Annotated in this window: 91 protein-coding genes (2 of these 91 running past the window's edge); 34 read left to right on the plus strand and 57 right to left on the minus strand. The window is 66.0% G+C overall.

The genetic code is table 11. From position 1 onward, the window contains the following. The 5 genes from GGR03_RS16875 to GGR03_RS16895 form a co-directional block, all read right to left on the minus strand. Positions 1-640 carry the 5' portion of an ABC transporter ATP-binding protein gene (locus tag GGR03_RS16875; protein ID WP_183209908.1) on the minus strand. The gene continues 434 nt to the left of window position 1, outside the view, so only the first 640 of its 1074 coding nucleotides appear in the window; it begins with the start codon at positions 638-640; the stop codon falls past the left edge of the window. A 9-nt stretch (positions 641-649) separates the two neighbouring features. After that, positions 650-1726 (minus strand): ABC transporter ATP-binding protein, encoded by a 1077-nt coding sequence (locus tag GGR03_RS16880; protein ID WP_183209909.1) that lies wholly within the window; start codon positions 1724-1726, stop codon positions 650-652. A 29-nt stretch (positions 1727-1755) separates the two neighbouring features. Beyond that, entirely contained in the window at positions 1756-3255 is a 1500-nt protein-coding gene (gene glpD, locus GGR03_RS16885) for a glycerol-3-phosphate dehydrogenase (RefSeq protein WP_183210086.1), read from the minus strand. A gap of 94 nt (positions 3256-3349) precedes the next feature. Beyond that, a complete protein-coding gene (locus GGR03_RS16890) occupies positions 3350-4150 on the minus strand; it encodes a DeoR/GlpR family DNA-binding transcription regulator (RefSeq protein ID WP_183209910.1) in 801 nt (266 codons plus the stop codon). An 87-nt stretch (positions 4151-4237) separates the two neighbouring features. Continuing rightward, positions 4238-5095 (minus strand): D-amino-acid transaminase, encoded by an 858-nt coding sequence (locus GGR03_RS16895; RefSeq protein ID WP_183209911.1) that lies wholly within the window; start codon positions 5093-5095, stop codon positions 4238-4240. Positions 5096-5261: 166 nt separating this feature from the next. Here GGR03_RS16895 and GGR03_RS16900 point away from each other — a divergent pair, with 166 nt between their 5' ends. Together GGR03_RS16900 and GGR03_RS16905 are read left to right on the plus strand one after the other, a co-directional pair. Continuing rightward, positions 5262-6029: an SDR family NAD(P)-dependent oxidoreductase gene (locus tag GGR03_RS16900; RefSeq protein WP_183209912.1), complete on the plus strand. Its 768-nt coding sequence runs from the start codon at positions 5262-5264 to the stop codon at positions 6027-6029. Positions 6030-6088: 59 nt separating this feature from the next. Then, the gene (locus GGR03_RS16905; protein ID WP_183209913.1) at positions 6089-6871 is read left to right on the plus strand and encodes an enoyl-CoA hydratase; all 783 of its coding nucleotides are present in this window, start codon (positions 6089-6091) and stop codon (positions 6869-6871) included. A gap of 134 nt (positions 6872-7005) precedes the next feature. Here the strand turns inward: GGR03_RS16905 and GGR03_RS16910 are convergent, their stop codons facing one another. The 14 genes from GGR03_RS16910 to GGR03_RS16975 all read right to left on the minus strand — a co-directional run bounded on the left by GGR03_RS16910 (position 7006) and on the right by GGR03_RS16975 (position 20782). Further along, complete coding sequence (locus GGR03_RS16910; RefSeq protein ID WP_183209914.1) at positions 7006-8112, minus strand: branched-chain amino acid ABC transporter substrate-binding protein; 1107 nt, start codon at positions 8110-8112, stop codon at positions 7006-7008. Between the two features lie 154 nt (positions 8113-8266). Continuing rightward, positions 8267-8617, minus strand: a complete 351-nt coding sequence (locus GGR03_RS16915) for a DUF6867 family protein (protein ID WP_183209915.1) — start codon at positions 8615-8617, stop codon at positions 8267-8269. Further along, the gene (locus GGR03_RS16920) at positions 8617-9369 is read right to left on the minus strand and encodes an ABC transporter ATP-binding protein (RefSeq protein ID WP_183209916.1); all 753 of its coding nucleotides are present in this window, start codon (positions 9367-9369) and stop codon (positions 8617-8619) included. The genes GGR03_RS16915 and GGR03_RS16920 overlap by 1 nt, the downstream gene beginning before the upstream one ends. After that, positions 9366-10340 (minus strand): ABC transporter ATP-binding protein, encoded by a 975-nt coding sequence (locus tag GGR03_RS16925; RefSeq protein ID WP_183209917.1) that lies wholly within the window; start codon positions 10338-10340, stop codon positions 9366-9368. The genes GGR03_RS16920 and GGR03_RS16925 overlap by 4 nt, the downstream gene beginning before the upstream one ends. After that, positions 10340-11800, minus strand: coding sequence for a high-affinity branched-chain amino acid ABC transporter permease LivM (livM, locus tag GGR03_RS16930; RefSeq protein ID WP_183209918.1), 1461 nt, complete (start codon positions 11798-11800; stop codon positions 10340-10342). The genes GGR03_RS16925 and livM overlap by 1 nt, the downstream gene beginning before the upstream one ends. 4 nt (positions 11801-11804) lie before the next feature. After that, entirely contained in the window at positions 11805-12722 is a 918-nt protein-coding gene (locus GGR03_RS16935) for an ABC transporter permease subunit (RefSeq protein WP_183209919.1), read from the minus strand. 255 nt (positions 12723-12977) lie between these two features. Then, positions 12978-13808, minus strand: a complete 831-nt coding sequence (locus tag GGR03_RS16940; protein ID WP_183209920.1) for a phosphatase PAP2 family protein — start codon at positions 13806-13808, stop codon at positions 12978-12980. Positions 13809-13867: 59 nt separating this feature from the next. Next, positions 13868-14659: a nitrilase-related carbon-nitrogen hydrolase gene (locus tag GGR03_RS16945; protein ID WP_183209921.1), complete on the minus strand. Its 792-nt coding sequence runs from the start codon at positions 14657-14659 to the stop codon at positions 13868-13870. Then, positions 14656-15459 (minus strand): ABC transporter permease, encoded by an 804-nt coding sequence (locus GGR03_RS16950; RefSeq protein WP_183209922.1) that lies wholly within the window; start codon positions 15457-15459, stop codon positions 14656-14658. The genes GGR03_RS16945 and GGR03_RS16950 overlap by 4 nt, the downstream gene beginning before the upstream one ends. Beyond that, positions 15456-16250 carry an ABC transporter permease gene (locus GGR03_RS16955; RefSeq protein WP_183210087.1) on the minus strand — a complete coding sequence of 265 codons (795 nt, stop codon included), beginning with the start codon at positions 16248-16250 and terminating at the stop codon, positions 15456-15458. Before GGR03_RS16955 ends, GGR03_RS16950 begins: the two co-directional genes overlap by 4 nt. Before the next feature lie 50 nt (positions 16251-16300). Further along, entirely contained in the window at positions 16301-17344 is a 1044-nt protein-coding gene (locus GGR03_RS16960; protein ID WP_183209923.1) for an ABC transporter ATP-binding protein, read from the minus strand. 71 nt (positions 17345-17415) lie between these two features. Next, complete coding sequence (locus GGR03_RS16965; protein WP_183209924.1) at positions 17416-18504, minus strand: ABC transporter substrate-binding protein; 1089 nt, start codon at positions 18502-18504, stop codon at positions 17416-17418. Between the two features lie 39 nt (positions 18505-18543). Continuing rightward, a complete protein-coding gene (speB, locus tag GGR03_RS16970; RefSeq protein ID WP_183209925.1) occupies positions 18544-19587 on the minus strand; it encodes an agmatinase in 1044 nt (347 codons plus the stop codon). Continuing rightward, positions 19580-20782, minus strand: a complete 1203-nt coding sequence (locus GGR03_RS16975) for an aminotransferase (RefSeq protein ID WP_183209926.1) — start codon at positions 20780-20782, stop codon at positions 19580-19582. The genes speB and GGR03_RS16975 overlap by 8 nt, the downstream gene beginning before the upstream one ends. Positions 20783-20926: 144 nt before the next feature. Here GGR03_RS16975 and GGR03_RS16980 point away from each other — a divergent pair, with 144 nt between their 5' ends. Beyond that, positions 20927-21844: a LysR family transcriptional regulator gene (locus GGR03_RS16980; protein WP_183209927.1), complete on the plus strand. Its 918-nt coding sequence runs from the start codon at positions 20927-20929 to the stop codon at positions 21842-21844. Positions 21845-21856: 12 nt separating this feature from the next. Here GGR03_RS16980 and hemN read toward each other — a convergent pair whose 3' ends face one another. The 6 genes from hemN to GGR03_RS17005 all read right to left on the minus strand — a co-directional run bounded on the left by hemN (position 21857) and on the right by GGR03_RS17005 (position 26974). Next, complete coding sequence (hemN, locus tag GGR03_RS16985; RefSeq protein ID WP_183209928.1) at positions 21857-23191, minus strand: oxygen-independent coproporphyrinogen III oxidase; 1335 nt, start codon at positions 23189-23191, stop codon at positions 21857-21859. A gap of 3 nt (positions 23192-23194) precedes the next feature. Further along, a complete protein-coding gene (locus tag GGR03_RS24650) occupies positions 23195-23329 on the minus strand; it encodes a hypothetical protein (RefSeq protein WP_281379042.1) in 135 nt (44 codons plus the stop codon). 127 nt (positions 23330-23456) lie between these two features. Further along, positions 23457-24038, minus strand: coding sequence for a class I SAM-dependent DNA methyltransferase (locus tag GGR03_RS16990; protein WP_183209929.1), 582 nt, complete (start codon positions 24036-24038; stop codon positions 23457-23459). Continuing rightward, positions 24026-24739, minus strand: coding sequence for a PIG-L deacetylase family protein (locus GGR03_RS16995; RefSeq protein WP_183209930.1), 714 nt, complete (start codon positions 24737-24739; stop codon positions 24026-24028). Before GGR03_RS16995 ends, GGR03_RS16990 begins: the two co-directional genes overlap by 13 nt. Then, positions 24736-25824 (minus strand): acyl-CoA dehydrogenase family protein, encoded by a 1089-nt coding sequence (locus GGR03_RS17000; protein WP_183209931.1) that lies wholly within the window; start codon positions 25822-25824, stop codon positions 24736-24738. Before GGR03_RS17000 ends, GGR03_RS16995 begins: the two co-directional genes overlap by 4 nt. Before the next feature lie 7 nt (positions 25825-25831). Further along, complete coding sequence (locus tag GGR03_RS17005; protein WP_183209932.1) at positions 25832-26974, minus strand: glycosyltransferase family 2 protein; 1143 nt, start codon at positions 26972-26974, stop codon at positions 25832-25834. Between the two features lie 263 nt (positions 26975-27237). Here GGR03_RS17005 and GGR03_RS17010 point away from each other — a divergent pair, with 263 nt between their 5' ends. From GGR03_RS17010 to GGR03_RS17030, 5 genes are all read left to right on the plus strand, one after another. After that, complete coding sequence (locus GGR03_RS17010) at positions 27238-29616, plus strand: phosphoketolase family protein (protein WP_183209933.1); 2379 nt, start codon at positions 27238-27240, stop codon at positions 29614-29616. Positions 29617-29646: 30 nt separating this feature from the next. Further along, positions 29647-30843, plus strand: coding sequence for an acetate/propionate family kinase (locus GGR03_RS17015; RefSeq protein WP_183209934.1), 1197 nt, complete (start codon positions 29647-29649; stop codon positions 30841-30843). Positions 30844-30960: 117 nt separating this feature from the next. Further along, a complete protein-coding gene (locus GGR03_RS17020) occupies positions 30961-31314 on the plus strand; it encodes a hypothetical protein (RefSeq protein WP_183209935.1) in 354 nt (117 codons plus the stop codon). 96 nt (positions 31315-31410) lie between these two features. Further along, on the plus strand, positions 31411-32100 hold the full coding sequence (locus GGR03_RS17025) for a D-lyxose/D-mannose family sugar isomerase (RefSeq protein WP_183209936.1): 690 nt from the start codon (positions 31411-31413) through the stop codon (positions 32098-32100). Between the two features lie 186 nt (positions 32101-32286). After that, the gene (locus GGR03_RS17030; protein WP_183209937.1) at positions 32287-33534 is read left to right on the plus strand and encodes an HPP family protein; all 1248 of its coding nucleotides are present in this window, start codon (positions 32287-32289) and stop codon (positions 33532-33534) included. Between the two features lie 11 nt (positions 33535-33545). On the opposite strand, the gene GGR03_RS17035 is transcribed toward GGR03_RS17030, so the two are convergent. The 6 genes from GGR03_RS17035 to GGR03_RS17060 form a co-directional block, all read right to left on the minus strand. After that, positions 33546-34736, minus strand: coding sequence for a Gfo/Idh/MocA family protein (locus tag GGR03_RS17035; protein WP_183209938.1), 1191 nt, complete (start codon positions 34734-34736; stop codon positions 33546-33548). Positions 34737-34751: 15 nt separating this feature from the next. After that, on the minus strand, positions 34752-35516 hold the full coding sequence (locus GGR03_RS17040) for a sugar phosphate isomerase/epimerase family protein (RefSeq protein WP_183209939.1): 765 nt from the start codon (positions 35514-35516) through the stop codon (positions 34752-34754). Between the two features lie 24 nt (positions 35517-35540). Continuing rightward, positions 35541-36659, minus strand: a complete 1119-nt coding sequence (locus tag GGR03_RS17045) for an ABC transporter ATP-binding protein (protein WP_183209940.1) — start codon at positions 36657-36659, stop codon at positions 35541-35543. A gap of 5 nt (positions 36660-36664) precedes the next feature. Beyond that, positions 36665-37609, minus strand: a complete 945-nt coding sequence (locus tag GGR03_RS17050; protein WP_183209941.1) for a carbohydrate ABC transporter permease — start codon at positions 37607-37609, stop codon at positions 36665-36667. After that, a complete protein-coding gene (locus GGR03_RS17055; protein WP_183209942.1) occupies positions 37606-38496 on the minus strand; it encodes a carbohydrate ABC transporter permease in 891 nt (296 codons plus the stop codon). Before GGR03_RS17055 ends, GGR03_RS17050 begins: the two co-directional genes overlap by 4 nt. Before the next feature lie 82 nt (positions 38497-38578). Next, positions 38579-39823, minus strand: coding sequence for an ABC transporter substrate-binding protein (locus GGR03_RS17060; protein WP_183209943.1), 1245 nt, complete (start codon positions 39821-39823; stop codon positions 38579-38581). A gap of 108 nt (positions 39824-39931) precedes the next feature. Here GGR03_RS17060 and GGR03_RS17065 point away from each other — a divergent pair, with 108 nt between their 5' ends. Continuing rightward, entirely contained in the window at positions 39932-41005 is a 1074-nt protein-coding gene (locus GGR03_RS17065) for a substrate-binding domain-containing protein (protein WP_183209944.1), read from the plus strand. 265 nt (positions 41006-41270) lie between these two features. Here the strand turns inward: GGR03_RS17065 and GGR03_RS17070 are convergent, their stop codons facing one another. The 4 genes from GGR03_RS17070 to GGR03_RS17085 form a co-directional block, all read right to left on the minus strand. Continuing rightward, positions 41271-41531: a hypothetical protein gene (locus tag GGR03_RS17070; protein WP_183209945.1), complete on the minus strand. Its 261-nt coding sequence runs from the start codon at positions 41529-41531 to the stop codon at positions 41271-41273. 58 nt (positions 41532-41589) lie between these two features. Beyond that, positions 41590-42378, minus strand: coding sequence for an SDR family oxidoreductase (locus GGR03_RS17075; RefSeq protein WP_183209946.1), 789 nt, complete (start codon positions 42376-42378; stop codon positions 41590-41592). A gap of 199 nt (positions 42379-42577) precedes the next feature. Next, complete coding sequence (fdhF, locus tag GGR03_RS17080) at positions 42578-45367, minus strand: formate dehydrogenase subunit alpha (protein ID WP_183209947.1); 2790 nt, start codon at positions 45365-45367, stop codon at positions 42578-42580. Beyond that, on the minus strand, positions 45364-47043 hold the full coding sequence (locus GGR03_RS17085; protein ID WP_183209948.1) for an NADH-ubiquinone oxidoreductase-F iron-sulfur binding region domain-containing protein: 1680 nt from the start codon (positions 47041-47043) through the stop codon (positions 45364-45366). The genes fdhF and GGR03_RS17085 overlap by 4 nt, the downstream gene beginning before the upstream one ends. Before the next feature lie 333 nt (positions 47044-47376). On the opposite strand from GGR03_RS17085, the gene GGR03_RS17090 reads away from it, so the two are divergent. The 5 genes from GGR03_RS17090 (at position 47377) to GGR03_RS17110 (ending at position 53959) form a co-directional block, all read left to right on the plus strand. Beyond that, entirely contained in the window at positions 47377-47565 is a 189-nt protein-coding gene (locus tag GGR03_RS17090) for a hypothetical protein (protein WP_183209949.1), read from the plus strand. Positions 47566-47769: 204 nt separating this feature from the next. Beyond that, the gene (locus GGR03_RS17095; RefSeq protein ID WP_183209950.1) at positions 47770-49539 is read left to right on the plus strand and encodes a chloride channel protein; all 1770 of its coding nucleotides are present in this window, start codon (positions 47770-47772) and stop codon (positions 49537-49539) included. A gap of 182 nt (positions 49540-49721) precedes the next feature. Further along, positions 49722-51188 carry a phospholipase D-like domain-containing protein gene (locus GGR03_RS17100; protein WP_183209951.1) on the plus strand — a complete coding sequence of 489 codons (1467 nt, stop codon included), beginning with the start codon at positions 49722-49724 and terminating at the stop codon, positions 51186-51188. Positions 51189-51637: 449 nt separating this feature from the next. Then, a complete protein-coding gene (locus GGR03_RS17105) occupies positions 51638-52855 on the plus strand; it encodes a PRC-barrel domain-containing protein (RefSeq protein ID WP_183209952.1) in 1218 nt (405 codons plus the stop codon). A 117-nt stretch (positions 52856-52972) separates the two neighbouring features. Further along, positions 52973-53959 carry a L,D-transpeptidase family protein gene (locus GGR03_RS17110; protein WP_246368107.1) on the plus strand — a complete coding sequence of 329 codons (987 nt, stop codon included), beginning with the start codon at positions 52973-52975 and terminating at the stop codon, positions 53957-53959. A gap of 83 nt (positions 53960-54042) precedes the next feature. Here the strand turns inward: GGR03_RS17110 and GGR03_RS17115 are convergent, their stop codons facing one another. The 9 genes from GGR03_RS17115 to GGR03_RS17155 form a co-directional block, all read right to left on the minus strand. Continuing rightward, complete coding sequence (locus GGR03_RS17115) at positions 54043-54813, minus strand: amino acid ABC transporter ATP-binding protein (RefSeq protein WP_183209953.1); 771 nt, start codon at positions 54811-54813, stop codon at positions 54043-54045. A gap of 27 nt (positions 54814-54840) precedes the next feature. Next, entirely contained in the window at positions 54841-55644 is an 804-nt protein-coding gene (locus GGR03_RS17120; protein WP_183209954.1) for a transporter substrate-binding domain-containing protein, read from the minus strand. Between the two features lie 54 nt (positions 55645-55698). Then, a complete protein-coding gene (locus tag GGR03_RS17125) occupies positions 55699-56355 on the minus strand; it encodes an amino acid ABC transporter permease (RefSeq protein WP_183209955.1) in 657 nt (218 codons plus the stop codon). 11 nt (positions 56356-56366) lie between these two features. Further along, positions 56367-57035, minus strand: a complete 669-nt coding sequence (locus GGR03_RS17130; RefSeq protein WP_183209956.1) for an amino acid ABC transporter permease — start codon at positions 57033-57035, stop codon at positions 56367-56369. 171 nt (positions 57036-57206) lie between these two features. Continuing rightward, the gene (locus tag GGR03_RS17135) at positions 57207-58373 is read right to left on the minus strand and encodes a PLP-dependent cysteine synthase family protein (RefSeq protein ID WP_246368109.1); all 1167 of its coding nucleotides are present in this window, start codon (positions 58371-58373) and stop codon (positions 57207-57209) included. 173 nt (positions 58374-58546) lie between these two features. After that, on the minus strand, positions 58547-59587 hold the full coding sequence (proX, locus tag GGR03_RS17140; RefSeq protein ID WP_183209957.1) for a glycine betaine/L-proline ABC transporter substrate-binding protein ProX: 1041 nt from the start codon (positions 59585-59587) through the stop codon (positions 58547-58549). Positions 59588-59687: 100 nt separating this feature from the next. Beyond that, positions 59688-60620, minus strand: a complete 933-nt coding sequence (locus GGR03_RS17145) for an ABC transporter permease (RefSeq protein ID WP_183209958.1) — start codon at positions 60618-60620, stop codon at positions 59688-59690. Then, positions 60621-61901, minus strand: a complete 1281-nt coding sequence (locus GGR03_RS17150; protein ID WP_246368110.1) for a quaternary amine ABC transporter ATP-binding protein — start codon at positions 61899-61901, stop codon at positions 60621-60623. Between the two features lie 36 nt (positions 61902-61937). Beyond that, entirely contained in the window at positions 61938-62564 is a 627-nt protein-coding gene (locus tag GGR03_RS17155; protein WP_183209959.1) for a TetR/AcrR family transcriptional regulator, read from the minus strand. A gap of 144 nt (positions 62565-62708) precedes the next feature. On the opposite strand from GGR03_RS17155, the gene GGR03_RS17160 reads away from it, so the two are divergent. Then, entirely contained in the window at positions 62709-64745 is a 2037-nt protein-coding gene (locus GGR03_RS17160) for an NADH:flavin oxidoreductase (protein WP_183209960.1), read from the plus strand. Between the two features lie 61 nt (positions 64746-64806). On the opposite strand, the gene GGR03_RS17165 is transcribed toward GGR03_RS17160, so the two are convergent. Together GGR03_RS17165 and GGR03_RS17170 are read right to left on the minus strand one after the other, a co-directional pair. Further along, a complete protein-coding gene (locus GGR03_RS17165) occupies positions 64807-65895 on the minus strand; it encodes an FAD-binding oxidoreductase (RefSeq protein WP_183209961.1) in 1089 nt (362 codons plus the stop codon). Then, complete coding sequence (locus GGR03_RS17170; RefSeq protein WP_183209962.1) at positions 65885-67138, minus strand: aromatic ring-hydroxylating oxygenase subunit alpha; 1254 nt, start codon at positions 67136-67138, stop codon at positions 65885-65887. The genes GGR03_RS17165 and GGR03_RS17170 overlap by 11 nt, the downstream gene beginning before the upstream one ends. 124 nt (positions 67139-67262) lie before the next feature. Between GGR03_RS17170 and GGR03_RS17175 the strand changes: the two genes are divergently transcribed. Then, positions 67263-68207, plus strand: coding sequence for a LysR substrate-binding domain-containing protein (locus GGR03_RS17175; RefSeq protein ID WP_183209963.1), 945 nt, complete (start codon positions 67263-67265; stop codon positions 68205-68207). A 138-nt stretch (positions 68208-68345) separates the two neighbouring features. Beyond that, positions 68346-68537: a hypothetical protein gene (locus GGR03_RS17180; RefSeq protein WP_183209964.1), complete on the plus strand. Its 192-nt coding sequence runs from the start codon at positions 68346-68348 to the stop codon at positions 68535-68537. 55 nt (positions 68538-68592) lie between these two features. Here GGR03_RS17180 and GGR03_RS17185 read toward each other — a convergent pair whose 3' ends face one another. The 9 genes from GGR03_RS17185 to GGR03_RS17225 all read right to left on the minus strand — a co-directional run bounded on the left by GGR03_RS17185 (position 68593) and on the right by GGR03_RS17225 (position 79957). Continuing rightward, positions 68593-70104 (minus strand): tripartite tricarboxylate transporter permease, encoded by a 1512-nt coding sequence (locus GGR03_RS17185; RefSeq protein ID WP_183209965.1) that lies wholly within the window; start codon positions 70102-70104, stop codon positions 68593-68595. Between the two features lie 5 nt (positions 70105-70109). After that, complete coding sequence (locus GGR03_RS17190; protein WP_183209966.1) at positions 70110-70583, minus strand: tripartite tricarboxylate transporter TctB family protein; 474 nt, start codon at positions 70581-70583, stop codon at positions 70110-70112. Positions 70584-70704: 121 nt separating this feature from the next. Next, complete coding sequence (locus GGR03_RS17195; RefSeq protein ID WP_183209967.1) at positions 70705-71685, minus strand: tripartite tricarboxylate transporter substrate binding protein; 981 nt, start codon at positions 71683-71685, stop codon at positions 70705-70707. A gap of 462 nt (positions 71686-72147) precedes the next feature. Beyond that, positions 72148-72555, minus strand: a complete 408-nt coding sequence (locus GGR03_RS17200) for a hypothetical protein (RefSeq protein WP_183209968.1) — start codon at positions 72553-72555, stop codon at positions 72148-72150. Between the two features lie 620 nt (positions 72556-73175). Beyond that, entirely contained in the window at positions 73176-74126 is a 951-nt protein-coding gene (locus GGR03_RS24350; RefSeq protein WP_183209969.1) for a response regulator transcription factor, read from the minus strand. A gap of 779 nt (positions 74127-74905) precedes the next feature. Further along, positions 74906-76642 carry a polysaccharide biosynthesis/export family protein gene (locus GGR03_RS17210; RefSeq protein WP_183209970.1) on the minus strand — a complete coding sequence of 579 codons (1737 nt, stop codon included), beginning with the start codon at positions 76640-76642 and terminating at the stop codon, positions 74906-74908. A gap of 96 nt (positions 76643-76738) precedes the next feature. Beyond that, the gene (gene galE, locus GGR03_RS17215; RefSeq protein WP_183209971.1) at positions 76739-77770 is read right to left on the minus strand and encodes a UDP-glucose 4-epimerase GalE; all 1032 of its coding nucleotides are present in this window, start codon (positions 77768-77770) and stop codon (positions 76739-76741) included. A 52-nt stretch (positions 77771-77822) separates the two neighbouring features. Next, the gene (locus tag GGR03_RS17220) at positions 77823-78806 is read right to left on the minus strand and encodes a glycosyltransferase family 2 protein (RefSeq protein WP_183209972.1); all 984 of its coding nucleotides are present in this window, start codon (positions 78804-78806) and stop codon (positions 77823-77825) included. Between the two features lie 47 nt (positions 78807-78853). After that, positions 78854-79957 (minus strand): glycoside hydrolase 5 family protein, encoded by a 1104-nt coding sequence (locus GGR03_RS17225; RefSeq protein ID WP_246368111.1) that lies wholly within the window; start codon positions 79955-79957, stop codon positions 78854-78856. Positions 79958-80367: 410 nt separating this feature from the next. Between GGR03_RS17225 and GGR03_RS17230 the strand changes: the two genes are divergently transcribed. The 11 genes from GGR03_RS17230 to GGR03_RS17280 all read left to right on the plus strand — a co-directional run bounded on the left by GGR03_RS17230 (position 80368) and on the right by GGR03_RS17280 (position 94577). Then, positions 80368-81870, plus strand: coding sequence for a glucosamine inositolphosphorylceramide transferase family protein (locus GGR03_RS17230; protein WP_183209974.1), 1503 nt, complete (start codon positions 80368-80370; stop codon positions 81868-81870). Between the two features lie 609 nt (positions 81871-82479). Further along, positions 82480-83769, plus strand: coding sequence for an FAD-dependent oxidoreductase (locus tag GGR03_RS17235; protein WP_183209975.1), 1290 nt, complete (start codon positions 82480-82482; stop codon positions 83767-83769). Positions 83770-83819: 50 nt separating this feature from the next. Further along, complete coding sequence (locus GGR03_RS17240) at positions 83820-84548, plus strand: glycosyltransferase (RefSeq protein WP_183210091.1); 729 nt, start codon at positions 83820-83822, stop codon at positions 84546-84548. Positions 84549-84604: 56 nt separating this feature from the next. Next, on the plus strand, positions 84605-85744 hold the full coding sequence (locus GGR03_RS17245; RefSeq protein ID WP_183209976.1) for a glycosyltransferase family 4 protein: 1140 nt from the start codon (positions 84605-84607) through the stop codon (positions 85742-85744). Beyond that, positions 85744-87717: a hypothetical protein gene (locus GGR03_RS17250; RefSeq protein WP_183209977.1), complete on the plus strand. Its 1974-nt coding sequence runs from the start codon at positions 85744-85746 to the stop codon at positions 87715-87717. The genes GGR03_RS17245 and GGR03_RS17250 overlap by 1 nt, the downstream gene beginning before the upstream one ends. Then, the gene (locus GGR03_RS17255; protein ID WP_183209978.1) at positions 87704-88453 is read left to right on the plus strand and encodes a hypothetical protein; all 750 of its coding nucleotides are present in this window, start codon (positions 87704-87706) and stop codon (positions 88451-88453) included. The genes GGR03_RS17250 and GGR03_RS17255 overlap by 14 nt, the downstream gene beginning before the upstream one ends. Positions 88454-88506: 53 nt before the next feature. Next, complete coding sequence (locus GGR03_RS17260) at positions 88507-89748, plus strand: glycosyltransferase (protein WP_183209979.1); 1242 nt, start codon at positions 88507-88509, stop codon at positions 89746-89748. Further along, a complete protein-coding gene (locus tag GGR03_RS17265) occupies positions 89739-91073 on the plus strand; it encodes an oligosaccharide flippase family protein (protein ID WP_183209980.1) in 1335 nt (444 codons plus the stop codon). The genes GGR03_RS17260 and GGR03_RS17265 overlap by 10 nt, the downstream gene beginning before the upstream one ends. Before the next feature lie 11 nt (positions 91074-91084). After that, positions 91085-92224 carry an acyltransferase family protein gene (locus GGR03_RS17270; protein ID WP_183209981.1) on the plus strand — a complete coding sequence of 380 codons (1140 nt, stop codon included), beginning with the start codon at positions 91085-91087 and terminating at the stop codon, positions 92222-92224. An 86-nt stretch (positions 92225-92310) separates the two neighbouring features. After that, positions 92311-93039 (plus strand): class I SAM-dependent methyltransferase, encoded by a 729-nt coding sequence (locus GGR03_RS17275; RefSeq protein ID WP_246368115.1) that lies wholly within the window; start codon positions 92311-92313, stop codon positions 93037-93039. An 863-nt stretch (positions 93040-93902) separates the two neighbouring features. Continuing rightward, complete coding sequence (locus GGR03_RS17280; RefSeq protein ID WP_183209983.1) at positions 93903-94577, plus strand: response regulator; 675 nt, start codon at positions 93903-93905, stop codon at positions 94575-94577. A gap of 38 nt (positions 94578-94615) precedes the next feature. Here GGR03_RS17280 and GGR03_RS17285 read toward each other — a convergent pair whose 3' ends face one another. Then, a complete protein-coding gene (locus GGR03_RS17285; RefSeq protein ID WP_183209984.1) occupies positions 94616-95884 on the minus strand; it encodes a sensor histidine kinase in 1269 nt (422 codons plus the stop codon). Positions 95885-96227: 343 nt separating this feature from the next. Here GGR03_RS17285 and GGR03_RS17290 point away from each other — a divergent pair, with 343 nt between their 5' ends. From GGR03_RS17290 to GGR03_RS17305, 4 genes are all read left to right on the plus strand, one after another. Further along, positions 96228-105617, plus strand: a complete 9390-nt coding sequence (locus GGR03_RS17290) for a peroxidase family protein (RefSeq protein WP_183209985.1) — start codon at positions 96228-96230, stop codon at positions 105615-105617. Positions 105618-105695: 78 nt separating this feature from the next. Next, entirely contained in the window at positions 105696-107468 is a 1773-nt protein-coding gene (locus tag GGR03_RS17295) for a type I secretion system permease/ATPase (protein WP_183209986.1), read from the plus strand. Positions 107469-107477: 9 nt separating this feature from the next. Next, positions 107478-110219, plus strand: coding sequence for a calcium-binding protein (locus GGR03_RS24655; protein ID WP_183209987.1), 2742 nt, complete (start codon positions 107478-107480; stop codon positions 110217-110219). 50 nt (positions 110220-110269) lie between these two features. Continuing rightward, on the plus strand, positions 110270-111598 hold the full coding sequence (locus GGR03_RS17305) for an HlyD family type I secretion periplasmic adaptor subunit (protein ID WP_183209988.1): 1329 nt from the start codon (positions 110270-110272) through the stop codon (positions 111596-111598). A 311-nt stretch (positions 111599-111909) separates the two neighbouring features. Here GGR03_RS17305 and GGR03_RS17310 read toward each other — a convergent pair whose 3' ends face one another. Beyond that, the gene (locus tag GGR03_RS17310) at positions 111910-112815 is read right to left on the minus strand and encodes a LysR family transcriptional regulator (RefSeq protein WP_183209989.1); all 906 of its coding nucleotides are present in this window, start codon (positions 112813-112815) and stop codon (positions 111910-111912) included. A 102-nt stretch (positions 112816-112917) separates the two neighbouring features. On the opposite strand from GGR03_RS17310, the gene GGR03_RS17315 reads away from it, so the two are divergent. Together GGR03_RS17315 and GGR03_RS17320 are read left to right on the plus strand one after the other, a co-directional pair. Further along, the gene (locus GGR03_RS17315) at positions 112918-114753 is read left to right on the plus strand and encodes a CocE/NonD family hydrolase (RefSeq protein WP_183209990.1); all 1836 of its coding nucleotides are present in this window, start codon (positions 112918-112920) and stop codon (positions 114751-114753) included. Positions 114754-114785: 32 nt separating this feature from the next. Continuing rightward, a protein-coding gene (locus tag GGR03_RS17320) for an ABC transporter substrate-binding protein (protein ID WP_183209991.1) crosses the window boundary here: on the plus strand, positions 114786-115343 show its 5' portion. It continues 984 nt past the right edge of the window; the window shows 558 of its 1542 coding nt (coding positions 1-558); it begins with the start codon at positions 114786-114788; its stop codon lies off the right edge, out of view.

A 115343-nucleotide genomic window follows, 5' to 3' on the forward strand; every position in this document is an offset into this window, starting at 1 on the left:
TCACCACCACCTTGTCGGCGAAGGTCAGCGCCTCGGTCTGGTCGTGCGTGACGTAGATCATCGTCATTGCGAATTCGTGGTGCAGCTGCTTCAGCTCCGAGCGCAGCTGCCATTTCATGTGCGGGTCGATGACCGTCAACGGCTCGTCGAACAGGATGGCGTTGACGTCGGAGCGCACCAGGCCGCGGCCGAGCGATATCTTCTGCTTCTCGTCGGCGGTCAGGCCGCGCGCCTTGCGGTCCGCCTTCGCCTCCAGCCCGATGCGGCGGATCATGTCGCTAACGCGCGTCTGGATCTCGGCCTTGGGAAGCTTGCGGTTCTTCAGCGGGAAGGCGAGGTTCTCGCGCACCGTCATCGTGTCGTAGATCACCGGGAACTGGAAGACCTGGGCGATGTTGCGGGCTTCCGGAGTCAGCATCGTCACGTCGCGGTCGTCGAAGCGGACCTTGCCTTCCGACGGCGTCAGGAGGCCCGAGATGATGTTGAGCAGCGTGGTCTTGCCGCAGCCGGAGGGTCCGAGCAGCGCATAGGCGCCGCCGTCCTCGAAGGCGTGGTCGACCTCGCGCAGTGCGTAGGTGCCGGCCTTGGCCAGCGCCGGCGAGTAGGCGTGGCGGATATGGTCGAGGCGGATACGGGCCATCGTCTCTCCTCAGGCGGCCAGCCGCGCCGGCGCGGCGACGGCGGCGCCGTCCGGGGCGAACAGCAGGACGCGCGACGGGTCGAATGACAGCCGCACAAGCTCGCCGGCATCGAGGCGGCGCACCCCATGCACCAGTGCGATGATCCGTTCGCCGCCGAGATCGGCATGGATGAAGGTCTGCGAACCGGTGACCTCGGTCAGCACCACCGTGGCATCGAAGCCGGTGCCGTCGGTGCCGTCGAGCGTCAGCCGGTGCGGGCGGATGCCAGCGCTGTAGGCCCCGTCTGGAAGCCCGGCATGGACGGGCGCTGCCGGGAAGGCGACGCCGCCTTGCGAGGTGAAGCGGCCGGCCGCTTTGGTCAGCTGGACGACGTTAAGCGGCGGATCGGAGAAGGTGCGGGCGGTCAGGAGGTCGTGCGGCCGGTGATACACCTCGGCCGTCTCGCCGAACTGGGTGATGCGCCCCTTCGACATCGTCGCGGTGCGGCCGCCGAGCAGCAGCGCCTCGTGCGGCTCGGTGGTCGCATAGACGAACACCGCGCCGGTCTCGGCGAAGAGCCGCGGCAGTTCCTCGCGCAGTTCCTCGCGCAGCTTGTAGTCGAGATTGGCGAGCGGCTCGTCGAGCAGCACCAGCTCGGCATTCTTCACCAGTGCGCGCGCCAGCGCCGTGCGCTGCTGCTGGCCGCCGGAAAGGTTGAGCGGCGTGCGGTCGAGGAACGGGCCGAGCTTCATCAGGTCTGCGGCCTTGCGCACCGCCGCGTCAATCTCGGGCGCAGGGCGGCGCTGGATGCGCAGCGGCGAGGCGATGTTCTCGTAGACCGTCAGCGACGGGTAGTTGATGAACTGCTGGTAGACCATGGCGACGTTGCGCTTGCGCACCGGCACGCCGGTGACATCATTGCCGTCCATGAGGACGCGCCCGCTGGTCGGCGTGTCGAGCCCGGCCATCAGCCGCATCAGGCTGGTCTTGCCGGCGAGAGTCGGCCCGAGCAGGACGTTCAGCGATCCGCGCTCGAGCTTGAGCGATATATCGATGATGTGTTTGTCGCCGCCAACGGTGCGGCTGACGTTCTGCAATTCGAGCAAACTGTCCTCCCAGACGGCTCCCACGCGGCTCAGGCGGCCGCGATCCTCCGTTGTGCCTCTAATGCGTCCATGTGCGCGGCAAGGCGCCGTGTCTCGCCAGCGTCGAAGCGCAGGCCGAGCTTGGTCCGACGCCACAGTATATCCTCGGCCGTGCGCGCCCACTCGTGGCGGGTGAGCCAGTCTATCTCGGATTCGAACAGCCCGTGGCCGAGATCGCGGCCCGGCGCACCATGACCGGCCGCCGCCAGCGCATCGGTGCCGTAGGAGCGCGCCATCCGCCGCACGGTTCGCTCGTCGAAGGCCGGTACCGCCTGGCGCAGCCGATCCTCCAGCGCGGCCAGGCCATCGACCGCGAAATCACCGCCGGGCAGGGGCTTGGTGCCGGTCCAGCGCTTGCCGCGGGTGCCGAGCGCGTCCTCGATCTTCGCCAGTACTTCCTCCGAGAGGACGCGGTACGTGGTGATCTTGCCGCCGAAGCAGTTGAGGACCTTCGCTTCGTCCCGCCCGCCCTCGACCTTCAGCACGTAGTCGCGCGTGGCTTCCTGCGCCTTGGATGCGCCGTCGTCATAGAGCGGACGCACCCCGGAATAGGTCCAGACGATGTCGTCCGCAGTCACCGGCTGCTTGAAATACTCGCTGGCGGCGCCGAGGAGGTAGCTGGTCTCCTCGTCCGAGATCGCCACCCTCGCCGGATCGCCTTCGTAGTCGCGGTCGGTCGTGCCGACGAGGGTGAAGTCTTCCTCGTAGGGGATCGCGAAGATGATCCGGCCGTCCTCGTTCTGGAAGATATAGGCGCGGTCATGCTCGTAGAGCTTGCGGGTGACGATATGCGAGCCCTGCACGAGGCGGACGTGGCGCGCCTCGTTGCGCCCCATGGCGCCGCGGATGATCTCGTCCACCCAGGGACCGCCGACATTGACGAGGAAGCGTGCCGAGACGGTTCGGGTGAGCCCGGTTGCGGTGTCGCGCAGCGTGATCTGCCAGGCGCCGTCCTGGCGCCGCGCCTCCACCACCTTGGTGCGGACCATGATCGCCGCGCCGCGGTCGGCCGCGTCGCGGGCGTTGAGGACGACCAGCCGTGCATCGTCGACGCGGGCGTCGGAATATTCGAACCCCCGGTGATACTCATCCTTGAGCGGCGCGCCGAGCGGACCGTCGAGATCCACCGTGGTGGTCGCGCGCAGCGTCTTGCGGCCGCCGATATGGTCGTAGAGGAACAAGCCGGTCCGCAGCAGCCAGGCCGGGCGCAGGCCCGCGTGATGCGGCAGCACGAAGCGCAGCGGCCGGATGATGTGCGGGGCGATCGACCAGAGCACCTCGCGCTCCATCAGCGCATGGCGCACGAGGGAGAACTCGTAGTGCTCGAGATAGCGCAGGCCGCCATGCACCAGCTTGGTGGACCAGGACGAGGTGCCGGATGCGAGGTCGTTCATCTCGGCGAGCCCGACGCTATAGCCGCGCCCGACGGCGTCGCGGGCAATGCCGCAGCCGTTGATGCCGCCACCAATGATGAAGACGTCGAAATCCAGAAGAGCCTCCCCAGGCTTCGCAATGCAGCATTTATGTTGCCATTGCGAACGTAGCGAAGCTTATTACGAAACCAAATCGAAGGTCAAACGAAATTCAACCGGCGTCGGCTACGACGGGTACCTGAGCCTCGGAGGCCGTCGCTGCGGTTTCGACCAGCCGCACGTCGGCGTCCCGGCAGATCTGCCGGATGGCCGCTGGCGCCGCGTCGGTGACGAAGGAGTGAACCTGGTTGAGATGGCCGATCCGCACCGGTGCGCTGCGTTCGAATTTCGAGGAATCGGCCGCGAGGATGACGTGCCGCGCGTTCGAGATGATCGCCTGCGCGACACGCACCTCGCGATAGTCGAAGTCCAGAAGCGACCCGTCGGCATCGATCGCCGAGACGCCGATCACCGCGAAATCCACCTTGAATTGCCGGATGAAGTCGACCGCCGCCTCGCCCACGATACCGCCATCCGAGCGGCGGACGACGCCGCCGGCGATCACCAGTTCGATCTCCGGATACGGCCGCATCGCCGTCACGACATTGATATTGTTGGTGATCACCATCAATCCGCCGTGCCGCAGCAGCGCATGCGCCACTGCTTCGGTCGTCGTGCCGATATTGACGAAGAGCGAGGCGCGGTCGGGGATGAGGTCGGCGACGGCCCGGCCAATCGCCGCCTTCTCGTCCGCCGCGATCATCCGCCTGGCGTCGTAGCCGACATTCTCCACGCCGGAGGACAGGACCGCGCCGCCATGGATCCGCGCCAGCAGGCGCTGGTCGCAGAGCTCGTTGAGGTCCTTGCGGATGGTCTGCACCGAGACCGCGTAGCGGCCGGCGAGATCGTCGACGGCGACCCGCCCGGCGCGCTTGGCGAGCTCGAGAATCTGCTGCTGACGATCGGAGAGCATCGGGAAGCCTCGCTTTCAAGATGAGGATGAAAGAAGCGAAACCAAAACGCAACAAACGAAAGGGGGCCGGCAGCTGCGGATCGCGTCTCAGATCGCGGTGCGGACCGCCTCCTCGATGTAGATCTCGCGCAGCTTCCGGACGACGGGTCCCGGCGCGCCGTCGCCGACCGCCGCGCCATCGATCGAAACGACCGGCAGGACGAAGGCGGAGGCGGAGGTGATGAAGGCTTCCTTCGCGGCCTTGGCCTCGTCCAGCGTGAAGGAACGCTCCTCGATCTTCAACCCGCTGTCGGCTGCGAGCCGCAGGACCGCCGCACGGGTGATCCCGTGCAGGATCGAGTGCGACAGGTCGCGGGTGATCAAGGTGCCGTCGGCGGTGACGATATGGGCGTTGTTGGAGGTCCCCTCGGTGACGACCCCGTCTTCCACCAGCCAGGCGTCGTCTGCGCCCCGCCGGACGGCCTCCGTCTTGGCCATCGACGGATAGAGCAGCTGCACGGTCTTGATGTCTCGGCGGCCCCAGCGCAGATCCGGCATCGATGCGACGCGGATGCCGGTGCGTGCCGCGGGCTTGTCGCGCAGCGCCATGGTCTGGGTGAACAGCACCAGCGAGGGCGGTGTGTCCTGCGGCGGGAACAGGAAGTCGCGGTCGGCGGCGCCGCGCGTCACCTGCATGTAGATCAGGCCTTCGTCGACGCCGTTGCGCGCGGCGAGTTCCCGGTGGATCGCCAGCAGTTCGTCATGGCTCGCCGGCGTCGGCAGCTTAAGCTCCGACAACGACCGGTCCAGCCTTGCCATGTGGGCGCGGAAGTCGATGAGCTTGCCGCCCAATACCGTCGTCACCTCGTAGACGGCGTCGGCGAACAGGAAGCCGCGGTCGAAGACCGAGATCCTGGCTTCCGCTTCCGGCAGATAGGCGCCGTTGACGTAGACGATGCGGGACATGGACGACTCTCGGCTGCTGGTTGCGACATCTGCTTGATAGTGCCGGGCGCTGCGCGAGGAAAGCCTTCGCGGCGCCAGCCCCTCGCGGGTCTGCACGGACGTGCTACTTGTCTGCGAAGAACATTGCCGGCTCGAGCGACGGGCGGCGGCAGGGCAGGAGGGGACGATGCAGATTGGCGTGACGACACCGGCCATCGTGTCGGGGGCGGGGTCCGGCCTCGGCCGAGCGACGGCGCGGGGACTGGCGGCGCGTGGGGCGCCGGTCGCGGTGCTCGACCGCGACGAGGCGGCGGGCAGCGCCGTTGCCGAGGAAATCGGCGGCGTGTTCCTGCGCTGCGACGTCGCCGATCCGGCTTCCGTGGCCGATGCCGTGGCGGCGGCCGTCGCGGCCCATGGCGTGCCGCGCATTCTGGTCAACTGCGCCGGAATCGCCGTCGGCGCCAAGACCGTCTCGCGCGGCGAGGCGCACGACCCGGCGCTGTTCGGCAAGGTCATCGCCGTCAATCTGATCGGCACGTTCAACCTGTCCTCGCAGGTGGCGCTGCTTATGTCCGAGGCCGGGCCGATCAGCGCCGACGGCGAGCGCGGCGTCATCGTCAGCACGGCGTCGGTCGCCGCCTTCGACGGCCAGATCGGGCAGATCGCCTATGCCGCCTCCAAGGCGGCGGTCGCCGGCATGACGCTGCCGATGGCGCGCGACCTCGCCAAGTCCGGCATCCGCGTCATGACCATCGCGCCGGGCATCTTCGAGACGCCGATGATGGCCGGCATGCCGGAGGAGGTGCAGGCCTCGCTGGCCGCCGCGGTGCCGTTTCCCTCGCGGCTCGGCAAGGCCGAGGAATATGCCGCGCTTGCCCTGCACATCGTCGAGAACGCGATGCTCAACGGCGAGACGATCCGCCTCGACGGCGCGATAAGGATGCAGCCGAAATAGGACGGGCGCGGCGCATTGGCCGCGTGGACCCCGCAGGCACCGACCAGGAGGAGGAATTCATGGCGGAAGACGACATCGTTATCGAGAGCCGCGACGGGCGCGTCGCGATCCTGACGCTCAACCGGCCGAAGGCGCTGAACGCGCTGAACGCCGCGGTCATGGGCGAGATCGTGCGACGGACCGCGGCGCTGGACCGTGACCCGCAGGTCGGGGCGATTCTGATCACCGGCTCCGACAAGGCCTTTGCGGCGGGCGCCGACATCAAGGAGATGGAGGATCGCTCGGCGATGGCGATGATGCTCGCCGACTGGCTGTCCGAGTGGGAGGCGCTGGAGCGCGTGCGCACGCCGATGGTCGCGGCGGTGGCGGGTTTCGCGCTCGGCGGCGGCTGCGAGCTGGCGATGATGTGCGACGTGATCGTCGCCGCCGACACGGCGAAATTCGGCCAGCCGGAGATCAAGCTCGGGGTGATCCCCGGCATGGGCGGCTCGCAGCGCCTCACCCGCGCCGTCGGCAAGTACAAGGCGATGGACATGATCCTCACCGGCCGGATGATCGACGCCGCGGAAGCCGAGCGGATCGGCCTCGTATCGCGGCTGGTCCCGGCGGAGCGGCTCATGGAGGAGGCCCTGGACGTCGCCCGGACCATCGCCGACTTCTCCAAGCCCGCGACGCTCGCCGCCAAGGAGGCGACCAACCGCGCTTTCGAGGTCGGGCTGCGCGAGGGACTGCTGCACGAGCGGCGGATTTTTCACGCGCTGTTCGCAGGCGGCGACCAGAAGGAGGGCATGGCCGCCTTCCGCGAGAAGCGGAAGCCGGTGTTTCGGCATGGGCAGGAGTGAGGGCTGCCGACGAAACCGCTGCCTTCGGCGACGTGCCGGATGCCGAACGGGCCTAAACAAAAGGCCCCGACGCCGAGCGCCGGGGCCTTTCTTGATTACAGGGGCAGGCTCACGCCCGTCCCGTCATCGCGTGATCAGGTGCCCGACTCGACGTAGTCGTAGGCGCCGTCCTTCCACTCGTAGACGACATAGCCGGGCAGCGTGACGTCGCCCTTGTCGTCGAAGGAGAGCTCGCCGATGACCGTGTCGAAGTTGCCGTCGTTGAGCGCCGTGACGATGGCGTCATAGTCGGTCGAGCCGGCTGTGTTCACCGCGTCGGCCCAGGCCTGGATCGCCGCGTAGGTGTAGAGCACGTAGCCCTCGGCGGTCTGGCCCTTGGCGCTGAGCTTCTCGACGACCGGCGCGGCCGCCTCGTTCTTGCGCGGGTCCGGCGAGAAGGTCATCAGCGTCCCCTGGCCGGCATCGCCGGTGATCGCCCAGTACTCGTCGGTGACGAGCGCATCGCCGGACATGATGACCGTATCCATGCCCTGCTCGCGCATCTGGCGCGCCATCAGCCCGGCTTCCGTGTGGTACCCGCCGACATAGACGAGGGTGACGCCCGCTTCCTTCATCTTGGTGACGAGGGCGGTGTAGTCCTTCTCGCCGGCCGTGTAGCTCTCGAGCAGCACGGGGGTCTTGCCGGCTTCCTCGTAGAACTTCTGGGTCTGGTCGGCGAGGCCTTTGCCGTACGCGGTCTTGTCGTTGATGATGGCGACCTTGGCGTCCGGGAAGTTCTCGGCGATGTAGGCGCCGGCGACTTCGCCCTGCTGGTCGTCACGGCCGCAGACGCGGAAGATGCCGTCGCCCGGACGCTTGTCGGTGAAGTCCGGATTGGTCGAGGCCGGCGAGATCTGGATGATCTGCTCGTCGGCATAGACCTGGCTGGCCGGGATCGAGGAGCCCGAGCAGAAATGGCCGGCGACGAAGGTGACGCCTTCGCCGGCGAAGCTGTTGGCCACGGCAACGGCCTGCTTGGGATCGCAGGCGTCGTCGCCGATCGAGAGCTTGAGCATCTCGCCGTTGACGCCGCCGGCGGCGTTGATGTCCTCGACAGCCTGCTCGGCGCCGACGCGGAGCTGCTCGCCGAAGCTCGCGTACTGGCCGGTCATCGGACCGGCGACGCCGATCGTCATATCGGCGAAGGCCGCGCCGGCGAAGACGAGGTTGAGCGCCGCGCCGGCTAGAAGTGCTTTCTTCATGAGAACCTTCCCTATTGCAAAATTCGGAGCGACCCCGCGGGTCGCGAGCAGGTATTCGTCGTGCCCTACCTGTGCAGGATTAAAGACCGGATCGCGCCCTGTTGGAATAGCGTCGGCCCAAAATTTCACCGTTGCCGCCGAATGCAGCAGCCTATCAGCGATCCTGGTGAAGAAAGCCGTATTGCCGCGCCATCTGGCGGTTACGAACATAGCTTCGCCCCGCCGCCGCGATGATGAAGAGCACGATATAGTCCACGATCGCATAATGCAGCGCGGTATCGAACGTCGAGATCGGCAGGAAGAAGGAGCCGCCGAACAGGCTGAAATGGATGAAGCGGACGGCGAGCGTCAGCAGGAAGAGGTAGAAGGCCAGCAGGCCCCAGCCGCTCCAGGTCAGCGCGGTGGATCGCCCGATCATCCAGGCGCCACCCCCGCCGAGGATCACCGTGACGAAGAGGAATTCGGCGAGCGAGACTTCCCACAGAAGAGCGAGTTCCGGTTCCATCAGTGGGCTCCCCCTTCGAGATAGGCGCTGCGGACCTCGTCGCGGGCAAGCAGCTCGCGCCCGCTGCCGGTCATGGTGATGGCGCCGTTGACCATCACGTAGCCGCGATGCGCCAGGCGCAGCGCGTGGAAGGCGTTCTGCTCTACCAGGAAGACGGTCAGCCTCTCGTTGCGGTTCAGCTCGCGGATGACTTCGAAGATCTGCTTGACGATCAGCGGCGCGAGGCCGAGCGAGGGCTCGTCCAGCAGCAGCAGCTTCGGCCGGCTCATCAGTGCCCGGCCGATCGCCAGCATCTGCTGCTCGCCGCCCGACAGCGTGCCGCCGCGCTGGCCGCGCCGTTCCTTCAGCCTCGGGAACAGCTCGAAGACCTTGCGCAGGTCGTCGTCGAAATAGGCGTCGTCCTCGAGGATCGCGCCCATCTGGAGGTTCTCCATCACCGTCATCCGCGGAAACACCCGGCGGCCTTCCGGCGACTGGGCGATCGACTTCGACATGATGTCATGGGTCGGCAGATGCGTGATGTCCTCGCCGCGATAGATGATCTGGCCGGTGCTGGCGCGCGGATTGCCGCAGATCGTCATCATCAGCGTCGACTTGCCGGCGCCGTTGGCGCCGATCAGCGTGACGATCTCACCCTCGTGGACATCGACGTCGACGCCGCGCAGCGCCTGGATCTTGCCGTAGAAGGTCTGGACGCCCCGGATCGCCAGCAGCGGTTCGCCCGCCGGGCTGGTCGCCTCGATCGCGCTCATGCCGCGCCTCCGTCGATGCGGATGGCGCTGACGTCGGCGCCGGCGCTCACCTTCTCCAGATCCTCTTCGACGGCTTCGACTTCCTCGTCGTCGACGCCGAGATAGGCGGCGATCACCTTCGGGTCGTTGCGCACCTTTTCGGCATCCCCGTCGGAGATCTTCTTGCCGTAGTCGAGGACGATGACGTGGTCGGAGATTTCCATGACCACGCCCATGTCGTGCTCGATCAGCAGCACCGACACGCCGTGCTCGTCGCGGATGTAGCGCAGCAGCGTGTTCAGCTCGGCGGATTCGCGGGGGTTGAGGCCGGCGGCCGGCTCGTCGAGGCAGAGCAGCGACGGGTCGGTGCACATGGCCCTTGCAATCTCCAGCCGGCGCTGGGCGCCATAGGGAAGGTCCGCCGCCGGATCGTCGGCCCGGTCCAGCAGGTCGGTGTGCCGCAGCCAGTCGATCGCCTTGTCCTTGGCGGCCGCGGCGGCCCGGCGATAGCCCGGAAGGCCGATTAGCCCGCCGATCGTGTAGCCGGACGCACGCATCAGCACGTTGTGCTGCGCCACGAGCAGGTTTTCGAGCACCGTCATCCCGCCGAACAGGCGGATGTTCTGGAAGGTGCGGGCAACTCCCGCGACCGCGGTGATCCGGAAGTCGGCCATGCGCTCGAGCAGGAACACCGAGCCCTTCTCGTCGCGCCGGTACTGCTGGCCGCTGCTGGTCAGCTCTTCCACCGTCGCAGCCGGGACTTCGCGGCCACGACGCATGGTGATCCGGCCTTCGGTCGGCTTGTAGAAGCCGGTGACGCAGTTGAACACCGTGGTCTTGCCGGCGCCGTTCGGGCCGATCAGCGCGGTGATGTCGCCGCGGCCGACGTCGAAGGAAAGATCGTCGACGGCGACCAGTCCGCCGAAGCGCATGGTCAGGTGCTCGACGGTGAGGACGGGATCCTGCGTCCAGCGTTGCGTCTGGTTCGGCATCAGTGACCCTCGCCCTGGGCGACCATGTCGGCGCTGATGGTCTTCTTCTCCTTGTAGACGATCGACGGCGAGCGCGTGGAGATCAGGCCGCGCGGCTTCCACACCATGATGGCGACCATGGCGAGGCCGAAGATCAGCATGCGGTATTCCGTCGGATCGAACCCGGCGCCGAACACTGCCTGCAGCGCCGTCAGGTTTCGCAGCAGCTCGATGCCGCCGATCATCACCACCGAGGCGATCACCACGCCGAGCTGCGAGCCGAGGCCGCCGAGCACGACGATGGCGAGGATGATCGCCGATTCGATGAAGGTGAAGCTCTCCGGCGAGATGAAGCCCTGGCGGGTGGCGAAGAACGAGCCGGCGAAGCCGCCGAACATCGCGCCGGTGGCGAATGCCGTGAGCTTGACGTTGACCGTGTTGATGCCGAGCGAGCGGCAGGCGATCTCGTCCTCCCGCAGCGCCTCCCAGGCGCGTCCCACCGGTAGCTTGCGCATCCGCATGGTGACGAAATTGGTCAGGAGAGCCAGCGCCAGGATGATGTAATAGAGGAAGACGAAGCGCTGTACGGTCGAATATTCGAGGCCGAAGAAATCCGAGAAGGAGCCTTCGCCGCGGTTGAACTCCAGCCCGAAGAAGGTCGGCTTCGGAATGCCGAGAATACCGTTCGGGCCGCCGGTGAAATCCGACCAGTTGAGCAGGACGACACGGATGATCTCGCCGAAGGCAAGCGTCACGATGGCGAGGTAGTCGCCCCGCAGGCGCAGCACCGGGAAGCCCAGCATGACGCCCCAGAGCGCGGCGAACAGCCCGGCCATCGGCAGGCAGACCCAGAAGCCGAGGTCGAAATTCTGCGCGAGCAGCGCGAAGGAATAGGCCCCGACCGCGTAGAAGGCGACGTAGCCGAGGTCGAGCAGGCCGGCGAGGCCGACGACGATGTTGAGCCCCCAGCCGAGCATGACATAGGTCAGGATCAGGATGGCGAGGTCGATCAAATAGCGATTCTGGCTCGGCAGGAACGTGTCGAGCAGGAACGGCAGCACCAGCGCGACGATGAGCAGGATGACCCCGACGACCTTGCCGAGGGGAACCGGGCGAGCACCGGCGCGCTTTGTCCGCTTGAACCAGCCGGTGACCGGCCGCTCCGCGCGGAAGACGAAGTACGACAACAGGAAGCGCCCGACGAAGGCGATGCCGATCCAGACCAGCCAGAGGTCCGGCCGTGTCGTCAGGTCGAGGCCGCCCACCGCAATGTCGGTGCGGAAGGCGAAGAAGAACAGCGTCAGCCCGGCGATGATCGCCGCCGTGATTCCGGCTTCCTTCAGCGAGGCGACGAGCCGGCTGTCGGTGGCAGGGGCATTGGCAAAGGGCGGCTCGCCGCGCACCGCGTCGCGTCGCGCCTCGGATTCCAGTTCCGCCCCTTCGGGCCGGTTTGAAGAGGTCGGTGCACCAGGGGTCGCCATGGGCTCAGACCTTCTCGACTTCCGGCCGGCCGAGCAGGCCGGAGGGCATGAAGATCAACACGATGGCAAGGATCGAGAAGGCGGCGACGTCCTTGTACTCGACCGAGAAATAGCCCGACCAGAAGGTCTCGATGAGACCGATGGCGAGCCCGCCAAGCATGGCGCCGGGCAGCGAGCCGATGCCGCCGAGCACCGCCGCGGTGAACGCCTTAACGCCTGCGATGAAGCCGATATAGAAGTCGATCACGCCGTAATAGAGCAGGTACATCATGCCGGCGACCGCGGCGAGCGAAGCGCCCATCACGAAGGTCAGCGAGATCGTCCGGTCGACATTGACGCCGAGCAGCGAGGCCATCTTGCGGTCCTGCTCGCAGGCGCGCTGCTGGCGGCCGAGCGAGGTGCGCGAGATGATCAGCGCGAAGGCGGTCATCAGGATGATGGTCATCGCGATGATGATGATCTGCATGTAGGAGATCTGGACGACGATCCCGCCCGGCCCGTCGAGCAGCGTGATGCCGCCCCGGATCTGCGGCGGCAGCGGCTTGACGCGGGCGCCCTGGGTCACCTGCACGAAGTTCTGCAGGAAGATCGACATGCCGATGGCGGTGATCAGCGGTGCGAGGCGGAACGAACCGCGCAGCGGCCGGTAGGCGACGCGTTCGATGGTCCAGCCCCACAGCGCCGTGCACAGCATGGCCACGATGATCATGATCAGGATCACGATCGGCAGGAAAGTGATGCCGATCGCCGCCAGCGCCAGGAACACCGTCAGCGCGATGAACGAGCCGAGCATGAAGATTTCGCCATGGGCGAAATTGATCATGCCGATGATGCCGTAGACCATCGTGTAGCCGATGGCGATGAGACCGTAGATCGATCCGAGAGTGATCCCGTTGATCAACTGCTGGAGAAAATATTCCATGGCCCGCCGTTTTTTTGTCGGTGCTTCTTGGATGCCCGGTTGGTCGCCGCCGCGGGGACTGTCAGGAACGCCGCGTCAGGAGGCATGATCAATTCCATAGCGATGACATAATCGCAACCCGGCCGTCACGATTGCGACACCTCGTACACAGGCTCATGGAGGCCGGCGTGATTCGGCGTCAGCGATGCAAAGACGCGTCCGCTGGCCGGAGGGCCTGCCGGCAAGTCGCCAGCACCGCCGTCTGCAGGTCGATGGTTACGGGCGCGGCTCTCTCGCTGCGCTTGCGGGGAGGGAGCGGGCAAGGCCGGCCGGCGGCAGGGTGGCCGGTTCGGCGGCTTCTCGGTGGTCGGCCTCCGGCTCGACGGCGCCCCTGCGCTCCAGCCATTTGGCGACCATCCACCAAATCACGGCCCAGGCGGCACCGGCGGTCCAGCCGGCCAGGACGTCGCTCGGCCAGTGGACGCCGAGATAGACGCGGCTGACCCCGACGAGGATGGTCAGGAACACGGCGACACCGATCAGCAGCGCCCTGATCGTCCAGCGCTCCTGGACGCGTGCCACGAGGATCGCGAGCGTGAGGTAGGTGACAGCCGACATCATCGCGTGGCCGCTCGGAAAGCTTGCCGTGTAGACGTGCGAGCCGTGCGGGACGAGGTCCGGGCGGGGGCGTGAGAATCCCCATTTCAGCAGCTGGCTCATCGCCAGACCGGTGACGATGGCGGCCAGTACCAGCCACATCGAGCGTCGCCGGTCCGACAGCCACAAATAGAGCGCGACGAAGCAGGTCAGCATGATCAGGACGCCGTTGCCGCCCAGCGCCGTCATGTCGCGGCCGAATTCCTCAAACCAGCGCGGGCCGAGCGGGTCGGACGGGTCCGTGGCGCTGCGCAGCGACAACAGGATCTCGGTATCGAGACCCTTGGCATCGCCCTCCAGCACCTCGCCGCCGATCGAGACGAAGGCCCAGACGGCGGCGGCGACGATCAGCGCTGCAACCAGCGTGGTGATCTCGACGCGGGTCTTGATCCAGTACCGCAGGTCGTCCCTGACGAAGACGGCGAGTTTCTTGGGAAGATGCAGGGGCATGGACGCTTTCGAGACGGGCAGCCGGGATCGCCCCTAAAGATAGGGACGGCGCCCTGGCGTCAATCACACTTCGGCGCGAGGCCGGCCCGGCGCAGCTCTTCCAGATACGGGTTCTGAGCTCGGCAGTCGGCATAGGCCGATAGGTTCAGCTCGGCGACGAGCATCGCCGCTTCGGTGTCGCTGGCGGCCGCGAGCAGGCTGCCGTCCGGCGCGACGATGCTCGACAGGCCCTGATAGGCAAAGCGCGAATCCGTGCCGCAGTGGTCGGCGTAGACGAGGAAGACCTGGTTCTCGAACGCCCGCACCGGCACGAGATGCTCGGCGATGAACCGCGCGCCGGGGCTGCGCGGCAGCGCCGTCGGCACGATCACCGCCGCCGCGCCGCGGAGCGCGAGCGAACGGACGAGTTCGGGAAACTCGACGTCGAAACAGACCAGCACGCCGCAGGCGAGGCCGCCGATATCGACGATCGGGGGCTCGGCGCGGCCGGCCTCGAACAGGTCCTTCGCGTAATCGCCGTAGAGCATGCGCTTGGCGTAGAGCGCTGACTCCGCGCCGGGGCGAAGGATCGCCGCGCTGTTCACGGCTTTGCCTGCGGCTTCACGGAAGGCGAGGCCGATCACCATCGCCGTGCCATGCCGTTCGACAAGCGACTGCAGCGGCGCGAGCGCTTCGTCCGGCGCCGTCGTCCCCTCGGCGATGAGCGGGCCGGCGCCGTAGCCGGTCACGGCGAGCTCCGGGAAGACCGCGAGATCGGCACCGGCGGCGCGCGCCATGCAGGCTTCGATCTCCGCGAAGCGGGCCTTCGGCGATCCGAGCGTGGCGTCCAGCTGGAAGGCGGCGACCCTCATTTCTCGTCCCCGGCACGCCAGGCGCCGAGCAGCTTCGGCAGGTCGCCGAACCATGCGACCGTTCCGAACACGGTGATGGCGACGGCGACGAACAGGATCGAGATGCTGGCCATGGTCGGCGTGTAGCCGTAACGCAGCGCGTTGAAGATCTTGATCGGCACCGTCTCCAGCGTGAAGCCGACGGTCATGTAGGCGACGATGTACTCGTTGAGCGACAGGACGAAGGCGAAGGCGAAGCCGGAGACGATGTAGGGAACGATCATCGGCAGGACGATGGTGGTCAGGACCGTCCGGTCGTCGGCGCCCATGGTGCGCGCCGCCTCGGTGACCTCGCGGTCGATGGTGGAGAAGCCGAGCGAGATCGTGACCAGCGGCAGGCTGGTGAAGAAGATCGCATGGCTGATCACCACCGTGTACCAAGCGCCATAGGCGCCGACCGTCGCCCAGAGGCTGAGCGCGCCGAGGGCGGTGATCACCGGCGGCAGGACGAAGGGCGAGATGCCGAGCGTCTGGATGACGCGGCCGACCGCCGAGACCCGGCGCCACAGCGAATAGGCGATCGGCAAAGCGATCGCGACGGCGAGCGTCGCCGCGCCGAGCGCGATCAGCACCGAGACGGTCAGCGCGCCGCGCCAGCCGGGATCGGTGAAGATCTCGCCGTACCAGGCGAGCGAGAAGCCGACCGGCGGGAAGGTCAGGCTGCGCATCTCGTTGACCGAGACGCCGGCGATGACGATCAGCGGCGCGGCGAGGAACAGCGCGACGAGGGCGAAGAACAGCCGGGAGAGGGCGGTGCTCATGCCGGTTGCCCTCGCCGCCCGAGCAGCGTCGTGAGCAGCACCAGCAGGAGGCTCGCGACGACGAGGAACACCGCCATCGCCGCCGCGAAGGGCATGTTGGACTGGTAGATCGCCTGGTCGGTGATCAGCACCGACAGCGTCCAGTGCTCCGGCCTACCGAGCAACTGCGGCAGCAGATAGGCGCCGAGCGCGAAGACGAAGACGATGATGAAGGTGGCGATCAGCGTGGTGCGCAGAGCCGGCAGCACCACCGTCAGGAAGGCGCGGATCGGCGAGGCGCCGAGCGTCTTCGCCGCTTCCGCCAGCGACGGATCGAGCCGCGAGAAGGACGGGTAGAGCACCAGCACCGAATAGGGCAGCGCCTGGTAGACCATGCCGGCCAGGACCGCGCCGAAGCCGGGGGTCCAGGCGACCGGCGCATCCATCAGCCCGATCGTGACGAAGAGGTTGGAGATGCCGGCGGTGCGGCTGAGCAGCGTCGACCAGGCGAAGCCGATGATCACCTCCGACAGTGACAGGACGGCGAGCAGCGCGACCAGCCACGGCACCTGCGCGCGGCGCCTGAGCCGGGTCAGGAGATAGGTGAAGGGCGCACCGACGGTGACGCAGATCGCCGCGACGAGCGCCGACAGGCCGAGCGAGAACAGCAGGATTTTGCCGAAGAACAGGCTGAGGAAGCGGGCGTAGTTGGCGGTGGTGACGATCGGCTCGTAGAAGCCGCCCTGGACGCGCTGGAACAGCGAGACGGCGATCATCAGCCCGAAGGGCACGACGAAAAACGCCAGCAGCATCAGCGCCGGAAACACCAGGGCCAGCCGCGAATTGTCCCGCGCGGCGCGGCTCACGCGCGACTCCCGGCCGGGAAAACGACGATCGCCGCGGGGTCGAGGCCGAGCGAGACTTTATCGCCGACCGCAAGGTCGTTCCTGCCGGCGGGGCGCATCGCGATCATCCGGCCGGCGGCGGTGGCAAGATAGACCTCGACGCTGGCACCCATGTCGCGAACGAACTCCACCGTCGCGGCGATGGGCGCTTCGCCCTCCGGTTCGATCGAGACGTTCTCGGGCCGCACCGATATTTCCGCGCTGCCCTGGCCGGCGGGCAGTGCGAGGCCCGGAATCAAGGCGCCGGCCACCGCCGCGGCGCCGCCAGCGGAATCTGCCTTGAGCAGGTTGGTCTGGCCGAGGAAGTCGGCGACGAAAGCGTTGGCCGGCCGGCGGTAGATGTCGATCGGCCGATCCATCTGCTGGATCTTTCCGCCCTGCATCACGACGATCGTGTCGGCCATGGTCATCGCCTCCCGCTGGTCATGGGTGACGACGATGGTGGTGATGCCGAGCCGCTCCTGCAGCTGCCGAAGTTCCACCTGCATCGCCTCGCGGAGCTTGGCGTCCAGCGCCGACAGCGGCTCGTCGAGCAGGAACAGCCTGGGCGAGACGGCAAGAGCCCGCGCGATGGCAACGCGCTGACGCTGGCCGCCGGAGAGCTGCGCGACCGGGCGATCCGCCACGCCGGGCAGGCGCACGAGGTCGAGCAGCTCGGAAACGCGGGCTTCGCGCTCGGCCTTGCTTTGGCCGCGGATCTTCAGCGGATAGGCGATGTTGTCGCCGACCGACAGATGCGGAAACAGCGCCAGCGACTGGAACACCATGCCGAAATCGCGTCTGTGCACCGGCCGGTCGCCGAGCGACGCGCCCTCGAAGCGGATGTCGCCGCTGGTGGGGGTCTCCAGCCCGGCTATCATCCGCATCAGCGTGGTCTTGCCGCAGCCAGAGGGGCCGAGCAGGCAGACGAAGGAGCCGGGCGGCACAGACAGCACCGCGTCGTCCACCGCGGCGACCTTGCCGTAGCGCTTGGTGACGTTGACGAGTTCGAGCCCGCTCATGCGTTGGACTGTCCTTGCAATGGGTTCCGGCGGCAGCGTGGCCGCCGCCGGATTGATGGTTGGAAAGGCGATCAGCCGACGATCAGCTCGGTCCATTTCTGGTTCAGCCAGTCGGCCTTGTCGACATAGAGGTCGTAGCGCGGGACGATCGGCGGGATCTCCGACGATACGGCGGCGAACTCCTCGTCGGTCAGGTCGAGCAGCTCGCGCTTGATCACCGGCGCGGTACCGACATTGCGGGCGAGGACCGCCTGGATCTCCGGCTGCGTCATGTAGTCGATGAAGACCAGCGACTCCTCGAGCTTCTCGGACGCCTTGGAGACGGCCCAGCAGCCGGAATCGGAGATGCCGCCTTCCTTCGGGAAGGTCGAGCGGACCGGGAAGCCGTCGGCTGCCGCAAGGCCCGTCACGTCGTGGTAGTACTGGCCCATCGGGATCTCACCGGACTTCAGCGCCTGCTCGAACTGCGCCTCGTCGCGGTACCAGAGCTGCACGTTCGGCTTCAGCTCGGCGAGCTTGTCCATCACCTGCAGGATGCCTTCCTCGGTCGACAATATGTCGGTGCCGCCGAAGAAAGTGGTGGCCGTCACTTCCATGAGGAACGAGTTGGAGACGAGGGCGAGCAGGCCGAGCTTGCCCTCGTTGGCCGGATCCCAGAGGGCGGCCCAGCTTTCCGGCGCCTCGGGGTAGGTGTCGGTGTTGGTGACGAGGTTGATGTACCAGGCCACCGCGCCGATGCCCGCGACGCCACCATCGGGATACTTGACGGTGAAGGGCGGCAGCACGTCGTCGGCGCGGGTGATCTTCGAGACGTCGAGCGGCGCCCACAGCTCGGTGGCGAGACCCTTGCGCATCGAAACCTGCGACATCATCGACACGTCCGCCGGCGCCATGCCGGCCCGCGCCGCCTGCTCGAGCTGGACGAGCCAGGCTTCGCCGGTCGGCTCGGCGACGCTTTCCACCGCGATGCCGGTCGCCTTGGTGAACTCGGGGAAGATGCTCTTGTCGAAGGAGTCTTTGAAATAGCCGCCATAGACGCCGATCTTCAGCGATCTGTCCTGGGCGCGCAGGATGGAGGGCATCGCCAGGCTGGCGCCGGCGGCGGTGGCGCCGGCGAGCAGCACGCGGCGGTTGAGACTGAAGGGCGGTCGCGTCGTCATGGGGGCGTGTCTCCGTTTCGAGGGGTGGAATGGGTGCGGCTATTGCCGGCCCGGCGTGAAGGGAACGAGGCTCAGTAGTTCGAACAGCATCTGCGCGCCGGCATGGGCGGTGTTGGTCGTCGCGTCGTATTGCGGCGCGACCTCGACGACGTCGCCGCCGACCATGGCGATACCGGCAAGGCCGCGCAGGATCGCCAGCGCCTCGCGCGTCGTCAGCCCGCCGACCTCCGGCGTCCCGGTTCCGGGCGCAAACGCTGGGTCTAGGCTGTCGATGTCGTAGGAGACGTAGACCGGGCCGTCGCCGACCACCGCGCGTGCCCTGGCGACGACGGTGTCGATGCCGAGCCCGGCGATGTCCTCGGCGTGGATCACCGTCATGCCGGTCTCGTAGGAGAATTCCCATAGATATTCCGACGAGCCGCGAATGCCGATCTGGATCGTGCGCTCGGGATCGAGGACGCCGTCGAGCACCGCTTGCCGGAACGGGCCGCCATGGTGGAACTTGCAGCCGTCGAACGGACCCGACGTGTCGCAATGCGCGTCGATATGGATCATCCCGACCGGCCGCTCGGCGCCCAATGCCCGCAGGATCGGCAGGGTGATCGAGTGGTCGCCGCCGACGAAGAGCGGCAATACGCCGGCGCCGACGATGGCGGCGGCGGTCCGCTGGATGTCCTCGTGCGAGGTCGCCAGATCGAAGCGGCTGCGGAACGGCACGTCGCCGATATCGGCGACATTGAGCTCCTTCACCGGCATGGTCTTGAGCTGGTGGTTGTAGGGCCCGACCCTCTCCATGGTGCGGATCGCGCGCGGGCCGAAACGGCTACCGTTGCGGTTGGTGACGCCGAGATCCATCGGGACGCCGATCAGCGCGACGTCGAGCCCGGCAAGGTCCGGCGCCGACCAGTCGACGGCGCGGTAGGGCGTGTCGAGAAGCGTCGGCAGGCCGGCATAAGGCGCGACGCGCGTGCCCTTCGGGTCGAACAGCCGGTCCGCGACGGCGGCAAAGCCCGCATCGTAGATGCGCCGCTCGTTGTCGCCGGCGAAGCGCTCGCGCAACGCCGCCAGTTTTTCCTTATCCATCGATCGTCTCTCTTGTGTCAGCACCGAGGCCGATGGCCAGGCGACGCGCGATCTCCTGGACGCGCTCCGCCGCGACATTGGCGAAGGCAATCCGCAGATAGGCGTCCTGGCCGGGGCCGAAGAAGCTGCCGGGCAGCACCAGTATGCCGAGCTCGCGCACCAGCGCTGCGGCGATGTCTTCCGCCGGAACGCCCGCATAGGGGTGGCGGACATAAGCGAAATAGGCGCCGATCTGCACGATCTCCCAGCCGTCGATGGCTGCGATCGCTGCGGCAAACGCCTCGCCACGGGCAGCGATCGCCGCGGCGCTCTCGCGTCGCCAGTCGGCCATCGCAGGGATCGCCCAGACGAGCGCCGCCTGGCCCGGCCGCGGCGGGCAGATCTGGATGCAGTCGATGGCCTTCTGCATCGATGCCAGGAAGGCCTCGCCGGCGATGATCGCGCCGAGCCGGTGGCCCGGAATCGCGTAGGCCTTGGAGAAGCTGTAGAGGCTGACGAGATGATCGGCGGCTTCCGGCCGCGAGAACAGATCGTGCGTCGCGCCCGAACCCGGCGGCAGGAAGTCCCGATAGGTCTCGTCGAGGATCAGATAGAGGCCGCGCTCGACGCAGATGTCGAAGATCTCCGTGAGCAATTCCGGCGGATAGATCGCCCCGGTCGGATTGTTCGGGCTGACCAGCAGGACCGCCCGGCACTTCTCGTCGAGCACGGCGCGCAGTCCGTCGGCCGTCGGCAGGAAGCCATCGGCTTCCGTCGCAGGCAGCAGCCGCGGCTCGATGCCGGTCATGGCGAGCGACATCTGGTGATTGAAATACCACGGCACCGGCAGGACGACGGCGTCGCCCGCCGTGGCGACGCCCAGCATGGCGGCGAAGAAGGCCTGGTTGCAGCCGGCGGTGATGGCGACGCGGCCCGGACCGATATCGACGCCGTAGAACTCGGATACCTGCTGGGCGTAGACCTCGCGCAACGCCGGGTCACCGAGGATCGGGCCGTACCGTGCCGCGTCCGCCGAGGCGGCTGCCGCGCCGAGGCGCTCGGCCAGTGGCGGGGGCGGGGCATGGTCCGGCACCGCCTGGCTGCAGTCGATCAGCGGCCCGTGGCGGCCGTCATAGGAATCCCGCCAACCGAACGCGCGGGCGATCGGTGCCGGCTCGACGGCGGCGAGTCGCGGATTGGGTGTCGGATTCGGCATTTGTGGGCGCCTCCGGGCGTTGGAAGTGGTGCCCTCATGATGGTCAACCATAACACCTGCCCGGAAGCTAGGCATCTGGACGTCCAGTTGAATAACCGCCTATCAATCCGAACCTTGACGATCCTCAATGCGAAGGGCGCCCTCATGCGAGTTTCTGGAAGTGATCTGCGCCTCCTGCAGGTGTTCGACGCGGTGGTACGAAACGGCGGCTTCGCGGCCGCGGAGCCGGAACTCAATGTCGGATCATCGACGATCAGCAACCACATGGCGGCGCTGGAGCAACGCCTCGGCTTCACGCTCTGCCATCGCGGCCGAGGCGGCTTTCGCCTGACGGAGCGGGGCCAGGCGGTCTGGGACGCCTCGCGCCAGCTCGACAAGGCGCTGCAGGATTTCACCGCCGACGTCGCCGCCGTGCGCGGCGAGCTGCGCGGGGAATTGCGGATCGGCGTCCTTGACGCGATCTGGACCGATCCCGCCAACCGCCTTGCCGACGTCATCGCCGAGTTCGGCCGCGTCGCGCCGCAGGTGCGGCTGGTGCTCGGCCAGGAACGGCCGCAGGACATGCAGCAGAAGGTCGCCGACGGGCTCTACCACTGCGCCATCGGCAGCCATCGCGACCGGGTCGAGGGCATCGAATACGACGCGCTCTACGAGGAACGCCACAGCCTCTATTGCGGACGGATGCATCCCGATTTCGACACGCCCGACGATGCGCTGACGGACGCGAGGCTCGCCGCGCTGCCCTTCGTCCATCGCGGCTACTGGCGCGAGGAGGATTCGCTGCGCTCGGTCGACTGGCGGATCGAGGCGACGGTCTACCAGATCGAGCCGCAGATGATCCTGATCCGCTCCGGCCGCTTCATCGGCCTCCTGCCGGATCACTATGCACGCGCGGCCGTGGCGGCGGGTGAACTCAGGGCGATCCGGCCGGACGAGATCGGCTATGTCTGCACCTTCGAGCTGTTCTCTCCCAGCGGCCGACGTACCTCCGACATCACGGCGGCCTTCGTCGAGACGGTCCGGCGCGTCTGGCGGGAGGAGACGGTGGCCGTAGCGGCTTAGAACCGCCGTCCCTCAGATCGCCCGGCTGAACGAGGTCTCGCCGGCGCTGCGCGCCTCGTCGAACAAGGCGGCGATGAGCCGGACGAAGGGGCGGCCCTTCGCGGTCATGCGAAGCGTGCTGCCGGACAGGGTGGCGAGGCCGGCCGCCTCGTATGGCTGCAGCCGGGCGGCGATGTCGCCATAACGGCCGATGCCACCGACATCGTCGAGATCGACGCGGAAATCGCACATCAGCCGCTCGATGATGATCGCCCGCTGGCGCGTTGCCGGGCCGACGGCGATGCCGCGGGCGGTCGGCAGGACGCCCTCGGCGATGCAGCGACGATAGTCGCCGACCGGCGCCGTCGTCTGGACGAAGCCGTCCGGCAGCTGCGACACCGCCGAGGCGCCGAAGCCGATCAGGGTGCGACGATCGTCGTCGGTATAGCCCTGGAAGTTGCGGCGCAGGCGTCGCTGCCGGGCGGCGACGGCGAGCTTGTCGCAGAGCCGCGCATAGTGATCGAGGCCGATCGCCTGGTAGCCGCGACCGCTGAACACCTCGGCGACGGCCGCCGCCTGGCGGAAGCGTTCGAGCGTGCCCGGCAGGGCGGCCTCGTCGATCAGGCGCTGGTTGGCCTTGCGCTGCGGCAGGTGCGCATAGCCGAAGCAGGCGACGCGGTCGGGTCCGAGCGCCGCGATCTGGCGGCAGGTTGCCCGCACCGATACTTCCGTCTGATGCGGCAGGCCATAGATCAGGTCGATGTTGAGCCCTTCGATCCCCGCGGCGCGCAGATGGCCGACGGCGGCGGCGACGACGGCTTCCGGCTGGACCCGGCCGATGGCGAGCTGGACGCGGGGATCGAGATCCTGCACGCCGAGGCTGACGCGGGTGACGCCAAGGTCGGCGAGCCGCCGTGCCAATGCCGCGTCGACGAAGCGCGGGTCGAGCTCGATCGCGTGCTCTTCGATGGCGCTGAGGTCGAACGCCTCCTCCAGCACGGCCATGACCGCGGCAATGCCGTCGCCCCCGAGGATCGACGGCGTGCCGCCACCCCAGGCGATGCGGGCGGCCTTGAGCCGTCCGGGCAGGTGCCCCGCGACCAGCCGGATCTCGGCTTCCAGGCTCTCCCGGTAGGCGGCGACCACGCCCTCCTTGTGCGTCGCCTTGGTGTGGCAGCCGCAATAATGGCAGAGGTCGCGGCAATAGGGGACGTGGAGATAGAGCGACACGCTCTCGTCCGGATCGACCCGGCCCAGCCAGGCGGCGTGCTGCTCGGCGCCCACCGCCGGGGTGAACTCCGCGGCGGTCGGATAGGACGTGTATCGCGGCACCGACTGCAGCGCGAAGGGTGTCAGTTGCGCATCCATGGTTCAGCGTCCCCGCGAGGGATGCCGGTGAGGGATCGGCACGAGCCGGGGCCGCCGCCGCACGATCGCCATGGCCATCGCGGCGAGGGCCAGGGTGCCGAGCAGCGCCAGGGCAGCGAGGGGAAGCAGAGTGACCATGCGGTACGTCCTCCGTGACCGTGCGGCCGGCTCCGGCCGGGCGCGACGTGGAGGGAGCATGAAGGAGCAGCCGGGACGTTCCTTGATCTCGGTCAATCAAGGTTGCTCGCCGGGTCATTGCCTGTCGTTACCGGACCTTCTCGAAAGCCGCGACGCGGAAACGCGCCGTCTGCTGCACAACCCGCAGCGGGGCGACAGCGGCAAACCAGCGCTCCGTCGCCGCCACAGCCTGGACCGGCCGAATGGCTGCGTCGTCGAAGTCCAGCACGTGTTGCAGGAAGACGATCCGCCCGCCCGGCGCCAGGGCCGCGTGCAGCTTCGGCAGCAGCAGGGCGAGATCGTTGGGTCTCAGATAATACAGGATCTCCGAGGCGACGATCAGGTCGAACGGTCCGCACGGCATGTCGCGCGGCAAGAGCGCGTGACGAAACGTGATCCGGGCATTGCCGGCATTGCGGCGGCGGGCGGCTTGCAGTGCCGTGGTCGCGGCGTCGACCGCCAGCAGGCGGCGGCAGATACGCGCCAGGAGCCGCGTCGTCTCCCCATTGGCGCAGGCGAGCTCCAGCCCGCGGCCATAGTGGCGGTCGCCGCAGGCCTTGAGGAGCACGTCCCGCTTCCACGCCTCGAACGGGGAGGTCGCGTAGTTCCAGGGGTCGGGATCGGCGGCGAACTTCGCCTCGAAGCCGTTTGCGTCGATCACCCGTCGCATGGGCGCAGATACTTCTCGACGGGGCCGGTCAGCCGCTCGATCGTCTCCGCCGTCAGCCGGAAGCCCTCCGGGTCGTCGGTGATCAGGTCGCTGGTCTGGGAGACATGCGCGGCGACGGCCAGGCGCTTCGCGTCGGCGGCTGCGCCGATATCGAAGGCGATCTCATCCATTTCGCCGGGCCGTGGCGCGTCATCCGCCTCGCCCAGCTCGTCGAGCCAGATCGCGTATTCCAGCGTCGGCGGCCGCGGATGCCGCTGCGCCAGGACTTCTGTCACCAGCCGCCAGCTGTCGCGATGATCGCAATGCGGGTCGCGACGCCAGGGCAGCAGGACGAGGTCCGGATCGAAGCGGTCCACCAGATTGGCAGTGGCGGCTGCCGCGGCGCGCCAGGCGGGTGAGCCGTGCGGCGGCATCGCGGCATCCTGCAGCCGCAGGAACGTTGTCGCTGCCGGATCGAGGCCGAGGGCAACGAGTGCGGCGTGCGCCTCGGTCTCGCGTTGCGCGGCAAGCCGCTCGCGCGGCCATTGCATCGACTTGCGATGCGAGGCACCGCCATCGGTGACGAAAAGCGTGTGCACCTGCCGGCCAAGCCGCGCAAGGCTCGCCGCCAGCCCGCCGCAGCCGAGCGTCTCGTCGTCCGGGTGGGGCGCGACGATCAGGACGCGTTCCGCCGTCACCGTTTCCGGTCGAAGGAGCATCATGCCGGCCGGCCCTTGTCCGGCCCGGCGAGGCCCGGCTGCCATTCGCCTTTGGCCACTGCGACACCCGCGGCGCGGAGCGCCCCGTCCGGATTGGGCTGGCGCAGATAGGTGCGCAGGTCCCGCACCAGCCGTTCGAGCCGGTGCGGCGCGATGAAGCCGCCGGCGCCGACGGCGCGCTCGGCTTCTTCCAGCACGGTCATCGCCGCGGCCTCGACCGCCGAGCGGGTGGTGTTGGCCGTCGCGGTGAGCCGCGCTGCCGCCGGGCCTTCGCCACCGGCGAGCACCGCTTCGTCCCAGGCTTCCGCCGCCCGGTCGAGCCAGGCGTAGCCGGTCTCGACGGCGATGCCCATTCGAGCGATGCGATGGGCTTGATAAGGGTCCTCGGCGCGTCCGGTGCGCACGAGATGCTCGAGCGCGACATCGAACACGGCGTGCATCCCGCCGACATGGACCGCCGCGAACCGGATCGCCCCGCCGCCGAACCAGGGCTCGGCGACATAGACGCCGGGCGCCCCGAGAAACCAGTCCGGCGCCGGCTCGATCCCGGTAAAGTCGACGAGATGGCTGCCGGAGGCGCGCATGCCGAGCGGCTTCCACCAGCTGCGATCGACGGGCAGGCCTTCCAGCGGCACCATCAGCATCAGGCGGCCGGCCTCGTCCGGCACGGTGACGATGGCGCGCGACAGGCCGTCGACACCGGAGGCGAAGTTCTTGCCGCCAGAAAGGACGCCGGCTTCCCACCGAAGTGGCGCGTCCGGCATGTCAGTGTTCCAGACGCCGAACAGCCGGCCCGAGCGGGCCTCGGCCAGCCATTCGCTTCGTTGGGACGCGGTGCCGTGCTGGTCGACGAGGATCATCGCGTTGACGTGGCCCTCGAAGATCCGCCCGGTGCTGAGGTCGCCGCGTCCGACCGCCGCCAGAACGCGTAGCAGCGAGCCGGTTTCGCCGGGGCCGATCGGCGGGTCGCCGACGACGCCGTAGGCGGCGAGCTCGGCAAAGCCGGCGGCCGGAAACGCTTCCTCCGTGTCCGCTTCCGCGACACCGGCGGCAATGGCCCGGCTCAGCGCCTCGAGGCGCTCATGCATCGGTGCTTCATGCCGCATGGGCGGCAACCGTCGTTTCGTCGATCAGCCGCGCCACCGCCGCAATGGCCTCTTCGACCGGCACGGTGGAAGGCGCATCCGGCTCGTCCGGCGCATGACGTTCGATCAAGGCTTCCGGCGCGAGCAACCAGCCGCCATCGTCATGCAGATCGGCTGGCCGCAGCGCGAGCTGGTCGGCCAGTGCGGCAATCTCCAGCTTCCCCTTTGCCTCGGCAAGGCCGCGTAGCAGCCTTCGCCGCAGGGCGCGCTGGCGCACGTGCTTCGGCGCCTCGACGAGATGCGGTCTGCAGGCGGCTTCCGCAGCGATCCAGGATTTCAGGCAGTCCGCCATGCCGCCGCGGGCCCGCCCGAAGGTCCGGGCCGAGACGGTGACGACGACGTCCGGATCATGACGCAGCCGAAAGCCGGCAGCCCGAACGCGCGAGACGAATGCGAGGTCCTCGCGTTGCGGCAGAGCCGGAAGACCGCCCACCGCGTCGTAGACATCCGCGCGAACCGCAAGGCTGGCACCGGTATGGTCGTGATGCCGCGGCCAGGGATCATGGGGCAGGGGGTCGAGTGTCGCCGTCAGCCTGTCGCAAAGCCCGGCATAGGCCGCATGGCGCTGTGCGCGCCGCCGGAAGCCGTCGCCCAGCAGCGCTTCCTCCGCCTTGTCGCCGACGATCAGCCCGCCTACCAGATCGGCACCGGCGGCGATCGAGCGGAGATTGGCGTCGATCCAGTCCGGATGCGGCGCGCCGTCGGCATCGGTCGTGAGGAGCACCGTCCGGTCCGGATCGGCCGCCCAGGACCGCGCGGTTTCCAGCGCCAGCCGCCGCGCCGTGCCGGCATTGGCCTGCAGCGATGGAAACTCGACGACGAGGACATGCAGGCAAATCTGGGGATGCAGCCGTCCCGCGGCCGCCAGGACATCGGCGGACATATCGCTGCAATTGTTGAGGACGATGACGACGTCCAGCGATCGGCGTCGATCCGCCAGCCACGACTGCGCTGCCAGCGCCGCGACGAGGCGCGGCAGGCGCTCGGCTTCGTTCCTGGCCGGTATCGCGACGATGGGATGCAGAGCGTTGAAGACGACTTGCTGGCTGGAGTGCCGGAGGAGCCGGTGACGTCCTTGCTGCATCTCGCGCATCTGCGACCCCTCACATTCACCAGCCTGTCACGCCGATGGCGCACTTCTGTGTAGCGCTCGACAGGACAGGAAGCGACGGCGCCATCCCTGGTTCCGCAACGCCGCGGCTCATTTCGTCGCAGCGACGGAGACGGGGTCGGTTGATGCGTCGGGCGCCTGATCCAGATCAACGACGACGCGTGCATCGCGAAATAGTCGTCGGAACGACAGGCGGCAGCGCAATCTCGCCGCGCCTCGAAGCCAGAGACGGAGACTTCCCGCCCATGACCGATCATGACTTCGAGCTCATCGACCGCTACTGGCGCGCCGCGAACTATCTCTCGGTCGGGCAGATCTACCTTCTCGACAACCCGCTGCTGCGCGAGCCCCTCGCAACCGCGCACGTCAAGAAGCGGCTGCTCGGTCACTGGGGAACCACACCCGGCCTGAACTTCGTCTACGCCCATCTGAACCGGATCATCCGCGATCGCGATTTGTCGGTGCTCTACATCTGCGGGCCCGGCCATGGCGGCCCCGGCATGGTGGCGAACACCTGGCTCGAGGGCACCTACAGCGAGATCTATCCGGACGTGCCGCAGAACGCCGCCGGCATGCACAAGCTCTTCCGCCAGTTCTCATTTCCCGGTGGCATTCCGAGCCATGCGGCGCCCGAGACGCCCGGCTCGATCCACGAGGGCGGCGAACTCGGCTACGCGCTGGCGCATGCCTATGGCGCCGTGTTCGACTCGCCCGACCTGATCGCCGCCTGCGTCATCGGCGACGGCGAGGCGGAGACCGGCGCGCTCGCGGCCTCCTGGCATTCCAACAAGTTCGTCAATCCGCGCGTCGACGGCGCGGTTCTGCCGATCCTCCACCTCAACGGCTACAAGATCGCCAACCCGACGATCCTCGCCCGCATGCCCCCCGAGGAACTGCGCTCGCTGCTCGTCGGCTACGGCCACGAGCCGATCTTCGTCGAGGGCAACGATCCGAGGACGATGCATCGGCTGATGGCGGCGGCCTTCGACGAGGCCTTCGACAAGATCGCGGCGATCCAGGCGGCGGCGCGGGAAGGCGGCGACAACGAGCGGCCGCGCTGGCCGATGATCGTCCTGCGTTCGCCCAAGGGCTGGACCGGGCCGGACGTCGTCGACGGCAAGATGGTCGAGAATTTCTGGCGCTCCCACCAGGTCCCGGTCTCGGGGGTCCACAGCGATCCGGCCCATCGCCAGATCCTGGAGGACTGGCTGCGCTCGTACCGGCCGGAGGAACTCTTCGCCGAGGACGGCAGCCTGCTGCCCGACCTGGCGGCGCTGGTGCCTGACGGTGACCGGCGCATGGGGGCCAATCCGGCAGCCAATGGCGGCCGGCTGCGGATCGAACTCGACCTGCCGTCCGTCGACGCCCATGCCGTCGCCGTGCCGACGCCGGGCGGGTCGCGCGGCGAGGCGACGCGGGTGCTCGGCGCCTATCTGCGCGACGTGATGGTGCGCAACAAGGATGCGCGTAACTTCCGTCTGGTCAGCCCGGACGAAGCGTCGTCGAACCGCCTCGACGCGGTGTTCGAGGTGACCGAGCGCGCCTGGATGGAGCGGATCGAGCCCTACGACGTGCATCTCGCCGACGAGGGCCGCGTGATGGAGATCCTCAGCGAGCATCTCTGCCAGGGCTGGCTGGAAGGCTACCTGCTGACCGGCCGGCACGGCATGTTCGCCTGCTACGAAGCCTTCATCCACATCGTTGACTCGATGTTCAACCAGCACGCCAAATGGCTGAAGGTGACCCGCGATATCGAATGGCGCGCGCCGATCGCCTCGCTGAACTATCTCCTCTCGTCGCATGTCTGGCAGCAGGACCATAACGGCTTCAGCCATCAGGATCCGGGCTTCGTCGATCTCGTTGCCAACAAGAAGGCGGACGTCGTCCGGCTGTATTTCCCGCCCGACGCCAACACGCTGCTCTGCGTCGCCGACCACTGCCTCGGCACCTACGACCGGGTGAACGTCATCGTCGCCGGCAAGGCGCCGGCGCCGCAATGGCTGACCATGGAGGAAGCCAAGCGCCACTGCGAGGCGGGCATCGCCAGCTGGCCCTTCGCCTGCAATGTCGCCGACGGCGAGACGCCCGACGTGGTCATCGCGGCCGCCGGCGACGTGCCGACGATCGAGGCGCTGGCGGCGGTGGACCTGCTGCGCCGGAAGATGCCGAAGCTGCGCATCCGTTTCGTCAACGTCGTCGACCTGATGGCGCTGCAGCCGAAGGATCGCCACCCTCACGGCATCGACGACGCCGATTTCGACGTGCTGTTCACCACGGACCGGCCGGTGATCTTCGCCTATCACGGCTATCCGTATCTCATCCATCGGCTGACCTATCGGCGCGCCAACCACAACAATATCCACGTCCACGGCTACCAGGAGGAGGGCACCACCACGACGCCCTTCGACATGACGGTGCTCAACGAACTCGACCGATTCCACCTCGCCATCGCGGCAGTGCGTCGTCTGCCGGACCATGGCGGCGAGGAGGGCCGGGCGGCGATCCGGTATTGCGAGAAGCGGCTGGCCGCGCACCGGCTCTACGTCGAGGCGGAGGGCGTCGACATGCCGGAAATCCAGGACTGGGGCTGGCCCTACGCGACGGCGGCCGATGCCGGCGACTGACGGCTCAATCCCCGACCGGACGGCCGGCTGATGGCGGATCTGGTCCTCAGCCTCAATGCCGGCTCGTCCAGCGTCAAGTTCGGGCTGCATCGGGTCTCCGAGGCGGCGACGATGCCGGAAGCGGTCGCACGCGGCGCGGTGAAGGCCGAGGCGGGGGCGTGGCATCTGTCGGCCATGGGCTCCGACGGAACGGCCGGCCTCGACGAGACGGTCGCCGGCGAGCCGGACGATCTCGCGCCGGCGCTGGCGCGCTTGCTCGCCTGGGCGGAGGAGGCGCGCGGGTCGGGCAGCTTGCTCGCCGTCGGCCACCGCGTCGTCCATGGCGGGCCCGACTTCGCCGACCCGGTGCGGCTGACCCCGGAGCGCATCGCGGCGATCGGCAGGCTGACGCCGCTCGCGCCGTTGCACCAGCCGCGCTGCCTCGCCCCGATCCGCGCTTTGACGGCCATCCGCCCCGATCTGCTTCAGACGGCATCCTTCGACACCGCCTTCCACCGGTCCCTCTCGGGCCCCGCCGCGCGCTACGGCCTGCCGCGGGCGCTGGAAGCGGAAGGGATCCGCCGATACGGGTTTCACGGCCTCTCCTATGATTTCATCGCAGGCCGGCTGGAAGTGCTGGAGCCGGGCAGCCCGGGCCTGAGGACCGTCATCGCCCATCTAGGCAACGGCGCCAGCCTGTGTGCCCTGAAGGATGGGCGGAGCGTCGACACGACGATGGGGTTCTCGGTGCTCGACGGGCTGCTGATGGGCACGCGCCCCGGTACGCTCGACCCGGGCGTGCTCGTCTACCTGATGCGCGAGCACGGCTACGGGGCCGACCAGCTGGAGGAGATGCTCTATCACCGCTCCGGCCTTCTCGGGGTATCCGGCCGGTCGAGCGACATGCGCGATCTTCTTGGCGACGACAGCGCCGAAGCGGGAGAGGCCGTGGACCTCTTCGTCACCCGCGGGGCGCAGCAGATCGCAATGATGGCGACGAGCCTCGCGGGTCTCGACCGGCTGGTCTTCACCGGCGGGATCGGCGAGCACCAGCCGGAGATCCGCGCGGCGATCGGCCGGCGGCTCGCCTTTCTGGGTGTCGTCTTTGACCCGGCTGGCAACGACGTGGGTGACGGCCGGATCAGCGCCGACAGCAGCCGCGTAACCGTTCTCGTCGTGCCGACGGACGAGGAGGCGGTCATCGCGCGCGACGCCGCTGCCATCTGCCGCGCCGAGGGATATGAATGACGGATCATTGACTTGCGCGAGGGAGCTTCGCTCCCGGTCGAGCGTTGGTTGAGAAGGAGCGTCGGATTTCCGGCGCATGGTTCGCCGCCTCGGCGGACGATACCCGAGGAGCCAACAATGACCCTTCGCCGATTCTCCCTGCCGCTCGCGGCCGTTTGCCTGTCCTTTGCCGCGGGCCCTGCCTTGGCCCAGAGCCAGCCGTTGCCCGATGCCCCGCCGGAGATCCCCGCGCCGGAATCGACCGCGCCCGACATGCCGCTCGAGGACGATCCCTGCGCGCCCGGCGCCGCCCCGAGCGAGGGCGCCGCCGGGCAGGACGACCTGACGATGCAGTTGCAGGATTGCGAGAGCGTCCTGACCCCGCCGACGACGGGAGACACGGGCATCGAGGCGCCGGCGCCGGATGCCGATCCCGGCACCACGCCGGTGATCCCGCCGTCCGACCTGCCGGCGCAGCAGTCGCCGCTGTAAGGCAGACGGCCTCGACAAGGCGGCCAGCCCCCGCCATGGTCCTGCCCGGCGGTGCCCGGGCGGGCGTCGCCGAAGTGCGGCGGTGGAGAGACGGGCATGAAGCGTTCGCGGGTCAACGAAATCTTGCAGGAGGGCGACGCCTTCATCCGCTCCTTCGGCTACGTCATGCCACCCTTCGCCTATTTCGCGCCGGACGAGATGCAGCGGCGGCGGCACGAACTGGCCGGCATCGTCGAGGCGCGGCTCGGCTGGGACATCACCGATTACGGCCAGGGTCGCTTCGACGAGCTCGGCCTGTTCCTGTTCACCGTGCGCAACGGCAGGGCCGAGGATCTCACGCGCGGCAGTGGCATGCTCTACGCCGAAAAGATCATGATCAGCCGCCAGGAGCAGCTATCGCCGATGCACCGCCACGTGGTGAAGGCGGAGGACATCATCAATCGTGGTGGCGGCAAGCTGGTCCTGGAGCTGTTCACGTCAGACGCGAGCGGCGATCCCGACCCGGAGGCGGAAGTTTCGGTGATGACCGACGGCATCTCGCGCACGCTGCCGGCCGGCGGGCTGCTGTCGCTCGATCCGGGGGAGAGCGTCACGCTGCTGCCGGGCGTCTGGCACGCCTTCTGGGGCGAGGGTGCGGACGTGCTGATCGGCGAGGTGTCGACCGTCAACGACGATCTGACCGACAACGTCTTCCGCGAGCCGATCGGCCGCTTCGCCGCCATCGAGGAGGACGAGCCGCCGCTTCATCTGCTGGTCTCCGACTACGAGCGGCTGCTGACGCGCTGAAGATGCCGGGTTTCCGAGAGACGCGACATGCTGACGATCAGGTGCCGCCTGGCGGATAAATGTCTTAGGAGGCGGGCAGCAGGGTGGGCTGCGCAGCCGGTAGGCACATAATCGGTTTTGTCTGCACATTCCTTGGGCTAGATGATCGGCAATTGGGCGATCGTCAGCTCAGAGGACCGACATCGAATGACCAGCAGGGCCAGGGACGCCGCCGGCGAGCCCTCTTTCAGGCTGCGCCGGGCGCTGCAGCCCTTCGGGCCGGTCATCGGCCCGACCCGGCTGCGGGACGCCGCATTCGGGGCATTCGGCGCGGGCCTTGCGCTGCTTCTGGGGGCCGCAGCCCTCCACCTCCTGGGTGCCAGCCTCGCCGGCGGGGCCTATCTGATCGCGCCGATGGGGGCGACGGCAGTGATCCTGTTCGCGCTGCCCAACAGCCCGCTGGCGCAGCCGTGGTCGGCGATTGTCGGCAACACCATCTCGGCGCTGGCGGCATTTGCGGTCCATCAGGTCACGCGGGATCCCACGCTGGCCGTAGGGGCGGCGGTCGGCCTGGCGATCGGCGGCATGTACCTGGCGCGCGCGCTGCATCCGCCGGGCGGGGCCGTGGCGCTGACGGCCGCGCTGAATCCCGCGATGATCGACACCCTCGGCTTCCGATTCGTCTTGGGGCCGGTGTTCTTCGGGACCGTTGCATTGGTGCTGCTGGCGATCCTGTGGCACCGCCTGAACGGACGTGTCTATCCGTTCCGGCAGCCGGACTCCGACGGTCCGCACGCGACCGCCGACAAGGCGGCGCAGCAGCGTCTGGGGCTGACGGCTGAGGAACTCGCCGGAATCCTCGCCAACTATCGCCAGTCCGCCAATCTGGGCGTCGAGGATCTCGCACGCCTGATCGCCGCCGCGGAGCAGACGGCGGCGGGTCGTGCGCTGGCCGACGCGACCTGCGGCGCGATCATGTCCCGCGATCTGGTCACGGTAGGTCCGGGGGCGCGGGCGGCGCAGGTCGCGGACCTGTTTCGCAAGCACGGGTTCAGTTCGATCCCCGTAGTGGCTGAAGACGACGTGCTGCTCGGCGTCATCTTTCAGCTCGACCTGATCCGCCGGGCGCGGCGCGACGCCCTGCGCAGCAAGTCCGGCTTCGGGGCGGCGATGGCCGCCATCCGGCGCGACCGCAATTCGGATATCCTGCGCGCCGCCGACGTCATGACAACGGGCTTGCCTTCGGTCACGCCGGAGACGCCTGTCGCGTCGCTGCTGCCGCTTCTCTCCGATGGCGGCGAAGAAGCCGTGCCCGTCATGTCGGAAGACCGGATCGTGGGGATCGTGACCCGGACAGATCTTCTGTCGGCGCTGGCCCGAAACACGGCGCGGAGCGTCGGCGAGACGCCGGCGGCAACCGGTGACGCAGTCCCCGGCGGCCCTGGAAAGCTCTGACGGAGCGGCTCCTATGCGTCCTGTTCGGCAAAGGGCAGGCTCGGCTGCGCCGCCAGGCCGTCGCGCGTGCCGCCGGTCAACGTCAGCGCCTCCGCTTCGCTGAGTGCGTCGGGCCGCGTGCAGCGCGGCCCGATCGTCACCCGCGCGCCGCTGTCTGCGGCTTCCAAAATGCCGGCCATCACCGCCAGAACGTGCAGCGCCACCTCGCCATTGGCGCGGTGCGGCCGGCCCTGCTCGATCGCCTGGGCCATCTCGGCAATGCCGGCGCCGCGATAATTGGCGTGGACAGGGTCGGCAGCCGGCCAGTTGCTGGCGCCGAACACCCGGTCCGTGGTGGGCCTTGCTGCCCAGTCGCCCCGCTCCACCGCCGTTTCGACCACGCCGCCGAACCAGTTCGGATCGGGGACCCGCAGCGAGCCGGCGGTGCCGTGCAGTTCCAGCGGCCGCAGCCCGTGCTTCCAGACGTCCCAGCTGGCGAGGAACGTCACTTGCGCGCCGCTGTCGAACTCCAGCAGCGCCTGGACCGTCGAAAGAACCTCCACCCGGATCTCCTGGCCGAGGATCGGCGAGTGCGGCGTGGTGACGATGCGGTTCTCGAACCCGATCTGGCCGCTCGCCTGCACCGAGTGCACCGGCCCGAGCAGGTTGACGAGGGTCGAGAGGTAATAGGGGCCCATGTCGAGCACAGGGCCGCCGCCCGGCTTGAAGAAGAAGGTCGGATCCGGGTGCCAGTTCTCCATGCCGTGCGACAGGACCGAGGCGACGCCGACCAGCGGTTTGCCGATGACGCCGGCGTCGATCTGGCGGCGCGCCTCCTGGATCGCCGCGCCGAGCACCGTGTCCGGCGCCGCGCCCACGCGTAGCTGGCGGGCTGCCGCCGCCGCGAGGATCGCCTCGCCGTCGGCGACGGAGGTTGCCAGCGGCTTTTCCGAATAGACGTGCTTGCCGCTTTCGAGCGCCGCCAGCGACACCTCGGCATGCGCGGCCGGCACCGTGAGGTTGAGGACGATGTCGACGTCGTCGCTGGCCAGCAGCGCATCGACACTGCGGGCCTCGATGCCATAGGTCTCGGCCTTCGCCGCTGCCGCCGCCGGCCGCAGGTCAGCGCAGGCCGAGAAGGCGATACCGGGGAAGCGGGCGGCGTTGAGCAGGTAGATGTCGGAGATGTTGCCGCAGCCGATCAGGCCGATGCGCGTGACCATGGAGATACTTTCGGTTCAGTTGCCGGAGGCGGCGAGGGCGCCCATGCGCTCGGCGCTGGTGCGGGCGAAGCGCGTAAGGTCGGACGGGTTGTCGTGCTCGGCGATCATCAGGGCGGCGCCGGAGCGCGCGGCCAGCGGCCAGAACTTCGCCCAGTCGACGATGCCGTCGCCGACATCGGCCCAGCCGTCCTCGTCCAGTTTCTCCCCCTCCGGCGCGATGTCCTTGACGTGCACCGCGGCGATCCGCCCGGCATAGCGCTTCAGCCAGGGCTCCGGATCGGCACCCGCCCGGGCGATCCAGGCGACGTCCGCCTCCCAGAGGACGCCCGGCGCCAGCAGATGCTCGATCGGATACGAACCGTCCGGCAGCGCCACGAATTCGAAATCGTGGTTGTGCCAGGCAAGCCGCAGGGCCTCGTCGGCGAAGTCGGTGGAAAGCTTCGCCAGCCGTGCGCCGACCGCTTCCCAGCCGGCGCGGTTCGTCGGCCGTTCTTCGGGGACGATGTAAGGGATGACCACCGTCTCGATGCCGAGCGTGCGGGCGACCGCGACGACGCGGTCGAACTCGGTCTCGGCCATGGCGAGGGCGAAATGCCCGCTCTTGGCGGTCAGGCCGTTTTCGTCGAGCAGCCGGCGGAAGCCCTCGGCATCCTCGTATTGCGGTCGGTAGGTCTCGACATTGGTGTAGCCGCAGGCGGCGAGCATCGGAAGCACAGCCGCGTCGGGCGGGAAGTTTCGGGCCGAGTAGAGCTGGAACGAGATCGGGTCGGTGGGCGTCATCGCAGGGTCCTCGGATCGTGACGGCTAGAGACGGTCTTGGGTCGTGGCGTCGAACAGCGACGCACGGGCGAGGTCGAAGCTGAAGGCGATATCCTCGCCGACGCGCACCGCCTGCTCGCCGCCCGTCCTGATGGTGAAGCTCTGGCCGGCAAAGCGGGTCCAGAGGATCGTGTCGGCGCCCATCGGCTCGACGATCTCCACCCGGCCGCCGGCCGCGACATGTCCGGGCGGCACCGGCCCGATGGCGACGTGCTCCGGCCGAACGCCGAGAACGACGCGCTGGCCGGCGCTCGGCGGTAGGGCGAAATCGTAGAGCGAGGCGTCGAGCGTTTCGCCTTCCAGCTTCAGCGACAGGGCACCCCCGCCGGGTGCGGCCACGAGCTCGCCGTCGGAGAAGTTCATCGCCGGTGAGCCGATGAAACCGGCGACGAAGCGGTTGGCCGGGCGGCGGTAGATCTCCTGCGGCGGGGCGATCTGCTGCACCACGCCGCCGCGCATCACCGCGATCCGGTCGGCGAGCGTCATCGCCTCGACCTGGTCGTGGGTGACGTAGACCATGGTGTTGCCGAGCTGCTGGTGCAGCTTCTTGATCTCGATCCTGAGCTCGTTGCGCAGCTTGGCATCGAGGTTCGACAGCGGCTCGTCGAACAGGAAGACCTCGACCTTGCGCACCAGCGCCCGGCCGATGGCAACGCGCTGGCGCTGCCCGCCGGAAAGCTCGGCGGGCTTGCGCTCCAGCAGCGGCTCAAGCTGCAGCATTGCCGCCGCCTTCTCCACCCGCGCGCCGATCTCGGCCTTCGGCAGGCCCGCCACGCGAAGGCCGAAGGAGAGATTCTGCCGCACCGACATGCGCGGATAGAGCGCGTAGGACTGGAACACCATGCCGATGCCGCGGTCCTTCGGCTCGGCCCAGGTGACGTTGCGGCCGGAGATCCAGATCTCGCCGTCGGCGACGTCGAGGAGCCCTGCAATGGCGTTGAGGAGGGTGGACTTGCCGCAGCCCGAGGGCCCGAGCAGCACCAGGAACTCGCCGCGGCCGATATCGAGATCGAGGCTGTCGATGACGGGATGCGCGCCGAAGGATATCCGCAGATCCCTGACGGAAACCGAAGGCTCGGTGGCGAAGCGGGTGGAGGGGGTCATGGACGTCATCCCTTGACGGCTCCCGCCGCGATCCCGCGGACGAACCAGCGGCCCGACACGAAATAGACGACCAGCGGCACCGCCGCCGTCAGGATGGTCGCGGCCATGTTGAGGTTGTAGGCGCGCTCGCCATAGGTCGAGTTCACCACGTTGTTGAGCTGCACCGTCATCGGCAGGTTCTCCCGGCCGGCGAAGACCAGGCCGAGGATGAAGTCGTTCCAGATGTGGGTGATCTGCAGGATCGCCGCGACGATGAGGATCGGCGTCGACATCGGCAGCATCACATGCGCGAAGATCCGCCAGAAGCCGGCGCCGTCGACGCGGGCGGCGTTGAACAGCTCCTGCGGCAGGCCCGCGTAGAAGTTGCGGAACAGGAGGGTCATGATCGGCAGGCCGAAGATGACATGGATGATGACGATGCAGGCAAGGGAGTTGTAGATTCCGATCGTCGAGAACGCCCGCACCATCGGATAGATGAACACCTGGTAGGGCATGAAGGCGCCGATGAGCAGCACCGCGAAGAGGACGTTCGCGCCGCGGACCCGCCAGAAGGAGAGGGCGTAGCCGACTATCGCCCCGGCAGCGATGGAGAAGAACACGCTCGGCACCAGGATCTTCACCGAGTTCCAGAAGCCGACGCGGATGCCGTCGCAGGAAAGCCCCGTGCAGGCGCTGGACCACGCCGCCACCCAGGCGCTGAAGTCGAGCGACAGCGGCAGCGCGAAGATCGAGCCGAGACGGATCTCGTCCATGGTCTTGAGCGAGGTCAGCACCATCACCACCGCCGGCAGCAGGAAGAACGAAGCGGCGATGACGAGGAAGGCGTAGAGCCCGACGCGGCCGATGCCGACAGATTGCGGACGGGGGCCGCGGGCGTTGACGCCGAGGTCTGCATCGACCGGACGCGCAGCGTCCGGCACCGCTTCGGCGGGCGAGAACGAGCGGTTCATGCCGCACCCCCGACCCGCTGGCGGCGGAAATATTCCATGTAGAGCCAGGGCGCGAGGACGGCGGCGACGGTGATCATCATCACCGTCGCGGCGGCGGTGGCGAGGCCGATATTCTGCCGCGTGAAAAGGTGGTCCATGATGAACTTCGCCGGCACCTCGGTGGCGATGCCGGGGCCGCCATTGGTGAGGGCGACGACAAGGTCGAAGGATTTGACCACTGAGATCGCCAGCAGCACCACCGCGGTGATGATGATCGGCCGCAGGATCGGCACCACGATCGAGAGGTACACGCGCCAGGCCGGAATGCCGTCGATGCGCGTCGCCTTCCACAATTCCTGGTCGATGCCGCGCAGCCCGGCCAGCATCAGCGCCATGACGAGGCCCGACGCCTGCCAGAGGCCGGCCAGCACCACCGCGTAGAGCGCCATCTCGCGATCGACCGCCCAGTCGAAGCGGAAGCTCTCGAAGCCCCAGTCCTGCACGGCCTTCTGGATGCCGAGGCCGGGATTCATCAGCCACTGCCAGATCAGCCCGGTGACGATGAACGACATCGCATACGGGTAGAGGAACACCGTCCGCAGCGTGTTCTCGAAGCGGATCTTCTGGTCCAGGGCGACGGCGAGCACGAAGCCGATGACCAGGCAGCCGACGATGAACAGGAAGCCGAAGATCGCGATGTTCTGGATCGAGACCAGCCAGCGGGCGCTGGCGAAGAGTCGGCGGTACTGGTCGAAGCCGACATAGTCGTTCACCGGCAGGAGCCGCGAGGCGGTGAAGGAGATCTGGGCGGTCCAGAGCATGGTACCGACATAGGCCGCGAGCACCACGCCCCAGACCGGAACGAGCACTAGCGTGGCCATGCGGGGACGCGAGCGGCGCGTCGTCATGGGGCAACCTCGGCGCGGGAGGAATGCCGGGCGGGCGGAAGCCGCGCCCGGCTGTCGACGGAAGCGGGGGAGGTGCCGACCGTCAACTGTCCTGTTCGAAGGCGGAGACGAAGCCTTCGACGAATTCGTCGGACGTCGCCGCGGGATTGTTCCAGAACTGCGTGACGACGTCGTCCAGCGAGCCGACGAGTCCGGCGCTCAGGAGGATGTCGAAGACAGGGACCTGGCTGTCCGGGTCCTTGAGCAGGGCGATGCCCTTCTGGGCGCAGGCATCGAAGGCCGAGGTGTCGACGTCGGTGCGGATCGGCATCGAGCCCTTGGCGAGATTGAAGGCCACCTGCGTCTCGGGCGCCAGCATGGTCCTGGCGAGGAGGTCCTGTGCGGCAAGCTGTGCCTCGTCACTCAGCGCCGGGAACACGAAGACGTCGCCGCCGACCATCAGCATCTCGTCGTCGAGGCCGATCGTGCAGCCGAAGTCGGTCTCGGCCTTCTGGCCGGCATTGATGAACTCGCCTTTGGCCCAGTCGCCCATCACCTGCGCCCCGGCCTTCCCGGTCAGCACGAGATTGGTGGCGTCGTTCCAGTTGCGGCCGGGCGAGCCCGGGTCGACCAGGCCGCGGAGCTGGCCGTAGGTCTCCACGATGGCCCGGAATTCGTCGGACTGGATCGCCTCCAGGTCGCGGTCCTGGTAGACCTTGAGATAGAGGTCCTTGCCGCCGTCGGCGAGCAGGATGACGTTGAACAGGACCCGCTCCTGCCAGGGCTGGCCGCCCAGCGACAGCGGGATGTAGCCGGCTTCCTTGATCTTCTGCAGCGCCGGGACGAAATCGGCCCAGGAGGCCGGCGGCTCGGACAGTCCAGCCGCCTCGAACACCGGCTTGGAGTAGAACAGCCAGTTCTGCCCGTGCACGTTGATCGGCAGGGCGTAGAGCTGCCCGTCGCGGGAGGCGGCCTCGACGAGGAAGGGCGACATCACGTCCTTCCACCCCTCGGTCGCGGCGAGATCCTCGATCGGCCGCACCAGGCCCTGGTCGACGAGGTCGTCGAACTGCTTGCCGGTGTTGAACTGAGCCGCCGTCGGCGGATTGCCGCCGACCATGCGGTTGATCGCGGCGGCGCGGGCGTTCTCGCCCATGGCCGTGGCGTTATCGACCCAGGCACCACCAGCATTGGCGTAGGCATCGGCGAAGACCCTGATCGCGGCAGCTTCCCCGCCTGATGTCCACCAGTGCATGACTTCGGCCTTCGCCGGCTCCTGGGGCAATGCCGGAATCGATGCCAGCGACAGGGACGAGCCTGCCAGAGCGAGTGCAATGAGTGCTTTCATGCCATCCTCCCCAAAGGACCGTCGACGGTCTCTGTAATCGATTACAAGGATGGTAATCTGAAAAGTAATCGATTACAAGCGGGTGATTTTCGCATTCGGAGCAGGCAGGTGGAACAGGCGAGGCGGTCGCCCCGCATCGGGGACGTGGCGCTGCAGGCGGGCGTTTCGGTCGCCACGGTGAGCCGCGCGCTTTCCGCCCCGGAGAAGCTGCGCGACGAGACGCGGCGCAAGGTTCTCGCGGCGGTCGAGGCGCTTGGCTACACGCCGAACAGCGTGGCGCGGCAACTGCGTGGCGGCACGTCGCAGCTGGTCCTCGTGGTCGTTCCACGCCGCAGCAACCCGCCGTTCTTCTCCGAGGTGCTGCACGGGATCGACGTGACGCTGGCGGATGCCGGCTACGTGCTGATCACCGGCTACATGGAGGGCGTCGACCGCGACCTGCGGCTGATCGAACTGGCCGCTTCCGGCAACCTTGCCGGACTGCTCACCACGTCCGGCATGCTGCCTGAGGTCAGCGGACGGTCGATCCTCGACGCCGGCCTGCCGGCCGTGGCGATCTGCGCCGATCCGCTGGTGCCGGGCCTGCCGGCGGTGCTGCTCGACGACGAGGCGGCGGCGCGGGCGCAGGTGGACCATCTCATTGGCCTCGGCCATCGGCGGATCTTCTACGTCACCGGCCCCACCGGCAATTACAACGAGACGGTTCGCCATCGCGGCATCGTGGCGGGGATCGACGCTGCCGGCCTCGGCTCCGATGCGCTGACGCAATATGCCGGCAACTACCAGTTCACCGGCGGCGTCGCCGGCGCTCGCGCGTATCTGGAGATGACGGACCGGCCCACCGGCGTGATCTGCGGCAACGACGAATGCGCCGTGGCCTTCATGAAGACCGTCACCGCCGCGGGGCTGCAGATCCCGCGCGACCTTTCCGTCGTCGGGTTCGACGGCATCGAGTTCGCCGATTACTGCGAGCCGACGCTCACCACCATCGCCCAGCCGCGCTTTGCGCTGGGCGCCGCCGGCGCCCGCCTGCTCATCGACATCCTTGCCGGCAGGACGCCGGCGGCGCTGCAGGACGGCGGCAAGCTGGTGATGCAGGGGCATCTGCGGGTTGGCGACAGCACGGCGGCACCGCCGGGGGTAGGGCCTCCCGCCGACGGTGGCGTGATGGTCGGTGGCTGACGCGGTGCGACTGGATCCTCGGGACGGGGCCCGAGGATGACGCCGGGAGGAAGGAGATAGGGAAGTCGCCGGCGTTGATGGAGCGGTGCGCGACAGCGGTATCCGGCGCTGCCTAAACCACTGCAGGACTGCCAGCAGCCACTCTCGGTGAGAACGCGTCGGTCTCTATCAGGTCGTCATCCTCGGGCCCCGTCCCGAGGATCCAGCCTTGTGCATCCGAATCGTCGACGAGGAGCCGTCGGCCGGGCGCCGGCTAAGCGCCGCCTCAATCGCGCTTCGGCGACCCCGGCTCGTCGTCGCCCGCCTCCGCCGGCCGCGTCGCGTCATCCGCCGCCCGCGGCGCATCCGGGTCGTAGGTGATGAAGAACATCCAGATCCCCCACGCCGCGATCCCCGCGGTGAGGACGCCCCAGATCGGCTCGTCGTTGACCCATTCCAGCACCGACCAGCCGATCACCACGGCGACGATCGTGATCCGGACCCAGAGCGGCCGGTAGAACGGGTGCTGGGCTTCCTTCGAGGCCATGGCGGCTCCTTGAGCTATGGGCCGGCGGCCGGATCGGCAGGAGCCGATCCGCGGACGGTCAGACCGAGCGGACGGCGCCGCCGTCGCAGCGCACCACCGAGCCGGTGATGTAGCTCGCCGGGCCCGAGACCAGGAAGGCGGCGACGGCGGCGAATTCCTTGACGTCGCCGTAGCGCTTGGCCGGGATCGCCGCGAGCGCGGCGTCGCGGACCTCCGCCACCGACTTTCCGGTCTTCTTCGAATTGGCGTCGTCGAGCTCGTCGGTGCGCTCGGTGTGGATGCGCCCCGGCAGCAGCATGTTGACAGAGACGCCGTCGGCCGCGACCTCGTTGGCCAGCGATTTCGACCAGCCGACCAGCGCCGAGCGCAGCGTGTTCGACAGAGCGAGGTTGGGAATCGGCTGGACGACGCCGGAGGAGGCGACGGTGAGGATGCGGCCCCAGCCAGCCTCACGCATGGACGGCAGGACGCGGTTGGTGAGGTCGATGACCTGGTGCACCATCATCTGGAACTGGGCGTCGAGCACGCTGACATCCATGCCGATGGCGCCGCCGGGAGGCGGCCCGCCGGTGTTGTTGACCAGGATGTCGATGCCGCCGAGCTTGTCGAGCGCCGCCTGGTGCAGCATCGCCGCGAAGTCCGGCGCGGCGAGGTCGGCGGTGACGTAGTCGGCCTTGCCGGCGCCCCTCGCGTTGATCGCTTCGCAATTGGCCGCGAGCTTCTCGCTGCTGCGCCCGCAGAGGAGGACATTCGCGCCTTCCGCCGCCAGAGCCTCGGCGATGCCCTGCCCGAGGCCGCGGGAGGAGGCGAGGACGAGGGCGCGCTTGCCGGTGAGACCAAGATCCATGGCGGAGCCTTTCTGTTTCCTGTCGACGTGGCGGCGCAAGGCCGCCCGGCGTCGGGCAGGCCCTCGGGTACAGGCCATCAGCTGTCAGGGCAACCCGGCGCCCGCTTCGACCAAGGTGCGCAGGCGTAGCGCCAAGGGTGCAGGGTGCCGGGGCAGAGCCAAAGGTCCCGTCCCGGCGGCAAGGGCCAGGCGGCCGACGCTACTCGGCCGCCTCGACCTGCGGCAAAGTCGCGATGCGAGCGGCGCAGTACTTGAACTCGGGGATCTTCCCGAAGGGGTCGAGCATCGGGTTGGTCAGCCGGTTCGCCGGGCTCTCGTTGAAGCAGAACGGCATGAACACCATGCCGTCGGCAACCTCGCGATCCGCCCTGAGGATCGCCTCGACCGTGCCGCGGCGGGTCTCGACGGCTATCATGTCGCCCTGCCGGAGGCCGCGGCGACCGATCTCGCGCGGGTTCATCGCGGCAATGCCCTGCGGCTCGATGGCGTCGAGGACACCGGCCCGCCGCGTCATCGCGCCGGTGTGCCAGTGTTCGAGCAGTCGGCCGGTGGTCAGCACCAGCGGGTATTCCTCGTCGGGTACCTCGTCCGGCGGCAGCAGATCGGCGGGGACGATGAGGCCCCGCCCGTCCTCGGTCGGGAAGCTGGTCGTGAAGATGATCTCGTTGCCCGGCACGTCCGGCCCGTCGGCGGGGTAGATGACGGATTCCTCCCGCTCCACGCGCTCCCAGGAAATGTGCTTCAGCGACGGCATCACCGACGCCATCTCGGTGTAGACCTCCGAGACGTGGCCATAGTTCCAGTCCAGCCCGAGACGCTGGGCGAGCTCGACGATCAGCTCCCAGTCCTGCCGGGCATCGCCCGGCAGATCCAGCGCCGGCCGGCCGATCTGCACCTGCCGGTTGGTGTTGGTGAAGGTGCCGAGCTTCTCGGCATGGGCCGAAGCCGGCAGCACCACGTCGGCATGCCAGGCGGTCTCGGTCAGGAAGATGTCCTGCACGACGAGATGCTCGAGCTTCGCCAGGGCGTCGCGGGCGTGGATCTGGTCGGGATCCGACATCGCCGGGTTCTCGCCCATGACGTACATGCCCTTGATCTCGCCGTCATGGATCGCGTCGATGATCTCGACGACGGTGAGGCCGCGCTTCGGATCGAGGGTCTGCCCCCAGAAATTCTCGTAGCTCGCGCGGATGTCGACGTTCTCGACCGACTTGTAGTCGGGGTAGTACATCGGGATCAGCCCGGCGTCTGAGGCGCCCTGGACGTTGTTCTGGCCGCGCAGCGGGTGGAGACCGGTGCCCGGCCGGCCGATATGGCCGGTGATCAGGGCGAGCGCGATCAGGCAGCGGGAATTGTCGGTACCGTGGGTGTGCTGCGAGATGCCCATGCCCCAGAAGATGATCGAGCGCTCCGCCGTCGCATAGGTGCGCGCGACGTCGCGCAGCATCTCGGCCGGGATGCCGCAGACCTCGGCCATCGCCTCCGGCGTGAAGTCCTTCACCTTCTCGCGCAGCGCCTCGAAGCCGGCGACGTTGGCCTGGATGTACTGCTCGTCATAGAGCTTCTCCTCGATGATCACGTTGATCATCGCGTTCAGCATGGCGACGTCGCTGCCGGCGCGGAAGCGCAGCGAGTGAGTCGCGTGGCGCATCAGGTCCTGGCCGCGCGGATCGATGACGATCAGCTTCTTGCCCCGCTTGGCGGCCTGCTTGAAATAGGTCGCGGCGACCGGGTGGTTGGTGGTCGGGCGGGCGCCGATGACGACGATGCAGTCCGCCTTCATCGCGTCGTTGAACGGCGCCGAGACGGCGCCCGATCCGACACCTTCCATCAGCGCAGCGACGGACGAGGCATGGCAGAGCCTCGTGCAATGGTCGACATTGTTGGTGTCGAAGCCCTGGCGGACCAGCTTCTGGAACAGATAGGCCTCCTCGTTGGAGCCCTTGGCCGAGCCGAAGCCCGCCAGCGCCTGGCCGCCGTCGCGATCGAGGATCGACTTCAGCCCGCCGGCGGCGCGCGCCATCGCCTCTTCCCACGTCGCTTCGCGGAAGATCGTCAGCGGATCGACGCCACGCATGTCGAGATCGCCGGTCTTCGGCGCGTCGTCGCGGCGGATCAGCGGCCTGGTCAGACGCTCCGGCGACATGGCGTAGTCGAAGCCGAAGCGGCCCTTGACGCAGAGCCGGTTTTCGTTGGCGTAGCCGTCTCGCCCGTCGACCTGGACGATGCGGTTGTCCTTGACCGCGACCTTGGTCTGGCAGCCGACGCCGCAGAAGGGGCAGACGCTGTCGACCACCTTGTCGAATTCCTGGACGGCGCGGTGCGTGCGCGTCTCGTCCATCAGCGACTTCTCGTACAGCGCGCCGGTCGGGCAGGCCTGGACGCACTCGCCGCAGGTGACGCAGGTCGACAGGCCCATCGGGTCGTGGATGTCGAAAACCGGCACCGTGCGGTTGCCGCGCTGCGCCATGCCGATCACGTCGTTGACCTGCACTTCGCGGCAGGCCCGCACGCAGGCGCCGCAGGCGATGCAGGCATCCATGTTGACGGCGATCGCCGGATTGGAGATGTCGAACTCGGCCTCGACATGCTCGCCGGCGAATTTCGAGGCGTAGCGGCTGCCCGAGACGCCCATCGAGGATGCCCACTGCCAGAACATCGACTGGTTGTCCGGCCCGTCCTCGCGGGCGCGCATGTTGCTGGCGAGGAGCTCGACCACCATCTCGCGCGACTTCACGGCGCGTTCGGTATCGGTGCGGACGACCATGCCCTCGGCGGGCTTGCGGATGCAGGAAGCCGCCAGCACGCGCTCGCCGTCGACCTCCACCATGCAGGCGCGGCAATTGCCGTCGGGCCGGTAGCCCGGCATGTCGACATGGCAGAGATGCGGGATCCTCGTTCCCTCGCGCTTGGCGACGTCCCAGATCGTCTCGGTCTCGCCGGCCGCCACGGACTTGCCGTCGAGGGTGAAATTGATCGTGCTCGTCATCGTGACAGCTCCTCGCGGAAATGCGTCAGAAGATGGTTCACCGGATTGGGTGCCGCCTGGCCGAGGCCGCAGATCGATGCATCGCGCAGCACGGTCTCCAGGTCCCTGATGGCCGCTTCGTCCAGCGTTCCCTTGGTCTCCAGCAGCGTCACCAGCTTGCCGGTGCCTTCGCGGCAGGGCGTGCACTGGCCGCAACTCTCATGCTCGAAGAACTTGAGCAGATTGAGGGCCGCATCCTTGATATTGTCTTTGTCGGAGAAGACGACAACGGCGTGCGACCCGACGAAGGCTCCCTGCAGCGCCAGCTCGCCGCCGAAATCGAGCGGGATGTCGCCCATCGATGCCGGCAGGATGCCGCCGGACGCACCGCCCGGCAGATACGCCTTGAACGTGTCGCCCTCGGTCATGCCGCCGCAATAGTCCTCGATCAGCTGGCGCACGGTCACGCCGGCCGGCGCCAGCTTGACCCCGGGATCGCGCACCCGTCCGGAGACGGACCACGAGCGGATGCCGGGATGGCCCGGGCTGCCGAGGTTGGCAAACCAGTCGGCCCCCTTCTCGACGATGTCGCGCAGCCACCAGAGCGTCTCGACATTGTGGTTGAGCGTCGGGCGGCCGAACAGGCCGATCTGGGCGATGTAGGGCGGGCGGTGGCGCGGCAGGCCGCGCTTGCCCTCGATGCTCTCCAGCATCGCGCTTTCCTCGCCGCAGATATAGGCGCCGGCGCCGCGGCGCAGCTCGATGAAGCCGGGCGGGGTGATCCCCGCCGCCTCCAGGGCCGCGATCTCCGTCCGCAGGATCTGCAGCACGGCGGGGTATTCGTCGCGCATGTAGAAATAGATGCGCTCGGCCTCGACGGCGAAGGCGGCGATCAGCGCGCCTTCCAGCGTCCGGTGCGGGTCGCTTTCGAGATAATAGCGATCCTTGAACGTGCCGGGCTCGCCCTCGTCGCCGTTGATCGACATCAGCCGCGGTGCCGGATAGGAGCGCACGAAGCTCCATTTCTTGCCCGCCGGAAAGCCCGCGCCGCCGAGGCCTCGCAGGCCGGCGTTCTGCATCGTCTCCATCAGCGCTTCGATGCTGATCGTGCCGTCCCGGACCGTCTGGAGCAGCTTGTAGCCGCCCCCCGAAAGGTAGGTGAGAAGGTCGTTGTAGGCGGGGACGCGCACTTCCGTCTCGCCGGTGGCGGCCATGCCGACCAGGCCGTCGCTGGTAGCGTGGTCGACCTCACGGTCGCCGATGCGGGCGGCGGGCGCGGCGGCGCAGCGGCCCATGCAGGGGGCCCGGACCACGCGGATGGCGGAAGGATCGACCGCGCCGGAGAGTTCGCCGAGCAGGGACTCGGCGCCGGCCAGCATGCAGCTGATCGAATCGCAGACGCGGATGGTCAGCGGCGCCGGTTTCGGCTCGCCTTCACGGACGACGTCGAAATGGTCGTAGAAGGAAGCGACCTCGTAGACTTCGGCCTGCGACAGCCGCATGTCTTCCGCCAGGGCGCGCAGATGCGCCGCCGACAGGCAGCCATAGCGGTCCTGGATCAGATGGAGGAACTCTATGAGGAGGTCCCGTCGCCGTTCGGCGGGACCCAGTAGTTCTCGAACCTCCGCCAGAGCGGTCTCGTCGAGGTCACGCCCCTTGGGCCCACGATCGCGGGGCCGCCGGTCCTGCAACGCCATTCCTGCTCCTTCTACGGCGCCCACCGTATCGGCTCCCCCGCATAACGCGTTGGCATTGAACGCGGCAATCAAAAAACACGCCGGCGGTCACCGGATCGAGACGAGCGGCGGCCAGCGTCACCGCAATGCCGCGTCGCGACGGCCGCGGCGCCGCCGGGAACTTGGCCCTCGCATGCGGCTCCGCCCTGTCAGGGAGCGGGGGTTCGCCGCGTTCATCAGGCGTTCAGTTGCAAAATCTTAACTATGGGCAAGCCGGTCGTGCCCGGCGTGACGATGTTTCAGCTGATGGAGCAGTAAGCGCGGGGCACCCAACGGATCGAAGGGATGGCGATGATGGCGACAGAACGAAAGGGCAGGAACGAGCACGACGAATGCGTCGGCCGTTCCGACTTCGTCCTGCGGAGCGACGTCCAGAAAGCGTTGGCTGCGGGCTTCTCGCGTGAGGACGTCGCCTACATGCTGGCGCTGCCGAATCCGGAGCAATGGGAAGACCATTGCTCGCCGGTCGATCTGCAGGGGTGAGCGACGAGCCTTCGAGCCGCGGTCGCAGCCGGCGGTCAGTCGGGAGGCTTTCGATAGCGCGGGACCTTTCCCGGCCGACGCGCCAGGCATAGGAGCCGGACCGCCTTACGGGGCAGCGGCCCTGCGCGGTCATCAACTGACCGATGGACGAACGCGGCCGCGGTGGGCATAGAAAGCCGGGACGTGCAGCCGGAGAATGCCCGAATGTCGTGGGACGCGTCGCGTGCGGGCAGAGCCTGGCGCTTCCTCAAGGCCTCGATCCAGCGGCGGGCGGTCCTTCTCGTCCCGATCGCGGCCCTGATCGGCATCGTCGCCGGCGCGGTGGTCGCCGGCATGACCTTCGCGACGAGGGAGCTCCATCGGCTGCTGTTCGCCGTCCCGGAGGGCGAACGCCTTTCGGCGCAGGCGGCGCTGCTCGATCCGCGCATGGCGCTCGTGCCGGCCCTGGGCGGCATCCTGATCGGCCTGTCGATCTTCTTCGCCCGCCGCTTTCGCGCCCGTCCCCCCGTCGACCCGATCGAGGCGAACGCCCTGCATGGCGGCCGGATGTCGTTCCGCGAAAGCGTCATCCTTGCCGCCCAGACGATGATTTCGAACGGATTCGGCGCGTCGGTCGGGCTCGAGGCCGGCTACACGCAGATCTCGGCCGCGGTCGCCTCCTGGGCGGGGCGAGTCCTGGAGCTGCGGCGCGGGGACGTGCGCATCCTGGTGGCGAGCGGCGCGGCGGGTGCCGTGGCGGCGGCGTTCGACGCACCGCTCACCGGCGCCTTCTACGCGTTCGAACTGATCCTCGGCACCTACACGATCGCTGCCGTGGCACCGATGATGGCGGCGGCGCTTGCCGCGACGCTGACGGCCGACTGGCTCGGGGCGGTCCAGTTCTCGATCACCATTGGCGCGGTCGAGGCGCTGGAGGCGGCGGACTATGTGCCGTTCCTGCTGCTCGGCCTCGTCGGCGGCGGCGTGGCGATCCTGCTGATGCGGCTGGTGACGCTGGTGGATTCCCTGTTCAACAAGACCGGCCTGCGGACCGAGTTCCGGCCGCTGCTGGGTGGGCTTGGGGTCGGCGCGCTGGCCCTGGTCACGCCGCAGGTCCTGTCGAGCGGCAATGGTGCCCTGTATTTCGATCTCACCAGGGATCCGGCTCTCGGGATGATCTTCGGCGTGCTCGTCCTGAAGATCATGGCCGCCGCCATCTCGCTCGGCAGCGGGTTTCGCGGTGGCCTGTTCTTCGCCTCGCTCTTCGTGGGCGGATTGCTCGGAACACTGTTCGCGGCCCTGGTCGCTTTCGTCGCGCCGTCGGTCGCGGCCGGTCCCATCGAGACGGCTTTGGTCGGCATGACGGCTGTGGCGACGGGCGTCGTCGGCGGGCCGCTGACCATGACGTTCCTCGCGCTCGAGGTCAGCGGCGACCTGGCGCTGGCCGGCGGCGTGCTCGCGGCCGCCATCGTCGCCTCGGTGCTGGTGCGCGAGACGTTCGGCTACTCGTTCTCGACCTGGCGGCTGCATCTGCGCGGCGAGACGATCCGCAGCGCGCAGGATGTCGGCTGGATACGCTCGCTGACGGTCGCCTCGATGATGCGCACCGACGTGAAGACCGTGCCGGTGAACACGACCATCGCCGAGCTGAAGGAGGCGTTTCCGCTCGGCTCCACGTCGCGCGTCGTGGCGGTCGACGAGGAGGGGAAATATGCCGGAATACTTCTTCTCGCGGAGGCCTATGGCGAGCGCGAGGAGCCGGAGGCCGACAGCCGCACCGATATCGGGGGGCTGCTCAAGTTCAGTGACGAATGGCTGTCGCCGGCGATGAATGCCCGGACCGCGGCCGGGTCGTTCCAGCGGGCCAAGGCGGAGGAACTGGCGGTGCTCGACCGCGAGAATCAGGTCGTCGGGCTGCTGACCGAGGGCTATCTGCTTCGCCGCTATGCGGAGGAGCTGGAAAAGGTGCGGCGGGACCTGTCCGGCGAGCGGTGAGCGTCGCTATCCTGCCGATCTGGCCAAGGCGTCCGGCAGGCGATCTCGGCGCCACCGACGCGGCGACGACGGCCGTCGGACCAGCGTATCCGACGGGGCGGGTTGCGTAGCCGGCACGGTTTTCTTTACGCTCGCGCGAGCGATCGAGAACCTTCCCCAACATCAGTCCTGGGCAATTCAGCATGCAACAACCGCCGGACCATGGTCTCGAGCCGGGCCGAAACTGTTTCCGGATCGACACGGCGGATCGCGCCTCGGTGATCGTCGATGCCGACGACTATTTCCATTTCGCCCGGGCCGCGATGCTGGAGGCCAAGCAACGCATTACCCTTGTCGGCTGGGACTTCGACTCGCGGATCGGCTTCGGCCGCAACGTGGCCGACGACGGGCCGCGCAAGCTCGGAAAGTTCATCCTCTGGCTGGTGAAGCGGCGACCCGAGCTCGAGGTCTTCCTGCTGCGCTGGGATGTCGGCGCGGCCGCTACCCTGGTCCGCGGCACGACCATCCTGCGGCTGATCGGCTGGATGCGCCATCCGCGCATCCACACCAAGCTGGACGGCGCGCACCCGCCGGCTTCGTCGCACCACCAGAAGATCGTCGTCATCGACGACTGCTTCGCCTTTTGCGGCGGCATCGACATGACCGGCGACCGCTGGGACACGCGGGAGCATCGCTACAGGGACGAGCGGCGACGCCGGCCCACGACGAACCGGCGCTACAAGCCCTGGCACGACGCGACATCCGCCTTTTCGGGGCCGATCACCACCTCGCTCGCCGAAGTTTGCCGGCAGCGCTGGGAGGCGGCAGGCGGCACGCCCGAGATGCATCCGATCGAGGGCGTGAAGGCCAGCTGGCCGGAAGGGTTGTGGACCCAGTTCCGCGATGTGCCGATGGCGATCTCTCGCTCTGCGCCGGAACAGGACGGGCGGCCCGCGGTGCACGAGATCGAGCAGCTCTATGTCGACCAGATCGCCCGGGCCAAGCGCTTCATCTATGCCGAGAGCCAGTACTTTGCTTCGCGCCGCATCGCCGAAGCCGTCGCCGCCCGCCTCGAGGAGCCGGCGGGCCCGGAGATCGTGATCGTCAATCCGCAGAGCGCCGAGGGGTGGCTCGAGCCGATCGCCATGAACACCGCAAGGGCGCGCTTCGTCGAAGCGTTGCAGCGCAAGGACCGCGACGGCCGCTTCCGAATGTACCATCCCTACAATGACGGCGGCGAAGCGATCTATGTCCATGCCAAGGTGCTGGTAGTGGACGATCAGGTGCTGCGTATCGGATCGTCCAACATGAACAACCGCTCGATGCGTCTCGATACCGAGTGCGACGTGACGATCGACGCGGCACTGGTCGACGATCCGACCGTGCCGACGACGATCGCGGCGATCCGCGACGATTTCCTGGCCGAGCATCTGGGCTGCGACACTGCAACGATCGCCGATGCGATCAGCCGTTGCGGCTCGCTGATCGAGGCGATCGAGGGGCTGAGGGGCAAGGGGCGCACGCTCCGGCCCTATCGCATGCCAGAGATTTCCGACGGCGAGGCCTGGCTGGCGGACAACGAGGTTCTCGATCCGGAAGGCCCGTCCGAGATGTTCGAGCCGTTGTCGCAGCGCGGCCTGTTCCGGCGCTGGCGTCGCCGCAAGGCCTGAAACAACGCGCCTTCCGCTGGCTGAGCGATCCGACGTCGCTTTCCTGGTTTGCCTGCACGGGGACGGCGCGAGAGCGGGGAAGGCCTACGCCAGCGGAGCCACTGCACCATAAGACACATGCGAATAAATAACACGAGTTACTAATTCTCGGGATGTAACGCATATACACACTTCGGAATTACGCCCTTAGGCGGCTATCGGAATGGATTATCGATAAATATAAAATGCCCTTAGGAAAATAGTTTCATGTGAGAAAGTGTCGTATCGACACGGCTGCGCCACCAGTCCGCCTTTATCCAAATCATTGTGGCGAAGAAAAATATGACATTGAAATCAGCTATTTATGTCGGATTCATCGTCGTTTTCGGGATTTAATTGCGGCTTTTTCGGAACCGTTCCCCTCACTGTCCCTTTACCGAACATCACCAAAATCACAGGGATATGTGAAAATGAACTATCGCTTTACATCCATGATCGCCGCATCGCTGCTCGGAACGACTGCCATGGTCGCCTCGGCTTCGGCGCAGGATGCGGCACAGACCGCCGCCAATATCGAGGCTTGCGAAAACCTTCGCGTGATCAACGATGAGAACGCCGAGCTCTTCAACGAGGAATTCGTCGTTGGTGCCCGCCAGATCGTCGAGCAGGACGATCCGATCGCTTGTGGCCCGTGGCTTGCCGAAGCCGAGAGCGCGCTTGAAGAGAACGAAGGCGCCGACCTGACCGCGACCGGCGGCCGCATCGTCGTGACGCAGCCGGAGCCGAACGTTACCGTCGATCAGGCCGACCCGCAGGTCTCGGTTCGTCAGGATGACCCGACGGTGTCGGTCCAGCAGGCACAGCCGGAGATCATCGTGCGTCAGCAGCAGCCGACCATTCGCGTCGAGATGCCCCGCCCGACGATCACGATCGATCAGCCGCAGCCGCAGATCATCGTCCGCATGCCGGACCCCGACGTCAACGTGACGACGCCGGAGCCGCAGGTTTCCGTCAGCCAAGCGCAGCCTGAGGTCAACGTCGAGCAGGGCCAGCCGCAGATCGCCGTCAACGAGCCCACGGTCGACGTCGAGGAGCGGGACGAGGCGAACGTCAATATCGAGGAAGGCCAGGCGGTCGTCACTCGTGAGGGCGGCGCGAGCGAAGCCCAGGTGAACATCGAGGAAAGCCAGCCGCGCGTCAGCTATGAGCAGGCCGAGCCGAACATCGAGTTCTCCGAGACCGGCGAGCCGAACGTCCAGTACAGCCAGTCGGGCGAGCCGGACATCCAGTTCGAAGAGACGGGTGACACCACTGCCTCGATCCAGGGCGACGACCAGTTCGCCAGCCTGCGTGCCGGCGAAGAGACGATCGAAGCCGGTCAGCCGACGACCGTTGCCGCGTCCGAGATCATCGGTCGTGACGTCGTGAACGGCGCCGACGAGGACCTCGGTGAGGTCGAGCGTCTGGTGTTCGTCGACCAGCGCATCTACGCCGTCCTGTCCGAAGGTGGTTTCCTGGGTCTCGGCGAGCGTGAGGTTGCTCTGCCGCTCGACGCCATGTCCATGCGGGGCGACGAGCTTCTCCTCCGCGGCATGACCGACGAGGACATCGACGCGCTGCCGGAGTTCGATACGACGACGGCGCCGGCCTACGAGGCCGACGAAGAGGTCGAGCTCAACACGCTCTAAGACCAAACGACGAAGGGCCGGTCATCGCGACCGGCCCTTTCTTTATGCGAATTCGTGCAGCGCGGAGGCCCCGCGTCTCCTCGCTTGCATGGATCGCCCCTTTCACAGGAGATTGCCATGGGCCCGTTCCCGAAGACATTGATGACCGGCCTCATGGCCATCTCCTGCGCATGGCCCGCCGCGGTCCAGGCGGCCGAAATTTCCAAGGACGACGTCAACAAGGCCGAACTGGCCGACCGATCCGAGGCGACGGACGGCCCCAGCGCGCTGATGCTGAAGACGCAGATCCTGCTCGACCGGGCCGATGCCTCACCCGGCGTCATCGACGGCTACGAGGGCGAGAATGTCACCAAGGCGCTCTCGGCCTTCGAGGAAATGAACGACCTGACCGTCGACGGCGAGCTCGACGAAGAGCTCTGGAAGTTGCTCGGCGGCGAGGAAGAGGCCGAGCTGCTGGTCGACTACGAGATCACCGCCGACGATGCGGGCCAGGACTTCATCGACGAGATCCCCGACGACTACGTTAAGCGCGCCGAACTGGATTCGCTGGGTTACACCAGCATCGAGGAGATGCTGGCGGAGCGCCACCACATGGATATCGAGCTGTTCAAGGCGCTGAACGACGGCAAGGACATGAGCGAGGGCACCACGATCCTCGTCGCCGACATCGGCGAGCCGCGGACGGACGGTGCGGTCGCCCGCATCGAGGCCGACAAGAGCGGGGCCCAGATCCGTGCCTATGATGGCGACGACAAGCTGATCGTGGCCTATCCTGCCACCATCGGCAGCGAGGAGAACCCGTCGCCCGAGGGCACGCACGAGGTCGAGGCCGTTGCCGTCGACCCGACCTATACCTACCGGCCGGACGAGAACTTCCAGCAGGGCGAAAACGACGAGAAGCTGGTGCTTGCCGCCGGGCCCAACAATCCGGTCGGCAATGTCTGGATCGACCTGTCGGAGCCGACCTATGGCATTCACGGCACGGCCGAGCCATCCGAGATCGACAAGACCGCCTCGCATGGCTGCGTGCGCCTGACCAACTGGGACGCGATGGAACTGGCGAAGCTCGTCGACCCGGGCGTCGAGGTGAAGTTCCTGAACTGACCGCCGGGACCGGGCGGGAGTTGCATCCCGCCGAGGCGATGCGGGCCGGCTGAACTGGAGCGTCCGCCGAGCGCCCAATCGGATCAGTGGCTGATCTGACCGAGGAAATCCCTGGTGCGCTGCTCGCGCGGGTGATCGAAGAAGGTCGCCGGGTCGGCGATCTCGACGATCTCGCCCTTGTCCATGAAGATCACCCGGTCGGCGACGCGCCGGGCAAAGCCCATCTCGTGGGTGACGACGAGCATCGTCATGCCCTCTTCGGCAAGGTCGATCATCGTGTCGAGCACCTCCTTGACCATCTCCGGGTCGAGCGCCGAGGTCGGCTCGTCGAACAGCATGATCTTGGGGTTCATGCACAGCGCGCGCGCGATGGCGACGCGCTGCTGCTGGCCGCCCGAGAGCTGCGCCGGGTACTTGTCGGCCTGCTCGGGGATGCGGACGCGGGCGAGATATTTTCGCGCCGTCTCCTGCGCCTCGGCCTTGGACACGCCGCGCACCTTGATCGGCGCCAGCGTGCAGTTTTCCAACACCGTCATGTGCGGGAAGAGATTGAACTGCTGGAACACCATGCCGACGTCACGGCGGACCAGCTCGACATTCTTCGGTCCGGCCGTCAGCTCGATCCCGTCGACGACGATCTTGCCCTTCTGGACCGCCTCGAGCTGGTTGATGCAGCGGATCAGGGTCGACTTGCCCGATCCCGACGGGCCGCACAGGACGATCTTCTCGCCCCGGCGGACCGTCAGGTCGATGGATTTCAGCGCATGGAAGTCGCCGTAATATTTGTCGACGCCCTCCATCGTCACCGCGAGGGAGTCCGCCGCTTCAGCCGTGGTCTCAACTGTCTGGCTCATGATCGGCGTCTCCCTCTCAGGTGCTTCTTACTGCTGCGTCTTGGCGAGGAAGTCCGGCAGCGGCGACTGCAGCCATTCCTCGTGGATGGCGTTGAGCTCGCCGCCTTCCTTGACGCGGTTGAGGAAGCCGTTGACGTAGGTCAGCAGCTCTTCCGAACCCTTGCGCACCGCGATGCCCTGGCTCTGCTGGCGCAGCGGGAACTTGGCGTCGAAGCGATCGGGCGCGGCCTGGTTGATCTGCGCGATCACGACGTTGGAGGCGCCGATCAGCGGCACCTGGCCCGACAGCAGGGCCTGGACGGCGGTCGCGTCGTCGTCGAAGCGCTGGATGTTGGCGTCGGCCGGCGCGATCTCGGTGATCGCGGTGTCCTGCGTGGAGGCGCGAGCAACGCCGACGTTCTGGCCGGAGAGGCCGGCAGCGTCGGCGACTTCGAGGCTCTGGTCGCCATAGACGAAGATCTCGATGCCGGCATAAGGTTGCGAGAAGTCGACCTGTTCGGCACGTTCCGGGGTGATGCCGAGCGAGGCGACGAGGAGGTCGACCTGGCCGGAAAGCAGATACGGAATGCGGTTCGGGCCGGTGACGGGCACGATATTGACCTCGACACCCATGTCTTCGGCGAGCAGCTTGGCGACGTCGGCGTCATAGCCGTCCGGCTGGCCCTGCAGGTCGAGGATGCCGAAGGGCGGGAAGTCGACGAGCATGCCGATATTGACGGTGCCGCGCGCCTTGATCTCCTCGACGGTCTGGGCCGAAGCCGGGGCGATCGTGGCGCCGGCGAGCAGTGCGGCCGCGGCGGCGAAGCCGAGTGCCTTGGTGAAATAGTTCATGGTGTTCCTCCCGTTGGATGACGTCGTGCCGAAGCGGCGTGACGATAGATAGGGTCAGCGCTGCGCGATGGCGGCGAAGCGGCGTTCCATGTGCCGGGCCACCAGCGACAGCGGCCAGCAGATGACGAAATAGATCAGCGCGACCAGACCGAAGACCTTGAAGGGGTCGAAGGTGGCGTTGTTGACGATCTGGCCGGCCCGCGTCAGCTCGACGAAGCCGATGATCGAGGCGAGCGAGGTGCCCTTGATCAGCTGCACCAGGAAGCCGACCGTCGGCGCCACGGCGATGCGGGCGGCCTGCGGCAGGATGATGGATTTCATCCGGTCGTAGTAGGAGATGCCGAGAGCCCAGCTGGCTTCGGCCTGTCCCGCCGGCACCGCCTGGATGCAGCCGCGCCAGATTTCGCCGAGAAAGGCGGAGGCGTGGAGGGTCAGGGCGAGCGCGGCGGCAAACCAGGGATTGACGCCGTAGCCGAGAATGCTGAGGCCGAAGAACACCAGGAACAGCTGCATCAAGAGCGGCGTGCCCTGGAACAGGCGGATGAAGCCGAGGGCGAGGCCGGAGATGATGCGGTTGTGCGAGACGCGGGCGAGCGCCGTGATCAGCCCGCCGACGGCGCCGCCGGCGAATGCGATCGCCGAGAGCGCAAGCGTCCACTGGACCGCGGAGAGGATGAACCAGACTTCATCGGGGCCGAAGGCGCGGATCATGTCGGTGCCTCCTATCGGCTCATCGGGTAGTGGAAGGCGGCCCGCTGGATCAGGCTGAAGAATGCCGAGAAGCCGAGCGAGAGGGCGAGGTACATCGCCGTGATGACCAGATAGACCTCGAACGAGGCGAAGGTCTGCGCCTGCAGGTCGTTGCCGGCGGCGGCCAAGTCGTTCGCCGAGATCACGGAGACGACGCTCGAGGTCAGCATCAGGAAGATGAACTGGCTGGTCAGCGCCGGATAGACGGTCCGCAGCGCCGGCTTCATGACGATATAGCGGAAGATCTGGCCGCGCTTCAGCCCGAGCGCCGTGCCGGCCTCGACCTGGCCGGTGGGGATCGACTCGATGCCGGCGCGTACGATCTCGGTCGCATAGGCGCCGACATTGACGACCAGCGCCAGCAGCGCCGCGGTGCCCGGCGTCAGCCGCAGGCCGAAGGCGGGAAGCGCGAAATAGATGAAGAAGATCTGGATCAGGAACGGCGTGTTGCGGATGAGCTCGATATAGACGTCGATCAGGAAGCGTACCGGCTTCGGCCCGGCCGTCTTGCCGACGGCGCAGACGACGGCGACCACCAGCCCGATCAGCATCGCCCCGAAGGACAGCTGGATCGTGACCCAGGCTCCCGCGAGGAGCTGATCGAAATTGTCGAACACGGGAGTAAAATTGAACTGGTACACGCCCGACCTCTCCAGAGGCGTGGAAGGCGTGCTTCCCCCTCGCTGCAGCCATTCGACCGCCAGCCGCCCGCAGGCACTGGCCCGATCTACCGGACCAGCCGCGCGAGCGTCAACCCTTTGACTCCGCGTAAGGTGTGGCCCTCGGTGTGGGACAGGTGGGCGCCAGGGGGGCTAGAGCCCGTCGACGCCGCGGTCGATGAAGGCCTCGATGCGCCGGCGGTAGGGATCGAGGTCGATGCCGTTCGCCTTCAGCCAGCCCGGATCGTAATAGGTCGAGGCATAGCGGTCGCCGCTGTCGCAGATCAGCGTGACCAGCGAGCCCGTCTCGCCGGCGCGCATCATGCAGGCGGCGATCCAGCAGAGGCCGAAGAAATTGGTGCCGGTCGAGCCGCCGACGCGGCGGAACAGGCGCTCGGAGAGCACGTGCATCGCCGCAATCGAGGCGGCGTCCGGCACCTTGATCATGTGGTCGATGACCGCCGGCAGGAAGGATGGCTCGACCCGCGGGCGGCCGATCCCCTCGATCCGCGAGCCCTTGGAGCAGGTGACGTCGCGATTGCCTGTCCGATAGGCGTCGTAGAAGGCGGAGTGCTCGACGTCGACGACGCAGAGCCGCGTGTCGAGGCCGCGATAGCGGATGTAGCGGCCGATCGTCGCCGAGGTGCCGCCGGTGCCGGCGCTCATCACCACCCAGGCCGGGACGGAGTGAACTTCGCCCTGCATCTGGTCGAAGATGCTCTCGGCGATGTTGTTGTTGCCGCGCCAGTCCGTCGCCCGCTCGGCGAAGGTGAACTGGTCGAGATAATAGCCGCCGGTCTCGGCGGCGATGCGGATCGCCTCGTCATAGATGTCGGCGGCGCGCTCGACGAAGGCGCAGCGCCCGCCGAAGCGCTGAATCGCGGCGATCTTCTCCGGGCTGGTCGAGCGCGGCATCACGGCGATGAACGGCAGTTTCAGGAACTGCGCGAAATATGCCTCGCTGACCGCCGTCGATCCCGAGGAGGCCTCGACCAGCGTCGTGCCCTGGCGGATCGCACCGTTGCAGATGCCATAGAGGAACAGCGATCGGGCAAGCCGGTGCTTCAGGCTGCCGGTCGGATGCGTCGACTCGTCCTTGAAATAGATGTCGATGCCCGGAAGGCCGGGAAAGTTCGGCTTGACCAGATGCGTGTCGGCCGAGCGCCGCGCATCGCCGGTGAGCAGCGCGATCGCTTCCTTGGTCCAGGCCGGTCCGGTCAGGTCGGCGCCGGACAGCAGCGCCGAGCAGTCGAGGCAGAGATCGGCGAAGGGCAGCGTTTCGGTCATGGGATGCGGCTGGCTCGGTCGGTGGATTGTCATGATGGGATCTCCGGGATCAGCGTGCCGGCCGTTCGCGGGATGGTGGCGTGTGCAAATGAAAACCCGCCCGACAGGAGTCCGTCGGGCGGGAGATTGTCCGATGCCGTCTCACAGCATCATTCAGCGTGTGGCAAGCGCCGGACGAGAACGGGCTCGGGCCGCAAGGCGTGGTCTCAGTTCGCTGCTGCCCTTGCGTCGGCCAGCCATTTGTCGGTGTCGGCCTTGTTGCTCTCGATCCAATCGGCGGCCTGCTTCTGGATGTCTTCCTCGCTGTTCTCACCGTTATTCATGGCGGCGTTCTGGGCGAAGATGTCCTCGAGCGGGATCGACGCTGCCTCGAGGAGCGTGCGCACGGCGGGGTTCTCGTTCAGGAACTCGGTATTGGCGACCGGCTGGATGTCGTTGGCGGGCCAGCCCATGACGCAGGGATCGGCGACGCAGCCCTGGACACCCGGCACCGTCGCGGCGTCGGCAAGACTCATCTGGTCTTCCGGCAGTTCGACCCCCGGCGTCTCGATCCAGACGACGTCCTCGCCCGGCTTCAACTCGTCCACGGTCCAGTTCGGGGTCCAGGTATAGAACAGGATCGGGTCGCCCTGCTCGTGGGCGGCGATCGCGTCGGCCATCGACGCGGAATAGTTGGCCTTGATGGCGTTGATCGAGTCGTTGAGGTCGAAGGCTTCCAGCTGATGCGTGATGGTGACCTCGCAGCCCCAGCCCGGCGGGCAGGCGACGAGATCGGCCTTGCCGTCGCCGTCGCGATCGAAGGCTTCCATCACCTCCGGCCGCTTGAAGTCCTCCAGCGACTTGATGTCGAATTCCTCGGCCGAAGCCTTGTCGACGAGATAGCCCTGAAGCGCGCCGCCCTTGGCGACATAGCCGATCTTCTCGGCCTGGCCGTCGAAGGCGCTCTCATAGGTATTGTGCAGCGGGAACCAGCCTTCGACCCACAGCGTCACGTCGCCTTGCCCGACGGCCTGGTAGAATACCGGCGCATCGAGCGTCGTGGGCTGCGTCACCTCGTAGCCGAGCTTCTGGAGAAGCTGGCGATAGATCTCGGTCGAAAACCAGCCGGTGTCCCATGTCGGACGGGCCATGGTGACGGTGACGCCGTCACCCGGCATGTCCTGGGCGAAGCCGGGTGCGGCCGCGGTCAGCGCCAGGGCAGCGACTCCGGCGGTCGCGAGATATTTCTGCAGCGTCCTGATCGTCATGGGCTTGGTTTTCCTTCGGTTGGTGGTTCGAGGGCTGGAGCATTCGCTGGCGCGAACGCAGGTTGGGCAGAGCCACATCGGGAGGGACGTCGCCGTCAGGTCACTCCGCCGGTTCGCTTTTGATGGTGCGGCTTCCGAACGCCATGGGGCGCAGCAGCCGGGCCAGGGTAGCGCGCGTCGAGCCGCGGGGTCTGCCGGGATCGGCAAGCCCCTGCGTGATGCGGTCGAGCATGATGGCGAGGAGCACGATGCCGATCCCGCCCACCGTGGCCGTGCCGACATCGAGGCGCCCGAGGCCCGTGTAGACGGTGAGGCCAAGGCCGCCGGCGCCGATCAGGGCGGCGATCACCGCCATGGACAGCGCAAGCATCAGGGTTTGGTTGAGGCCCGCCATGATCGTCCGCAGCGCCAGCGGCAGCTGCACTTCCCAGAGAATCTGCCGCGGCGTCGAGCCGAAGGCCTTGGCCGCCTCGATGAGGTCGCCGCGGACGTTGCGGATGCCGAGATCGGTGAGCCGGATGATCGGGGGCAGGGCGAAGATGATGGTGGCGATGACGCCGGGCACCATGCCGACGCCGAACAGCATGACGATCGGCACGAGATACACGAAGGACGGGATGGTCTGCATGATGTCGAGTGCCGGCCGGACCATGCTGGCGAAACGGTCGCTGCGTGCCGACAGGATACCGAGCGGCACACCGAGAAGGACACAGAAGAACAGGGCGGTGATGATCATCGACAGCGTCGTCATGGTCTCCGACCAGAGGCCGATGAGGTCGATCAGGACGAGCGCGACTGCGGTGAAGATCGCGACGCCGCGGCCAGCCGCACGCCAGGCGACGAGGACGAGGACCGCGGTGAAGACGAGCATCGGCACCGCGTTCAGGAACGCGTCGAGGGCCTGCAGGACGAAGGTGACGGGCTCCTGCGCGGCCCGGAAGAACGGCCGGAAGTTCGGCACGACCCAGCCGCGGACGAAGGTCTCGATCCAGTTCGCGAGGGGCAGGGTGGCGTAGTCTGAGGGGCTGAACATCTAGTGGGCGCCTTCCTGCAGGCTGGCGGCGAGCGGCTGTCGGCCGGCAGCGAGCGCGGCGCTTCCGGCGGGAAGTGGCGGCGCCGCGTCCGCCCCGGTCCTGTCCCGCTCGTTGCCGACCTCCCGGCAGATCGCGCCCGGCTCGACGATGCCGATCAGCCGGTCGTCGTCGTCCACCACGGCGATCGGCACGCCCTGGCATGCCAGCGGGTAGAGCGTGTAGATCGGCGCGTCGCCCGATGTTCGCGGGAAATCCTTGCGGGCGGCCTGCTCGAGGGACTGTCCGACGGTGCTTTCGTCGGAAAGGCCGCGATGCGTCACGACGCCGAGCGGCAGCCCTGCCTTGACGAGATAGAGCGCGTCGCGGCCGAGGGAGCGCATGGCGGCCAGCGCCGTCTCGCGGGTGTCGGTTCCCGCTTCCAGCGCGTGGGCGGGTTCGGCGACGCGCATCGTGCTGAACACCCGCGAGCGGTCGATGTCCTGGGTGAAGGCGGCGACGTAGTCGTCTGCCGGCGCGCCGACGATCTCCTCGGCCGTACCGACCTGCACGAAGCGTCCGCCCTTCATGATGGCGATGCGGTCGCCCAGCATCAGCGCCTCGTTCAAATCGTGGGTGATGAAGACGATCGTCTTGTTGAGGCTCTGCTGGATCCGCAGCAGCTCCTCCTGCATGTCGCGGCGGATCAGCGGGTCGAGCGCCCCGAACGGCTCGTCCATCAGGAGGATGTCGACGTCGGCGGCCAGCGCCCGGGCCAGCCCGACGCGCTGCTGCATGCCGCCGGAGAGCTGCTCTGGATAGGATTTGGCATAGGCCGAAAGCCCCACCCGCTCCAGCGCCTCGAGGGCGCGGGCGTGGCGGATGGCGGCGTCGGTACCTTTAACCTTCAGGCCATAGGCGACGTTGTCGATGACCGTCTTGTGGGGAAACAGCGCGAAATGCTGGAACACCATGGCGATCTTCTCGCGGCGGATCCGGACGATCTCCGCATCGCTGCGGTTCGCGACATTCTCTCCGTCGATCAGCACTTCGCCGGATGTCGGCTTGATCAGCCCGTTCAGCATGCGGATCAGCGTCGACTTGCCGGAGCCGGACAGGCCCATGACGACGAAGATCTGGCCCGCCTTGATGTCGAAACTCACGTCGTGGACGCCGACGACGCTGCCGGTCTCGCGGAAGATCGCCTCCTTCGCGCTGCCGTCCTTCAGCATGCGGAGGGCATGCTGCGGGTCGGTGCCGAAGATCTTGGTGAGGTTGCGAACGCTCAGCTTGTCATGCGCCAATCGACGGCTCCCTTTTGAATGATGATTGGCGATCGTTCACTCCGAATAGCCATGTCTTGAGAAGAAACGATCGAGTTCGCGAGGCTGCGGCGCCTGTCCCGTGAAGATCTCGACATAGTTCGGGATTCGCCGCATCCGGACAGCAATGTCCTCGCGGGTCTGCATGGAGAGATAGCCGATCTGGACGAGATAGATCGTGCGGGCACGCACGTCGGCTGTCGCCGGATCGACGCCGAAGCGCGCGCACATGGCGGTCAGGGCCTCGATCCGCAGCTGGTCGGACTGGCGAACCTCGGCGAGGATGTCGTCCGATTGCAGTGCCCAGCTCCGGACCGCGAACTCCAGCTGCGAGTCGAAGAGCGTGTTGTCGAACCAGCAGTCGAACACGTTCAGCATCGCCTCGGCGATCGACTCTGCGTAAGCCTCGGACTGCCTCACGATGTTGCCGGTGTTCTTGTCGCGCCAGCGCGAGATCAACTCGGCCAGCAATTCCTCGCGGTCCTTGAAGAACCAGTAGAAACTCGTCCGTGCGAGGTTCAGCTTCTTGGCGAGCGTCAGGATCTTGACCGCGTCGACTCCGGATTCGATCAGCAGGTCATAGGCTGCCTCAAGCCAGATCTCCGGCGACCCGCGCCCAGTGCTGTCATTCACCAACTGGTCCATGCGGAAGAGCCTAACGAGCCCGGGACGCGAGATCAAGCGCAATGTACACTTGTGTCGGTAAGCAAGACGTACATGTCGTCTCACTTGACACCTGTGTACATTGGGCCGTAAGTCAGGCCAGTTCGTCGGACAGGAACCCGGTAGATGTCGAGCGATCCCCTCCTTCAGCCTTTCCAGCTCAAGCATCTGCGGTTGCGCAATCGCATCATGGTGACCTCGCACGAGCCGGCCTATCCCGAGGACGGGATGCCGAAGGAGCGCTATCGGGCGTATCACGTCGAGCGGGCGCAGGGCGGTGTGGCGCTGACGATGACGGCGGGCTCCGCCGCCGTGTCGAAGGACAGCCCGCCGGTCTTCAACAACATCCTTGCCTACAAGGACGAGGTGGTCCCGTGGGTGCGGGAGATGACGGATGCCGTCCACGAGGCGGGGGCGGCGGTGATGATCCAGCTGACCCATCTCGGCCGCCGCACGCGCTGGGACAAGGGCGACTGGCTGCCCGTCGTGGCGCCGTCGCACCATCGCGAGGCGGCGCACCGGGCCTTCCCGAAGAAGCTCGAGGACTGGGACATCGAGCGGATCGTCAAGGACTATGCCGATGCGGCCGAGAGGATGCAGGCGGGCGGCATGGACGGCATCGAGCTCGAGGCCTACGGTCATCTGCTCGACCAGTTCTGGTCGCCGCTGACGAACGAGCTCGACGCGCCTTATGGCGGGTCGATCGAGAACCGCCTGCGCTTCGGCTTCGAGGTCCTGGGCGCCATCCGCGACCGGGTCGGGCCCGACTTCATCGTCGGCGTCCGCTACACCGGCGACGAGTGCCTGCCGGGCGGCACGACCAAGGCGGACGGGCTCGAGATCTCGCGACGCCTGAAGGAAAGCGGCCTCGTCGATTTCCTCAACGTCGTGGTCGGCCACATCGATACCGACGCGGGCCTCACCGACCTCATCCCGATCCAGGGCATGGCCAATTCCCCGCATCTCGACATGGCGGGCGAGATCCGGGCCGCCACGGACTTCCCGACCTTTCACGCGGCCAAGATCCCGGACGTCGCCACGGCGCGTTTCGCCATCGCCGCCGGCAAGGTCGACATGGTCGGCATGACCCGCGCGCACATGACCGACCCGCACATCGTGCGGAAGATCATCGAGCGGCGCGAGGAGGACATAAGGCCTTGCGTCGGGGCGAATTACTGCCTCGACCGGATTTACCAGGGCGGTGCCGCCTACTGCATCCACAACGCGGCGACCGGACGCGAGCTGACGATGCCGCATGTCGTCGCGCCGACCGCCCAGCGAAAGAAGATCGTCATCGTCGGCGCCGGGCCCGCGGGTCTCGAAGCCGCGCGGGTGGCGGGCGAGCGCGGCCACGCGGTCGTCGTGTTCGAAGCGGCGAACGACCCGGGCGGGCAGGTCCGGCTCACCGCCCAGAGCCATCGGCGCAAGGAGATGATCAGCATCATCGACTGGCGGATGGGCCAGTGCGAGAAGGCTGGCGTCCGGTTTCACTTCAACAGCTGGGCGGAAGCGGACACGGTCGCGGCGGAGAGCCCGGACGTGGTGATCGTGGCAACCGGCGGCCTGCCGCACACGGAAATCCTGACGACCGGCAACGAGCTCGTGGTCTCGGCCTGGGACATCATCTCCGGCGACGTCAAGCCGGGGGCCGAGGTGCTGGTCTTCGACGACGCGGGCGACCACGCCGGGCTTCAGGCGGCGGAGATCCTCGCCGCCGCGGGATCGAAGGTCGAGGTGATGACCCCTGACCGGGCCTTCGCGCCGGAGGTCATGGCGATGAACCTCGTGCCCTACATGCGCTCGCTGCAGAAGCTGGACGTAACCTTCACCGTGACCTTCCGCCTCCACTCCGTCGAGCGCAGCGGCAACCGCCTGATCGCCCATATCGGCAGCGACTATGGCGGTGTGGCGAAGCAGCGCCTAGTGGACCAGGTGGTCGTCAATCACGGCACCGTGCCGCTGGACGACCTCTATTTCGAGCTCAAGCCGTCGTCGCGCAATCTGGGCGAGGTCTCGCACGAGCAGCTGATTGCCGGTGTGCCGCAAAGCATCTCGCGCAATCCTGTCGGCAGTTTCCAGCTGTTCCGGATCGGCGATGCCGTGTCGGCCCGCAACACGCATGCGGCGATCTATGATGCGCTGCGGCTGGTGAAGGATATCTGATCCCGATCTGGAGGGCCGCCGTCGACCTCGCAGCGGCGCTTCGGGTCATCGCTCGCTGGAGCTACCGCTCGATTACGATGTCGCTGAGCGGCTTGGAGCAGCAGGGCAGGAAGAACCCCGCGTCGATCTCGCGCTGCCGGATGCCGCCGCCATGCTTCATGTCGACCGACCCGCTGGTCAGCTTCGACTTGCACGTGCCGCAAATCCCGTTGGCGCAGGAGGAGGGGAGTTTCACGCCGGCCTTCCTGGCCGCGGCCAGGACCGTCTGTTCGGCGAGCACGTCGATCGTCCGGGACTGCTTCGAGAACGTCACGCTGAAGCTCATCTCGGAAGCCGCTTCCGCGAGCGGCGCCGGGGCCTCCTCGATCACCGCCGCGTCGAAGCTTTCTTCCCGGTAGTTCGCGGCCGGAACGCCCGACGCTGCGGCGATTCTTCGTGCCTCGGCCATGAACGGGGCTGGACCGCAGCACATGACCAGCCGTTCGGCGATGTCGGGCACCGCCAGCGACACGAACGCGCTCGATATCCGCCCGGTGAGGCCGTGCCACCCGCGCTCGTTGGCGATGGTTTCGGGCAGATAGAGAAGGCGGAAGCCGTCCAGTTGACCTGCGATGGCCCCAAGCTCTTCCCGGAAGATCAGGTCCTTCGGCGTCCTGCCGGCGTGGAGGAAGACGACGTCGCCCGCCTCGCCGCGATCGGCCATTTCCCGCGCCATCGACATGACCGGCGTGATGCCCGACCCGGCAGACAGCAGCAGGAGTTTCGTTGTCTGCGCAGAGGGCAGGGTGAACTGGCCGAGCGGGCCGGTTGCCCTGATCCGGGTACCCGGGACGAGATTGTCGTGGAGCCAGTTCGAGACGATGCCGCCCGGAACGCGCTTCACCGTGATCGAGACCTCGCCGGTCCGGAGCGGCGAAGACGACAGGCTGTAGCAGCGGCTATGGGTCTCGCTGCCGATCACCACCTCGAAGATGAAGAACTGCCCGGCGCCGAACGAGAAGTGCCGGCCTGCCGGCGACCGGAAGGTAAACGTCTTGACGTCCTGGGTTTCCGCCCTGGCCTCGATGCAGTCGAGTTCGGCGTCGGACTCGCGATCCCAGAAGATCGGTCGGACCGCTTCGCCGATCCGAGCCGCAGCCTCAGTAGCCATGGGCGCGCAGACGCTCGATGTACCAGGTGACGAAATTGTTGAGCTGGCCCTCGGTGAAGGGCGAGTAGGGCCCCGGCTCGTAGGCGGGATCGGCGATGCCGGCATGGGAACGCTCGACCAGCCCGGAATCCTGCTCCGTCGTCGCCAGCCAGACACTGGTCAGCTTGTCGAGATCGTAGTCGACGCCCTCCACGGCGTCCCGGTGGACCAGCCACTTGGTGCGCACCAGCGTCCGGTCGGCGGCGAGGGGAACGATCGTGATGACCACCGCATGGTCGCCCATGAAGTGGTTCCACGAATTGTGGCCCCACAGATGGGTATCGCCCAGATCCTTCCGCGTCATCGTCCCGAGCAGCCTGGCTGACGCCGCGGTGGCATCGGGGGTCTGCGACTCGCCGGCGCCGGCAATGATCAGGCGCTGCGTCCTGAAATTCGTCATGTTGCCGGCGAGCTGCTCGATCGCGGCGGAGGGATAGCCGTCGGATTCCCACTCCCGCGTGCGAGCCTCGTACAGCGCCTGATGCCGCTCTGCTTCCTCGCGGTCCTCCGGGCTCAAGCTCGCCGGGTCGAAGCCGAAATCGAGGTCGATGAAGGAGACGCAGAGCTCCGGATGGTTGGCCGAGCAGTGATAGCACTCGCGATTGTTCTCGATCGTGAGCTTCCAGTTGCCTTGCTCGATCACGTCCACCTGATGGGCAACCTTCGCATGGCGGAGGTCATAGGGGGCGAGACGTTCCTCCATGACGGCTTCCAGCTGGGCGATGTCGGCCGGCGGGTCGTCCGACAGGCAGACATAGATCAGCCCACCGATCGACTTGAAGTGGACGGGCTTCAGGCTGCGGCAGGACTTGTCGAAGTCGGCGCCCATGTGCGGTGCATGGATCAGCTCGCCGCTCAGCTCGTAGGTCCACTGGTGATAGGGACAGACGAGCTTCGAGACGATCGACCGGCCCTCGTCGAGCAGGCGGGCGCCGCGATGGCGGCAGGAATTGCGAAGCACCCGGATCTCTTCGTCGTCGTCCCGCAGCAGGATCAGGCTGGCGCTGCCGATTTCGATCGTGACGGCATCGCCCGGCTCGGGCACGTCGCACTCCAGGCCGACCTGTATCCAGTGGCGATGGAAGAAGACGTCGAGGTCGGCGGCGAAGACGTCGTCCCGCGTGTAGAGCCCCGCGGGCAGCGAGCAACCTTCGGTCCGCGAGTCGAGCAGGGCTGAGATGGAGGATGGGAGCCGGTTCAGCATGGGATTACCTGATGGAGGGCGCGGCGAATAATTGACCTCAAGCATTCCCGCTTCAACGGCAGAAAGTTGCGAGCTTCGCATAACGCCATGTTATGGAAGAGGGTCTCGAACCGGAGGTGGTGGCATGCAGTTCCGGAAGAATATCCCTTCGCTCACGGCGCTCGTGGCGGTAGAGGCGGTCATCAGGCGCCGAAGTTTCACGGCGGCGGCGCAGGAGCTCAACGTGACGCAGGCTGCCGTCAGCCGGCAGATCGCGGCTCTTGAGAAGGATTTCGGGACGATCCTGTTCGTGCGCGGTCATCGGTCGATCGAGCCGACCGCCGCTTGCCTCGCGCTGGGAAACATCCTCACGGACAGCTTCGCGCGGATGGCCGAGGGCGTCGATGCGCTCCGGTCATCGACCGTGAACGAGGTCGTCACCATCGGTGCGAGCCTGGCCTTCTCCGCGCTGTGGTTGCTGCCGCGCCTCGGTGAGTTTCGCCGGCTGCATCCCGACGTGCAGATCCGGGTCATCTCGCAGGACAGCAAGATCAATCTCGACGGGGGGCAGGTCGACATTGCGGTCCGCTACGGCCTGCCGCCGTTCGCCGACGGAACCGTGCTCGCCTCCTGCGGGGACGAGATCTTCCCGGTCTGCTCACCGGAGTATTTCCGCCGTCTGCCGGACGGGGACTTCTGGAAGGCTTCCTACGACCAGATCGAGACCGACCAGCCGGACAGGACCTGGTATAGCTGGCACGACTGGTTTGCGGGCGTGGGGCATGCGCCTGCCAATCGAAAGCCTTCGCTGCGGTTCAGTCACTATACGGAATCGATCTCCGCGGCGCGCGCGGGACAAGGCGTTGCGCTCGGATGGCGAACGCTGGTCGACGCCTTCCTGAGAGACGGGACCCTGGTGCGCATCGGGGATGCGGCCGTGGTTCCTCCGGGACGCTACAACGTCATCGTTCCCCTGAAGGCGAGACGCAAAGGCGTGCGGGACCTCGCGGCCGGGTGGATGACGGCGGCCCTCCACAATCAGGCCATGATCGACGACGCGCTTTCGGTCGAGCCGGATCCGGTCAGCTGAGCCGATCTGACGTCGTCGCGCCGGATCCGCTGCCGCGGCCCCGATGTGTCCCGGCGGCGGATGCGCTTCCCCATGATTTTCTCGATGGAACCGGTGTGGCCGTCCCGGACGTTCCTCCGTCTCCAAGGAGGAGTGATCATGACCGCCAGCAAGCCCGACATACCCACGGAAGAGAACGACCGGCAGGACCCGGTCGTGCGGGAGCGCCAGACCGAGAGAGTTGCTCCCACCAGGCGAGACGATAAGGCGACGCCGGAGAACGTCGACGAGACGATGGAGGACGGGATCGAATACCCCGACGCGGATCCGGCGCGGGAGCGGTCGCGCTAGCACCGCGCGGCGTCGCCGGACATGCTGGACGGCGACCAGTCAGCTGGCCGCGAGGTCACCCCGCGCGACGCCCCGTGGGATCGGCGTTCCGCCGCCGTGCCATGAGCATCAGCAGTATCGGCAGGCACCAGACCAGCATGGTGAAGACCCCGAGCCCGGCCGCAATCGGCCGCTCGAAGAAGGCGAGGAAGCTGCCGTCCGCCTTGATCATCGAGGTGATGAAGTTCTGCTCCAGCATCGGCCCGAGCACGAGCCCCAGAATGGCCGGCGCGATCGGGATGTCGTTCTCTTCCATCAGGAAACCGACGATGCCGAAGACCAGCATGATCATCACGCCGAAGAGTGAGTTGTTGATCGCGAATGCCCCGACGACGCAGAACATCAGGATGATCGGCATCAGCACCCGGGCGGGGATCGCCAGCAGCGTTCCCGCGCCCTTGATCGCCACCCAGCCGAGAGGCAGCATGATGATGTTGGCCATGAAGAAGACGATGAAGATCGAATAGATCAGCTGCGGGTCGTTGAGGAACACGGTCGGCCCGGGATTGATGCCCTTGATGTAGAGCACGCCGATGACGATCGCGGTGATCGAGTCGCCGGGGATGCCGAAGACCAGCGCCGGGATCCATGCGCCGCTGACGGCGCCGTTGTTGGCGGCGCCGGCCTCCACGAGGCCCTCGACATGGCCGGTTCCGAACTTCTCCTTTTGCCGGGAGAAACGCTTGCTGATGGCATAGGAAATCCAGGCGGCGATGTCGGCGCCGGCCCCCGGCAGGGCGCCGATGGCGGTGCCGACCACGCTGCCCCGCACGATCTGCGTCGGATAGCGTTTGAAATTCTTGATCTGGCTGCGGAAGATGCCGGAGCGGGCAGATGGCGCGATCTCCGGCCGGTCCGAACGCAGCACGACGGCGCGCAGGACCTCCGACACGGCAAACAGGCCGATCATCGCCGAGATGAATTCGACGCCGCCGAGGAGATCGACGATGCCGAAGGTGTAGCGCGGCTCGCCGGCGGGATTGTCGATCCCCACCGTCGCGGCGAAGAGCCCGATGACGAGCGAGATGAGGCCCCGCGCGACGGAGCCCGGCGACACGAAGACGGCGCAGGACAGACCGAGGATCACCAGCCAGAAATACTCGAAGGACGAGAACTTGAGCGCGACCTCGGCGAGCATGGGCGCGGCGAGGACGAGCACGAGGGTCCCGAAGAGACCGCCGATGGAAGAGAAGACGAGCGCTGCGCCCAGCGCTTCCTCGGAGCGCCCGCTCCGCGTCATCCGGTAGGAATCTTCCACATAGGCGGCGCTCGCCGGTGTTCCGGGCATGCGAAGCAGCGCCCCCGGGATGTCGCCTGCGAAGATCGCCATCGCCGTTGCCGTGACGATGGCGCTGATCGCGGGGACGGGATCCATGAAGAAGGTGATCGGGACGAGGAGCGCCGTGGCCATGGTGGCCGTCAGGCCGGGTATCGCCCCGACGAACATGCCGAAGCAGGCCGAGCCGAGGATGACCATCAGCACGTAGGGCTGGAAGACGAGCGCGAAGGCATCTGCGAGCGGGGCCATAGCGTCTACCAGAGGAAGCCGAGCATGGCGGAGCGCGGCAGCGGCACGAGAAGCAGCCTTCCGAATGCCTGCTGGATGATGACGACGGCGATGAGCGACACGGGGATCGCGGTCAGCGGCCGCACGCCGAGCACGAGCATCAACCCGGCCGTCACGACGAACGCCATGGGCACGAACCCGATCGTCCCGCTGAAGAGAATGTAGGCGAGGACGAGGCCGAGGGCGGCGAACAGGCCAAAAAGCGAGGCAGACGATCGCGTCCAACCGGCCAGTGCCACGCCCGGTCGTCGCTGGCCGGTCGCGAAGCTCTTGCCGACCATGAAGGTGCCGAGACCGAAGGCCAGCAGGGCGATGGCCTTCGGCATCGTCTCGGCGCCATAGGACTGGCCGGGGATCGGCGAGAACTGGAGCGCGGAAAGGAAGATCGCCGCGGCGCCCGCAAGGACTACGAGGCCGAGGGTCAGGTCGTTCAATCGCATGGGCGCAACCCTGTCAGGACACGGCTCGGATGCGGCCGGTCGAGGCGGAGCAGGAAGGATGGCGGCGTGTCGCCTCCGTCGCCCGGTGACGGCAGCACCGGGCGACAGCTTGGGGCCGGGCCTACTGCGCGAGGCCGGCCTTCTTCATGACTTCGCCGAAGGTGACGTCGTCGTCGGCGACGATCTTCGTCGCCTCCTCGCCTGCGGCCCAGCGTACGCCGAAGCCGCGATCCTTCATGAAGGTCTGGTACTCGTCGCTGTTGTAGGCCTTCTCGATGGCGGCGGAGAGCTTCGCCGACACGTCGTCAGGCAGGCCATCCGGGGCGGCCACGGCGCGCCAGACCGACAGTGTCCAGTCGGAGCCGACGGCTTCCTTCAACGTCGGCACGTCCGGGAACAACGCCTGCCGCTCGGCCGACATGGTCGCGAGCGGCCGCACCCGTTCCGCGTCGATCATGGCGCGGCCCTCGGCGAGCGACGTCGGGACCAGGTCGACGCCGCCGGCCACCATGTCGGTGATGCCGGGTGCCGCGCCCTGGCTCGGCACCCACGTCACCTGGTCCGGCGCAAGGCCTTCCGACAGCAGCCAGCCGGCAAGGCCGACATGCCAGATGCCACCTTGGCCGGTGCCCGAGCCCTTGAAGGTACCCGCGGGTTCCGCCTTGATGGCGGCGAGCAGTTCCTCGGCCGTCTGATACGGGGAATCGGCCGAGACCATGATGCCGCCCGGATCGGAATTGACGATCGCCAGGATGTCGAAATCTTCGTAGGTGAGGTCGGTGAGGCCCTGCCAGTGCATCATGTCGATCTCGATCGTCATGATGCCCAGCGTGTAGCCGTCCGGCTCGGCGTTGGCGATGGCACTGTGGCCGACGACGCCGGAGCCGCCGGTGCGGTTGATGACGTTGACGGGGACTCCGAGCTCCTGCTGGAGCAGCGAGGCGAAGACGCGACCGACCGCGTCGGTGCCGCCCCCGGCGCCCCAGGGCACGATCATCTGGATTGGTCGATCCGGAAAATCCGACTGCGCCAGGGCCGATGAAGAAGCGGCGAGACCCGCCATCAAGATCGCGGCAGAAGCGACGGTCTTAAGAATGAGCATGTATCCTCCCAGATTCATGACGGACGGCCATTTTTGGCCCGCCCGATACGAACGACGATCTTCGATCCTCGTCGATTTGGTGATCGCCGACTTCGGGCGATCCTCCTCCCGCCTCACCATCCTTTGACGGTTGGTGAGTGTCAATGCCGCGTCCCCGGCAGCGGCAGGGACCCACTGCACCTGGTTTCCGTCGGCATCGCGGAAGCGCGGCGGCAGCCTCTGTTGCTGTCGGGGACGGGGGGCACGAGGGTGGGGCGAGACCGGCCGTCATGGGTAATTACCGGCGGTCCCCGAGGATCGGTGCCGCCGGCCGGTCGATAGGTCAGACGGTGTCTTCCGCCATCTGGCCATCGCGCCGTCGCGGCGCCGACGGTCGGACGTCCCGCGGTTTCCGGGCTGCCGGCGAAAAGCATCGGTTATTGCACCTGCCGCGCCCCGGCCGATCCATGTCTCGCGGAGGCGCTAATCGGCTTCGCTGGTGAGCCCGAAATGCTCGACCACGCTTGGCTGGATCACCCTGGCGGTCAGGGTCACCAGCACCAGTTGCGCATCCAGCGTCTTCCCATGCTCCAGCGCGTCCTCGATCCGCTGCTCCATCCGAAGGGCGAGTGCCGTATCGTTGGCCCCGGCGAACCCCTCGGCACCGATCATGCAATAGGCGACGAGTTCGGCCGCCGACTGATACGACTGAGGTGCTGGCTCGTCGCCGATGGCATGGTCCTTCAGCAGGCCCACCACCGTCAGCTTCACCGCTTCGGGAACCATGCTCGGATGAAGATCGACGGAGCGCAACGCGCGATCCAATTGCCGCAAGTCCTCCGACCGCCCAAAGAGGCCAAACAGACCGAGAGAGGAATTTCGTCGGGCCATCTTGCTGATCCAAATGAGGGCGATCCGGCATGCAGCGGAGCGTACGACGGCAAATGTGAGCGCCGGCGAAGAAAGGCCAGCACGGTTCGCCACGGGAACTGGGGCGGATCGCGCGGGAGTCACCCCCCCTTAAGCCACTGGAACATATAGCTCCGCAACTGTCCACGAAGCGGACTTGTGAACTCTGCGTGTGCACCCGTTTGCAACAGGTTCCGCGCAATCAAGAGCTCGCCTCCGTCAGCCAATGTTCGCCGTAGGTGGGCGTCGATTATCCCTCGTGGTCCTGCCCCTCTTTTTCTGCACACACAGTCACTGGTTGCACGGCCCTGCAAAAATCGCACAGGGACATGCGCAGAGGCAGCTGTTGAACCCTTTGGATCTACGGGTCGCTTTGCCCGCGGAATGCGACCGGCAGCATGCCACCGCTACCAGCGTTCGCCGCGACGGCGCCGATCGTCTGGAAGGGAGGATGGCATGCGCGACCTGGCGATGGCACGCCGGGTATCGATGGGGGTGATGATGGCCAGAGCGAGGATCTGCGGTCACAAGTTGCAGGCGTCCCCCGACGGAAGGTTGGCCGCGGTCGCTGGAGGTCCAAGAATGGCACTGCTTCCGGTTGCTCAGCAGAGTCCATTCGTTCCACTTCGTCGCGGAACGAGTTCGGAACGACTATCAACCGGATCGCCGGTGCGTAGGATGGCCGAGCTTATCGCCATTCTGTTCTCATTCACAGGCTCGATTGTCGTGGAAGATGCGGCCTCGGCTTCGATATTAAGCATCGCCCACACCGCAGCCTGGGTGCGGTTCGAGACGCCTATCTTGCGTAAGATGGATTTGACGTGAACCTTTACGGTAGCGTCGCTGATACGGCACTTGCGAGCAATGATCTTGTTCGGACATCCATTGGAAATATAGTTGAGGATTTCCATCTCCCGCTCGGAGAGACGCTCTTTTCTGGATGAAGCCGACAGGTCTGCGTAACCGCTGACTATCCCGGAATTTTCCTGTCCAGGAGCGGCATGCTCTGAAACTCGGCGATCGGACGTGATTCCATTGCCATTCATAGACGAAGGAACACTATCAGCCTCTTTGGCAGCCCGAAGGCCCGGCTCACGGGCTGACACCACCTGGCACTCGTCCGTCGGGGAGGCGTCGAGCCTATTCACAACTCCCAGCGACGCCGACGAGTAAACATATCCTCCCAGCGCGATAAGTTCGAGGCTCTTTACCAGGACATCCTGCGAGACCGAGCGAAGCAGGATACCATGAGCCCTTGCAGCCTCCGCCTGACGTAGACAATCCTCGGATATGCTCTCTGCCAGGAGGACGATATGGGCTCCGGGGTGGGCCTGATGCAGACGAACCACAGCTTCTTCGTCCAGGACCGTGTCCCGATGGTACCCGACAAGAACAAGGAGTTCATCAGGCCATTTGCGCGGCTTTATGTCGAGTTCCCGGAACTCGGAGACAATGGCGCATACGCGAAAGCTCTCCTCCTTGAGGAGGGAAGCGAGGCCCGCCCGAAAGACGGGATTGCTCTCGCATATCGCCACAAAGATTCGTTTAGCCATTGCCGATCCCCATCTCTGCGTGCGTGTCTTCCACTCAACTGCCAGGACATAAATGATGGTCGATGTATCTTAATGGCGGGTACGAGAAATTATCATAGGAATATAAATCTATCTCACATCATTTATACTTAAGGGCAGAAGCAGAGCTCGTGTTCTAAGCTAGCTTAGCAGGCCGCCCGATGCATGACCGACGTTGTCGACGTCGCTGGCACGGGAGAACAGTTTACTGAGTGCTAAGGATTGCGTTAGGGAGGAAGGTCCGAGGAAACGTGGCAACTTTGGTCGGCGACATTCATCGACCAAAGTCCGACTCGTTCCGGACCTCGGTCGAGTCGGGTAGGTGAGGAGCGCCGGTAAACGCGGCAGTAAATGCGGCTCCGATGGCGGAGGATGCGCGATCAGCGGCGTCGGGGTCACTGGCCGGACACCTCCCAGATCCCGCGACGCGGGCGCCAGATGCCCGTTATGGTCGATACCAGCTGAAGCTGGAACCTATGATGGCGGCGTCATCGTTCGGCGCGAATTGGGCGAACGGCATCTGTGGGAGGCGACAGTCGCTCCCGCACATCGCTGCGAGTTCGTCCGGTGCCGTGGGCTTCGCGTCTCACGTCCGCCTGGTGGCCTGTTGGATCAGAGCTGGGCCTTGGCCGCGATGCTCCACTGACGACCAGCCTTTCCTTCGCCTATGACGAGCGCTCCCGGTCGGCGCCGGCAGCGGCGAGGGGTCCCGCATTGCTATCCCTTCTTATCGGCGAGGCGATATGACGAGCCGCCCACGTCTAGTTGCTGGTGACGGCCTGCGTGTTGACGCTCGCCAATGGCATGCCCGTCATCTGCCCGCTCGGTTCAGGCGTCGGAAGATGGAGGGGCTGGCTGGCGTCCTCGAAGATATTGACCAAGTCACCTGGTTCCAGGACGGTCATGCCGGAGGCTTGGATCTCGACGGGGCGTCCATCTGATTGCCGAACGACCCGATAAATCGTCGGTCGTTTTTCCTTGGACGTCGATGGCGACCGGGTCGCGGGCAGAGCGCTCAGGATATCGTCACTGGTATCCAGCTCGCGCTGGCTTTGAACGATCTGGCGCTGGGTCTCCTCGATTTCGCCTGCGAGTTCGCTGGCGATCTCGGACTGGGCCTTGAGCGTTTCTGCCTGAAGCGTCGCAAGACGCTGCTTGGCGGAAAGGTACTGGTTGAAGGCCCCGTGACGGCGCTCCTCGGCGTCTGCCAACTCGGCCTGCGCCTGCGAAAGCGCGTCCGAATCGAGCACCTTGCGCTGGACCAGCGACCTTATGTGGTCCAGTCGCTCCCGGCGTATCTTGACGAGATCCTCAAGCGAATCCATGCGGGCGTAGATCCGCACATCGTGCGTCGCCGACTCGATGGCGTTCATCGCCGTCTGCTTGCGGAACTCCTGAGCCAGGACGATGGCCCGGCGCCGGTCGATCTGCTCGTTGATGAGGTTGTCGGCTTGTGCGGCGCCAGCCAGCGCCACCAGTTGAGGCGGCGCGACGGGCGTTGTCGCGTCGCGCTCCGCTCTCAGGACGGCGGCTCTCGCGAGCATCTTCAGCATGGATCCGGACATCTCCTCCCGCGTCTCCGTCGCCCGGATCGCTTCGATATTCTGCCAGGGATCACTGACACGCGGATCGAGGCCTCCGGCGAGCGCAATGGCATGCAGCACCGTCATCCCGGGAACGTATTTGAAGGATCCCGGGGCCCTGACCGGACCGAGGACGTAGATCGGCGCACGCGCTGAAAGCATCACATTCACAAGCGGCCGGCGTCCGAGCATATCTTCAAAGGCGGCGCTGAGGGCGGACTGCACCTCACTTTCTGACTGGCCGGCGGCCGGAACGACGCCGAGCAGAGGAACGGCGATGTTACCGTCCTCCTGCACAATGTAGTCGCCGCTCAGTTCCGGACGCTGCTGGATGCCCGTCAATGCGGACGACGGACGGCCCCATTTGTCGTCCTCGGTCGCCACTCGCTCGTAAATGACGACTTTCAGGCTGTCTCCGACACCAAGCGCTCGAGGATTTGACACCGAGGGCAGAGGGCGAGGGCGCTCTGCCAGACTTGCCGGAGAACGATCGGCAAGTCTGGACGCTGGATGTCCCCCGTCCGACGCCGGCTCGCGTTCACTTTCGGTCTCCGCCTGATCCGCCGCCCCCGAAGCCTTGTCTTCCTGAGGCAGGGTGGCAGGTTTTCGCCCCAACCTGGCGGAGGTTTGCGAGACCTCAGTCCTCAGAGCGGCAAATATATCGCCTTCTGGCGCATAACGGTCCCAGAACTCGCCGATCCGGGCCGACAAGGGAGCCATCTGAGCCTGCGCCGTGGTTACGAGACGCTGATAGGCCGGATTTTGCTCGACATACGGCTTGCCTGCCGCCGCGCCCGCAACAGCGAGCGCTCCGATGCTGAGCAGAAGGATGATGCGCCTGCCCCGCCTTTTCGGCGTCTGATGGAGCATCATCGGATCTTCCAAGTGATCGCGCATCATTTCTTGTCCGTCCATCGGTCTAGTCCATTCAAACAGGGGAAAATCGGTTTTCCCTATTGCTTCAAAAAGACACTATATATTGCACGTAATTCGGCATTTCTTTTATCGCCGTCAGGCAACAACAGGAGACATTGGCAAAGTACAGCGATTCATCTGTTCATTGGCTTGAGAAACGGCCAGCTTCCGTTCCCATTGCCAGGCATCGTCGACCATGGTCCGCAGGTCGTTCAGTTCCGGCTGCCATCCAAGCTTCAGGAGTTCGTTGCTGTCGGCAACGATCTCGGCCGGATCTCCGGGCCGGGGCGGAGCCCGGCGCACCTCGAAGTCGGTGCCCGTGACCGCCTTGACCGTCTCGACGACTTCCGCAACCGAGTAGCCCCGGCCGTAGCCGCAATTGAAAATTCGCGAAGCGCCGCCGCTCCGAAGATGATCCAGCACTGCCAAATGAGCCCGCGCCAGGTCCGACACGTGAATGTAATCTCGGATGCAGGTGCCGTCGGGAGTTGGGTAGCTGCTGCCATAAATATCGAGGTGCGAGCGTCGCCCGAGCGCTGTCTCAAGCGCGACCTTGAACAAATGGGTTGCCTGCGGGGTCGACTGCCCATGACGCCGATCCGGGTCTGCACCGACGACATTGAAGTATCTCAACGCGACATGACGCAGCCCATAGGCGGTATCGACATCGGCAAGCATCTGCTCGGTCATCAGTTTGGATCTGCCGTAGGGTGAAAGTGGCAGCGTGTCAGCGGTCTCGGTGACCGGGACGGTGCGCGGGTCGCCATAGACGGCGGCCGTCGACGAGAAGACGAAATGCTTGACGCCCGTCTGAACCGCGACGTCCAGGAGCGCATGCGTCTTCAGTGTGTTTGCCAGGTAGTAGCCAAGCGGGTCGAAGATCGATTCCGGCACGACGATCTTGCCGGCGAAATGCAGGATCGCTTCCACGCCATACTCTCGGACGAGGCGCGACGTCAGTTTCATGTCGCCGACATCCCCGACATGGAACGGCACCCCGGCCGGGACCGCACTGCGTGAGCCGGTGGACAGGTCGTCGAGCACGAGCGGCACTTCGCCGCGATCAAGAAGCGCCAGCACGACATGACCGCCGATGAAGCCGGCTCCTCCGGTCACCATTACCGTCATGGAACTGTTCCTTCCGTGCACACTGTCCAAGGGTTGGCCGCAGTGCCGCGGCCTAGAGTGTCTGACTTCCGATTTCGGGTCGTCCGGCCAAAAGCCGGAAACCCATGAGCCGAGTTCTGGCGTAGGCAAATGCCGTGAGGAGGAAACCCACTGTGATGGCTCCGGCCCGAGCGGCGGCCCGGCCCTCTCCGCTCAACGCCGCCATGAGATCCTCTGCGACCGCGCGGGGCAGGACCTGGCGAACGTAGCGACCCTCCGCATTCAGTCCTTTGGCTCCCGCCAACCCGGCCAGGGTCGCCTTTGCCGTTCCTTCGACCAGGCAGCGGTTGACGAAATACTTCCAGGTCGCCCGCTGGGCAGGCACGATGTGAAGCACCCGCGCGCGCGGGTGAAATGCGAAGTAGCCACCCGGATACAGGCGGCACGCGCGTATGCAGAATTCGGTCTCTTCGCAGCTCTCGGCCTTGCCGCCGGTCCGGGCCTTGCCGCTGACCGAAAAACCAAGCTTGCGACGCCCGAGATGCGACGAAAATCCGCCGGTCCGTCGAAGCACGTCCGCCCGCACGGACATGTTTGCGCCGATCGGGTTGCGGATGCGTCCGTTCCGGATGTCCATGCCGTCATAGGTGCAGCCGATGACCCAGTCGAATTGCGTCGGAAACCAGTAGGGCCTCCTGGTCCGCCACAGCGGTTCCACGGGGCCGCCAACGCCCAGGACGGCTGGGTCACGGTAGGATTGGATCAGGGCCGCCAGCCACCCGGCTTCCGCCACTGCGTCATCGTCCAGAAACGCGATCAGGTCGCCCGTCGCATGGTCGACGCCTGTCATTCGCGCCCCCGAAAGACCTGGCTCGCCGGTGTTCGCGAGGACCGTCGCATTCACGAAGGTCCGGGCCGCACGCTCGCGCAACGCCTCGTTGTTGTCGATGACCAGGATGATCTCATGCGCGGCGCGGTCCTGCGCGATCACGGAGTCGATGGCGCCGGACAGTTCGTTCCATCGATCGAGTGTGTGCGCGCAGATCACGACGGACATCCTGGGGGAGTCTGCTGTCGCCGTACCCGCAGAAGATGGTGCGATGTTCATGGGCGAACCCGCCGGTCGTCATCGGCTAGAGAGCCGATCGTCGAAGGTTCGACACGCCAGGCCCCACGGGAAGCCGCCGCCTGCACCAATTTCCACAACGGGCTCCCATCGTTGCGGATGTCGAACTGGTCGTGCTCGTCTACTGGATACTGGCCGTCATCCTGCCGCGGTGCCAGGCGCCAGATCATCCATCCGGCGCAGTCGGGGTCTCGCGCGAGCGTGTCGAGCCACATTCCATAGGCTTGCAGCATGTCGGGATTGGAACGGGCGTAGCCGAATTCCTCCAGAAGGACCGGCTTGTCGGCGAGCGCTGCCATTTCACAAAATTCGCCGATCATCGTGTCGAAGTCCTGGACGCTCAGGTCGTAATAGAGCGGGTAGCCATGCCAGGTGCCGAAATCGAGCGTCGGGATCGTCAGATCTGACAGTCTTTCCAAGACGTTCGCATGTCCGGAACTGACAAGGTGGTTGGGATCGATGGACTTGATGTGCGCCGACATCTCCGCGGTCCAGGACAGGCGTAGCGCTTCCGGCTTGGCGTAGCCCTCGTTCATCAGTTCCCAGGCCATGATGGTCGGGTCGTCGCGGTAGGCGAGACCGGTCAGCGGATTGACCCGGTTCACGACGAAGTCGACCCAGGTGACGTAGTCCTGCCTGGGGCGCGGGTCGCTGAAGAAGAACTCGTCCTCGCTCGAGCTGCCGTACCAGGCCCGCATCTGCTGGGAGCCGCCGGTGTAGCTCCAGAAATCCAGGAAGCCGATGACGAGCTTGAGCTCCCGTTTGGCGGCCTCGGCGATGACGAAATCCACCTTCTGGATGCCGTTCGCGCCGTCGTTGATCGCCATCTTGTCGGCCTGAGCGTCCCAGGAGAGCAGGTAGTTCCCGTTGACGCCCAGGTCGTAGGAGCTGGCCTCGCTGCGCCAGTCCCAGATCGTCGGGATACGCCCGTCGAGCGAGCCGATCACGGGTTGCAGGAAAAGCCGGACGACGTTGGCACCGAGGGCCACTGCATCGTCGAGGGCAAGGATGACTTCCTGGCGCGACGCATAGGTAAGGTAATGAATGTTCACGCCCGTGATGAAGAAGGGGCGGCCGTTCAAGCTGAACTGCGTCCCGGATGCCTCCACGAACCCGCCTTTCGCCGGCCCTTCTGCAAGGGAGGGCGCCGGCAAAGCGCACAGCAGCGCAACCGACAGTACTCGCAACATCATCTTGCTCATCCAGGGCCTTGGGGGGATAGCCAAGTCGGATCTAAGCTGACCAGCAATCTTAACGAATGCAAAGATTCCGAAGCGGTAATTACTCCGGTCTAGCGTCCGTAATCCTTAAGAGTTCGGATGACGGGCGCACCTGGCAGGTTCGGACATGATAGGGGGTAGATCGCCTTCGGTCCGATGCGTGCAGCTGCCGCAATCATCGGCATTGCCAGTCACAAAGGGCCTGGCGGGAGCCGAAAAACCCTCGGGGATGGCTTGCTTGATCATCAGAGCGTGGCGGCCGGAGGCGTCGTATGCGTATCGTGCTGAGATGTGATCCTTCGCGGCTCCTGCGCTGGAACCTCTGGGTCGCGCAATCTCTTGCTGAAATGCCCGGCAACGAGATCTTCCTCAGCTTCTCGACACACCGCCGTCCACTCCCTCCTTCCTGCCGAATGCTCGTGGAATTCGAGCGGCTCATCTTCGGCTCGCGAGGTGACGGGGCTACCGATCCGATCGAAGATCAGCTCCGGATGTTTCCTCCACACCCGGGGGGCGAGATCGATGTTCTCGTCGATTTCAGCGGCGGAGGCATCCTGCCAGCTGCGGGCCGCGTCCTCACACCGAGCTTCAACGGCGTCCCCGGCGAGGTCGGGACGATGGCGGCCCTGGCTGGCGATCAGGAACTGCTGGTCGAGCTATACGACACGGCCCGCCCCGCCGAGCCCTGGAGGGCCCATCCCGCGAGTGCCGACCGGGAGCTCTTTTCCGCCAGTCTCGACGGCGTCCTCGCCTGCGCGGCCGAACTGATCGCCAAGGCCATCCGCGTCGGTGCCCGCGTGGGATCCGGCCCGGACTTGCCGATGCCGCGCGGAGTGACGTCCCCCGCTTTATCTGTTCTCTGCCTCGCGCATGCGGCGCGCATGTCGGCTCGAAAAGCGACCAAACTCCTCGATGTGCTGCTGCGGAGAGGAAGTAGCTGGACGATCGGCTGGCGGCTCGATGAAACAGCCAGCCTGCTCGACAAGGGCGAGGCAGCATTCCAGGTCCTCACCGGCGGCGGCGAGAGCTATGTCGCCGATCCCTTTCCCTTCCGTCATCAATCGCAGAATTATATCTTTCTTGAGCTCTTTCCCTACGCGTCCAACCGGGGGTGCATTGCGGTCGCGACGGTCGAGCGGAACGGCATGGTCAGCACGCCTCGTATCGTCCTTGAAGAACCGCACCATCTTTCCTACCCGTTCGTGTTCGAGCATTCGGGAGAGATCTGGATGATCCCGGAGTCGGGGGCATCCAGGAGTGTCTATCTCTACAAGGCCGAACCGTTTCCTCACCGGTGGACCCGCGTGGCTTGCCTTGCCGAAGGGCTGGAAGCCTATGACGTCACACCGCTCTTCCAGCGCGACAAGCTTTGGTTTTTCGCCAGCCTCCGATCATGGAAATCGACAGCGTGGGACATGCTGGGCCTCTACCGTGCGGAAGGTCTCACCAAACCGTGGCGGGCGCATTTCAAGAATCCCGTGACGATCGATGCGGCGTGCAGTCGCCCGGCAGGGGCGTTGTTCCAGCGAGGCGAATGGCTTCTGCGACCCGTCCAGGATTGCAGCCGCTTCTATGGCGGCGGACTGACGTTCTTCCGGGTGGACGCGCTCAACAATCTGACTTTCGAGCAAACCCCAGTCGGCCGCATCGTGGCCGGTACGTCCGGGTGTCACACCTACAACCGACATCACGGGCTGGAAGTGATCGACCTCTTCGGGCGGTTCCGAGAAGGCCAGGAGACCTCAATCGCCTACCAGCCAACAAACCCGTGCTGAAAGGTCGACACCATTCGGGCGGGCAACACCTTGTTCGGTCGCGATTATCTCGAGCTCCCATGTCGCTCGCATCGAGTGTTGGTGGCGGTATGGGCCGAGCAGCGGAAGGCATGGACAAAACCACCAGGCTACTCAGCCGGAATCGCTGAGGCAGCACCACGTCACCGCGACGGAGTACTCCAAACGTCCAGTGGCGCTGAGAAACATCGTCGACGATACGAACTGCGCGCCCGAACTTCTGACGGATCTCGGGGCGACGCGGTTTCCAACAAGAGGCCGAGACCTTGGCGTTCAGCCTAAGCCGCTGAACAAGCGAAGAGATGCCAATAGGCTCCTGTCGCGATAGACGCACCCTGCGTCGACGACGCGCCCAAAATCTAGCAATACCCCTGGATGATATATTGGTTACATAGTGGCCAAAGAAAAATCCTATAAAATAAACAAAATGTACTCGGGTTAATGCCTGCAACTTAGGTATTAACCATTGTTAACGGATTGCCGCCTCCCGGCCCAGCGATGATGTTCGGAACCATTCAGCGGGTGGGGCTTCAACAACGAACGCTCACTGTGCCCTCAACTCGGCTGTCCGCTTGCACGCAGGAGCATGCCTTGACCAGATTGAGCACGACGGATGTTGCGATCATCGGAGCGGGTCCGTATGGGCTAGCGCTGGCAGCGCATTTGCAGACGCGCAATGTCGAGTATCGTCTTTTCGGTGAGACGATGGCGGCCTGGAAGAACAACATGCCTGCAGGCATGTTGTTGAAATCCTATCCCTGGGCCTCAAGCATACCAGGGCCGGACGCGCAGTTCTCCCTCCGAAGCTTCTGCGCCGAGCGCGGGTATCCCTATCATGACGAGTTGATACCGCTGCCGCTCGACCGGTTCATCGAGTATGGCGAAGCTTTCCAGGAACGCTTCGTGGCTGGTTCTTGCGAGAAGAGAACGTTGACGTCGCTGGAACCGGGTGCTGACGGGTTTCGCGTCAGGTTTGCCGACGGCGAGACCGTCGACGCCCGCCGGGTCGTCATTGCCGTCGGCTTGCGCCCTTTCCGGCACCTGCCGGAGGATGTCGCGCAGCTGCCGTCGCAGCTCCGCTCGCACAGCAGCGATTATGGCTCCCTGGAGCACCTCGATGGCAAGGAAACCGTCGTCGTCGGCAGCGGGGCATCCGCGACCGATCTCGCGGCATTGCTTCACGAACGGGGAATACGCACGACGCTTGTGGCGCGCCAAAGCCGACTACGCTTTGCGTCACGCCCTCGACCCCGGACGCTGGTCGAGCGCCTGACCGCTCCAACCAGTGGAATTGGGCAGGGCTGGTCACTGGCAATATGCGCCAAGTATCCGCAGCTGATCCATCTTCTGTCCGAGGAGGCACGCTTCGGGCTGGCCTACGGCAAGGCCCTTGGACCATTTGGCAGCGCCTCCGCGAAGGAACGAGTGGCTGGAGTGCCGCTTCGGCTTGGCCAGACGATTTGCTCCGCCGATGTTCGGGGCGACAGGGTCGAGCTGATGCTGGCTGATGCCGCCGGACAACGGCGGGTCCTTCAGGCCGATCACGTCATCTATGCCACCGGCTACAGGATCGACGTGAGCCGTCTGGGCTTCCTGAGCCCCGCGATCCTCAACCATCTTCGCCTGACAGGCGGAGCGCCGACACTGACACGAAACTACGAGACGTCGGTTCCCGGCCTGCACTTCGTCGGTCCGGCCGCGGCGCCGAGCTTCGGTCCGGTGTGCCGCTTCGTCTACGGCAGCCGATACCCCGCCCGGTACCTCGCTCATTATCTGGCGACCGACCGGAAGCGGGTCCCGAGGTTGCGTTTGCCCCCGCCGGCCAAAGCCAGCGCTTCGCCGGAATTCCTCTTGGAGCGTGAAAGCGAGGTGCTGTCGTGAACATCCTGGTTCCAAACGACCTTTCGTCGACCGGCGCTCTGGCGTCGCCTGTGGCCGGAGCGGCGCCGTCGCTGCCTTTGCCGCGCGTCAGCTTCGTCATCCCGACCCTCAACGAGGCGAACAACCTGCCATGGCTTCTGCCACGTATCCCCAGCTGGGCCCACGAAGTGGTCATCGTGGATGGCCGATCGACGGACGATACCGTCATGGTCGCCCGCCGGCTTCGCCCGGATGCAACGATCGTCATGGAGGGCCGCCGTGGCAAGGGCGCAGCCTTGCGAGCGGGCTTCGCGGCCGCCACCGGCGACATCATCGTCATGATCGATGCAGATGGTTCGATGGTTCCCGAGGAAGCCGTGGTCTTCGTCGGTGCGCTGATGGCCGGCGCCGATCTGGTCAAGGGGTCGCGCTTTCTGCAAGGCGCGGGCACCGGCGACATGTCGTTCGTCCGGATGCTCGGGAACTGGGGCCTGACACTGACCGTCCGCATACTCTACGGCGGCGTGTTTTCCGATCTCTGCTACGGGTACATCGCCTTCTGGAGAAAGCACGTCGCGACACTGGACTGCGACTGCGACGGGTTCGAGATCGAGACACTGATCAACGTGCGCGCGCTCAAGAACCAGCTGGCGATCGTCGAGGTGCCGAGCTTCGAGGCTCCGCGCATCAGTGGCGAAAGCAATCTGCATGCGATCAGGGATGGCTGGCGCGTCCTGACTACCATTCTGCGTGAACGCGTTCTGGCGCCGGCCCCGCTCGTCCAGCACGGGATGCCGTGAGCGGCAGGGCAATCACGGAATCTGCTTGAAGCGCCTTCCTGTACTCCGAGGTACCGATGCGTATCCTGATGGTCGCCGCCCGGTGCCATCCCTTGATGGGTGGTATCGAAACCCACATTCAAGAAGTCGGGCCCCGGCTGGTGTCGCGCGGGCACGAGGTCGACATTCTCACGACCGATCCGACAGGCGACCTTCCGGTGGAGGAGACTGTCCGTGGCATGCGGCTCCGGCGCGTGCCGGCATGGCCGAAAAACCGCGACCTGTACATCGCCCCGGCCATCTACCGAGCGATCAGGGAGGGGGAATGGGACGTCATCCATTTCCAGGGCTACAGCACGTTCGTGGCGCCGATCGGCCTCTGCGCGGCCCTTCAGAGCGGCACTCCTTTCGTCCTGACCTTTCACAGCGGGGGGCACTCCTCGCGCCTGCGCAACATGGTTCGTCGACCTCAACACGCTCTGCTGCGTCCCTTGGTGAACCGCGCTGACCGGCTGATCGGTGTCTCGCAGTTCGAAGCGGATTTCTTCAGTGCCAGGATGGGCGTGCCGCGGGAGCGCTTCATCGTCATCCCGAATGGCGCGGCAATGCCCCGCGCAAGTACAGGCGTCAAAGTAGATCCGCATCTCGTGCTCTCCGTCGGCAGGCTGGAGCGGTACAAGGGTCACCACCGGATCGTCGCGGCGTTTCCCGAACTTCTCCGGCGCATTCCGGATGCCCGCCTGCACATCGTCGGAACCGGGCCCTATGAGGAAGACTTGCGGCGCCTGGTCGAGATGCTGGGGCTCGAAAAGCGAGTCACGATTTCCGCCATTCCAGGATCCGACCGGCAGCGTATGGCCGATCTCCTCGCGGGAGCCGGACTTTTTGCGCTGTTCAGCGAATACGAAGCTCACCCCGTCGCCGTAATGGAAGCGCTGGCGCTGCGCCGGCCGGTCCTTGTGAGTACGACGAGCGGGCTGCTGGAACTGGTCGAAAGGGGGCTTTGCCGCGGTGTTCCCATCGACTCCTCGGCGCAGGTGCTGGCCGCGGCCATCGCCGAGGAGCTGTCGTCCCGCCGGCAAGTTCCCGACATGGTTCTGCCGGACTGGGAGGCCTGCGCCCAGGCGCTCGGCGACGTGTACCGGGAAGTTGCGGGCGGTTCGACGCCGGTGCGGCTTCCGCTCGAGGTGGGAATGCCGCCTGCAGAGCCCGCGTGATGTCGACCATATCCGCCGACAACGCCGCAAGGACCGAGGCAAGGACGTTCCGGAGCCGCTTTCGGCTGATCGAGACCCTCATCGGACCTGATCTCGGCGAGCCGGCCAAGGGCGAGGCATCCCGCTCGATTAATTTTGGTTGGGTCTCGGCGCTTTGCCTGGTTGTCGCGGCCGGGCTTCTGCTTGTCGTCGCGGGGCAGGGTGCCGGACGTCGGGGCGAAGGCGCCGCCTCCTTGCTGTTCTGGTCCGGCGTGATCCTCGTGGTGGTCCCGACGACGTTTCGGATCTCGTGGCCGATGGTCGCGCGGGGGGAGCGCCTCTTCCTGCTCTTCCTCCTTGCGGGAGGGCTCTTCTACTACAAGAGCGTCTATGCGCCGACGAGCTTCAGCGATCACGACGAGTTCCTGCACTGGATCGCGACCGACTACCTGACGACGGCCGGCCGACTGTTCGCCTCCAACCCGCTGCTTGATGTCGGGCCGGACTACCCTGGCTTGCAGATCTTGACGTCGGCGATCGTCGAGATGACCGGGCTGCCGGTGTTCGTGGCGGGGACGCTGCTCCTGGCAGTGCTGAGATGCGTGTTCGTCGGCGCGCTGTTCCTGCTATTCGAGAGCATCACCGGATCCGCCCGCCTCTCCGCCATCGCCTGTCTGGTCTATATGGGCTGCTCGACTTACGTCCAGTTCACGTCGAAGTTCTCCTATGAGAGCCTCGGCATCGTGCTGTGCCTCCTTGGCTTCGCGATCGAGGCAGCCTCGAGGAACCGCGATGACGTCTCCCGGCTGAGGGCAGCCGTGCTGATCGTCGTTCTGCTGGCGGGACTTGCGGTCACCCATCACCTCAGCGCCACCTATGCGATCATCTATTTCGTGGCTATTGCCATTCTCGAGGTTCTGCGCCGCGACGCCTCGCGACGCGACGTGACGATCGCGGCTGTCCTGGCCCTCTTCGCCGTCGCCTTGCCGCTCGCGTGGATGGGTGTCCGCGGCAACCCGGTGGTCAATTATCTGGGTCCGGTGATCGAAGGGGGGCTCGAGGCTCTGCTCCAGCGGCTCGACAGCCTGTCCGATACGACCCGCCCGACAGATCCCTTGGGCATACCGCCGCAACCGCTCGGAACACGGCTGACGACGCTCGTCGCCGTTCTGCTTCTGGCGCTCGGCCTGGCGACCGGGTTCTTCCGGTCCCTGGCCTTGGCCGTCAAGGCGGCCCCGAGCAGTGGTTGGAAACCGATCGCCAAGATCTTCGAGCGACGCTGGCGCGACAGCCGCTCCTTGTTCCTGACCGTCCTGGCCTTCGGGTTTCCGATTGCCATGGCCTTCCGGCTGACGGTCGGCGGATGGGAAATCGGCAATCGCATGGGAACGTTCGTCTTCTTCGGAGTCGGGCTAGTGGTCGCGGTGAGCCTTGTCCATTTCTGGCAAGGCCCGGCACCGCGCGGATGGCGTCGTGTGCTGCCGGCGTCTGCCTTGGCGGTCATCGTCATGGCCGGCGTGACGGCCTCTTCCCTCAATCCGATCCGGGGCCCCTACAGGGCAGGGGCTGACTCGGAGTCGATGGAGCCGATGGCCATCCAGGCGGCGCGATGGACGCGGGAGTGGTTGGGCGTAGGGAACGGCTTCATCGCGGACCGCGTCAATCGGCTGCTGCTGGCCGGCTATGGCCAACAGGACGTCAGGGTCGACGTCGTCGATGGCGTCGCGACCGCACGAATTTACGAGGCCGAGCAACTGGAGGGCGACAATCTCTACGCCTTGGCGCGAAGCGACATCGACTTCCTGCTGGTCGATATGCGCCTTTCCCAGTCCAGGCCGGTTTTCGGCTTCTATTTCGAGCCGTGGGACTCGAACCGCGAAGCACTGCTGCCGGAAGCGTTGCTCAAGTTCGATAACGTCGACGGCGTCGTCCGCATCTACGACAATGGCTGGATCAGGATCTACGACGTGAGGGGCTTGCATGAACCCCTCTGATAATCGGCATCTTCTCGCTGCATGCATCTGGGCCGCGGCAACGGTCATCGCCGTCGCCTCCAGCGACAGCAGCCTTCTTCGCACCCTCCTGGGTATACCGCTTGTACTCGTAGCTAGCGGCCACGCGCTGCTGAGGGCCGCAGGCTACAGAACCGGGTCGACGCTTGAAGATCTCGTTTGCATGGTCGGGATGAGTCTCGTAGCGGGAATTGCCGGCGGCTTCTTCCTCCATTCATCAGGCCTGCTGACCCCGTTGGGATGGGCCGCCTGGTTCGGAACCGTCGTCGTCTTGGCTTCGATCATTGCCGCGCGACGCCGCAGCGCTTCCGATTTGCCGGAATGGCAGTGGCCTGAAGGCCTGCGAGCAAGGCATGTCTCGGCATTCCTCTTCGCGGCGCTGCTTGCCACAAGCGCCTATGCGGTCGCCGTGCACGACGAAGCCGCTCAGAAGCAGTTCGAGTTTACCGAACTGTGGATCCTCCCGTCGGCGGATGGCCAACTCTCCGTCGGTCTGCGGAGCGGCGAAGCGGAAACCCAGCATTTCGACCTGGAAATCACCATCGACGGCCGCCCGTTCGCGATCTTTCCGTCACTGGCAGTCGCTCCCGGCGAGTCGTGGACGCGGCAAGTTCAGGTGCCAAGAGAGGCCAGGCCGCAGAACGCCGAGGCCAAATTGCTGAAGCTCGCCGACCTGCAGCTTTACCGCCGTGTTTCCGCGCTGGTGCCGGGATCCTGACGTAACGGAGGCAGTCCATGCGTATCCTGCTGCTCTCGCAATTCTATCCTCCGGTGATCGGCGGCGAGGAGCGGCATGTCCGCAACCTCGGCGCAGCGCTGGCCAAGCGGGGCCATACGGTGGCCGTGGGCACGTCGCGGCATCCCGGTTCGCCAGAAGTGGAATGGGACGGCTCGGTCCGCGTGCATCGACTGCCCGGTACGCTGCAACGACTGGCGGCCATTCATGCCGATCCTGAGCGCCCCCATGCGCCGCCTTTCCCCGATCCCGAGCTGGCGTCAGCTTTGAGGCGTCTGGTGGTGCAGGAGAGCCCGGACGTCGTCCATGCCCATAACTGGATCTACGCCTCGTTTCTCCCGGTCAACGTGACCAACAGAATTCCGCTGGTGGTCACGCTCCATGATTACGGGCTGGCCTGCGCGAAAAAGAACCTGATGCACAGGGGCACGCAGCTTTGCAGCGGCAGGGCGCTGACGAAATGTATTCCCTGCGCATCCCGCCACTACGGGGCGTTGAAGGCGACCGCCGTCACGCTGGGAAACTGGGGTACCAGTTTCCTTGCCCGCCGGGGCGTGGACCGCTTCATCCCAGTCAGCCATGCGGTAGCGCGCTATACCAATCTCGCCGGGACAGGGACGCCCCACGAAGTCATTCCGAACTTCGTGCCCGACGAGATCGGGGTGCCTGGCCCCGAAGAACCGTGCCTGGACAAGCTGCCCGCCGACGGCTTCATCCTCTTCGTTGGCGACATGATGCGGCTCAAGGGAATCGAGGTTCTTCTTGAAGCCTATGCCAGGCTGGAGCGGGCGCCACCGCTGGTGCTGATCGGGCGCCGGACCCCCGACACCCCATCGAGGTTCCCGCCCAACGTCCACGTTCTCGGCACCTGGCCGCATGCCGCGATCATGCACGCGTGGCGGCGCTCGCTCTTCGGCGTCCTGCCGTCGACGGGTCCGGAGGCTTGCGCCACGGTCGTCATGGAAGCGATGGCTTCGGGCAAGCCTGTCGTCGCCTCCGATATCGGCGGCATGCCGGATATCGTCGACCCGGGCGAAACCGGCCTCCTCGTGCCGCCCGGCGACGCTTCGGCGCTTGCTCGGGCCATGCAGCGCCTCCTGGACGATCCAGTGCTTCTGGCGCGACTGGCGATAACCAGCCTCGCCCGGGTGCAGGACCTGAAATCCACCGCCGTGGTCGGCCGGATCGAGCAGGTCTACCGAGACGTCCTGCGGGAGGCCGCTGGCGTTCAGCCTGTGGTGATGCGCGAGAATCTGGGAGAACCGTCGTGCTTCTAGAGCGGGTCAAGACGGCGATCGGGCAACTGCGTGAGGCCATCCAGAAAAGCACGACGCTCATCGTCAATTCCGGAGCTCTGGCGGTCGGAACGCTCGCTGCGGCGGTACTCGGCTTCGTCTACTGGTGGCTCGCGGCGCGGTTCTTCCCGCCGGAGGCGGTCGGCCGGGCTTCGGCTCTTCTCTCCGTCGTCGGGCTTGCCGGCGTCCTGAGCGAGGCGGGCATCGGTACCTTGCTGATCGGCGAAAACGGTCCTCGGCGAAGCAAGGGTCCGCAGCTCGTCAGCGCCGCGACTCTGGTTGGGCTCGCGCTGGCGCTCGTCCTCGCGCTCGCGTTCGTCGTCGGCCAGACGCTGGTTCTCGGTCCGGCCGCTCCGATCAATGGCTGGATCGTTGGCGCCGCCTTTTTCTTCGGTTGCGGCGTGACGGTCGTCAGCATGCTGTTCGAGGATGCGCTGATCGGCAACCTGAACAGTGTTGGCAGGATGGTCCAGCAGGTGCTGTTCTCGCTGCTCAAGCTTGCGCTGATCGCTGCTGCTGTGGTCGTGGGCTATGTTTCGGACGCGGCCATTCTCCTGACCTGGGTGGCAAGCCTTCTGGCAGCCTGGATTGCTTTCGACCTCCTCTCGCGGGGCGGAATGCGGCGGCTCGTCGGTCGCCCCGATTTCAGGCTGCTTTATCGGCTTCGGCGCGAGACCTTCGACCACTACGCACTCGATGTCGCTCTCCAGGCGCCGGGCATCATCATGCCGTTCCTCGTGCTGGTTCTGCTATCGCCGGCGACCACCGCCGCCTTCGCGTTGTTGTGGATGCTGGTCACGACGGCCGCGGTGATCCCCGCAGTGGCGGCGACGGCTCTCTTCCCCGTGGTCAGGTCGAACCCGGACCAGGCCGGGCACAACATCCTGGTGTCGCTGTTCGGATCGTTTCTCGTCTCGCTCGCCGGCGCCGTCGTCATCCTGGTCTATTCGCAGGAAATCCTCGCCTTCTTCAATCCGGCATATCCCGATATCGCCGGCTCCAGCCTCCGCTTACTCGGCTTCAGCCTCCTGGGGTTGACGCTCAAGTATCACGCGTGCGCGCTGGCGCGGCTCAACGACCGGATGCGCACGGCGGCGTACTGGTTCGCGATCGGCGGCTTACTGGAAGTCTGCCTCGCGGTGGCAGGCGCCCAACTCGGCGGACTCCAGGGACTGGTTCTCGGATGGACGCTTGCCGTCATCATCGAGGGCGCATGCGCGGCGGCTTTCCTTGGCCTCGTGACCAAGCTGAACGCTGCGCCGGGTTCCCTGCAAGAGAATCCGGCTCCGTCGCCGCTCCAGACGTGAGGGCTGGGCTCGTGCGGCAAGCCTATAGACGGCAACTGGACGGACTGCGGGCAATCGCCATCGGGCTCGTCTGTATAGAGCACTTCGGCGGGCCCTGGATCCGCGATCATTTCCCGATCGGGGCAGGCGCCCTCGGGGTGCACCTGTTCTTCGTCCTGAGCGGGTTTCTGATCACGCGCAACCTTCTGGCAAGGCTGGAAGATCAACCAGCCGGCGATGTCGTCCGCAGATTCTACATCGGCCGTGCCATCCGGCTCATGCCGGCCTACTACCTGACGCTGCTGGTCCTCTTCGCGCTGGGTGTGCCCGAGGTCAGAGACTTCATGCTGTGGCACGCTGTCTACGCGAGCAACTACCTCGCCGCCACGGGTGGCCCGCTGCTGGTGTTCTGGTCGCTGGCGGTGGAGGAGCAGTTCTATCTCCTCCTGCCTGCCCTTGTTCTTCTGTCCGGGCGCAATGCCGTCAAGGTGGCCGTCCTGCTCATCGCAACGGGCTTCCTGCTGCGCAACCTCGTCCTGGCGACCCCCATCGACCCCTGGTCGTTCGAACTCTCGCTCTTCGGAAACTTCGAAATTCTGGGTCTCGGAGTGCTGATTGGGGGGCTCTCCTATGCTGCAGCACAGGCGGGACGGCCGTTGCAGCCAGGCCCCGTCTGGCGTTGGACCGGCATCGTCTGCATCGTGTTCCAAGGCGTGGCATGGTATCTTTGGGGTGATGGCGTGGTACGCCACCTTACCTTCAATCTGTCCGTCGGGATCTTCTTTGCATGGCTGGTCGCCAGAGCAGACGCTGATCTGCAGGGCCCGCTCGCGTGGTTCAGCAATTTCAGCCTCATTCGCTTCATCGGCAAGATTTCGTACGGCATCTATCTGACGCACGTCTTCTTTCTGGGGATCTTCCAGTCCGACACCGTGATCAGCCATCTCGGCGTGGTCCCACTCTGGGCTCAGGCAGTGATCGCCATCGCTCTGAGCCTGCTCGTGTCCACGGCTTCATGGTTCTTGATGGAATCGCCGCTGCTCAGATTGAAGAACCGCGTGCAGGAGAGCCCCGGCCATGAACCCGTGACCGTCGGCGGCGACCATGCCGAAACGTCGTCCCTCGACGATCTTGCGCATCCATCGACGCTCCCGCGGCAACTTCACACATGAGGAGGATAGCCATGATGACAAGCGCCACGTCGCTGCCGAGGGCAAGGAGCGCCCCGCGCTACCCCCATCCAGGCGGCTCGACAGCCATGGAGGTCAACCTCAATTACAGACTGGGCAAGCTGAAGAAGATGGGCCTGCTGCGAGGCGTTTGGCTGGATTGCGGCTGTGCCGACGGCGGCTACACGGAGGCGCTGGTTGCTTGGGGCGCCGCCAGGGCCATCGGTATCGATCCCGAACAGTCCCGGATCGATCAGGCTAATCTTCGCAAGCAGGAGAACGAGGCGACGTCCGGTCGACGCCCGGGCTTGACCGAATATCATTGCAGCACTGACAACTTCCCCTTGTCCGACGCCTCAGTCGATGCGGCCTTGATGAATGAGGTGCTGGAGCACGTCTCTGACGAGACGGCGACGCTTCGAGAGATACGTCGGGTTCTGCGGCCCGGCGGGCATATCGTGGTGATCAGCCCCAATCGCTGGTTCCCTTTCGAAGGGCACGGCATGCAGTTCCTGGGCCGGGATTTTGGGTTTCCCGTTCCAGTGCTTCCCTGGCTGCCTAGCGCATGGTCCTCGCGAGTTATGGCGGCGCGCAACTATTGGCCGCACGAGTTGCGCGAAGTGGTGGCAGCCGCAGGTTTCGAAATCGAATTGGTCGACTATGTTTTGCCAGTGTTCGAATACTACCGGTGGCTGCCGAAGAGTGCGATATCGGCCTACCGACGGATGATGCCGCTCATCGAAAAGACGCCTCTACGCAAGTTCGGCGTCTCAACGCTTGTATTGGCCAGGCGGCCCCTTGAGGGTGCGGATAGGTGAGGCCGGATGGCGGAGAGTTGGCAGCAGGAGGATCTTCACAAGTCGATGGCTTCAAATGCTGCTGCTATCGCAGTCTTCTCGCTCAGTGATTAGTTTGAGCATCTCATATTGTAGAGCCTTTCTGATTGCTCACTATATCCTCAGACGCACAGAATTTGTATCGAGCTGCAGCATCGGCCACGCTATACAAGTGCTCAAATACGTGTAAGTAGATGACTACTCGATCATAATGGCGAGGGGTCGATGGACGTGTGTCGCGATGCGGCGTCATGACCAGCGACGAATACCCGGAGAAGTAGCAACGCTTTTTGGAACGGGTCCATGGTCGGCTACAGAACAATTTATAGTGATGCTCTGTGGGCTCCATGCGACCCCGAACCGTTGGCGCCTGACTATGCGGCATGTCTGCAGCTTATGGCTGACGGAACTTCGATTGTGGAGGCCGCCAATCTCCTGGGCAGCACGCCTCATCGAGTGGAAGACCTGCTACAACAGGCATGTCAGCATCTCGACGCGGCCAACGTGTTGCATGCGGTCGCCATTGGCATACGATCGAAAATAATAGACTGAGCCTGCGCAAAGATCGGCACCCTGATGTCCAGAGACCTCTAGATTTCCCGAAGTATCCGCGAGAATATTCTTTTCGTCAGAATTGACGGCCGAGTTATCGTGCACGCAACCGGATCCGCCTACTACAACCAGTCATTGAAATGAATGGTAAGTTTGCATTATACATTTTGACCTCGGGCACAACAAATCTGCAACTCTCCAATTCACTTGGCGCGAAGGGCGCGGGAAATCTTTACATAGGGGAAATTTTGTGCGACCTCTGAATTGCGGCCATAATATGACAGGAGCGAGTCGTGGCACCTACCTCGATCGCCTTCATTGATGACCATCCCGTCCTGCGGGAAGGATTGGTAAGCCTATTCTCGAAGTTCGAAGGCTATGCCGTGGTCGGCAGCGGTGCGTCTGCAGCCGATGCCCTGGCAATTGCCACCGAAAAGCAGCCCGACGTCCTGCTCATCGATCTGCAGATGCCGGGAAATGCATTGGACTCCATCGCCCGGATACGGATGAAGTCGCCGTCGATCATCATCATAGCGTTCACAGCTTCCGACCGCATCGATCACGCGATCAATGCGTTGGAGGCGGGCGCAAACGGCTACGTATTGAAGGGTAGTACCGCTGGGGAATTAACGGCTGCGATCAACAGCACGATGCAGGGCGAGACTTTCGTAACGCCCAGTCTTGCCAGCAAGGTGATCGCAGCACTTCGCCTGCCGGCTGCGCGAGGTTCAGCCAATCCTCATCTCAGCATCCGAGAAGAACAGATCGTCAAACTTCTGCTGAAAGGCTGCACCAACAAGGCAATCGCTGCGCGGTTGAGCATCAGCGAGAAAACCGTCAAACATTACATGACGTTGCTGATGCAGAAGCTGGATGCTCGCAATCGCCTGGAAGTCGTTCTGGCGGCTCAGAAGCTCGCGGACCCCAGCGGCCGCGACTGGCGGCGCTCCGATGACACGATGAATTAGTCGGTCGTTCTAGCCGTTCGACGTAAGCCGAGCGTTGCTCATTTTGCGCTGGCGAGGTCCGGCGGAAATCGAGCGACGAGCGACGTGCCGACACCGGGAATCGTTCGGATCTCAAGCGTTCCGTTGAAGGCGGCAACGCGGTTCCGAGCGCCCTGAAGCCCGAGCCCGGTACTCCTGTCGTGTACTGTCGCCGCCGACGTAGCCCGCCCCGCGTCGTCTATGCGAACGACGATCAATTCCTCTAGGCCTGCAGAGACTTTTTGGCCCTGGCCGCCGGCATGTCGGACGATGTTCCGGAGCGCTTCCTGGACCACCCGATACATGCAGGCCTTGAGTTCGTGCGATATCTCCACCGGTATCTCCGCAATATCCGTCTCGACCTTGGTGCCTGTATCGCGCTCGTGGCGCGCGACCGCGAGACGCAGCGCGTCGGCGGCAGTCAGGTCGCGTAGCTCGGGCAATACGAGCCCGCTCGCAATGCACCGAAGCTCTCCGATGGCCTCCCGCAGCAGCTGCATCACTTTCGGCGGATCCTCGGAGTTGAGTGCCGCGAGTGTCAGGAGTTGCACAGGCCCGTCATGCAGGTCGGCACCGACGCGGCTTAGCAACTCTTCATTGGCCTGCGCCGCTCGACGGCGTAAATTATCGGCCTCGACGCTAAGCGTCAGATTCTGCCGCGATAGGTTTACGCTCCGTCGGTGATGAAGCCGCGCCGCCCTGCGTTGAAACGCCATGTTCCGGTCAGCCTTCAGAACGATGAAGAACAAGGGCGTCATGGCTGCGATACTCAAGAGAATGCGAATTACCCAGCTGCCAGCGATGACAGTGAATAGTGATGAATGTATCGCATCGAGGTTCTGGTAGAATTCCCCCACCGCAATGATGTTGCCACCAGAATCGCGTATCGGGATATATATCTCCAGTATTCCGGCGTGATGGGTACCCTCAGTGGGATGCTCTGTGTTCTCTCCAAAATTTCGAACTGTCTCGCCTCCGGCGGCCCGGCGGACGCTATCGGAGTCGACTTGCTGTCCGATCAGGCTTTCGTCGCTGGCATAGGCAATCGTTCCATCGGGAAGCCAGATCTTGACCTGCTCGATCTGTGTGCGCAGCCCGGTGTCGGCGATGGAGGATTCCAGCTGGAACTGCTCGTCCGGTTGAAGGCGGCGGGAGCCTTTCAGCGACTGCACGTGGGGCGAAATGATGCCTTCCATGTAGATCGAGGCGACCCGCGTACTGCTGTCGACCAGATTAGCGGTGATCAGCCGGGACTGCAGTATTCCCCCGATTGAGAGAAACAGGGTCACCAGGACCGACGCGACCAGCAGGAATTGTCTTGCCAGCCCAAGTCGGCGCCACCGCGTCAGCAGCCTCGACGTCAAAGTCCCGTTCGACCAAGGTCCGATATCCTTCCCGCCTTTGGTCGTCGGACCCCCTCGGACCAAAGTAGCCAAAGTGCCTAGGACCTTCTGACCTAACGCCATTCTGAACATCCGTTAAATATTCATGCCAGATCGTCGCTGCGATAGGAATCGATCGCGCGACAATAGATCGCTCGCACCGAGAGCATAACAGACATGCTCGCAAGTGCCTTGCAAATATTTCGTTTGGACAGCGCGCGCAGCAGCCGCGTTAACGGGAGTTGGGACCATGGCCGCCTTCAAGATCAACCAGGCCGATCTGTCATTCGTTCTACAGCAGATCAAAATTGCTGAGGCGCATGCTGCCGGCATCCCGCTCACCAGCATCCTGCTCGACGCGAACGGGCAGGTTGTTGCCGATCCAGCAGCCACGATCGGCGGCGTTTCCTATTACGTGGTCGATCCGGACACGAGCGACTGGGTGCCGAACCCCCTCTTGTCGTCTGCTGTCCTGGCCATTCCCGATCCCCATGTGCCTTACGGCCTGCGAACGGTGGACGGGACGTACAACAATATCGTCCCGGGCCGCGAGACCTGGGGTGCCGCCGACCAGTCGATGCCGCGCCTGCTCGATCCGAAATATACGACCGGCTCGGGCGAGGTCGACCTCAACGGCCCGACCAACCCCGGCGGCGAAGTCGTCGGCGGCAATTATGCCGATCCCGGCAACATCGTCGACACCGCGCCGCGCACGATCTCCAATCTCATCGTCGACATGAGCCTGAACAATCCGGCCGCGATCATCGCCGCCCTGACCTTCGCGGGCTCCGAAGATGTTCTTGCCGACCAGGCCGAGATCAGCGACGCCTTCGAGGCGCTGAAGCAGGCGCGCGATACGGGTGACGTCGCAAATATACCCGGGCTGGAAGCGGCGCTCGACGCGGTCCTGGAGGCCAAGGGCGTCACCGTCAACAATGGCTCGATCGACATCCCGAATGTCGCGCCGGACGAGGGACTGTCCGCTCCGTTCAACGCCTGGATGACCTTCTTCGGCCAGTTCTTCGACCACGGCCTCGACCTCATTTCCAAGGGCGGCGATGGTGTCGGCACCGTGTTCGTGCCGCTCGCCGACGACGATCCGCTGGTTACCCACGGCCCGGACGGCATCGCCGGCAATGGCGACGAAGTGCCGCCTCAGCTCCGCTTCATGACCTTGACGCGCGCGACGCCGACGGAAGACGGGTCGCAGACGAACACGACGACCCCCTTCGTCGACCAGAACCAGACCTATACCTCGCACGCATCGCATCAGGTCTTCCTGCGCGAGTACCGCATGACGGATGATGGACCGGTCTCGACCGGCCGTCTGCTCACCGGCGCCGACGGCGGACTGGCCACCTGGGCCGACATCAAGGCGCAGGCGGCCGAGATGCTGGGCATCGAACTGACGGACGGCGACGTCCTCAACATTCCGCTGATCCAGACTGATCCCTACGGGGAGTTCATCCGCGGCGACAACGGACTGCCCCAGCTGGTCCGGCTGAACCCCGACGGCACGCTCAATTCATTGATCGAGGGCGATCTTGGCGCTCCCGTCAACACGTTCACGGCCCTTGCTGCCCGCATCGGCCACGCTTTCCTCGACGACATCGCGCACAACGCCAATCCGTTGAACAGCCAGACCGGCGCGCTCAAGATCGCCGACGACGACACTGATCTCGGCCTTGCCGACAGCGTTTCGACAGCCGGACGATACGACAACGAGCTGCTCGATCGCCACTACATCACCGGTGACGGCCGCGGAAACGAGAATATCGGCCTGACCGCCGTTCACCACATTTTCCACTCCGAGCACAACCGCCAGGTCGACACCCAGAAACTGACCATCCTGCAGAGCGGTAATCTCGCCTTCGTGAACGAATGGCTCTCCGTCGACATCGATGCTGCGACGCTGACGGCCTTCAACGACGGCTACGACGCGGCTGCGAATAAGGGCGCCTACCTCACCGGAAACGCCCTCTTTAATGACGGAAACTGGGACGGCGAGCGCCTGTTCCAGGCCGCCCGCTTCGCCACCGAGATGCAGTATCAGCACCTCGTGTTCGAGGAGTTCGCGCGCAAGGTCCAGCCGAATATCGACGTGTTCGTGTTCAACTCGATCACCGATGTCGATCCGTCGATCTTCTCGGAGTTCGCCAACACGGTGTACCGCTTCGGTCACTCGATGCTGACGGAGAACATGCCGCGCATCGACGCCGACGGCAATCCGATGGACGCCGGTCTCGGCCTCGTCGAGGCCTTCCTCAACCCGGTGCTCTTCGACCAGACGCTCGCCGGGGTATCCATCTCCCACGACGAGGCGGCTGCGGCGATCGTCCGCGGCATGACCATCGAGCGCGGCAACGAGATCGACGAGTTCGTCGTGGACGCCTTGCGCAACAACCTTCTCGGCCTCCCGCTCGATCTCGCTGCGATCAACATCGCGCGCGGCCGCGACACCGGCATGCCGTCGCTGAACGACGCGCGCGGCCAACTTTATGCGGCAAGCGGGTCGTCCTTCCTCAAGCCCTACGACCACTGGGCCGACTTCGCGGCAAACCTGAAGAACCCGGCCTCGATCGTGAACTTCATCGCGGCCTATGGCACGCATGACACCATCACCGCTGCGACCACCCTCGAGGACAAGCGGGATGCGGCAATGGCGCTGGTATTCGGCGGCGCGGGTGCGCCAGCGGATCGCGCGCAGTTTCTCAGCGGAACGGGCGCCTGGGCCGGCGTGGAAACCGGCCTCAACCTGGTGGATCTGTGGATCGGCGGCCTGGCCGAGAAGAAGATGCCGTTCGGCGGCTTCCTCGGCTCGACCTTCAACGCGGTCTTCGAGCTGCAGCTCGAGAACCTGCAGGACGGCGACCGCTTCTACTACCTGACCCGCACCCAGGGCCAGAACATGCTCAATGCGCTTGAGCAGAATTCCTTCGCCAAGATGATCATGGCCAACACGGCCCTTGCGGACGCGGGGCCGGACGGCATCCGCGGCACGGCCGACGACATTGTCCTTCGCCATATCGGCGTCGACGCTTTCGCCACCTACGACTACGTTCTCGAAGTCAATGTCGCCAACCAGGCGGATTACGATCCGAACGACCTGAGCGCGACGGGCAAGGATCCGACCGGTAACGACCCGTTCCTCGAGGCCATGGGCTTCGGCAAAGTCGTGCGCGTGGACCCGACCGGTCAGGTCACCGAGAACTACATCCGCGTCTTTGGCGGCGAGCACGTCGTCCTTGGCGGCACCGACGGCAACGACACGATTATCGCTGACTTTGGCGACGATGGTATCTGGGGTGATGCGGGCGACGACCGCATCGAGGCCGGCGCCGGCGTTGATCTCGTCAACGGCGGGGCCGGCAACGACATCATCACCGACTCCGGCGACAGCGGCGACTTCCTCAAGGGCGACGAGGGCGACGACGTCATCGCCAATTCGAACGGCCTCGACATCCTGATGGGCGGCACCGGCAAGGACGTCTTCTTCGTCGGCGTCGATGCCACCGAAGTCTTTGGCGGCGAGGGTGACGACTTCATCCTCGGCGGCGACGATGCCGATTTCCTGCTCGGCAACGAGGGTGACGACTGGATTGAGGGCGGCGGCGGCTTCGACACCACCGCCGGCGACAATTCGGAGCTGTTCTTCAATTCAGCCATCAAGGGCCATGATGTCATGTTCGCCGGCAGCGACGAGCATGATTTCGACGCCGAATCCGGCGACGACATCATGGTGCAGGGCGAGAGCGTCATCCGCAACGAGGGCATGTTCGGCTTCGATTGGTCAATCTTCAAGGGGGTTGAGTTCGGGGCGAATGCCGATCTACGCGTGCCGATCTTCACAACCGAGCAAGCCGACATCCTGCGCAACCGCTTCGACAAGGTGGAAGCGCTGTCCGGCTGGGACTATGACGATATCCTGCGCGGCGACGACCGCGTCCGTGACACGGACGGCGCCGCAACCATCGGCACCGCTGAGGGCGTGTTCTTCCAGGACGAGCTCACCCAGGCGGGCGTCGACCGGATCGACGGTCTTCGCGCCCTGCTGGGCAATCTGATCGACGCTCCGAACGGAGCGACCGCCGAAGAGCGCGAGCTCGAGATCGCCTTCGATGGCGGCAACGTGCTGCTCGGTGGCGGTGGCGACGACCTGCTCCAGGGCAATGGCGGCGACGACTTCCTCGATGGCGACGCCTGGCTCAATGTCCGGATCCGGATCACCGGAGCGGGGCAAGCAAACACGGGTGCCAACGAGATCGCGACGGTCGACAGCCTGAAGCATGTCTTCGCAGCCGGAGAAGTCGATGATCCGAGCTGGGTCGGCAAGTCGCTGTTCGAGCTGATGATTTCCCGCACAATCGTGCCGAACCAGCTGCACATCGTGCGAGAGATCCTCGAGGACGATGGCGCCGGCGACACCGACATCGCGGTCTTCAACGACGTGCGTGCCAATTATACGATCACGTCCAACGAGGACGGCACGATCACGGTCACGCAGAACGCCGTGACCGTCGGCGGCATCGATCCGCTGACCGGACGCAATCTGGTCTCCGACGGTGTCGATACGCTGCGCAACATCGAGATGCTGCGCTTTGCCGACATGGACTTGATGCTCACGCCGCCGCAATTGCAGCTGGACGCCTTCAATCCCGGCGGAACCTATGCCGACAACTTCACCGCCGCCACGTACGGCAACAGCAACGGCACGATCAACTGGGGGCCGGACTGGATTGAGACGGGCGACGACAACAGCGCAACCGCTGCGGCCGGACAGATCCGCATCACCGGCGGCCAGTTGCAGTTCGATACCGGCGACGGTGCCAGCATCTCCCGTCAGGTCGATCTCTCGGCCGCCAGTTCGGCGCGGCTGACCTATTCGGTCAACGAGAACGGGTTCGATCCGGGCGAGACGATACTCGTCGAGTTTTCGCCGGATGGCTCGGCACCCTTTACGCTTCTCGAGACGGTCAACTTCACCACCGGCAATGCATCCCGGGCCTTTGACCTCACGGGTCCCTTCACGGCGAATGCCGTGATCCGGTTCACGGCATCCAGCGTCGCAGGATTCAATGAGTTCGTGAATATCGACAATCTGGCCTTCACGCTCACGGTGCCAAACCCGTCACCCACGGTGGACTACCAGACGACGTTCACCGAAAACGGTGCGGCAGTCGCGATTGCCAGTGGACCCTCCATCGCCGACGACGCTGGACAGATGGCCTCGGCGCGGATTGTCCTGACCAACGCTTCCGTTGGCGACCAACTGCTCGTGGGCGCTCTGCCTGCCGGCATCGCCGCTGCGGTCAACACGGCGGTGGCCGGACAGATCACCGTGACGCTGACCGGTGCCGCATCGCTGGGCGCGTACCAGAACGCCATCCAGGCCGTCTCCTATCGCAACGTTTCCAACGACCCGGTCGCCGGTGATCGGATCATCAACGTCACGGTCAACGATGGGGTGCTCGACAGCAATGTCGCCACGACCACGGTGAACGTCGTTCCCGTCAACGATGCGCCGAACGCGGTCATCGACAATGTCGTCACCAACATCGAAGGGCCGGTCTTCATCGCTGAATGGATGATGCTGCAGAACGATACCGACGTGGACAGTTCGGTGCTGCGGGTGATCGGGGCGACGGAAAACGACGCCAACTTCGGCATCGTCTACGACCCGGCCACCAGCGGTGTCACGGCGACGCGGACGGACGGCGACAATACGAAGGACTTCACCTACACCCTCAGTGACGGATCGCTCACCGATACGGCCGATGTCGACATTACCTGGGATACGCTGGGCACGATCAGCGGCACGAACGGCGCCGATATCCTTCTGGGCGACGCTCAGTCGAGCACGTTCGACGGCAACGCCGGCAATGACGTAATCATTACCGGTGCCGGAGACGATACGATCATCTGGAACGCGAACAACGCCGCGGCCAACAGCAACTTGAATTCTGATGGTCGGGATATAGTCGACGGCGGCGAAGGGACGGATACCTTCGTCATCAACGGCAACGCGGCCAACTTTGTGGCCGAAGCCTATCGCATCTACTCGCGGGAGGCTGCCGATGCCGCCGGCCTGGTCGTCACGAACCCCTTCGCCGAGATCGTCATCACGCGCGGCGGCACCACCAGTGCGTCGATCATTGCCGAGCTCGATGCCGTCGAGGAGATCATCGTCAATACCGACAACGGCAACGATACCGTTCAGGTGATCGGCGACTTCTCGCCGACCAGTCTCGCCATCAACACGATCACGATAAATGGGGGCTCCGGCGACGACGTCGTCGACATCACCGCGCTCAGTTCGGCGCATCGCATCGTCTTCCGCTCCAATGGCGGCAATGACACGATCGTCGGCAATATTCGCCCGCAAGACGTGGTCGAGCTGGCTGCAGGACAGGATATCTCGACCTATTCCCTGGTCGACAACGGCAACGGAACCCAGTCCCTCACCAATGGCTCGCATTCGATCACGTTCACCGGAGCGGTGCCGCCGCAGTTCGGAGGCGACTCGACACCAGACGACGATGCGATCGATGGCGCCTTCGAGTACACCGCCAGCGACCTCGCCGGGCTGAAGGCACTGGTCAGCGGTTCGCAGCCGGCGCAGAACGGCGACGACGACGTGCCGACCGGCGTCCGCGAACTCAGCGGCTACAACAACAACGAAGCCAACCCTGGCTGGGGCGCCGCCGACCAGACCTTCATCCGCATCACCAACCCGCACTACGATGCCCCGGATGAGGACGGCAATCGCGGCATCAACCCGATCTTCGACGGGCTCGATCCGCGCACCATCTCGAATATCCTCGGTGCGCAGGAAGCTGGCCTGCCTCATGCCGGCAACGACGCAAACATCTTCTTCATGGCGATGGGCCAGTATATCGACCACGGGCTGGACTTCCTGCCCAAGGGCGGCAACGGCTCGATCCCGATCGGCGGCGTCGGGGGCGGGGATCCCTTCTCCGGCAATCCGGCCGATCTGACCCGCGCCACGGTCGTCGGTTACGACGAGGACGGCACGCCGCTCCACAAGAACCAGACCTCGCCCTATGTCGACCAGAACCAGGCGTACGGTTCGCACAATCTGGTCGGCCAGTTCCTGCGCGAGAGCGACGGCAACCAAGGTTATGGCATGCGGCTCTTCTCGGGAGCGCCGGATCCGTCCAACCCTGAGTTCAGCCTCCTGCCGACGCTGCGCGAACTGATCCAGCATCACTGGTACGCGGACACGATCTTCACCGATCCCGGCCTGCCGGGCGGCCAGATGAGCTTCCGCGCTTACTACACCAACTACGCGATCGACGAGAACACCACCGGTACGCTCTTCGACGACGAGGCAGGTGCCTTCGATCCGGGCGTCGTCAGCAAGGTGATCTCGAACTTCATGGGCTCCGGCCATCCGCTGCTGCTCGATACCAACCCGTTCATCGATGTGCTCGACCATTACGTGGCGGGCGACGGACGGGCGAACGAGAACTTCGCGCTGACCTCGATCCACACGATCTGGGCCCGCAACCACAACTACCATGTGGACGGGCTGGTGGCCGCCGGCTTCGAAGGCACCGCGGAGGAGGTGTTCCAGGCTGCCAAGATGATCAACGAGGCCGAGTATCAGCGGGTGGTGTTCGACGAGTATCTCGACACGCTGCTGGGAGGCCTGCGCAGCGTCGGCACGCATGGCTTCGAGGAATACGACCCCAATGCCAACGCCGCGATCTCGCACGAGTTCGCCGCCGCCGCCTTCCGTTTCGGCCATTCGCTGATCGGGCAGAAGCTGACGGTGCTCGACGCCGAGGGCAATCCGATCGAGGTCAATCTCTTCGATGCCTTCCTCAACCCCAGCAATGCGCCGGGCGTATTCACCGGACCGTTGCCTCCAGGCTATGTTCCGCAGCCGGGCTACGCCCAGCACGGGGTCAACGCGATCATCGGCGGCAATATCAGCCAGCCCTCCGAAGCGGTCGACTTCAACATCGTCGACGCGGTCCGCAACGACCTGGTGCGCATCAGCGCCGATCTGTTCGCCTTCAACGTGGCGCGCGGGTGGGACGTGGGTCTTGGCACGCTCAACCAGATCCGCATGGATCTGGCCGCCTCGACCGATCCCTATGTCAGCCAAGCGGTCGGCTTCGTCGGCGGCAATCTTTCGGCCTACACGTCCTGGGGCGACTTCCAGGCCCGCAACGGCCTGAGCGACGCGGTTATCGCGCAGTTCATGGAAGCCTACCCGGATCTCGTCCTTGCGGCGGCTGACATCGCCGCTTTCCAGGCAATCAATCCGGACATCGCTATTGCGATGCAGTCGGACGGCACGGGCATCGTCAAGGGCATCGACCGCGTCGACTTCTGGGTCGGCGGTCTTGCCGAGGCGCACGTCAACGGCGGCATCGTCGGCGAGACCTTCTGGGTCGTGCTGAGCGAGCAATTCGAGCGGCTACAGGATGCCGATCGCTTCTACTACATCTCGCGCTTCGACGAGTTCGACTTCTACGAGAACTTCATCGATGGCCAGGAATTCGCTGACATCGTCGCGCGGAACACCGGCATGGACGACCTGCCAGAGCACATGTTCCGCACCGACGATCTGGACGATGACAATACCGACGACGACGACGACACCGTCGACGACGATGATGATGACACCGTCGACGATGATGATGACACTGTCGACGATGACGACGACGACACCGTCGACGATGACGACGACACGGTCGACGATGACGATGACGATGCGCCGATACCGCCGGTTGCGGGACTGGTGCTGATGGGAACGGCCGGGGCGGACGCCATGATGGGCAGTGCCGAGGCCGACGTCTTCAGCGGCGGCGAGGGTGACGACGTCATGCTCGGCGGCGACGACGACGACACGCTGATGGGCGGGTCGGGCTCGGATCTCCTCAAGGGTGATGGCGGCCGCGACATGATCTTCGGCGGTGCCGACGACGATGTGCTGATGGGCGGTGCCGGCGACGACATGATCTTCGGCGAGGCCGGCGACGACCGGATCTTCGGCGACGACGGCGACGACGTCCTCGAAGGCGGTGCGGGATCAGACACCGTCTATGGCGGGGCCGGCGACGACCGCTTCATCGCCCGGAAGGGTGACGGCGACGACATCCTGTGGGGCGAGGACGGCCAGGACACGCTGGACTATTCCGTCATCATGGCCAAGCTGACGATCGATCTCGGCAACGGCACGATGCAGCATGGCCACGTCGTCAGCGCCCATAGCGGCTTCGACGCGGTCTTCGGCTTCGAGAACGTCATCGGCGGGTGGAACGACGATGTGATCATCGCCAGTTCGGTGGCGAACGTGATGGATGGCGGCGGCGGCAACGACACCTTCGTCTTCCGCACCGCAGCCGATGCCGACGGCGACCTGATCACCGGCTTTGCCCATGGCGACCGGATCGATCTCGCGGGCATGGCCGGCCCCTCTGGCTTCACCTTGGCGACGACGTCGCTCACCGGGGCCGGACAGGTGCTGGTCACCCACGTGACGGGCGACGACGGCGAGGCGCTGACCCGCATCCAGGGCAACGTCTCCGGCGGTGCCGGGGCCGACTTCACCCTCGACGTCGCTGGTCACCACGATCTGACCCAGTCGGACTTCAACGGCGTCGCCTGAGCGACCCCGGGCGGGGGGCCATGGCCCCCCGCTACTTGCGGCATTCCGATCATCGCTTCCATTCGAGGGGACGCTCCCATGAGCACTCAACGACGCCGCCAGCGCCCCAATCCGACCACCATGGCGGAGCGCATCGGCAATTATCGCGGTCTGGCGATCTTCCTGCTCTGCCTCTCCGGCGTGATCAACCTCCTCGCTTTGACGGGCGCCTTCTACATGCTGCAGATCTACGACCGGGCGCTGACCAGTGGCAGCGTGCCGACCCTGGTGGCGCTGTCGGTCCTGGCGATCGGGCTATATCTCTTCCAGGGAATGTTCGACGTGTTGCGCTCGCAGATCCTGGTGCGGTTCGGGGCCCGCATGGATGCCAAGCTCGCACCGCTCACCCATCAGGTGGTGATCGAGATGCCGCGCTACGGCTACTCGACGTCGGAGGCGCTGGAGCGCGGCCGCGACGTCGACACGGTGCGCGGCTTCGTCGCCAGCCAGGCGCCGATCGCGCTGTTCGACCTGCCGTGGATGCCGCTGTTCATCGGCTTCGTCTATCTCCTGCACCCGATGCTGGGGCTCCTGACGATTGGGGGCGCCATCGTCCTGATCGCGCTGACGCTGATCACCGAGTATCTCACCAAGCGCAGCAGCGCCGAGATGAACCGGGTCGCTGTCCAGCGCGCCAACCTCGCCGACTCGCACGCCCGCAATGCCGACATCCTGCGGGCGATGGGCTTTGGCGGGCGGGCCGTCGCGCGTTTCGAGGCGGCCAATGCGCGCCATCTCGACCTGCAGACGAAGACCAGCGACATCAGCGGCTCGTTCAGCGGCCTGTCGAAAGTGCTGCGCATGATGCTGCAGTCGGCGCTGCTCGGCCTCGGCGCCTATCTGACGATCCAGGGCGATCTCACCGCCGGGGCGATCATCGCTTGCTCGGTCGCCTCGGCCCGGGCCCTGGCACCGGTGGATATGGCGATCGGCAACTGGAAGGGCGTCGTCGCGGCGCGCCGCAGTTTTGCCCGGCTGAAGGAGACGCTGGCCGCCATGGACGACGATTCCCGTCTCGTCGACCTGCCGGCGCCGGCGCAGTCGCTGAAGCTCGAGAACGCCACGGTGGTGGCGCCGAGCACCGGCACGGTATTGCTCGGCGACGTCAGCTTCGAGCTGAAGGCCGGACAGGCGCTGGGATTGATCGGGCCGAGTGGCGGCGGCAAGACCTCGCTCGCCAAGGGCATTGTCGGCGTCTGGCCGCTGCTGCGCGGCTGTGTCCGGCTGGACAATGCCGAACTCGGCCAGTGGCGGACCGACCGGCTCGGCAGCCATATCGGCTACCTGCCGCAGGACGTGTCGCTGCTCGACGGCTCGATCGCCGAGAACATCGCCCGCTTCGATCCCGAAGCCGATGCCCGCAAGATCATCCACGCGGCAAAGGCTGCCGGGGTCCACGACATGATCGTGCGGCTCGAGAACGGCTACCAGACCGAGCTCGGCCCCCACGGCATCGCGCTCTCCGCCGGCCAGCGCCAGCGCATCGGCCTTGCCCGGGCGCTTTACGGCGATCCGTTCCTTGTGGTTCTCGACGAGCCGAACTCCAATCTCGACGCGGAGGGCGAGGCGGCCCTGACCGAGGCGCTGACCAAGGTGCGGGCCCGCGGCGGCATCGCCATCGTCGTCGCCCATCGCCCGAGCGCGCTCGCCGCGGTGGATCTCGTCGGCGTCATCCAGGCCGGCAAGCTCGTCGCCTTCGGGCCGAAGGAGGAGATCCTGCGCGAGCCGGCCCGTCCGATGGCGCGGCCGATGGCGCCTTCCGGCAAGATCTATGCGCCGGTGACGGCGGTCGCTGCGGCGTCGAAGGTCTAGGAGGTGGCGATGGAAGACCGGCTGACGCTCGGCATCCCGGACCAGGATGCGGTCAATGCGCCGAAGAAGCGCTTCGAGATCAAGGACAAGGCAACGCGGGTCAACTCCCTGTCCGTCCTGCCTATGTTCGTGCTGGCCTTTGCCGGGGTGCTGAAGCTCCTCTTCCAGGAGGAGGAAGAGCAGGCGCCTGGCAAGAAGCAAGGCTCGCCGCTACCCGACCAGACTCCGGAGGCACAGCCGGCAAACGGCATCTCGATCGAGACGGCCGATGCGACCGAGCTCGCCAAGGTCGTGCGTATCTCGGATTATCTCGACGCCATCGCCAAGGGTCGGCCGCTGCCGATTTTCGACGTGTCCGAGTTCGCCTTTGCCGAGGCCGGCGAAGCGGCCTTCCAGGCGGCCTTCCAGCAGGCGATGAGGATGCCGCCCGCCGCTCTCGCCGTCTCGGGCGGCGGTTCGGGATCGACGGGGCCCGGCAATCCGCCCGGGGCCGCCGCGACACCGCCCACCGCCAACGACAACCAGCCGGCGCCCGGCTCGCCGCCCGCCGGCGGGAATCCCGTCGGCCCCGATATGCCCGGATCGCCGCCCGGCGACGACGGTCCCGGGTTCGGTTCGCCCGGTGGATCCGAGCCGGGCCCCGGCGATCGCGCTGTCGACGATGATGATGACGACGAGGACGACGTTCCGGAAGCGCGGCTGAACCGGCGGCCGGTCCTCTCGGGTCCGGTCTTTCTCGACAACGGTCTCGTCAACCTGTCGGTGATCATCACCATGGGCGAACTGCTCCACGGTGCGAGCGACCCCGATGGCGATACGCTGATCGTGCGCAATCTCGAGGTGTATGGCGGTCACCTGGAGCGGATCGGCCTCGATCGCTGGCTCTACACGCCGGCAACCGACGCGGCCGGGGCGGTGGTCTTCCGCTACCAGGTCAGCGACGGCGACGAACTCGTCATGCAGACGGCGCATCTGGAAATCCGGCTGCCCGAGAACCAGGCAATCATCGGCACCGACGGCGACGACATGCTGATCGGTACGCCCTATGCGGACCTGATCGACGCCCGCGGCGGCAACGACATGGTCTATGGCCGGGAGAGCAGCGACATCCTGTATGGCGGCGCAGGCAATGACCGGCTGGTCGGCGGCGACGGCAACGACGTTCTCTGGGGTGGCTACGGCAACGACATCCTGTTCGGCGGCGACGGCGACGACACGCTGTACGGCGAGGCCGGCGACGACATTCTCTACGGCGACGCCGGCAACGACGTCATCTTCGGTGGCGACGGTCGCGACGAAGCGCATGGCGGCGATGGCGATGACGTCATCGAAGGCGGCCCGGGCGATGATTTGCTGTACGGCGATGCCGGCGCGGACACGATCTACGGCGGCGACGGCGATGATTACATCGACGGCGGGACCGGACGCGACGTGCTGGTCGGTGGCGCGGGCGCAGACGTGCTTGTCGGCGATGCGGGCGACGACATCCTCCACGGCAATGCTGGCGCCGACCGGATCTTCGGCGGCATCGGCAACGACGCCATCGACGGCGGCGAAGGCGACGACGTGCTTCACGGCGACGAGGGCGACGACACGATCCTTGCCGCCGCCGGCAACGACAAGGTCCACGGCGGCGCCGGTGACGACACGATCGACGGCGGCGAGGGCGACGACGTCCTTCACGGCGACGACGGCAACGACACGATCGTCGCCGCGGCGGGCAACGACGAAGTGCACGGCGGTGCCGGCGACGATGCCGTCGACGGCGGCGAGGGCGACGACGTCCTTCACGGGGACGACGGCAACGACACGATCGTCGCCGCGGCGGGCAACGACGCGGTGTATGGCGGCACTGGTGACGACGCCATCGACGGCGGTGAGGGCGACGACGTCCTTCACGGCGACGGCGGTAACGACACGATCCTCGGCGCGGCAGGCAACGACGAGGTCCACGGCGGTGCCGGCGACGACGCGATCGACGGCGGCGAGGGCGACGACGTCCTTCACGGCGACGACGGCGACGACCAGATCCTGGGCGCCGCAGGCGACGACACGCTGGATGGCGGCTCCGGGGACGATCACCTCGACGGCGGCGAAGGCGACGATCTGCTGCTGGATGGCGTCGGCGTCGATATCCTGGAAGGCGGCGGTGGCGACGATTGCATCGTGCTCGTCGCCGATGGCGAGATCGACACCGTCAATGGCGGCGACGGTACCGACACGCTGGACCTGTCGCAGATCGTCTTCGACGCGACGATTGACCTGCCGGATGGCTGGGTGACCGTCAACGGCATCCAGGAAGCCCGCTTCTTCGAGGTCGAGAACATTCGCGGCGGCCGCGGCAACGACTGGCTCATCGCCGATGACGAGGTCAACATCATGGTCGGCGGCGCGGGCAACGACATCTTCGTGTTCCGCTCGCTCGATGCCCTCACCAACGAGGGCGGGCCGCGAGACCATATCCAGGACTTCTCGGTCGGCGACCGTATCGACCTGTCGCGTCTCGGCAAGAGCCTCGACGACTTCGCCGCGCAGAAGCTGTTCTTCGCCGGCGCGGCCACGTCCACGACCGCCGAGATCGGCGCCGTCACCTATCGCCACCAGTTCATCGCCGACGAGGCCGGCGACCGGGAGATCACCGTCGTCGCCGGCTATCTCGACGAGGATCCGGAGGCGGAATTCGAGCTCGTCGTCCACGGCCACCATGACCTGACGGCGAATGACTTCATCCTGGCCGGCCGCGATGGCTGATGCCGACCGCCGCCGGAACCGACACAGCAATTCTCGAGGGGAGAACGACGATGAGTGACCCACAGAAGGCAACCGGCGTCGAGGCTGCCCCGGCAGACGATGGCCAGCGGTTCGGCATCCGGTCGCGGATCGTCGCTTCCGGTCTCCTCGCGACATTCCTGATCGTGGGCTGCGGCGGCTGGGCGGCGCAGGCCAGCCTGTCCGGCGCGATCATCGCCCAGGGCAAGGTCACGGTGAAGAAGCAGGTCAAGGAGATCCAGCATCGCGATGGCGGCATCGTCGGGGCAATCCTCGTCGCCAACGGCGACGTGGTGAAGGCCGGCGACGTGCTCATCCGCCTCGACGAGACCCAGACCAAGGCGGAACTCGGTGTCATTGCCTCGCAATTGTCGGAACTGATCGGCCGCCAGGCACGCCTGCGTGCCGAGCGCGACGGGGCCGAGACGGTGCGATTCGACCCCGCCTTCGAGACGGCAGCCGCCACGAAGGCGATCGCCGAGGGCGAGCGGCGGCTGTTTGCGGACAACCGCGCCACCCGCGAGGCCCAGCGCGACCAGTTGCAGTCGCAGATCGAGCAGTTTGGCGAGCAGGTGAAGGGGCTTCAATCGCAGCGCCAGTCGAATGCCGTCGAGCGCGAGATGATCGCCGAGGATCTCGATCGTCTGGCGCCGCTGGTGGCCCGGCAACTGGTCGAAGGCACCAGGACACGCACGATGGAGCGCGACCTTGCGAAGATCGACGGTCTGAAAGGCGAGATCGAGGCGAACATCGCGCAGGTCATGGGCCAGATCAGCGAAGCCCGGATGAAGATCATCGAGCTCGACCAGCAGGTCCGCACCGACGCCCAGCGCGAGCTACGCGATGTCGACGCCCGCATAGCCGAGCTGTCGGAGCGCATCGTCGCCGCGAAGGACCGCCTGTCCCGGATGGATCTGAGGGCCCCGATCGACGGCTTCGTCAACGACCTCAAGATCCACACCGTCAACGGCGTCATCGCGCCGGGAGAGACCGTCATGGGCATCGTGCCGGAGGGCGAGGAACTCGTCGTGGAGGCCAAGCTCGCCCCGACGGACATCGATCAGGTGATCGTCGGCCAGGACGTCAAGCTGCGCTTTTCCGCCTTCAACCAGCGCACCACGCCAGAGATCGACGGAAGGGTCGACATCGTCGGCGCGGCCGCGACCCTCGATCCGGCCAGCGGCCAGACCTTCTATCTGTCGACCATCGCCATCACCGACGAGGATCGCGGCCTGGGCGAACAGCTCCTCGTCCCCGGCATGCCCGTCGAGGTGTTCCTCAAGACCGGCGACCGCTCCGCACTGTCATACCTCGTCAAGCCGTTCAGCGACCAGATGATGCGATCCTTCCGCGAGGAATAGCCGTGGGCCAGCGGCCCACGCCTTCGCCACCTGTGGCAGCAATCCGCCTCCGCCTCGCAACGGCAATCGCTGTCGCACTCCCGCCCTCTGGCCCGGCACCCGCCATCGCAAGCGCCCAGCCCACCGGCGCTCGCGCCGCCATCCACTGCAATATGGACCGCTTCGTCCAGCGAATGCATGGCGGCTTCACGACTCACGGGCAGAATCCTCCTTGATGCGCCGGGTAGGTCGCGTTGCCGAGCGCCGCGCGTCAAATGCGAAATTGGCATGGGCCATTCTGCTGTCGGCATGAGAGACGGACCATTGGGTCCTCAGGCAGGGAGTTGGCGCGTCGCTTCCTCGTGGGCTGCCTTGCGTATCAACCCGGCCAATTCGTCGACGACCGCGGTGCGCGCCTGCCATCGCGGAAAGATGAACACGTAGTCGAGTTCGACGGCGGGCTCGAAGGGGCGGATCGCCATGCCCGGCTTGAAGCTCGATCGCGCCACGAAACCGTCGGCGACCGCGACGCCCAGGCCGCGCGCCGCAAGTTCGCAGGCCACCACGCCATTGGGAGTTTCCAGCCGGATCCGCGGCGTGGCGCCCATGCGTCTAAAAGCGGAATCGACGCATTGGCGCATCACGGTGCGCGGTGCATTGGCGACGAGTGGCACGTCGATGAGATCGCGGGCCTCGATGACCGTCTTCGCGGCCAAAGGATGATCCTGCCGCATCACCGCGACGGCGCGCACGGTGACGATGGGCTCGACATCGATCGAATCGTTGTCGAGCGGCAGGACGGTTATGCCGAGGTCGAACCGTTCGCGCCCGAGCCAGACCTCGATGTCGATCCGCGAACGCGAGTCGATGGAAGCCGTGAAGCCCGGATCGTTCAGTGTCATCGTGGCGACGGCATCGCTGAGGAGAGCATTGGTGATGTGCGGCGCCGTGAGTATGCGCACGTGACGGCTCTGCCGCGCTCTGATACGGCGGCCCGCAAGGATCGCCTCGTCGAGGCTGTAGAGCGCGTGTTCGACGTGACCGTAGAAATCGCGGGCCTCACGTGTTGGCACCAGTCGGCGCTTGGTGCGGGAAAAGAGGGGAAACCCGACCTCCTCCTCGAGTGCTGCGAGAAGCCGGCTGACTTGCGGCTGGGTCCGGTGCAGCCGCTCGGCGGCATTGTTGAGCGAGCCGCCTTCCATGAACGCCCGCAACGCCTCCAGCCCTTTGATGTTCATCGCATTCCATTCGCTTAACGCATCAAAGGATACCAAAATCGAAATTGACGCATCACGCAAGTCTCGTACGGTCCTCTTATCGTCGATCGGGCAGGGGGGCTCATGTCGGACTCGGATCTGGAAAGCGCAGCGTGGCAGTGTCCGCCGAGCGACTATCTGCGTACCCGCCCCGCCACGCACGAACTGCCGACGCATCCCTTCTCGCTGTATCTCGACATGCGCGACGGATGCCGGCTAGCGGGGGATGTCTATCTGCCGCAAGGCGGGGCAGCCGATGCGACCTACCCGACCATCCTGATCCTGACCCCGTACTACCGTCGTTTCGCGCTCCGCGATGGCTCCACCAGCGAGCCGAGCCCGAACGCGGCCAGGTACCGGGATTTCTTCGTGCCGCGCGGCTACGCGGTGGTCGTCGTCGACGTCCGCGGCACCGGGGCAAGCTTCGGGACACGTGACAGTTTCCGCTCGCCCAGCGAGCGCGAGGACTTCGGCGAGGTGGCAAGCTGGATCGTCGCGCAGCCCTGGTCGGACGGCGTCATCGGCTCGACCGGCATCTCCTATCTCGGCGCCGCCGCCTGCTTCCTGGCAAGCACCGGCCACCCGGCGGTCAAGGCGATCGCGCCGCTATTCGCCGTCTGGAACACCTACGCCGACCATCTCTTCCCGGGCGGCGTTCTGCTCAACAAGCTGGCCGAAAGCTACGACCAGATCATGGTCGGGCTCGACCACGACCGGCGCGACGTGCTGGCGCGTCAGCCTTATTTCGACAATCCCGACTTCAGCGGACCGCAGCCTGTCGACGACGACGCGGACGGCGCGCTGTGCCGGAGCGCGGTGCGGGAGCATCTGGGCAATTTCCACATGCCCGACTTCATCACCGAGTTCCGCTTTACCGACGATCGTTTGCCCTACGATCCATCGTTCGGGGCACACTCGTTCAGTCCCTGTCATTACGCCGACGGCATCGCCTCGGACGTCGCGATCTATTCGATCTCCGGCTGGATGGATGGCGCCGGCTTCGCCAACGGCGCGATCGCGCGGTTCCTTTCGCTGCCGAACGCGAAGCGCCATCTGCTCCTCGGTCCGTGGGACCACGGCGCACGCACGAATGTCTCGCCCTGGCGCGAGCGGACGGAGCCCGATTTCCCGGTCCTCGGCGAGGTGCTGCGCTTCTTCGATCACTATCTGCGCGGCATCGACACCGGGCTCGACGACGAGGCGCCGATTCATTATTACGCGATGCACGAGGAAGCCTGGCACGCCGCGCCAGCCTGGCCGCCGCTGCCCGCGACGAAGCGCCTGAGCCTTTCGTCCGGCAACGCTCTTGCAAGCAAGGCCAGTGAGGCGGGAAGCGACGAATATTGCGTCGACTTCACCGTCGGCACGGGTGTCTCCACCCGCCACGAGCGCCTCGGGGCACTCGCCACGAGCGAGTACTATCCCGACTGGCACGGCCGCGACGCGGCGATGCTCTCCTACACGTCGGCGCCTCTGGCGGCCGATGCCGAGATGTCGGGTCATCCGGTTCTCGATCTGTGGATCGAGTCCAGCCAGGGCGACGCGGTGATCCACGCCTACCTCTCCGAGGTCGAGGCGGACGGCACCACCCGCTACGTGACCGAAGGCGTTCTGCGCGCCCTGCACCGCACGGAGTCGGCCGCGCCGCCGAACCAGCGCTGGACCTGGCCCTATCGCGAGTTCAGCCGCGCGAAGTCGCTGCCGCTGACTCCGGGCGAGCCGGCGCGGCTGCGTTTCGGACTTCTGCCGACAGCCTGGACCTTCAGGCAGGGCAGTCGCATCCGCCTGTCGATCGCCGGCGCCGACGCGGACCATTACGTGCAGTTGCCGTATGGCCGCCCGCCGGTCCTGACCGTCAGGCGCGGCGGCGACTTCGCGTCGAGCATCGATCTTCCCTGGCGGGAGACCGGACGTTCCTGACGCTAGCACCAACAAAAAAGGGGAGAATTTCGATGCTACTGAAAAAGAGCCTGATGGCCGCCTGCGCCATGGCGCTGGTGACCTCGCCCGCTTTGGCCGGCAAGGACGACGACACCTTCGTCTGGGCGACCTCCACCGAAATGGACACGCCGGATCTCTATTACGGCAACCAGCGCGAAGCGTTGATTTCGGCCTATGCGCAGTGCGACAGCCTGATTCATCGGGACCCGCAGACCAACGAATACCAGCCGCTGCTCGCCACGAGCTGGGAATGGGTCGACGATACGACCCTCGAGATGAAGCTGCGCGAGGGCGTGACCTTTCACGACGGCACCGCCTTCGATGCCGAGGACGTCGCCTACACGCTGAACCACGTCGCGGCACCCGACAGCGACATGAAAATCCGCGTCATCGTCGACTGGATCGACAATGTCGAGGTCGTCGATCCCACGACCGTGCGCATCCACGCCAAGAAGCCGACACCCGCGGCCTTCGAGTACCTCTCCGGCACCTCGCCGATCTACCCCTCGGGCCACTACGACAGCGCCCCGGAGGTCCCGGGCGCCGATGGCACGACGCGTCGCGACTGG

The organism is Aurantimonas endophytica (assembly GCF_014196845.1).
Classification (GTDB): Bacteria; Pseudomonadota; Alphaproteobacteria; order Rhizobiales; family Rhizobiaceae; genus Aurantimonas; species Aurantimonas endophytica.

Bases quoted from the DNA above. Each gene is read 5' to 3' on its own strand.
- GGR03_RS16890 (WP_183209910.1), bottom strand. From the start codon at position 4,150: ATGCTCTCCGATCGTCAGCAGCAGATTCTCGAGCTCGCCAAGCGCGCC.
- GGR03_RS16895 (WP_183209911.1), bottom strand. From the start codon at position 5,095: ATGTCCCGCATCGTCTACGTCAACGGCGCCTATCTGCCGGAAGCGGAA.
- GGR03_RS16900 (WP_183209912.1), top strand. From the start codon at position 5,262: ATGCAGATTGGCGTGACGACACCGGCCATCGTGTCGGGGGCGGGGTCC.
- GGR03_RS16905 (WP_183209913.1), top strand. From the start codon at position 6,089: ATGGCGGAAGACGACATCGTTATCGAGAGCCGCGACGGGCGCGTCGCG.
- GGR03_RS16910 (WP_183209914.1), bottom strand. From the start codon at position 8,112: ATGAAGAAAGCACTTCTAGCCGGCGCGGCGCTCAACCTCGTCTTCGCC.
- GGR03_RS16915 (WP_183209915.1), bottom strand. From the start codon at position 8,617: ATGGAACCGGAACTCGCTCTTCTGTGGGAAGTCTCGCTCGCCGAATTC.
- GGR03_RS16920 (WP_183209916.1), bottom strand. From the start codon at position 9,369: ATGAGCGCGATCGAGGCGACCAGCCCGGCGGGCGAACCGCTGCTGGCG.
- GGR03_RS16925 (WP_183209917.1), bottom strand. From the start codon at position 10,340: ATGCCGAACCAGACGCAACGCTGGACGCAGGATCCCGTCCTCACCGTC.
- livM (WP_183209918.1), bottom strand. From the start codon at position 11,800: ATGGCGACCCCTGGTGCACCGACCTCTTCAAACCGGCCCGAAGGGGCG.
- GGR03_RS16935 (WP_183209919.1), bottom strand. From the start codon at position 12,722: ATGGAATATTTTCTCCAGCAGTTGATCAACGGGATCACTCTCGGATCG.
- GGR03_RS16940 (WP_183209920.1), bottom strand. From the start codon at position 13,808: ATGCCCCTGCATCTTCCCAAGAAACTCGCCGTCTTCGTCAGGGACGAC.
- GGR03_RS16945 (WP_183209921.1), bottom strand. From the start codon at position 14,659: ATGAGGGTCGCCGCCTTCCAGCTGGACGCCACGCTCGGATCGCCGAAG.
- GGR03_RS16950 (WP_183209922.1), bottom strand. From the start codon at position 15,459: ATGAGCACCGCCCTCTCCCGGCTGTTCTTCGCCCTCGTCGCGCTGTTC.
- GGR03_RS16955 (WP_183210087.1), bottom strand. From the start codon at position 16,250: ATGCTGCTGGCGTTTTTCGTCGTGCCCTTCGGGCTGATGATCGCCGTC.
- GGR03_RS16960 (WP_183209923.1), bottom strand. From the start codon at position 17,344: ATGAGCGGGCTCGAACTCGTCAACGTCACCAAGCGCTACGGCAAGGTC.
- GGR03_RS16965 (WP_183209924.1), bottom strand. From the start codon at position 18,504: ATGACGACGCGACCGCCCTTCAGTCTCAACCGCCGCGTGCTGCTCGCC.
- speB (WP_183209925.1), bottom strand. From the start codon at position 19,587: ATGGATAAGGAAAAACTGGCGGCGTTGCGCGAGCGCTTCGCCGGCGAC.
- GGR03_RS16975 (WP_183209926.1), bottom strand. From the start codon at position 20,782: ATGCCGAATCCGACACCCAATCCGCGACTCGCCGCCGTCGAGCCGGCA.
- GGR03_RS16980 (WP_183209927.1), top strand. From the start codon at position 20,927: ATGCGAGTTTCTGGAAGTGATCTGCGCCTCCTGCAGGTGTTCGACGCG.
- hemN (WP_183209928.1), bottom strand. From the start codon at position 23,191: ATGGATGCGCAACTGACACCCTTCGCGCTGCAGTCGGTGCCGCGATAC.
- GGR03_RS24650 (WP_281379042.1), bottom strand. From the start codon at position 23,329: ATGGTCACTCTGCTTCCCCTCGCTGCCCTGGCGCTGCTCGGCACCCTG.
- GGR03_RS16990 (WP_183209929.1), bottom strand. From the start codon at position 24,038: ATGCGACGGGTGATCGACGCAAACGGCTTCGAGGCGAAGTTCGCCGCC.
- GGR03_RS16995 (WP_183209930.1), bottom strand. From the start codon at position 24,739: ATGATGCTCCTTCGACCGGAAACGGTGACGGCGGAACGCGTCCTGATC.
- GGR03_RS17000 (WP_183209931.1), bottom strand. From the start codon at position 25,824: ATGCATGAGCGCCTCGAGGCGCTGAGCCGGGCCATTGCCGCCGGTGTC.
- GGR03_RS17005 (WP_183209932.1), bottom strand. From the start codon at position 26,974: ATGCGCGAGATGCAGCAAGGACGTCACCGGCTCCTCCGGCACTCCAGC.
- GGR03_RS17010 (WP_183209933.1), top strand. From the start codon at position 27,238: ATGACCGATCATGACTTCGAGCTCATCGACCGCTACTGGCGCGCCGCG.
- GGR03_RS17015 (WP_183209934.1), top strand. From the start codon at position 29,647: ATGGCGGATCTGGTCCTCAGCCTCAATGCCGGCTCGTCCAGCGTCAAG.
- GGR03_RS17020 (WP_183209935.1), top strand. From the start codon at position 30,961: ATGACCCTTCGCCGATTCTCCCTGCCGCTCGCGGCCGTTTGCCTGTCC.
- GGR03_RS17025 (WP_183209936.1), top strand. From the start codon at position 31,411: ATGAAGCGTTCGCGGGTCAACGAAATCTTGCAGGAGGGCGACGCCTTC.
- GGR03_RS17030 (WP_183209937.1), top strand. From the start codon at position 32,287: ATGACCAGCAGGGCCAGGGACGCCGCCGGCGAGCCCTCTTTCAGGCTG.
- GGR03_RS17035 (WP_183209938.1), bottom strand. From the start codon at position 34,736: ATGGTCACGCGCATCGGCCTGATCGGCTGCGGCAACATCTCCGACATC.
- GGR03_RS17040 (WP_183209939.1), bottom strand. From the start codon at position 35,516: ATGACGCCCACCGACCCGATCTCGTTCCAGCTCTACTCGGCCCGAAAC.
- GGR03_RS17045 (WP_183209940.1), bottom strand. From the start codon at position 36,659: ATGACCCCCTCCACCCGCTTCGCCACCGAGCCTTCGGTTTCCGTCAGG.
- GGR03_RS17050 (WP_183209941.1), bottom strand. From the start codon at position 37,609: ATGAACCGCTCGTTCTCGCCCGCCGAAGCGGTGCCGGACGCTGCGCGT.
- GGR03_RS17055 (WP_183209942.1), bottom strand. From the start codon at position 38,496: ATGACGACGCGCCGCTCGCGTCCCCGCATGGCCACGCTAGTGCTCGTT.
- GGR03_RS17060 (WP_183209943.1), bottom strand. From the start codon at position 39,823: ATGAAAGCACTCATTGCACTCGCTCTGGCAGGCTCGTCCCTGTCGCTG.
- GGR03_RS17070 (WP_183209945.1), bottom strand. From the start codon at position 41,531: ATGGCCTCGAAGGAAGCCCAGCACCCGTTCTACCGGCCGCTCTGGGTC.
- GGR03_RS17075 (WP_183209946.1), bottom strand. From the start codon at position 42,378: ATGGATCTTGGTCTCACCGGCAAGCGCGCCCTCGTCCTCGCCTCCTCC.
- fdhF (WP_183209947.1), bottom strand. From the start codon at position 45,367: ATGACGAGCACGATCAATTTCACCCTCGACGGCAAGTCCGTGGCGGCC.
- GGR03_RS17085 (WP_183209948.1), bottom strand. From the start codon at position 47,043: ATGGCGTTGCAGGACCGGCGGCCCCGCGATCGTGGGCCCAAGGGGCGT.
- GGR03_RS17090 (WP_183209949.1), top strand. From the start codon at position 47,377: ATGGCGACAGAACGAAAGGGCAGGAACGAGCACGACGAATGCGTCGGC.
- GGR03_RS17095 (WP_183209950.1), top strand. From the start codon at position 47,770: ATGTCGTGGGACGCGTCGCGTGCGGGCAGAGCCTGGCGCTTCCTCAAG.
- GGR03_RS17100 (WP_183209951.1), top strand. From the start codon at position 49,722: ATGCAACAACCGCCGGACCATGGTCTCGAGCCGGGCCGAAACTGTTTC.
- GGR03_RS17105 (WP_183209952.1), top strand. From the start codon at position 51,638: ATGAACTATCGCTTTACATCCATGATCGCCGCATCGCTGCTCGGAACG.
- GGR03_RS17110 (WP_246368107.1), top strand. From the start codon at position 52,973: ATGGGCCCGTTCCCGAAGACATTGATGACCGGCCTCATGGCCATCTCC.
- GGR03_RS17115 (WP_183209953.1), bottom strand. From the start codon at position 54,813: ATGAGCCAGACAGTTGAGACCACGGCTGAAGCGGCGGACTCCCTCGCG.
- GGR03_RS17120 (WP_183209954.1), bottom strand. From the start codon at position 55,644: ATGAACTATTTCACCAAGGCACTCGGCTTCGCCGCCGCGGCCGCACTG.
- GGR03_RS17125 (WP_183209955.1), bottom strand. From the start codon at position 56,355: ATGATCCGCGCCTTCGGCCCCGATGAAGTCTGGTTCATCCTCTCCGCG.
- GGR03_RS17135 (WP_246368109.1), bottom strand. From the start codon at position 58,373: ATGACAATCCACCGACCGAGCCAGCCGCATCCCATGACCGAAACGCTG.
- proX (WP_183209957.1), bottom strand. From the start codon at position 59,587: ATGACGATCAGGACGCTGCAGAAATATCTCGCGACCGCCGGAGTCGCT.
- GGR03_RS17145 (WP_183209958.1), bottom strand. From the start codon at position 60,620: ATGTTCAGCCCCTCAGACTACGCCACCCTGCCCCTCGCGAACTGGATC.
- GGR03_RS17155 (WP_183209959.1), bottom strand. From the start codon at position 62,564: ATGGACCAGTTGGTGAATGACAGCACTGGGCGCGGGTCGCCGGAGATC.
- GGR03_RS17160 (WP_183209960.1), top strand. From the start codon at position 62,709: ATGTCGAGCGATCCCCTCCTTCAGCCTTTCCAGCTCAAGCATCTGCGG.
- GGR03_RS17165 (WP_183209961.1), bottom strand. From the start codon at position 65,895: ATGGCTACTGAGGCTGCGGCTCGGATCGGCGAAGCGGTCCGACCGATC.
- GGR03_RS17170 (WP_183209962.1), bottom strand. From the start codon at position 67,138: ATGCTGAACCGGCTCCCATCCTCCATCTCAGCCCTGCTCGACTCGCGG.
- GGR03_RS17175 (WP_183209963.1), top strand. From the start codon at position 67,263: ATGCAGTTCCGGAAGAATATCCCTTCGCTCACGGCGCTCGTGGCGGTA.
- GGR03_RS17180 (WP_183209964.1), top strand. From the start codon at position 68,346: ATGACCGCCAGCAAGCCCGACATACCCACGGAAGAGAACGACCGGCAG.
- GGR03_RS17185 (WP_183209965.1), bottom strand. From the start codon at position 70,104: ATGGCCCCGCTCGCAGATGCCTTCGCGCTCGTCTTCCAGCCCTACGTG.
- GGR03_RS17190 (WP_183209966.1), bottom strand. From the start codon at position 70,583: ATGCGATTGAACGACCTGACCCTCGGCCTCGTAGTCCTTGCGGGCGCC.
- GGR03_RS17195 (WP_183209967.1), bottom strand. From the start codon at position 71,685: ATGCTCATTCTTAAGACCGTCGCTTCTGCCGCGATCTTGATGGCGGGT.
- GGR03_RS17200 (WP_183209968.1), bottom strand. From the start codon at position 72,555: ATGGCCCGACGAAATTCCTCTCTCGGTCTGTTTGGCCTCTTTGGGCGG.
- GGR03_RS24350 (WP_183209969.1), bottom strand. From the start codon at position 74,126: ATGGCTAAACGAATCTTTGTGGCGATATGCGAGAGCAATCCCGTCTTT.
- GGR03_RS17210 (WP_183209970.1), bottom strand. From the start codon at position 76,642: ATGGACGGACAAGAAATGATGCGCGATCACTTGGAAGATCCGATGATG.
- galE (WP_183209971.1), bottom strand. From the start codon at position 77,770: ATGACGGTAATGGTGACCGGAGGAGCCGGCTTCATCGGCGGTCATGTC.
- GGR03_RS17220 (WP_183209972.1), bottom strand. From the start codon at position 78,806: ATGTCCGTCGTGATCTGCGCGCACACACTCGATCGATGGAACGAACTG.
- GGR03_RS17230 (WP_183209974.1), top strand. From the start codon at position 80,368: ATGCGTATCGTGCTGAGATGTGATCCTTCGCGGCTCCTGCGCTGGAAC.
- GGR03_RS17245 (WP_183209976.1), top strand. From the start codon at position 84,605: ATGCGTATCCTGATGGTCGCCGCCCGGTGCCATCCCTTGATGGGTGGT.
- GGR03_RS17250 (WP_183209977.1), top strand. From the start codon at position 85,744: ATGTCGACCATATCCGCCGACAACGCCGCAAGGACCGAGGCAAGGACG.
- GGR03_RS17255 (WP_183209978.1), top strand. From the start codon at position 87,704: ATGAACCCCTCTGATAATCGGCATCTTCTCGCTGCATGCATCTGGGCC.
- GGR03_RS17275 (WP_246368115.1), top strand. From the start codon at position 92,311: ATGGAGGTCAACCTCAATTACAGACTGGGCAAGCTGAAGAAGATGGGC.
- GGR03_RS17290 (WP_183209985.1), top strand. From the start codon at position 96,228: ATGGCCGCCTTCAAGATCAACCAGGCCGATCTGTCATTCGTTCTACAG.
- GGR03_RS17295 (WP_183209986.1), top strand. From the start codon at position 105,696: ATGAGCACTCAACGACGCCGCCAGCGCCCCAATCCGACCACCATGGCG.
- GGR03_RS24655 (WP_183209987.1), top strand. From the start codon at position 107,478: ATGGAAGACCGGCTGACGCTCGGCATCCCGGACCAGGATGCGGTCAAT.
- GGR03_RS17305 (WP_183209988.1), top strand. From the start codon at position 110,270: ATGAGTGACCCACAGAAGGCAACCGGCGTCGAGGCTGCCCCGGCAGAC.
- GGR03_RS17310 (WP_183209989.1), bottom strand. From the start codon at position 112,815: ATGAACATCAAAGGGCTGGAGGCGTTGCGGGCGTTCATGGAAGGCGGC.
- GGR03_RS17315 (WP_183209990.1), top strand. From the start codon at position 112,918: ATGTCGGACTCGGATCTGGAAAGCGCAGCGTGGCAGTGTCCGCCGAGC.